Consider the following 101,255-nt stretch of genomic DNA (forward strand, 5'->3'; position numbering starts at 1 on the left):
CATGCTGTATATTCAGCGCCCCGGTCGGATGCGCTTCGAATATGCCGAAAATGACCTTCTGGTTCTGGCATCTGGCGGCCAAGTGGCGATTTTTGACCCGAAGTCGAACCAAGTGGCCGAGCAATATCCGCTCAAGCGCACGCCGCTGAACCTGATCTTGGCCGCGAAAGTGAACCTTGGTCAGGCGCGTATGGTGATTGGCCACACCGAGGAAGATGGCGATACAGTCGTGGTCGCCCAAGACCCGGAACACCCTGAATACGGCACGATCCGCATGGTCTTTTCTGCCAATCCGGTCGCGCTCAAGCGCTGGACCATCACCGACCAAAGCGGTCAGCGCACCGCCGTGCTTTTGGACGGGCTGCAAGAGGGGGTGAAGATCGGCCCCTCCAAATTCTCGATTGTGTTCGAAACCGAACGGCGCAAGCGCTAAAGCTTAGCGCCCGCAGCGGCTCAACTGTTCGCGATACATCTCGGCCCGCGCCTGCACTTTATCCGCAACGGCGAGAAGCCAGCCTTTCGACTGGTAGCTGCCACGCGCATAGCCGGTGCGCCCTTCGTGATAGGCAAGGTATTGAGCCCGCGCATCATATTTGGAAATGCCGAGCTTTTCGGACGACCCGTCCATATACCACCCCATGAAATCGGTCGCGTCCTGAATGCGGGTACGCTTGGCGCCGTAGCGGCGGGTGTCGCGTTGGTATTCCTCCCACGTGCCATCCAGCGCTTGACTAAAACCCCGTGCCGAGCTTTGCCGCCCGATCGGGATCACACCAAGCGCATAGCGATGCGGGGTTTTCGCATTCGCCACGAAGCGCGATTCTTGGTGGATCGTCGCCATCTGCACATGCACAGGCACGCCCCAGCGCGCCTCTGTGCGTTTCATCGCCGAATAATAGGAGGGTTTTTCGCGCGCCAAGAGGCAAGCGTTATCAAGGTTGCGCGGCGCTTGGGACGCCCCCCCGCATGACCCCAGAATCAAGATGGAGGCCAACAACAGGTATTTTTTCATGGCGAATCTGCCTGTATCTGCTCTGGTTCTTGCCGTTTCGGCATTGTTATGCCCAGTTTACGCAATTCCAGCGTCCGGCGAAAGAGAAACCACTTCACGGCAGCGTCAGCGCCCAGAAAACGACTGTTTGGCGGGATTCGACAGTCTGTTTCCCCGGTGCGACCGGGCAAATGATGGACATCACGGATTTCAGGGTTTAGTTACCGATGACGAGGGATGCCATGCAGACGACGCTTGCAAAATATCATATCGGCCAGATCGTCCGGCACAAGAAACACCCGTTCCGGGGTGTGGTCTTTGATGTGGATGCGATCTTTTCCAACACCGAAGCTTGGTATGAGGCGATCCCAGAGGAAAGCCGCCCAGACAAGGATCAACCCTTCTACCATCTGCTCGCCGAAAACGACGAAAGCTATTACGTCGCTTATGTTTCCGAGCAAAATCTGGTGGCAGATTACTCGGGTGAGCCTGTGACTCACCCGGATCTGGAAGACCTTTTTGGGGATTTCGAAGACGGGCGCTACCCGCTTCAATTCCAACTGAACTAAGCGCCCTTATTTGACCTGAACCGGTGGCAGCGGCAGGCGGAAGGCCAAAAGGTTGCGCCCGTTCGCGCGGTGGTAGCCCAGATCTTCGACAAGGTCATGGATCAGGAACCAACCAAAACCGCCCTCTGGCAGGTTTTCCGGTTCGGGACGATGCGTGTCATCGACCGAACGCGCCAGGCAGCTTGGCGGCAGTTCCACCCCATCATCGCTGATTGAACAGCTTAAACCGCGATGGTCACGCACCAAAGACAGCGAAATCGTGCCATGCCCGGTTTCGCCATAGCCATGCTCGACGATGTTGTTGAGAACCTCTGCCAAAACCAGTTCCAGCGTCCCCGCCTCATCCGGCGAAAGCTGGCGCAGGAATCGCGCCAAAGCGGTGCGCAACGCCGTCCGCACCGCGATTGGCGTGGCCGCAAAGGAATGATGAAAAATCTTCGCTTCAGGGCGGGCGGGAACTTGTTCGTTCCCGTTGGAGCCCGGTTGCGATCCGTCAGCCAACATGGCGCAACCCCTTGCGCAGCGCCGCATCCACATCTTCATGCAGCGAAAAAACCGAATCCATCCGTGTGAGACGGAACACCTTTTCAACATTGGGGCGCAGGCCCGCCAGTTCGAGTTGCCGCTCTGGTGCCAGCGCTTTCATCACGGCCACCACGGCGCCAAGGCCCGAACTGTCCAGAAACTCAACCTCAGAGAGGTCAAGCACCACTCGTTGAGCCGGCTGCATCGTCACCTCGCGCATCCGGTCTTTGAACCGGATCGCAATGGCAGCGTCGAGCCGCTCTTCCTTGACCGAAACCACGAGGGCACCGCTCCTCGCTTCAGCGTAAAGATTCATCTTGCCTCTCCGGCGTCGAAACGTTTGGCTCAGCCTAAGAGCGAAAACTTACCAATCGGTATCCACCGGAAAGAATAGCGCCGCCGCTGCCGGATATTTCGCGACGATAAAACCTTCACACGCTCAAGCCTTGACGGCACCGCCCCGCCGCGCCATGCGAGGGGCATGAGCGAACATGCCTATGCCCCGCCCGATGAGCCGCCGCGCATTTTGCACGCCGATCACGAGATTCTCGTGGTTGATAAGCAATCGGGCCTTTTGTCCGTGCCGGGCAAAGGCGCGCACAAAGCCGATTGTCTGATCGAGCGGCTTAAGGGCGCCTTTCCGCAGGTGCTTTTGGTGCATCGGCTCGATGCCGACACCTCTGGCGTGATGGTCTTTGCGCTGACGCCCCATGCGCAACGGCATTTGGGGCTGCAATTTGAACATCGGCAAACCAAGAAGCACTATCTTGCGCGGCTTTGGGGGCATTTGGAGCCGAAGACGGGCCGTGTTGATCTGCCACTTTGTGTCGATTGGCCGAACCGCCCCCGCCAGCATGTAAACCATGAGATGGGCAAGCCCGCGCAAACCGATTGGCGGGTGCTGCGCCATGACGATGATGGCACGACCCGCGTGCGGTTGACGCCGCTCACCGGGCGCAGCCATCAGTTGCGGGTGCATATGCTTTCGCTGGGGCATCCGATCTTGGGCGACCCGCTGTATGCAGAGGGCCCGGCGGGGGACTTTCCGCGCCTCATGCTGCATGCGGAAAGTCTGCGCCTACGCCACCCCGATGGTGGGCATCACATGACCTTCACAGCCCCCTGCCCGTTCTAAACCTCACATCGACGCATTGCGTTGGGCGCGCTGAGAAACGAAGGCACAGATCAAAAGCTGGGTGATGTGATACATCATCGCGGGCAGCACAATCGCCCCCACCTCTGCCGCGGGAAAGAGCGCCGAGGCGATCGGAATGCCGGTGGCGATGCTTTTCGTCGAGCCGCAATAGAACAGCGCGGCGCGATCGGGGTAATCCATCCGGAAGCCGCGGCCCGCCGCGATCATCAGCCCCATGCTGATCGCCAAAAAGATCAAGATCACAACCCAAAGCGTGAACAGTTTCGGCAGCGGCACGGTATCCCAAAGGCCGGTGCGGGTGCCCGCGCTGAAGGCGGAATAGACGATCAGCAAGATCGAGCCGCGATCAACGTAGAGCGTCACCTTTTTATGGCGCGCAATGAAGGCGCCAAGCCATGGGCGCAGCACTTGCCCAAGGATGAAGGGCAACAAAATCTGCGTGCCGATGCGCAGCACCGCATCCAGCCGCACCTCGCCGCCGCCCGTTTGCAGCATCACCGCAACCAATGCGGGCGTCAGTGCCACGCCAAGCAGGTTCGATGCAGAAGCCGCGCAAATCGCACCGGGCACGTTGCCGCCTGCAATGCTGGTAAAAGCGATGGAGCTTTGCACGGTGGAGGGCAGAACGGCGAGGAACAGCACCCCAAGCGTAACCTGTGCGCCCAAAAGCGGGCCAAAGACCTGTGCAAAACCAAGCCCCAAGATCGGAAACATCGCGTAGGTGGCAATCAGCGTCAGCCCTTGCAAGCGCCAGTTCAAAAAACCTGCGCGCACCGAGGACGGGTCCAGCTTGAGCCCGTAGAGCAAAAACAACAGCGACACCGCCCAATAGGTGACCTGCTTCAGCGTCGCGGCGGCAAAGCCTTGCGCCGGAATAATTACCCCCAAAATGACCATGCCAATCAACAAAAGCATGTAGGTGTCGATGCCCAGACGTCTAAGGAAGTGCATGGTCTCTCCTGTGGCTTTCAGGCCTTGCAGATATGACAAGACGGGCCCCCGATGGAAGGCCCGTCCGAGACAGTCTCTTGCGCGTTTCGCGTTAGGCAGGCTGGCTCTGGCGGACCTCGATGATCGGATGGGCGCGCTTGACCGCCATCGCAATCACCCCGGTCAAGGCGGCCTTGATCAGATCGCCAGGAATAAAAGCGGCCGAACCGAAAAGCGCCGTCTTGAGCGGCAGGCTCGCATGCACGGCCAGCACCGGCACGCCAATCGCATAAAGCACGATGATCCCGCCGATCATCGCATGGGTGAAGGAGCCGATCACGGTCAGCTTACGCCAGCCCAGTTCATGCAGCACCCCCACCACCCAAGCGGCGGGAATCCAGCCAAGCAAGAAGCCCACCGTCGGCCCAGCAAAGACACCAAGCCCACCACGGCCACCGGCCAAAATCGGCAGACCAATCGCGACCAGCGCCAACAGCAGCACCATCGACAGTGCGCCGCGCTTCGCCCCCAAAATTGCGCCCGCCAGCATCGGCCCCATCGACTGCGCAGTAATCGGCACGCCCACCAACGGGATGGTGATTGGCGGAAACAGCGCAAGCGCAGCCGTGAGCGCCGCGAAAAGAGCGATATAGACAATATCGCGGGTCGAAAGGCTGGTGGACATAGCGATCATTCCTTCACTGTTTTGAGCGCGGCCAGCGGGTTGAACCGGGCCCGGCGCTGGGGCTTTTCTTGAGGGCAATCGGGGTCGTCGTGCCCCGAGCGCGCCTCGATGGCATCAGCGATATCTTCGGCAGATTTGAGCACCCGCACGATCAGCGGCAGCGCGAGCGCAAGGGGCGAGTTGCCAAGACCGCGTGCCGATTGTGCCTCGCGCACGCGCTCGGCTTCTTCGGCAATCACCGGCAAGAAGCGCAGCGCCAAAGAAAAGGCGAGGCTCACTTTGCCCGGATTCACGCCCAAAGGCGCAAGCGGTGTGAGCAGGCGTTCAACGGTAGCAATCAGATCTTCGGTGCGGGTGGTCAGCGTAACCAGCCCCGCCATCAGCACCAGCGTTGCGATCCGCGCGATCACCAGCGCGGCTTCGGTCCAAGAGGCCATCAGCCCTTGGGCAAGCAACAGCACCACCAGCATCGGCAATAACGGGCGGAGCTGCTGCACCAAAGCGCCGCGGCCCAACCGCGCCACCGGGAAAGCGAGCGCGACAAGGAGCAACAGATCAACCATCACCCGCCAGTCAGAGACCCAGATCACGGCACTGCCCGCAGCGGCAAGTGCGGTGAGTTTGAGCCCCGCAGGCAAGCGATGCAGGATCGAGCGGCTCATTGCATCCGCCTGACGTATTCAGACAGCGCTTTTGAGGGCACGTCATCGGCAATGATCCGGCCTTGATCGAAAACCAAGACGCGATCAAACGCCTCGATCAGCGGCAAGTCATGGGTGACCACAATCGCGGTTTGCGCCAGCGTGTTGATGACTTGGCCAACCATGCGCGCATTGCGCAGATCCAAAAGTGTCGTTGGTTCGTCAAAAACCACATAGTCAGGCCGGGTGATCAACACACCAGCCAAGGCAAGCAGTTGCTTTTGCCCGCCGGAAAGCTTGTGGGCGGGGCGGTCGCGCAGGTGCTCGAGCCCATATCGGGCGAGAATTTCTCCCACGCGTTCAGCCCGCTCGTCGGCAGAAAGTTTCTGCCCTTTGAGCCCGAAGGCCACATCTTCCGCCACGGTGGGGAAGACGATCTGGTTGTCCGGGTTTTGGAACACAAAGCCGACTTTGCGGCGCACCGCCTTGGCAGCACTGGCCGTATCATGGCCATCCACCGTTACACGGCCGCGTTCGGGGACCAACAACCCATTGAGAAGTCGTGAAAAGGTACTTTTGCCGGAGCCATTCGCGCCAACAATCGCAATGCGTCTTTCGGTGAGCGTTACGCTGACGTTGCGCAGCACCTCGGTGTCGCCAAACCGATGCGAGACCTCGGCAATCTCGATACCGGGGGCCGCAGGCAGCGAAGGGACGCTGACGCTGCCTGCGGCACCATGCAACCGGGGAAACATATGTCCAACACTTGAACGGATCATCTTGTCGGCCTAGTTCACATAAGGTTGCATGATTTCAGATGTGTCTGTTTGTGAGCTCTTGCCGGAGATCAGTTGCCAAACAGAGCAAGCAGGGCCATGTAGCCGACCGACGGCACCATGAGGCAGCCAAAGCCCGTGTAGAACGTCGCGGTCAGGGCACCATAAGGGACCAGTTTCGGGTCGGTCGCGGCCAGACCCGCGCTGACGCCGCTTGTGGTGCCCATCAGACCACCGTACACAGCCGCCGCCGCCGGGTTATCAAGACCAGCAACTTTGGCGAGGAACGGGGTGAGGATCATCACGGCGATGGATTTCACCACACCAGCAGCCACCGAAAGCGCGATCACTTCCGAGGACGCACCGAGCGCAGCACCAGTCACCGGGCCGACGATGAAGGTCACGGTACCGCCACCGATGGTGGCCATGTCAACTGCACTGGTATAGCCGAAGGCATAGGCGGTCGCCGCACCAAGAACGGTCGCGATCACAACCGACACGACAAGGGCAACAGCCCCAGCGAGACCGGCTTTTTTCAGTTCTTCGAGCTTAACGCCGAAGGCCGTCGACACGATGGCGAAGTCGCGCAGCATGCCGCCACCCATCAGGGCAAAGCCCGAGAACAGCGTGATGTCCGAGATACCTTTTTTCTCGCCGGTGATGGTGCCGCCGATGTAGGCGAGGATCAGACCGATGAGAATGGCGATCGCCGAACCGTGAATCCGGTTGTTGGTCATTTTGCCGAGCGCATAGGCCGCCCACATGATGATACCAACCGTGACGAACGCAGTGATAAGCGGAACCTTGTTCAGCGTGGTGTAAAGGATGTCGAGCATATCTTGTTACTCCGCGAGCGAGGGTTCAGCCGATTTCGGGCTCAGAGCCGCAATCGGACGGATCAGCAAGAAGCCAGCAGCCACCGAGCCGAGACCGGCGATGAAGGCCAGCGCGCCCGCGTTGAACGCCGCGACGACGTTTTGGCTGGCGGCCATGGCCACCACGATCGGGATATACATCGCCGCCCAGAACTTGATCCCGTCTTGAGCAAGTTTCGAGAATTTCTCGCGATCTATCAGGTAACGCGAGATAACAACCAAAAGCAGCATGGCGATACCCACGCCACCCACGTCGGAATTCAGGCCGACGAGCCAACCGATCGTGCGACCGATGAAAGTCCCTACGAGCATGCAGCCACCCATCAGGGCGACACCATAAATAAGCATTTTCAGTCCTCCTTGATCTTGGAACCATGGGGCGGCGACCCTGCCGCCCCACGGCAGATCGATTATTCGATGGTCATGACAACCGCGCCCGGTTTCACCCGGTCGCCAACTTGCACGGCAATCGATTTCACCACGCCGTCGCAGGGCGCCGGGGTGTTGTTTTTCATTTTCATCGCTTCGATCACGGCGACGTTTTGGCCTTTCGTCACGGTCGCGCCTTCAGCGACTTCCAACGACACGATGACCGACGGCATCTTAACTTTCACATCCATAGCCTTCTCCTTTGCGGCATGATTCTAGGGGTTCTCGTATTCTCGCTCGGTTTTAGCGCTACCGTGCGAAGGCGACATGATCTCGCTCAATCGATTGCGCGAAATCAATTCCACGCCCGAAATTGTTTTGCCCAACACCTGATCGGCACTGGAAACAAGCTCGGACAATTTCACACCGATGGACCCAGAGAGTTCCACTTCGGCGTCGATTTTCAGCCCCGTGCGCGCACTCAAAGCGCCCAGTTCAGCGTGAAAATCCATAAGACTATCAAGGGCTTTGCCCCGAACGACGATATCGACATCGGAGCCGGGGCGCAGATAGCGCAGCCCCGTCACAACCTGCATCGCAAGCGAGCCAATCAGCCCGATTTTGCACCCGGTTTCGTCGCAAATCGCGGAAAGCGCGGGGATCACCGGATGCGCGGTGTCACCCAGCATCTCAGCCAAGCCCATCACCTCCCAAGGCGTGACACCAGCGGTGACTTGATCGACCGAAACAGCCACCGCGGCACGCACCCGCTGCTCTTCCAAGCGAATCGGGAACGAGAAGCCAAGCTGGCCGCCACCTTTGGGAACCGGGCCCGTCGGACGACAGGCAATGCCCGGAATCCGGTCTTTCAGGAAGATACCGCCCACCTGCGCCTCAAGCGCAGGGTAGCGCATCGGGGCTGGCAGCGAGTCGAGCAGCGCGGGCAAAAGCACTTTGCGCGCCGCATCGTCCACATAAACCAGCGTATGGCGGGTGCTCAGCATCTTAGCGACCTTTCACCCAAGCCGGATCGGTCTTCGCGTGGCTGCTCATATCGCGCTGCGCTTGCACCATGGCTTCAAAGAGTTTGGTCGCCTGCGGCCCTTCGATCACGATTTTCTCAGCCGCATCGGCGGTTCCGCCAACCACGCCGGGCACCAGTTCGAGCCGCGTCGTTTCGGCGCCCGTCACCAGATCGGGCGAGATTTTCACCACGCGGCTTTTGATCCGCAGGATCGTCCGGGCGGCCTTTTCAATCGTATCGGCAGCGCTGGCGGTGGTATGGGTCACCACCACTTCATATTCTGGGTAAGTCCGCGCCCGGCGATAGGTGATGATCTCACCTTCTCGGTCACAGACATGGCCAACTTTCGAGACAACAAAGCTATCGCCCATCGGCAGACCGCCGACCACGAGTTCACGCCAAGCATCGCCGCGCGGCGAAGGCACAAGCGAGATGTCATCGCGCAGCGGGCGACCATCAAGCGCGAGCCAGCCAAATTCTTGGCAGCCGTAAAGGTCATGCACAGTGTAGCCAAAGCTGGCGGCCCGCGCGATCAGCTCTTCGTCAAGGGGGGTGCCGGCGCACAGAAGCACGCAGCCCTCGGGCATCTGTGCGCGCAGCCCCAACGCATCCGCCTGTTCAAGGCTGGCGCGCAGGAAAGAGGATTCACCAAGGATCACCTGCGGTTGCTCTTTACAAGCGGCCAGCAATAGCGCGTCGCGGCTCGACCGTTTCAGGTGGCTCCAGGTCACAGCGCTGTCTTCCAGCGCCTGTTTGGAAAAGACGTTGACGAGGGGGGGGTAGGTGACGAGCATCTTAGCCCCCCCCTCCAGGTTCAGCCGTCCAAAGATTTCGCGAGCAACGGCGCTGCGGTCGGGGAGTTCCGCGTGTGTAACACCCACGATATTTTGGAAGGCTGAAGAGCCCGTGGTGAAGGTCAGATAGGCCAGGTTGAACGGCGTGTGCACCTCTTCAATGACATGGGCCGCGGTCGGGCCAGCGATACCCTTATCCGCAAGGTTGCGGCGCGGCATCTCATCGAGAGTCGGCACAGTACCGAAGATTTCCAGGGCATCTTCGATCGCTTTAAGTTCATCCGACATATCTGACTTCCTTTCAGGGCTCTGTTCGAGGCTTAGCGAGCGGGCGCGTATTGCTCCGCCACAGCCGCGAATTCACGGTTCATCAGCTCGATGATTTTCGGGCGTGCGACCCGGCCACCGCGCTCAGCACCCAGCGCACCACGACCCCACGGGCCGAGCGTGTCCTGTTTGCCTTCCGCTTTCGCTTTTTGAACTTCCGCGATCCGTTCGATGAGCGCGGGGCGCATACCGTCGACGTTGTCGATCAGAGCGCCGACGCCACCCAGCGAGTAGAAGAAGCGCGGACCCGCCGCGAAGACCGGGCTTTTCGTCGACAGATCTTCGAGAACTTCGAGCGGCTTTTTGATGATCCGCGAGACCGAGGTCAGCGGCATCACGTGGATCATCGTGCCGTAGTTCGCATCGAGCGACAGGATGCTGTCGGCTTGCAGACCGTGGCACAGGAAGGCACCCGAGATCGCGCGGCCAATCACCATAGCGATAATCGCGTGACCTTTGAGACGGGCTTCCGCCAGCGCCAGCTGGTAGGCCGCAGTCGACTTGTTCATGCCGAAGATCTCTTCGACTTTGCCCGGACCGTTACCGGGGGTGTCGACGATCAGCACCAGCGCGCGCTTTTCTTCCAGCGGCTTGTCGGCATCGGCTGCGATCGAGGCATAGACGGCTTGCGCCATCTTGTAGCCTTCTTCCATGCCGATGATGCCCGCATAGACGACCGGGAACTTCTCGTTGAACGCATTGCCATCCGACGCGATGATCGTGGTGGTTTTGCCGTCCAGCGTGGCGGTCCCCACAACGGCGCCGGGGCCGAATTCGGGATCGTCGAAGCTTTGCGCGCCAACGGTGTTTTCTTGGAAGGACTCGGGGTCCACGATCATATCGATCGCGTCACGCCCCCGGCCCATCATGCTTTCTTGCATCTCCATGATTTTCTCCTGTGTTTCGGGGGTCAGACGGAGAGCCGTTTGACGGTGCTCATGAATTCCGCAAACGGCACGTCCAGAAGACCGGCGGCGTTTTCGTTGCCCGCTTTGGCCCAGACATCGACGGCGTCTTTGGGCTGCATTTCAGCGGCCAGAGCCACCAAGCGCAGTTGGTTTTCGACCTTCTCGGGCGAGCCGATGCGGCGCATCGCTTCGAAGTCAGCCACCGGCAGCGGCGCCAGTTCGGCGACTTGCTTGCGGAAGGCTTCGACCGTGTCTTGCACGAGGAAGTTGGCGTCACCCATGATGTATTTGTGACGGCCACCGGTGGTGCGGTAGACAAGGGCGCGGTCCGATGCGTCGAACTCTTCTTTGCCCATTTCTTGCTCGATCACTTCCGGGCCCGTCAGGCCAAGACGACCGAACTCGCTCATGATGATCGCGTCGGTCGCTGCCGCCACGAAGCCCATGCCGCCGAAACCGCCGACTTTGGAGCCGATGACCGCAATCACCGGAACCTTGCCGCGGGCTTTTTGCAGCTGGTCCATCACTTCAGCGTGGGCCAGAAGACCGGCGTTCGCTTCGTGCAGACGCACACCGCCCGTTTCGAACGAAATCACCACAACGGGTTTTTCTTCGTCGGTCAGGTCGGGGTATTTGGCGACCAGGTCGTCGTGGAAATCGATCGCGGTTTTGATGGTGTTGACCATCTTCGCGCCGCCGATTTCGCCAACGGACCCACCGATGAATTTGCCCTCTTGCGAGATGACAAACACGGGGGTCTTACCGATCCGCCCGATGCCCGTGACGATCCCGTCGTCAAAGGCGACGGCATCCCCCAGAAGCTCAAGATGCGGGCTCGTCACCCGATCGAACGGACCGGCAAGCTCGGTGAAGCTGCCCTCGTCGACCAGGCCGATGGCCCGGTCACGCGCGCTGGCTTCAAGGAAGCTGCGGGGTTGAAGATTTTGCCAGTTGGTCATGGTTTACCCTCCGCCTCAGGCCGCGTTCGCTGCCGTGTAGGCCTGATGCAGGCGCAGCAGCACGACGGCCGGAGTGGCGTTGTTGTCGTTGATCTCGATCCGGGTGTCGGACAGCGAGGTTTCGTCGATGAACTTGCGCAGGACGCGCTCCCACAGGGCGTCGAAACCGGTCACCGGGGTGACGAGTTTCACCGACACCTTGCCCGAGAGGTCTTCGGGTTGGATCAGCACTTCCAGATCGCTCGAACCAGTGACGCCGATATGGGTCGGCGCTTTCACCGGGCCAGCGGCCGTTGCGGGTTCGAGGGTGAGCTCGAGAGTATGCAAAGCCATTTGTTCAAGCCTTCCTTACCAGTTGCGGAAACGCGCGGGCGGGTTGTAGAGGCCGCCGGACCAGGTCACGAGATCGCGCATGTTTTTCGCCGCGAGCAGGTCGCGGGTCGCACGCGAAGGATCGATGCCCAGATCGGACGGGGTCTTGACGATGCCGGCCTCGCGCAGGGCTTTCGTCTCTTCGGGTTTGGCGGTCAGACCGATTTCGGTGAAACCAGCCACAGCACGGATCGCCGCCATGCGGGTTTCCATGTCTTTGCAGCGGTTGAGGTATGCAATGCCCTCTTCCGTCACGATGTGGGTGAGGTCGTCGCCATAGATCATGACCGGCGGGATATCGAGGTTGGCACTCTTGGCGAGTTTCCACGCGTCGAGTTCATCCACGAACACCGGTTTGCGGCCTTCACCGAAGGTTTCGACACCTTGCACCACCAGACGCTTGCCGCGCGGCACCGAGCCGGTGAGCGAGTCAAGCGAGGGCAGTTCCTCACCGCATTTGAGCCAGGCACCCGACGGGTGACGACGGCCTTTGGGGTCGCAACCCATGTTCGGCGCACCGCCGAAGCCCGCCACACGACCAGCGGTCGCGGTCGAGGAGTTGCCGTATTTGTCGATCTGCAACGTGCCGCCGATGAACATGTCGGCCGCATAGTGACCGGCCGTTTGCGCGAAAGCGCGGTTCGACCGCAGCGTCCCATCGGGGCCGATGAAGAACACGTCGGGGCGCGATGCCACGTAGTCTTCCATGCCCAATTCACCACCGAAGCAGTGGATCGCTTCAACCCAGCCTTCTTCGATCGCGGGGATCATCGTCGGGTGCGGGTTGATGATCATATGGGTGCAGATTTTGCCTTTCAGGCCAAGTTCTGCGCCATAGGTCGGCAAGATGAGCTCGATCGCCGAGGTCAGGAAGCCGATGCCGTGGTTCATCGAGGTGACGCCGTATTCACCGTAGATGCCTTTGAGGCACATCATCGCCAGAAGGATCTGGTTGTCGGTGATGTTGGCCGGGTCACGGGTGAACAGCGGTTCGATGAAGAAGGGTTTGGGCGATTCGATGACCGCATCCACCCAGTCGCCCGGGATGTCGACGCGCGGCAGTTCGTCAACGATTTCGTTGACTTGCGCGATTACGATGCCGTCTTTGAACTTCGTGGCTTCCACGATCACCGGGGTGTCTTCAGTGTTGAAGCCGGTGTAGAGGTTGCCTTTACGGTCCGCTTTATAGGCGCAAACGAGCGAGACGCGCGGCGTCAGGTCGAGGAAGTAGCGGCCAAAGAGTTCCAGATAGGTGTGGATCGCACCGAGTTGGATTTTGCCGTTGTCGATGAATTCGGCAACGCGCGCGGCTTGCGGGCCGCCGAAAGCGAAGTCGAGTTTTTTCGCGATACCATTGTCGAACAGATCGAGGTGCGATTTCAGCGGCACCGCCGATTGCACCATGTGCAGATCGTGGATCTTCGATTTGTCGACTTGGTTGAGGCAATCGGCCAAGAAGTCAGCTTGCTTCTGGTTGTTGCCTTCGATGTTGATGACGTCACCTGCCCGGATCACTGCTTCAAGCAGCGCCACGGTATCTTTGGCGAGAACCTCTTTGCCCTTGGCGAAGAGCGGCGCTGCCGCTTCTTTCCGCGCGGCGGTATCGGCCGCTCGCGTGCGCCAATCTTTGCGCGTGTCGTGTTGGGTCATTTGCTTTCGTTTTCCTCCTTTGCAGGTGCATTCCTCGGAAGGTCGCCGTGAGTGATGATTTCCGGGGGGGAACCGATTTCGCCGCAGATGGCGTTGTGAAGTTGGCCGTCCGCGTCGCGCAGCGTGAGGCTGCCGTCGGTTTCAAGCCGGATGGCGATGCCCCGCAGGGGCAGGCCGTTGGTATTCAAGGTGATCTGGCTGCCGAGCGTGCACGAGCGTGCGCTCCAAGCTTGCCGGATCGGTTCAAAGCCTGCGCGCTCCCAATGCGTGAGCCACACTTCGAGTTGCTCCAGCACTTCATTGAGCATCTCGAGCCGGTCGATCTTGCGCCCGGTTTCAAGCGCAATCGAAGTGGCAAAGCCTTGCAGGGCAGACGGAAAATCGCTGACGCGGTGATGAAGGTTAAGGCCGACACCCGCGATGATATGGGCGGGATCACCGTCGTCGTTCAGCACCAGCTCACACAGGATGCCGCCCAGTTTGCGCCCGCCGACCATCAGGTCATTGGGCCATTTGATCGAAGTTTCGAGACCGGCCAATTGCGAGATCGCTTCAGCAATCGCAACGGCGATCACGAGCGTGGTCTGGGCCAGGTCTTCGACAGGACGCGCGGGACGCAGCAAAACCGAGAATGTTAGGCTACTTTCGGGGAGGGACGCCCATTCACGGTCGTATTTGCCACGCCCCGCGGTCTGTGCGTCGGCGACAATCACCGTGCCGGTGCGCGTTAGCGCGGGGGAGGAGCCGGCAGCGAGATCGGAGAGGTACCGATTGGTTGAGTCGACGACGGGAAGATGATGGATCACACACCCGACCCCGGCTTGCGGCCGCTGAGGCCGCGCAGTGCACGGAAGCTCGGAGGCTTGGGCTTGAGGGGTCGGATGCGCGTTCATTGTTTTGCTCCGGTTCGAAGGCTTAGTTCACAAGACCGATGGTCGAGGCGAACACACCCACAGCGATGGCCGAGACGATGACACCGCAGATCGAGGCACCCATAGCGAGCGGCATGATCATGGCGTGGGGGCTGGCAGCGAAGGCTTCACGTTGAGCGATCTTCGCGGTCGAGGGCATGCAGGACACACCAGCGATACCGATCACGGGGTTGTAGTTGCCGTTCGAGAGCTTCCACACGAGGTAGCCGCCGCCGATACCGCCCACCGCCGAGATAGCTAGCGCGGTGATGCCGAGGACCACGAGGATGGCCACTTGCGGATCGAGCAGGGTGCCAGCGTCGCACAGCACACCAAGAACCAGACCAAGGAGCAGCGTCGCCGAATAGGTCACGGTGTTTTCGAGCAGTTTTTGATAGGGCTCGATTTCCGCTTCTTTGATCGCAACGCCGAGGAAGAACGACAGGATCAGCGGGGTAGCAACCGGGAGCAGCAAGCAAAGCAGGCCAGCAGCAGCAACGGTGAAGACGAATTTCGCTTGCGGCGTCACGTCCGGGAAATCGTATTCGACTTCGATACCGCGGTGCTCTTCTTTGATCAGCCAGCGCACAAGGTAGGGGTAACCGGCATAGGTCAGCGACAGGTAGAGATACGCGATGATCGAGATCGGAACGAACAGTTCTTTGGCCATGATCAGCGAGCCGAACAGAACCATCGGGCCATCTGCACCACCAATGGTGCCCACAGCGGCGGCTTGGTTCGGGGTGAGGCCCATGTAGTAGCCGATCACCAGCGTCACGAAGGTGCCAAGCTCAGCGCAAACGGCAACCGTGATCGAGGCCCAGGGACGCGCCAAGATGAACGAGATATCCGCCATCGTGCCGATACCCATGAACAGCATGCAGGCCACAAGCGAGTTCACGAAGGTGAAGTTGTAGATCGGCTGCAGGAAGTCGATCTGCATGATGTTCATCAGCGCGTCGGTGTCAGACACCAGCGGAGAAATGATCAAGGTGCCGATTTGGCCGCCTTCGAGGATCATGACACCGGCGTTGACGGCCATCATGCCCAGCCCCATCGGGACCATGATCAGCGGTTCAAGCGTGCGCTTGAAACCAAGGTAGGCGAGCAGGAAGCCAAGCCCGATAAAAGCAAGCCGCGCAAAAGCGATCAGCGGCTCCTGTACAAAGAGCGTCCCGATCCCCGGGAACACGTTGAAGAGGGTTTCTAGCATTGGGAGATCCTCAGGCGTTGGAGTCGGACAAGAGCTTGGAAATGCCCACGATGACGCCGATCACGGCGAAAGAGATGACCGCGGTGATCAGGTAGCTGGTCGCGGCATAGACGATGATGTTCATCTTGATCCTCAGAGTTGGGGAGCCGCGGCGGGGGAGGCGCCGTGCTCAGAAGTTGCAGGGGGAAGCTGGCCACCAAGCAGCGCATCGACGCCAATGGTCACGGCCAGCAAATCGGCGGAACCGCCGGGCGAAAGATGGCGGGCAATACAGGCGGCGTCGAAGGCATGGATGGCCTCCATCCCCGCCTCGGTCAGCGCCCCGCCAAGGGCACGGATCCGCCGCGCTTCGGCCTGAACGAAAGCCAGAGCCTCCGGGCCACCGCGCCACAAAAGCGTGGTGTCTTCGGTCTCTGTCATCAGCGCGAGCAATGTATCGAGCAGCACAGACGCCAGCGGCGCACCGCTGTCGCGAGCCGCCCGCAGCGCCGGAAGACCCGTGCTGCGGACGGTCGGGAAACCGGCTTCGGCCTCGCCGCGAATGCCCAGCACGCCGTATTCTTTGTAGAGTTTTTCTCCGGCGGTGCGGGGAGCCCGGTTTCCAAGGCTACGCAGTTCCCGATCGCAGATCCCACGCACCATATCGGTGGCGGTTGCGAACAGGTCTTGCTCGGTACAGGTCGGCTGAAGACGCATCACACTGCCAGCGGCAGCGCTCAAAATCCCAGCCGAGAACAGCAGGCCACGTTGCGTGTTGACCCCCTGCGTCGCGGCAAGCAACCGCGACTCGTAACGGGCACCGATTTCGCGCACAGGCGCAAGCAGTGTCCAGGCAGGGCCGTTATGGCCCAAACCGAGCTCGGCACATTGGTAAAGGCAAGGCGCAATTACCGCCGAGGAGACCATAAAGGTCTGAATGTTCATGTCTTCATGCGACCCGTTGGAACGGGGCGTCACAAGACCGGGCTTGGGGTGTGTGGAGATTTCCAGAAGTGCGCCAGTCAGAAAGGCCGAACCAATCGACCAGGCGTTTGACTGCGGCCACAGCGACATGTCGCTGTACCAGTCAAGTGTCCGCCGGAGGGCGTATTTCATGGGTTTCATCCCGCATAACCGACGGGGAGCGGCGCGCCCACAGGCGTCACAGCTTGCTATCCGTGGCCAGATGAAGGGATTACATCCGGTCCGGAGAACCGTCGGGAATGCACCACACGAAAGTCACTTGTGCACGCGGTGCTTTGGGCTTGTCAGCTCTACCGCACAGCTGGCGGCAAGGCTCATCACAGTCGTCACGGCCCGGCCTTCAGAGGGCTCGGGCGGCCTCGGTCAACTTTGCGTGAAAGCGTGTCGCCCCGGGGTTGACGTGATCGATACGCCTAGTTTTTCAGCTTGTCCAGTCTTCGTTTTGACCGCCCGATAAATGCGACATCATGTGCATATTGACAGAATAATACCCAAATTATTCATGCGGATAGGAAATCATACAGGTAAGATTCACTGCAAGAAAAAGCCCAGCCTCAAATTGGGGCCGGGCACTCGACAGGATGTCGCATATGGGTGTTTTTAAGGGGAAAACAAGGCCCCGAAGCGGGGCCATGCAAATTTTGCCACTCAGATATGCATTACGCCGAATCCGATGCGTTCATGGTTGGTAATCGGGTGAAAAGCCGATTCGCCATGCGCCGCAACGGCAACCCAATGCCCATCCGAGACCAGCGCCACCTTCAGTTTCAGGTTCGACTCGGCCACGACCGAAGAACTCACCCCATGCAAGCACTCTAGCCCGGCATGGATCACGCCGTGAATCTCGTCTGGCCGATGCCGCACCACCTGCGCGTTAAGTGCACAAGCGACGATCGATTTGACAAAGCCACGCTCAATTTCGGTGCGCTTACCGGTCACGAAAGTGATCCCTACACGCCAATTCGGATGCGCAGCGATTTGCTCCTTGATCCGTTCTTCTTCCTCGCGGCTGCTGATGGCGGCCATGATGGCGGCCTTACCGATCCTGTCAGCGGTGATTTCCATAACGCGATTCCATTCCGACCCGATTTGCGCTTCCATATCGTCGCAGGGCGGCGCGCTCAACGCATTTGATGCCTCAAACGCATATCAAGCGTGCCCCGCCGCTGCAGAAAGGGTGCGCGGGTCAATCCCCATAGTGCCAAGTGCGCGCGACCATTTGGTGGCATAGGCCGCATCCAAGGCAAGCTCTGGATTTGGTTCGGCAATCAGCCAGCCGTTGTTCAAGATTTCCTGCTCAAGCTGGCCCGGCCCCCAACCGGCATAGCCCAGCATCAGCATGGCCCGCGCTGGCCCCCGCCCCGCGCCCCATTCCTCCAAAATGTCACGCGTTGCCGTCATTGCCAGCCCTTCGCCAACGGGCATCGTTGCGGCAAACCAATCCGCCGAATGCAGCACAAAACCGCGCCCGGTTTCGACAGGCCCCCCAAACAAGATCGCGTCTTCACGACGGCCACCTGCGGTCAGCGGAATGCCGATTTGCTCAAAAAGCCCACCCACATCGGGTTCTGGCACGGGTTTATTGACGATCAACCCCATCGCGCCTTCGGGCGAATGGGCGCACATCACCACCACCGAATGCTCGAATCGCGGGTCTTCCATACCCGGCATGGCAATCAGCAGTTTTCCGGTGAGATCCATCGCGGCCCCCTTTCGCGCAACAAGCGCCCCCCTTCAAGGTGGCGCGACGCGGCCCTGCAATCAACCCCCGCGCAGCGAAATCCGCCCCGCATCCAAGGGTTGGCGCTTTTGTGACTTGGAACGCCCCCCTTGCTACGGCTATCGGAAAGTATGCGGATGATCTTTGCCACCCTGCCCTGTCTTCTTGCCCTGGCGGTGCCCGTGGGCGCACAGCCCCCCCTGCCCGAGGGGCTTTTGGGGGCAGAAATTCGCTCTGGCTGGGAGGCCGAAAACGGCACCCGCATCGCCGCGCTGCATTTGCAATTGGCACCGGGCTGGAAAACCTATTGGCGGGTCCCTGGCGAAGCCGGTGTGCCGCCCGTGCTGCATTTTGCCCGCTCCCGCAATCTCGCGCATATGCAGGTGATTTGGCCGACCCCGAGCGTTTTTGAACAAAATGGAATGCGCACCGTGGGCTACCACGACGAACTGATTTTGCCGCTGGAACTAACACCGCGCGAAGCAGGCGTTCCGATTGATCTGGAAGCCCGGCTCGATTTTGGCATCTGCCACGAGATTTGTGTGCCAGTGCAGCTTGACCTGACCGCTTGGCTCGCTGGCCCCGGCGCCCCCGATCCGGCCATTGCCGCCGCGGTTGAAGCGCAACCGGTGCCCCGGCCCGGTCTTGCGCGGTGCGCGGTGGAACCGATCCGCGACGGGATGCGGGTCGAAGCGCGGATTGATACCCCGCCTGCGCCGGGCGAGGTTGCACTTTTTGAACTGCGCGCGCGCCCGATGTGGGTCTCTGATCCGATGATCGCACGCGAGGGAGGCACACTTCTTGCCAGCGCAGAGTTCGTGCCCGAAACCGGCGCGCCCTTCGATCTTGATCAAGACGATCTGCGCATCACGGTAGTGAGTGCGGCAGGCGCCATCGAGATTGATGGCTGCCCACCGAATTAAACCTATTGCGCGGGGGGCAGTGCGCGCGCGCGGGCAAGCCGCGGCGCGACAAAAGCGGTGGCCACCGTCACAAGGAAAGCGAGCGCGATAAACACCCCCAACGCGCCACCCACCCCTTGGCCAGCCCAAAGTGCGCGCCCCAAGGTGGCAGCAAAGCCAACCACCAGCGCAGCCGTCGCGGCGCCCAAGGCGATCTGCAACCCACGCCCAGCGCCATGCCCACCGCGCAATCCACGCTTAAACGCCCGGATCGCGCGGCCAAAATCTTGCCCCACGGCCAAGGCTGCAGGCACCACGACGAGAACAATCACCATCCCAAAGCCAAGCCCATAGACCAGCGTGATGATCGTGGGCTTGAGGAACAGCGCCGAGGAGGAACGCTCGTAAAGCAGCGGGCCAAGCCCCAGCACGGTGGTGAGTGTCGTCAGAAACACCGGACGCAAGCGGTCTGCCACCGCATCCACAATCGCCGGACGCATACCCCGTTTGGCGGCATATTCATCGACGGTTGAAATCAGCACGATGGCATCGTTGATGATGATCCCCGTCATCCCAATCAGCCCCACGACCGAGAACATGGAAAGCGGCACGCCCCAATGCCAATGGCCCCAAAAGGCGCCAATCAGCCCAAAGGGAATGACCGACATCACCACCGCCGGGCGACTCCAAGACGAGAAAATCCAAGCGAGACACAGGTAAATCCCGGTCAGCACCAGAACGAGGCCAAGGATCGCATCTCCCATAAATTCGCGCTCGCGTTCGGCCGCGCCGCCAAGGCTCCATGTCACGCCCCTTTCCTCGGAAATACGGGGCAAGATCACCTCGGTCATCTGCCGCTCAATCTCATTGGCGCGCTCGGCATTATCTTCGGAGATATTGCCCGTCACCTCGATAGACCGGATGCCATCTTCGCGCCGGATCGTCGAGAACCCCACCTGCGTGCGCGCCGAGACAATATCGGACAGCGGCACCCAATTGCCCGCAGGCGTACGCATCTGCATCCGATCCAAGAAATCGGCGGTCAGTTCGCTTTCCGGCATTTCCACCTGAATCGAAGCTTCGCGCGTGCCATCGGGGAAGGTCGCGGCCTCAATCCCATTGAGCCGGGCACGCAATTCACGGCTGAGCATGTCGATATCGAAGCCGAGCGCCGCCCCCTGTGGGGTCAGGTTCAAAATCAGTTCTTGCTTGTCATAAGCAAGGTTATCCTCAAGCGCCGAGACCTCCGGGAAGGTCGCCAAAGCGGTTTTCAGATCTTCTGCAGCTTCTTTCAAAACGCGGCTTTCGGCGCCCGCGAATTTGACCGAAATGCCATCAGAGGACGGACCCGCGAAGAAGGACCGGAAGCTGAGTTCCTCAATCAACGGGTGACGCGCAGCAGCCGCCTGAAACCGCTCAAGGAAATCGGCCGAAGAATAGGACCGGTAGTCTTGGTCGATCAGCTCGATGGTGATGGCGCCCAACAGATCAGCGTCTTTGCTATCCGCCGAAGCCAAAGAGCGGCCCACCGCCCCGCCAATTTGCGCCACCACATAGGTCACTGGATTGGTGCCGAATTCCTTTTCATATTGCGCGCCGACCTCATTCGCGGCCTCTTGCAACGCTTTCATCTGCGCCATCGTATCTTCGCGCCGCGCGCCTGCCAGCATCGAATAAGCGGCAGAGACCATTGCGTTCTCGGGCGGGCTAAAGAAGCGCCATTGCACTGCGCCGCCCACCACCAAAGCAACAGAGGCCAGCATCAGCGAGAAAGCCCCCGCAAGCACCGCGTAGCGCGCCGTGAGCACGATCCGCATGAAGGGCCGCATGATGTTCAGCCGGAACCAATCAAGCCCTTCGTTCACTTTGCGCGAGGGCCAATCATACCAACGTTCCTTGGCGGTATGGGCAAGCGCATGCGCCATGTGGTTGGGCAGGATCAGGAAGCACTCGAGAAGCGAAGCCGCCAGAACCGCAATCACCGTCCAAGGGATATCAGAGATCATCCGCCCCATCGGCCCGCCCATCATCGTGAGCCCGCCAAAGGCAATGATCGAGGTCATCGAGGAGGCCATAACGGGCGACAGCATCCGCCGCGCGCCCTGCTCCGCCGCCAAAACCGGGTGCTCACCCAAATCGCGCGATCGAAAATCGGCGTGTTCGCCCACCACAATCGCATCATCAACGACGATCCCAAGCGTCAAAATGAGCGCAAAGATCGAGATCATGTTGAGCGTCATGCCCGCCATATACATGGCGAACAAAGCCGCCGCGATGGCGGTGGGAATGCCCATCGCGACCCAAAAGGCCGTGCGCGCGTTCAAAAACAGGAACAGCAGCACCACAACCAGCACAAGCCCCTGAATCCCGTTATCTTTCAAAAGATCAAGCCGCGCTTGAATCGCCTCAGAGCGCGAACGGATCAGGTCAATCGAGGTGCCTTCGGGCACGGTGGGCTGCATCTGCGCCACCACCTCTTGCACCTTGCGCTGCAAAGCGATGGCATCGCCCTCGGCAGAGCGGGAGACGTTGATCGAAATTGCCGGGTTGTCGCCCACGTAATAGGCGCGCTCGCGGTTGCCACCTTCTACACGAATGGCGGCCACATCCCCCACCCGCAACAGCGACCCGTCGCTTTCTTCGCGAATGACGATATCGGCGATAGACAGCGCATCACGCCGTTCTTCGCCTGTGCGCACCCGCTGCGCGCCGCCCGATACATCGCCAGCGGGCGAGGTCGCGGCCTCTGCCGAAATCACGGTGGCGATTTCAGAAAGCGTCACATTGTGGCGCATCATCTGCACGGTGGGCAGTTCTACCACCGTTTCGGGCGCCAAGAAGCCTTGGATCGTCGTGCGCGTTACGCCCTCGGCATAAAGGCGGGTGACCAATTCATCCGCCAAACGACCGATCTGTTCGGCGGACAGCGGACCGGTAATCACCACATCGGTCACCGTATCCCGCCAAGCGCCGCGCTTGATTTCGGGATCATCGGCCCCTTCGGGCAAAGTGCCCGCCGTCGTCACCGCTTGCTCCACCTCAGAGACCGCGCGGCTCATATCCCAACCATCTTCGAAGGTGAGCGAAATGCGCGCCGCCCCCTCGGTCGAGCGGCTTTCAGACTCGCTCACCCCTTCCACAGCGATGAGCGAAGGTTCCAACACCTGCACGATAGCCCGGTCGACCTCCTCTGCGCCGGCACCATCCCATGTGACGGAAACGGTGACCGATTCCTCGATTGAATCGGGGAAGAACTGCGCACGCATTTTCGGCAGCGTCACCGCGCCTGCGAGCAGCAAAATCACCAAAAGCAGGTTGGCCAGCGTTTTGTGGCGGGTGAAAAGCGCAATGATCCCATGCGCTTTCGGAAGCTCTTCCCCCGGGCGGGCAAATTCCCCCTCGGCCATCACAACAGCCGCGGCCGCGGCATTGAGCTGGTCGCGTTCGCTTGGCGTGGTCATGGCTTAGCCCCCCATCCGCGATTCGATCCGCTCCACCAGATCGGCGGGCACTTGGTCTTGCTGCAAAGTGGCGAGCATCCGCGCCTTGGCCTCGGCTGGCATCCGGGTATTGCCCTCGACCGCCGCAATCAGCCGCGCCCGGTGATCGGCATCAAGCGTCACCTGCGCAGGTTTTTGCGGCACGAGGCCCGCACCATCGGCCCCCGGCCGCAATGGGCGCAGTTTTAGCCCCTCGCCCAAAAGCGGCGAACGCTCGGCCACCACCTCGACCCCGCTTTGCAACGCGGCAGCGCGGATCAGCACATCATCGCCTTGGCGGTGCACCACCTCGACCTGCTCCGCGCGCAGACGTTCATCGGCATCAAGCCGCAGCACCGTGCCATCAGGCCCAACTGCAGCGGCGGGCAAGAGCGCGACATTTTCCAATTCGGGCATCGACAGCGTCACGGTGACGAAATCGCCCGCCTTCAGCCCGCGCACAGCTTCAAGCCGCGCAAAGAGCAACCGCCCCGCTTGCCCCTCTTCCACCGCCGCCCCGGCACGTTCCAGCGTGGCAGGCACGGCAATATGGTCGGTGCCGAGGTCCAGCGTCACCTTCGCTTGCAGCGGCAAAAGCTGGCCTTTTTCATCGGTCAGCCGCGCGAATTGCGCTGTAGGCACCCGAAACGAGACTTCGAGCGTCGCTGGGTCAATCAGCGTGCCCAGAATTTCATTGTTGGAAACAAGCCGCCCGGCAACCGTATCAATGCCCGAAAGCTGGCCCGCAAAATCCGCCCGGATCTCGGTTTCCGCCAATTTGCGTTCCGCCTCAGACAGCGCAATCTCGGCGCGGCGCAGCGCATTGCGGGCCTGATCAAGCCCCGCCTCTGCCGACGAAAGCGCCGAGCGTTTCGTCAACACCGCTTGCTCCGCCGATGAAACCGCCAATTCGGCGGTTTCAATATCGACGGTCGCCCCAAAGCCCCGCTCGCCAATCGACCGCGCCCGTTCAAGCGCCTTTTGCCGCAAGGCAACCTGCCGTTCCGCAGCCACCAAATCATCGCGCGCAATCACCAACGTGCGTTCCGCCAAGGCCAATTGCGTCGCGGCCTCTGCCGTTGAGGCGGCAGCGGAATCCCGTGCCGCCTGCGTTTCTGCCGGATCAAGCCGCGCCAAAAGCTCGCCCGCCACAACCTGCCCACCTTCCACGAAATTCGGAGACAGTTCCAAAAGCGTGCCCGCCGCAGGCGCGCGCAATTCCAATTCCCGCAGGGTGCGCACCTCGCCATAAGCGGTCAGTTCCGGTTGCCGCGCGCCAAATTCCAGCGCGATCACATTGGCCGCAAAGACCCGTTCCTGCTGTGCGCGCATCCGTCCCGGCGCTTCTTTGCGCGCATCAATAGCCGATTTCATCGTGAAGCCCCCCGCAGCCAAAAGCGCGATGGTCAAAGCGGCGAGGAAAAGCCCCGTCAGGGAACGGAAAAGAAAGCGCATATCAGGGTCCTACAGTCGAGGGCCAAGGCCGGTCGTGGATCATCCGAAAGTATGAAGGCGGGCGGGTTTCACAAGGGTTTGCAGCAAGGATACGTGCTTGCCACGTGATCCCGTCGCATATCACGAAGATTTCATGGAACTGTTATCAATCAAATGCGCCTTACGGGGCATTCAGTCGCGCCCGAAGCTCTAACAGGTCTTCCCAGACAAGGCGTTTGTTGGCAGGCGCCCGGAAGAGATTCGCGGGATGCAGCATCGGTAATGCGGGGCGGCCAAAGGCTTCCATCCAATTGCCCCGCAACCGGGTGATGCCACGCTTGCCCAAGGCGGCAGAACAGGCGGTATTGCCCATCAGCACGATCAGATCGGGGTCGATCAACTCGACATGCCGCGCCAAAAACGGAAGCATCTGCGCAATTTCTGCAGGCTCCGGTTCCCGGTTTGCGGGCGGGCGCCACGGCACCACATTGGTGATGTAAACGGAGGCCAGCGGGTCGGGCGACGCTCGGTCAAGCCCGATGGCGGCCAACATCTTATCCAGCAACTGCCCCGCGCGCCCCACAAAGGGCTTGCCTTGCAAATCTTCATCGCGGCCCGGCGCTTCGCCAATCAACATGACCCGTGCCTTGGGGTTGCCATCGGCAAAGACCGTATTGCGCGCCCCCTGCTTAAGCGCGCAATGCCCATAGCCCATGATCGCCTCGCGCAGATCGTCCAGCGTTTTCGCTTTGGCGGCTGCCGCGCGCGCCACGGCCACCACATCCACACTGTCTTCGACCCGCGCCACCGGCACGGGCCGAGCCGGGCGTTCGGGCGCCGCTTCTGGTGCAGGCGCGCGCTCTGGCATCGCCAAACGGTCGGGCAATTCATAGGCGTTGATCGGCTCATCGCCCACCGGCGCGGTCACCCCCAGCTCGAACATCCATTCGAGCGCGGCAAGCGCGGCATCATAGCTCAGATCGGCGGGCGGGTGAGTCTGCATGATTTCTCTATGACATGCGCCCCGGGGCGGGTCAAAGCCGCTAGACGCACGCCCCCCCTTTTGCCATAAGCAGGCCCGACAACATCGGAGGAAGTCATGGCTTTCCGCGCCCGCCATCTTCTGGGGATCGAGCACCTCTCCCCCGAGGATATTCGCACCGTCCTCGACCTTGCCGACCGCTATGTCGATTTGAACCGCCGCACGGTCAAACGCACCGATGCCTTGGCGGGGCTTACGCAGATCAACATGTTCTTTGAAAACTCCACCCGCACCCAGTCCAGTTTTGAACTGGCGGGCAAGCGGCTTGGGGCCGATGTGATGAACATGTCGATGCAGACCTCAAGCGTGAAAAAGGGCGAAACGCTGATTGACACGGCGATGACGCTCAACGCGATGCACCCCGATCTGCTGGTGGTGCGGCATGGTTCCTCGGGCGCGGTTGATCTGCTGGCGCAAAAGGTCAACTGCGCGGTGGTGAACGCGGGCGACGGCAAGCACGAACACCCGACCCAAGCGCTTTTGGATGCGCTGACGATCCGCCGCGCCAAGGGCCGCATTCAGCGGCTCACCGTGGCGATTTGCGGCGATGTCGCGCATAGCCGGGTGGCCCGCTCCAACCTGCTGCTTCTGGGCAAAATGGAAAACCGCGTGCGCCTGATTGGCCCGCCAACGCTGATGCCGTCTGGCTTCGACAATATCGGGGCAGAGGTCTACCAAGACATGCGCGAAGGGCTGCGCGACGCCGATGTGGTGATGATGCTGCGGCTTCAACGCGAGCGGATGGATGGCGGGTTCATTCCGTCTGAACGCGAATATTTCCACCGCTATGGGCTGGACGCGGAAAAGCTCGCCTATGCGAAAGATGACGCCATCGTCATGCACCCCGGCCCGATGAACCGCGGCGTGGAGATTGATGGCACGATTGCCGATGACATCAACCGTTCGGTGATTCAGGAACAGGTGGAAATGGGCGTCGCCGTGCGGATGGCGGTGATGGACCTTCTGGCGCAAAATCTGCGCGCTGAACGGGGTCGCGCCGCGCTGGAGGCGGGCACCGATGTCTAAAATGCAGCGCGACGAGGTTTTAAACTATCGCCCCGGCAAAGACAGCGAATTGCCGCTAGAGCCGGGCGAGCGTGTCGCGCAGGTCTTCTTGGCGGATCAGCGGCGGTATTATTACGACCACCTTGTTCTGGGCGGTATTGGCGCGGTGCTGGTCTCGGCGGTGCTGATATGGCTCGAAAAATACGATCAGGTGCTGGTTGCGGTGATTGCGATCATCGTCGGCATGGCACTGCGCGCGATCTACTTTCGGTCCGAAGCCTTTGCGCGGCGCTGGCAACTTACCGACCGGCGGTTGATTGGCCCGCAAGGGCGGCAGGTGATGCTTTTGGAAATTGAGACGGTGCGCTCGCTCATGGGCGATGTGCAGATCGTCACCAAAACCGGGGCCAAGCATCTGATCCGCCATTTGGCAAACGCCGCCCCCGTGGTCGCCGCGATCCAAGCGGCCAAGACCCGCCGCGCGAAGGTGGTGAAATGAGACCGCCGCGCCCGCTCCCACGCTCTGAACGCGACAAAGAGCCCGTGGTTTTACACGAGCCCCCGCCGCCGCTTCCGCAAGTGGAGCCTGAAACGCCCTCGGATGCCGTGCCAAAAGGCTGGGAAGGCATCATGCAACCGGGGGAGCGCATCTTGTGGCGCGGCAAGCCGGTGCGCCGGATCAAATGGGTCAAGCTAATCTTCACCTCGCTTTTCGGCACCTTCTTTGCGGGCTTTGCGCTTTTTTGGATGATCATGGCCGCGCAAGATGGCGGCTTTGCTTGGATGTTCGGGCTGATCCATTTCTCGGTGGGCGCGGGTTTCGTCACGGTGGCCATTCTGGATGAGCGGATGCGGTTGCGCGACACGTGGTTCACCTTGTCCGACCGCGCGGCCTATATCGCGCGGCGGCATTGGTGGAAGGGCAAGATTCTCGACACCTATCCGATCACGGCGGAGATGCCGATCCGGCTTGGCGGCGGTGACAAGGCGGGCGATGTGATTTTTGCCACGAAACGGGTGAAAACGAAAAACGGCTACTCCACCAAGAATATCGGCTTTCTTGATATCGCACAGGCCCCCGAGGTCTTTGCGCTGATGAAACACGCCCGGGAGGCGCTTCAATGACCCTGTTTTTGCAAAACGCCCGTGTGATCGACCCTGAGGCGCAAACGGAAACCGAGGCCAACCTTGTCATTGATGGTGGGATCATCGCGGCCATAGGCCAAATGCAGGCCCCTGCGGGCGCTGAGGTGATTGACTGCGGTGGCAAATGTCTTGCCCCCGGCATTGTCGATATTGGTGTGAAGATCGGCGAACCGGGCGAACGGCACCGCGAAAGCTTTCGTACCGCAGGCCAAGCAGCAGCACGGGGCGGCGTCACAACGGTAATCGCCCGGCCCGACACATCCCCCGCGATTGACACGCCCGAAGTGCTGGAATTCGTCACGCGCCGCGCCGCAGAGGCCCCGGTGCGCATCCGCCATATGGCGGCGCTCACCAAAGGCCGCGAAGGCCGCGAGATGACCGAGATCGGCTTTTTGATGGATGTCGGCGCGGTGGCCTTCACCGATTTTGACCATGTCACCACCGATACAAAGGTGCTGTCGCGCGCCTTTACCTACGCAAAAAGCCTTGGTGCGCTGGTGATTTGCCATCCGCAAGAGCCGGGGCTTGCCAAAGGTGCTGCCGCAACCTCGGGCAAATTCGCCAGCCTGCGCGGCCTGCCGGGCGTTTCGGCCATGGCCGAGCGGATGGGCTTTGACCGCGATATGGCCTTGGTCGAAATGACGGGCGTGCGCTACCACGCCGATCAAATCACCACCGCCCGCGCCCTGCCCGCGCTGGCCCGCGCCAAGGCCAATGGGCTGAAGGTAACCGCCGGGGTTTCCGTCCATCACCTGACGCTGAATGAATTCGACGTGGGCGATTACCGCACCTTCTTCAAAATGACCCCGCCCTTGCGGTCTGAAGATGACCGGCTTGCCGTGGTGCAGGCGGTAGCGGAAGGGGTGATTGATATCATCTGCTCCATGCACACGCCCGCCGATGAAGAAAGCAAGCGGCTCCCGTTTGAAGAGGCTGCTGCGGGTGCTGTCGGGCTTGAAACGCTCCTCCCCGCCGCGCTGCGGCTCTATCACGCGGGCAGCCTCAGCCTGCCGCAACTTTTCCGCGCGCTTTCGTTGAACCCGGCCAAGCTGATGGGCCTGCCGCAAGGCCGTATTTGCGAGGGTGCACCGGCCGATTTGGTGCTGTTTGATGCGGATGCACCCTTTGTGCTGGACCGCTTTGCCCTTGCCTCGAAATCCAAGAACACCCCGTTTGACGGGGCGCGCCTCAGCGGGAAGGTGCTTGCCACTTTCGTCGGTGGGGTGCAGGTTTTCGGGCAGGTGGAGCAATAAAGACTCATAAGAGACGAGCGAGGGGTGATGGCAGATCTTCATGCGGGGGCGGCGCTGCTGCTGGCAGTGGCAGGCTTGGGCTACCTGCTGGGCTCCGTGCCCTTTGGGGTGGTGATCACCAAGCTGATGGGGCTCGGAGATCTACGCCAGATCGGCTCGGGCAATATTGGTGCCACCAATGTGCTGCGCACCGGCAATAAAGCTGCCGCGGCCGCAACGCTGGTGCTGGATGGCGCCAAAGGGGCTGTGGCCGTGCTGCTGGCGCGGCTCATTTTGGGCAATGAAACAGCGGCCATTGTGGCGGGTGGCGCGGCCTTTTTGGGCCACCTATACCCGGTTTGGCTCAAGTTTCGTGGTGGCAAAGGGGTCGCCACCTTCCTTGGCACCTTGATCGCGCTGCATTGGATGCTCGGCCTTGCGGCTTGTGGCGTTTGGCTGATCACCGCCGCCGTGGGACGGATTTCGTCCCTATCGGCTTTGGTCGCTGCGGCGGCTTCGGTCCCGCTTGCTTGGGCGATGTCCGATCAGATGTTGATGCCGATTTGCGCGCTGATGGCGGTGCTGATCTTCTGGCGTCACCGCGCCAACATCGCCCGCATCTTTGCAGGCACGGAGCCAAAAATCGGCAAGAAGGGTTGATTTCTACAGCCTACCGGCGCCTGATAAGGGTGTTTTTGCTTGGAGGCTGAAATGAATTTGATCAGTGCCGTCAAAACCTGTCTTCGAAATTACGCCACTTTCAAAGGCCGCGCGCCGCGCTCGGAATTTTGGTGGTTTATCCTGTTCTTCTTCCTTGTTTCTGTGGTGCTGGCCACCATTGAAACCGCTGTTTTTGGGATTGGTGAAGTCAGCCATGTGGATGGCGGCTATGAGTGGCAGTCGAACGGCGGCCCGCTAACGGTGTTGTTTAGCTTGGCAATGGTCCTGCCGATGCTCGCCGTCACCGTTCGCCGTTTGCACGATGTCGGCAAATCGGGCTGGTTCATCTTGATTGGGCTGATCCCGCTGATTGGCGGTTTGGTGCTTTTGTTCTTCTACGTTCAGCCCTCGCAACAAGGGCCGAACCAATTTGGCGCCTCGCCCAATGGCGGCCCGCCGCCGCTGCCGTAATCAGAAAAACAAAGGGGGCCCAGCGGCCCCCTTTTTCTTAGTAGCTGTATTCGCCGTAAATCCGGCTCAGATCCCCCTGCCAATGGCCGTGGTATTTCTCCAACAGCTTGTCGGCAGGCACCATGCCGGTGTCGATGCTCTCTTCCAGCGCGTTGAGGAAATAGGTCTCATCCGGGATCAGACCACCCGCCCCTGCAATACCGCGCGCGGCCAAGCCCGATTTGGAGATCGCCACCACTTCGCGGGCAAGGTCATGCATCTTGATGCCATTCACCTCGCCTTGGAGCGCATCTTTCGCAGCCACACGGCGCAGCCCCTCGCGGGTCTCTTCATCCCAGCCTTTGACCAGATCCCAAGCCGCATCGAGCGCGCTTTGATCATACATCAGGCCCACCCAAAGTGCGGGCAACGCACAAAGCCGCCGCCACGGGCCACCATCGGCCCCACGCATCTCGATGTATTTCTTCACACGCGCTTCGGGGAAGACGGTGGTCAGATGGTCCGCCCAATCCGACAACGTGGGCTTCTCGCCGGGCAGCGCGGGCAACTCGCCCTTCAAGAAGTCGCGGAAGCTTTGGCCCAGCGCATTGATGTATTTGCCGTCGCGGTAGACGAAATACATCGGCACATCGAGCACGTAATCCACATAGCGCTCATAGCTCATGCCATCTTCAAAAAAGAACGGCAGCATCCCCGTGCGCGCGGCATCCAAGTTTTGCCAGATGTGGCTGCGCCATGATTTCATCCCATTGGGCTTGCCATCAAGGAAGGGCGAATTGGCAAACAGCGCGGTGGCCACGGGTTGCAGCGCCAAAGCCACGCGCATTTTTTGCACCATGTCAGCCTCGGACGCGAAGTCGAGGTTCACCTGAACCGTGCAGGTCCGATACATCATGGTTTTGCCCATGGTGCCGACGCTATCCATGTAGCTCGTCATCAACCGATAGCGGCCCTTGGGCATCATCGGCATTTCTTCATGGGACCATTCGGGCGCCGCCCCAAGGCCAATGAACCGCGCGCCAATCCGGTCGGCGATGCGGTGCACCTCAGTCAGGTGTTCATTCACCTCTTGGCAGGTCTGGTGCAGGTTTTCGAGCGGCGCACCCGAAAGCTCCAACTGCCCGCCCGGCTCAAGGCTGACATTGGCGCCATTGCGCACAAGCCCGATGATATGGCCGTCTTCAAGCACCGGCTCCCAGTCAAAGACCTGCGCCAGCCCTTCAAGCATCGCCCGGATCGAGCGTGGGCCGTCATAGGGCAAGGGCTTCAGCGCATCTTTGCAATAGCCGAATTTCTCGTGCTCGGTGCCGATGCGCCAGTCTTCTTTGGGTTTCTCGCCCGAAGCCAAGTATTCCGCCAGTTGCGCGAAATCCTCGATCGGGCCGCCGCCCTGCTGGGGAATAGACATGGGGAGGCACCTCTTGTTGTGTCGGTGTCACAGGTGGCCTTTGACCTGACCTAAGTCAAGGCGGATCAGACGCGCCGCCGCCACAGGCTTTGTGCGGTGGCGCTCGAAGAAAGCGCCGCAGTGAGTGCGCCCATCTCGATGCCCGGCAGCGTTGCGAAAGCATCATAGAGCTTTTCCGAGCCAGATGCAGCCACCGGCACCAAAAGCGCCTGCCCATCTGCGGCCTTGAGCCGCCAGAATTTTTGCCCACGCAACGAAAGGAGCCGAATCTCCGCTAAATCCTCAAGCGCAATATAGCCGCCCAGCACCGCACCTCCGGCCCCATAATAGCCAATACGCCCCTCATCGAGATCGACCAGACCGGGTTCAGAGACCGGGCGGGCAAAACGGGTGCGCCGCCACGCGAGCAACATCCAGACCGCGCAGACCACACCAAGGGCGAGGCCGATTGCCGCAAGGAACCAACCGCCGCGCGTTCCCACCCATGCTGACCCCGCCACGCATAGCCCTGCGATATAGGTCTCACGATGATGGGTTAGGTGATCGCGCAGCTCTGGGCGGATCACATCCAATCCCCCAAGGCCGATTGCCACAAGGTGATCGCGGCGCAAGCGGCGGTATCGGCCCGCAAAATACGCGGCCCCAAAGAGACCGGGGTGACATAATCAAGCCCGCGCAATTGCGTCCGCTCTGCCTCAGAAAATCCGCCTTCCGGCCCCACCAAAATCGCCCAAGGGCCGGGGGTCAGCCCCGCCAAAGTTTGCGCAGGGCCAACCAAAGATTCATCGCCCCATAGGATGCGACGCGCCGGATCCCAGCTTTTCAGAAGGGCCTGCAATGGCTGCAAGTCACTGACTTCGGGCACATAAGTCCCCAAGCATTGCTCCGCCGCTTCCAAAGCATGGGCCTGCAACCGGTCTTGTCGGATGCGCGATGCATTGGTGAATTCTGTCTGCACGGGCAAGATTTTCGCACAGCCCAACTCGGCGGCTTTCTCGACAATGAAATCGGTGCGCTCTTTCTTGATCGGCGCAAAGATCAGCCACAGATCAGGCGGGTTCAACTGCGGCGCGGCTTGTCCAAGGCAGCGCAAAGAACCCGCCTTTTTCGCGGCCTCAACCACCTCAGCCGTCCATTCGCCATCGCGACCATTAAAGAGCGCCACCCGCGCGCCAACGGTAAGCCGCATCACCGAAAACAGGTAATGCGCCTGATCGGCGTTCAGGGGCACGGCTTGCCCCTCCCCCAGCGGGTGCTCTACACAGAGTCGTATCTTGGCACGTTCCATGGGGCGAATTTATGACCAGCAACAGCGAAACGCCAGAGGCGCAGATCACGGGCCAAGTGGCCGATGCCTATCGTGGCAATTGGGTGGACCACACGGCCCCCGCCTTTTCTCGGCCCTATCTGCGGCTGTCGCGCGCCGACCGCCCCATTGGCACCTGGCTGCTGCTTCTGCCCTGCTGGTGGAGCATTTCGCTTGCTGCGGCGACCGATGGGCTGCGGCTCTTTGATCTGTGGCTGGCAATTGGTTGCGCGATTGGCGCATTCCTGATGCGTGGCGCAGGCTGCACCTGGAACGATATCACCGACCGCGATTTTGACGGCCAAGTGGCCCGCACCCGTTCTCGCCCGATTCCCTCGGGCCAAGTGACGGTGAAGCAAGCGCTCGGCTGGATGGTGCTGCAAACCGGCGTTGCCGCGCTGATCCTCTTTACCTTCAACTGGGCCGCCATTGGCATGGGCGTGCTCGCCCTCGCCCCGGTGGCGATTTACCCCTTCGCCAAGCGCTTCACATGGTGGCCACAGGTCTTTTTGGGCATTGCCTTCAACTGGGGCGCGCTTTTGGGTTGGGTGGCGCATACCGGCAGCCTGTCTTGGGCGGCGGTGCTGCTTTACCTATCGGGCCTTGTCTGGACGCTCTTTTACGACACGATCTATGCCCACCAAGACAAGGAAGACGATGCGCTGATTGGCGTCAAATCCACCGCGCGGCTCTTTGGCACCAATACCCCGCGCTGGCTGGGCCTGTTCCTTGTGCTCACGGTGATTTTGATGACCGGTTCGGTGCTGCTCGCACTCTTGCCGCTCGGCAACCCGCTGGTGCTGGTGGTCGGCCTTGCCGCCCCTTGGGCGATGGGCTGGCACATGCTGGGCCAGTTGCGGCAGCTGGATATCGACAATGCCGATATCTGCCTCGATCTCTTCCGCAAAAGCCGCAACACGGGCCTTTTGGCTGCGCTGTTTCTTGCCGGTTCAGCAATCGTTTGATTGATCCTGCAATCTCATACCCTTAAGACGGTTCCACCCCAAGGGGAGGAGACCAAGGATCCATGCGCGCCCGCACCACAGCCTTGACCGCCACCGCTTTCGTGTCTGCACTGGTGCTTTGCGCATTCATTGCGGGTGGCTCGGCGACGATCATCGAGCAACGCTCGCGTAAAGCGGTGCGCCTTGTGCTGGAGGCCAATGGCCATTCTTGGGCGCAGGTGCATACCGACGGGTTGCAAGTGATCTTGCTCGGCACCGCCCCCTCTGAAGCGGAACGGTTTCGCACGGTGACGCTCGTCTCGACCGTGGTAGATAGCTCGCGCATCGTCGACAACACAGATGCCGTGGTGGCCAAGGCGATCGCGCCACCCGATTTTTCGTTGCAACTGCTGCGCAATGACGAGGGCATTTCGCTGATCGGCCTCGTGCCCAAAGGGACCGACCGCGAAGCCCTGATGAAGCGGCTCACCGCTTTGGCGGGTGAGGGCAATGTCACCGACATGCTCGAAAGCGCTGAATATCCTGTGCCAAAGGGCTGGAGCCCGGCTTTTGAATTCGGCATTGCCACGCTGGAAAAGCTGCCCCGCGCCAAAGTGTCGATCGACCCGGGCGCTGTGGGCGTAGAGGCCATCACGGACAGCGCCGAGGAAAAGGCCGCGGTTGAGGCGCAATTGAACCGCAGCCGCCCCTCTGGCGTGCGGCTGGATGCGAAGATTTCTGCCCCCCGCCCGGTGATTACCCCGTTCACCCTGCGCTTCTTGATAGATGACGAGGGTGCGCGGTTTGATGCCTGCTCGGCGGATACTGTCCGCAGCCGGGCCACGATCTTGACCGCCGCGCGCAAAGCGGGCGCGATGGGGGATCTCGATTGCACCGTGGGCATGGGTGCGCCTTCGCCGCAATGGGGCGAGGCTGTGGGCATGGCTTTGGGCGCGCTTGGCGAACTTGGCGCGGGGACTGTGACGATTTCCGATGCCGATATCTCGCTCGTTGCCGCCGATACTGTCGCCCAAGCCAGCTACGACAAGATCGTGGGCGAATTGGAATCGAACCTGCCCCCGGTTTTCTCGCTCAAGGCGGAACTGACGAAAAAGGCGGAGGCCGCCGGGTCTGTGCCGGAATTTACCGCGCTTTTGGGCGAAGATGGGCGGGTCGAACTGCGCGGTCGGGTCAGTTCAGAACGCTCGCGCGAGGCGCTTGAGAGTTTCGCCCGCGCCCAATTCGGAGCCGATGCGATTTATGCCGCAACCTTGGTTGATGCCGATCTGCCGCAAGGCTGGCCGCTGCGCACCATGACCGCGCTGGAAGCGCTCGATATGCTCAACAGCGGCTCGGTCACCGTCACCCCGCAACTGATCCGCCTGAGCGGTCTGACGGGCGACAAGCAAGCCACCGACAAGGCCGCGCGCATCCTTTCGCAGCGCTTGGGGGAGGACGCGCGGATTGAGCTGTCGGTGAAATATGACCAACGGCTGGATGAAACGCTCTCGCTGCCCGATGGGCCCGAATGTGTGGCCAAGCTCAACGCGATCCTGACCGCCAGCAAAGTGACCTTTGAGCCCGCCTCCGCGAAGATCCCGGAAGATAACGCACCACAACTGGATGCGCTGGCCCGGATTATGAAGCAATGCCAAGACTTCCGCATGGAAGTGGCGGGCCATACCGACAGCCAAGGCGGCGAAGAGGGCAATCTGCGGCTGAGCCAAAACCGCGCTGAGGCGGTGTTGGATGCCTTGCGCGCGCGCCGTGTGTTGGTGGGCAATCTGACCGCCAAAGGCTATGGCGAAACCCGGCCCATCGCCGACAATGAGACCGAAGAGGGGCGCGAAGCGAACCGCCGAATCGAATTTGTGCTCTTGGATGCGGAACCTGTGAATGTCCCTGAGCCGGTCATCCTGCCTTTGTCGGAAGGCGCGCTTGATGCCGAAGAACCCGCCGAAGACCCGCCCCAAGAGATGCTTGATGAAAGCGCGATTGAGGACGCAGCGCCGATGGAAGACGCGCATGGCGAGCCGATGCCAGAGGCGGAAGAAGAGGGTCTCACCCCTGAGGCCGACGCCTCTATTGCCGATGACAGCGCCCCCGAGACCGAGCAAGCCGCCGAGGCAACCGAAGAGGCCGCACCCGCAGAAGATGCGCAGGTTGTGGAAGCGGTCGCGCCCGCCGAAAGCCCGGAAGGCGCCGCCCCCGAAGACGTTGTGACCGAGGCGGAAGAGACGACAGAGGCCGCCGAACCGGCCACCGAGACCGCTGCGGCAGAAACCGCGCCCGCAGAAGCGGCCCCTGAAGAAACCGCCGCCCCGGAAATTGAAATTCCCGTCCGTCCCGCGGCCGAGTCGCCCGGGCGCCCGAAACCGCGCCCCGCAGGCCTTGGCCCGGCTGGAAACTGAGGAGAGCCGCGCATGAACAGAACCGAATTCGTCATCGCCACGGCGATCATCCTTTTCCTCTCTTTCTGCCTTGGCTGGTTTGCCTCTTGGCTGATCCATCGCCTGACCCGCGTCACCGCGGCGGATATGGGCGAATTGGAGCAAATGGCCCAAGCGCTGCATGAGGCAGAGGATGTGCGCGACCAGGCAATTGCCTATGTCGAGGCGCGCGAATCTGAGTTGGTGAACCAGATCAACCAGACCGAGGCAGAATTGCGCGCGGCAATGGACGGGCTGCGTGATGCCCGCCATGAGGCCGAAGAACTGCGCGCCTATATCGAGCGGATACAGGGGCGCTAAGGGAACTGTCAGCCCGCCGGGCGGATGTGCGGCGCGGCATCAACAACCAGCGCGTCGAGCCCAGACCCGCCCGCCGCAATATGCGCCAGCAGCGCCGCCCGCATCGGCGCGGCCCAATTGTCCGAAATATGCGCGGCCACGCCCTCGGCCCGGTCGCCGGGTTGCACCGCGAAAAAGGCGGCGATCTGGTTGGCCATGCGGATCAGTTTTTCATCACTCATGCCGGTTCCTCAAAACGTGTAAACAGGGTCGGGCCATCGGGGCCGCGGGCAATAAGGGCAAGCCCCGCCGATTGCGCCTCCGACACCGCCAAAGCGGTTGGGGCAGAAGGCGCAATCAGCGCGCCTGCGCCGATCATCGCGGCCTTCTGAACCAAATCGACAGAGAGGCGCGAGGTCATCACGATAGCGCCCTGTGCGGGGTCCATCGCGCCAAACGCCAAAGCGCCCGCAAGCTTATCAAGCGCATTGTGCCGCCCCACATCTTCGCGCGCATAGATCAGTTGACCATCGGCCCAAAAGCCCGCCGCATGGCTGGCGCGCACCGCATCTTGCAAGGGCTGGGCCGCGCGCAAAGCAGCAAGCGCGGCCTCTGCCACTGCCGCAGGGGCTTGCAGCGATAAGCCCGACCGCCCGGCTGGCGCAACCGTCGGCAACGGACGCAGCGCTTCTTCAAGGCTTTCAATCCCGCAAAGCCCGCAGCCCACCGGCCCCGCCATCGCGCGCCTCCGCGCACGAAACCGCTCTGCCGCCGGGGCCGAAAGCCAGCCCCGCACCTCAAGCCCCCGTGGATGCTCCACAACCTCATGGCGCTGAAGGTCCGCAGCGTCTGTGATCAGCCCCTCGGTCAGCGCAAAGCCCAGAAGAAAATCGTCCAAATCGGCGGGCGTTGCCATCATCACCGCCTGCGTCACGCCCTCGAACACAAGCGCAACCGGCACCTCTTCGGCCAACACAGCCGCCCCGCCCGAGGGCAGAGCAATTTCAACCGCGCCGGGCGGCAGGCTCATTCCGCCGCCTCAATCCGCCGCGCAGCCGTGGCTTGGGCAGTGTAGTCTTCCTGCCATGCCGAGGGCCCGTTGGAGGGCGCCACCTGCACCGCCGTCACCTTATACTCGGGGCAGTTCGTCGCCCAATCCGAATTGTCGGTGGTGACCACATTGGCTTGCGTATCGGGGTGGTGGAAGGTGGTATAAACAACACCGGGGCTCACCCGATCCGTCACCGTCGCGCGCAGGGTCGTTTCCCCGGCGCGGGACGCCACCCGCACCCAATCGCCTTCGCGAATGCCACGGTTTTCGGCATCTGTCGGGTGAATCTCCAACCGATCCTCCGCATGCCACGCCACGTTTTCGGTGCGCCGGGTTTGCGCGCCCACGTTATACTGGCTGAGAATCCGCCCGGTGGTGAGCAAAAGCGGGAAGCGCGGGCCGGTGCGCTCATCCGTGGGCAAATAGGCCGTGCGAATGAACCGCCCCTTACCGCGCACAAAACCATCGACATGCATGATGGGCGAGCCTTCGGGCGCTGCCTCATTGCAGGGCCATTGCACCGAACCGCGCGCATCCAGCATCTCATAGGTGACATTGGCAAAGCCAGGCGTCGTCGCGGCAATCTCGGCCATGATCTCGCGCGGATGGGTGTAAGCCCAGCCCGCCCCCAGCGCATTGGCCAAAAGCTGCGTCACCTCCCAATCGGCATAGCCATTCTTAGGCCGCATCACACGCCGCACCCGGTTGATGCGCCGCTCGGCATTGGTGAAAGTGCCGTCTTTTTCCAAGAAACTAGAGCCGGGCAAAAAGACATGGGCGTAATTGGCGGTCTCGTTCAGGAACAGGTCATGCACGATCACCAGATCCATCGCCGCCAGCCCTGCCGCCACATGGCGGGTATCGGGGTCTGATTGCAGGATGTCTTCGCCCTGCACGTAAAGCGCCTTGAACTGCCCCGCCACGGCGGCATCGAGCATGTTCGGGATGCGCAGACCGGGCTCAGAAGAAAGCGCCACCCCCCAAGCCTTTTCAAAAAGGCTGCGCGCGGCGTCATCGGCCACGTGGCGATAACCCGGCAATTCATGCGGGAAAGAGCCCATATCGCACGAGCCCTGCACGTTGTTTTGCCCGCGCAGCGGGTTCACCCCCACGCCGGGGCGGCCAATATTGCCCGTCATCATCGCAAGGTTGGCAATCGCAATAACGGTGGTCGAACCTTGGGAATGTTCGGTCACGCCAAGGCCATAGTAGATCGCCGCATTGGGGGCCGCCGCATAGGCCCGGGCGGCTTCTCGCAACGTATCCGCCGGAACGCCAGTCAGGCTTTCGACCGCTTCGGGTGCATATTCGGGGTTGGAGACAAACTCGGCGTAATCGGCCCATTCATCACCGTCGCAGCGCTCGGCAATGAAAGCGGCATCATAAAGCTTTTCGGTGACGATCACATGCGCAAGCGCGACCAAAACGGCCACATTGGTGCCGGGGCGCAGTGGCAGGTGCCAGCTATCGCCAATATGCGGCGATTCCAAAAGGTCGATCCGGCGCGGGTCAACGACAATCAGCTTCGCGCCAGCCCGCAACCGCTTGCGCAGGCGCGAGGCAAAGACCGGGTGGCCATCGGTCGGGTTCGCGCCAATCACCAGTGCCAGATCGGTGTCTTCGACGCTGTCAAAATCTTGCGTGCCCGCCGAGGTGCCGAAGGTCTGCTTCAGCCCGTAGCCGGTGGGCGAATGGCACACCCGCGCGCAGGTATCGGTGTTGTTGGTGCCAAAAACGGCGCGCGCCAGCTTTTGAACCAGATAGGTTTCTTCGTTGGTGCAGCGCGACGAGGTGATCACGCCCAGCGCATCGGCCCCATGCGTCGCGCGCGCTGCGTTGAGCCGCGCAGCAGTAAAGCCAAGCGCCTCTTCCCAGCTCACTTCCCGCCAAGGATCGGAAACCTTTTCGCGGATCATCGGTTTCAAGATTCGGTCGCGGTGCGTGGCGTAGCCATAGGCGAAGCGGCCCTTCACGCAGCTATGGCCCCGGTTTGCCGCGCCGCCCTTCCACGGTACCATGCGCACCAATTCCTCGCCGCGCATATGGGCTTCAAAGCTACAGCCCACGCCGCAATAGGCGCAGGTGGTGACCACTTTGCGCTCTGGCGTGCCGATTTCCTCGACCGATTTTTCGACCAAGGTCGCGGTGGGGCAAGCCTGAACACAGGCACCACAAGAAACGCAATCAGACGACAAGAAGTTATCGGCTGCGGGGGAAATCCGGGCCTCAAACCCCCGGCCATCCACCGTCAGCGCGAAAGTCCCCTGAACCTCTTCACAAGCCCGCACACAGCGCATGCAGACGATGCATTTCGCCGGATCATAGCTGAAATAGGGGTTCGAGATGTCTTTCGGGATGTAGCAGGGGTTTGCCTCGCCGCCTTGGCGCACCTCAAAGTGGTTTTCGCCCTTGGTGTAGCGCACCTCGCGCAGGCCCACCGCCCCCGCCATATCTTGCAATTCGCAATCGCCGTTCGCCGCGCAGGTCAAACAATCGAGCGGGTGATCCGAGATATAAAGCTCCATCACACCACGCCGCAGCTTTTGAAGCTGCGGGGTTTGCGTATGCACCTGCATCCCCGCCGCCACCGGCGTGGTGCAAGACGAGGGCATCCCGCGCATCCCCTCAATTTCCACCATACACAGGCGGCACGAGCCCACCGGCTCCACGCTATCGGTGGCGCAAAGCTTCGGGATCGAAATCCCCGCTTGCGCCGCCGCGCGCAGGACAGAGGTGCCCGCCGGGACGGTGACTTCCACCCCATCGACCGTCAGCGTCACCGGCGCGCCGTGGCGGGCGGGCGTGCCCATGTCTTGGGTCCAATCGAGCGGGGGAATGATCAGGTCTTTCATTCGGCGGCCTCCCTCAGCACGGGGAAATCTTGCGGGAAATGGCGGATCGCGCTTTGCACCGGATAGGGGGTGAAGCCGCCCAAAGCGCAAAGCGATCCGTATTTCATCGTATCACAAAGGTCATCGAGCAGGGGCAGTGCGGCGGCATCGCCTGCCGCGATCCGGTCAAGCGTTTCCACGCCACGCACCGCACCAATGCGGCACGGCGTGCAGGTGCCGCAGCTTTCCACCGCGCAAAACTCCATCGCAAACCGCGCGAGTTTAAGCATATCGGCACGATCATCATGCACCACGAGCCCCGCATGCCCCACAAGCCCGCCTTGCCCGGCGAAAAGTTCATAGCAGAACGGCAGGTCGAAATCGGCTTGTGGGTGATAGGCGCCCAAAGGCCCGCCCACCTGCACCGCTTTGACCGGACGGCCCGAGGCGGTGCCGCCGCAGACATCCATCACCAACTCGCCCAAGGTGATGCCAAAGCCGGTTTCAAAAAGCCCGCCATATTTGACATTGCCGCCCACTTGCAGCGGGATCGTGCCACGCGACCGATCAATGCCGTAGCTTTGATAGGCCGCGCCGCCATGCGCCAAAATCCACGGCACAGCGGCGAGTGAAAGGAGGTTGTTCACCACCGTCGGCTTGCCAAAGAGACCTTCCAACGCGGGCAGCGGCGGTTTCGGGCGCACCGTGCCCCGCTTGCCCTCGATCGAGTTGAGCATCGCGGTTTCTTCGCCGCAGACATAGGCCCCCGCACCGACGCGCACCTCCAGCGAAAAGCCCGCCTCCGCCAGAATGCCAGATTGCTCGGCCAAAATGATCGCCGCCCGCATCACCGAGATGCAATCGGGATATTCGGAGCGAATGTAGACATAGCCGCGCGTTGCGCCGACCGCGTGCCCGGCAATCGCCATCCCCTCGATCAGGCAGAAGGGGTCGCCTTCAATCAACATCCGGTCGGCGAAAGAGCCGCTGTCACCTTCATCCACGTTGCAGACGATGTATTTTTGATCCGCCGCAGCGCCCAAAACCGTGCGCCATTTGATCCCGGTCGGAAAACCCGCACCACCGCGCCCGCGCAGCCCAGAGGCGATGACCTCTTCCACCACCTCGGCGGGGGTCATGGCAAGCGCTTTGCGCAGCCCGTCCCAACCGCCTGTCGCCTCATATTGGTCGAGGCACAGCGGCTCATTGCGGCCACAACGCGCAAAGGTGAGCCGCGTCTGGCGCTTGAAGAAGGGAATCTCTTCGACCAACCCCAGCGCTTTGGGATGAGCCGCCAGATCCTCAAAGAGGGCAAGCACATCGGCTGGCGTCATCGGGCCGAAGCCCACCCGCCCGGCCTCGGTTTCGACCTCAACCAGCGGCTCAAGCCACACCATGCCGCGTGTGCCGTTGCGGCGGAGATCGACCGACACGCCGCGCGCCGCCGCTTGCGCTGTGATCTCGGCCACCACGCGTTCGGCGCCGCAGGCTTTGGCTGCGGCATCGCAAGGCACCCAGATTTTCATGCCCGAACCTCCGCCGCTATCGCATCCACCGCTGCATCATCAAGCCGCCCGACGAGAGCGTCATTCACCATCGCCGCGGGCGCGCAGGCGCACAGGCCAAGGCAGTAAGCGGCTTCCAACGTGATATCGTACTTGGTTTCGCCAAGCTTGAGCCCCAGCGCCGCCTCCAGCCGCGCTTGCACGCCGTCCCCGCCCATCGCCTGACAGGCCTCGGCCCGGCACAGCTTGATCACATGCTTGCCCGCCGGGCTGCGCCGAAAATCGTGATAAAAGCCCACAACCCCCGCCACTTCTGCCCGGCTCAACCGCAGTGCTTTCGCAATCGGCTCCAGCGCGGCATCGGGGATATGTCCGTAGTCTGCCTGCACATCATGCAGGATCGGCAAAAGCGCCCCCTCGCGGCCTTCGTGGGCCGTCAGGATGGCGCGCAGGCGCGCTAAATCGGTCATGTGGTCCTCCCGGCGCCAAGACTGAGACGAAGCGTCGCATCTGGCAAGACGATTTCCGACACCCCATCGCCGGGAAACGAAATCCGACGCATAGAAACGCCGCGCCTAATTCGCCCTTGCCCGCTTGCCCCTGTGCCTGCCAGCGCCTACATCGAGCGCATGGATATGCCTCGCCTTCCCAAGCTTCCCTTCCTGTCGCGCCCGCCGAAAGTGGCGGTGATCCGGCTGCATGGTGCCATTGGCGCGGTGCGTCCCGGTGCCTCTGGCCTCTCTGATGCCGGGCTTGCGCCGCTGATCGAGCGCGCCTTTACCAAAGGCAAGCCTGCGGCAGTGGCGCTGATCATCAATTCGCCGGGTGGCTCGCCCGTGCAATCTTCGCTGATTGGGCGGCGCATTCGCCATTTTGCCGAAGAAACGGGCCTGCCTGTTCACGCCTTTGTGGAAGATGTGGCGGCTTCGGGCGGCTACTGGCTCGCCTGCGCGGCAGATGACATTTGGGCCGATGAAGCCTCGATCATTGGGTCCATCGGCGTGATCTCGGCCGGGTTTGGTTTTGCCGATCTGATCGCGCGCTATGGGATTGAGCGGCGCGTTCATACTGCAGGCACGTCAAAAAGCACACTCGACCCGTTCAAACCCGAAAAGCCCGAAGATGTTGCGCGGCTCGAAGGGCTTCTTGAAGACATTCACCAAGGTTTCAAGGCTTGGGTGACCGAGCGGCGCGGCGACAAGCTCGCGCAAGACCAAGACCTGTTCACAGGCGAGTTTTGGACCGGCAAGCGCGCATTGCAAAAAGGGCTGATCGACGGGGTCGCCCATCCGCTGCAAAAACTGCGCGAGCTTTACGGCGAAGATGTCAAGCTTGTGCCCTATGGCCAGCGCCGCTCGCTTTTGCGGCGCTTCCGCGCCAGCCTCTCGGCAGAAGCCGCGCAAGCGCTTGTAAGTGCTGCTGAGGAACGTGCCTTGTGGGCACGGTTTGGGCTTTAGGCGCATGCTGATCAAAATCATGTCGCTCTTTTTGGTTGCCATGGTGGCGCTGGCGCTGTTTGGCCGCCTCCGCCTGCCGGGGCCAAAGCGCCCGAGCCTGAACCAAAGCTGCCCCCGCTGCGGGCGCCCCAAAATTGGACCGGGCCCCTGCCCCTGCACCCGAAACGGAGACGCCTGAGTGCTGATCGACATCGTGAAGATTCTGGCGGGCCTTTTGTTGCTGCTCGGCGCGGGGGAGTTTTTGGTCAAAGGCTCTGTCGCCTTGGCTTTGCGGCTCGGCATCCCCTCGCTGATTGTCGGGCTGACGGTCGTCGCCTTTGGCACTTCCGCGCCAGAACTTCTGGTCTCGGTCAATGCCGCGCTTGGCGGCCAGCCGGGCCTTGCGCTTGGGAATGTGGTTGGCTCCAACGTCGTCAACATGCTGGTGATCTTGGGCCTGCCCGCGCTGATTGCAGTCATCCACTCCAGCCAAATCGACACGCGGCGCAGCTATGCGATGATGCTGGCCGCATCGGTTTTGGTGATTGGGCTCGCCTTCATGGGCACGATTGGGCGCTGGCAGGGGCTCGTGCTTTTGGGCGGGTTGATCTTGATCTTGTGGGACAATGTCCGCTCTGCCCGCGCGCATCGCAACGCCCGAACGCCTGAAGATGATCTGGGCGATCCACATATGGCGTGGTGGAAGATCATCGGCTTCATCTGCGTGGGCTTTATTGGCTTGGCGATTGGCGCGGACCTTTTGGTGGATGGCGCCGTGGCTGTGGCCCGCATCGCCGGGCTTAGCGAAACGGTGATCGGGCTGACGCTCGTCGCCATTGGCACCTCGCTCCCGGAACTGGTGACCTCGGTCGTCGCCGCCATGCGCAAACAGGCCGATGTGGCTTTGGGCAATGTGATCGGCTCGAACATTTTCAACCTGATGGCCATTTTGGGCACCACGGCAGTCATTGCCCCGATGCCGGTGCCCGATGAAATGCTGCGCTTCGATCTATGGGTGATGCTGGCAGCCACGCTGGCGCTTGCGCCCTTTGTCTTTTGGCGGCGCGATATTGGGCGCGGCTCCGGCATCGTGCTGCTTTTGGGCTATGTGCTCTACACGGTCGTTTTGCTGTGGTTCGGTCTGTCTGGAGGCGTGGCATGAAAGCCGTTCTTGCCAATCTTCCCGACGAGCTTTCTGGCGCCGTGACCGAAGCGCTTGCGCAAATCGGGGTCGAGGGGGTGTCGGCAAAGACCACGCCTACCGCGCCGCTCTGGATTTTTTACGCCCCCGATGCAGAAACTGCCAAAGCAGAACTCGCCCGGATCGCCCCGCCCCCCGCAGCCAAAGTTGGGCAAGATCTGCGCGCGCAGGTGCTGGCGATTTGGCTGATGCCCGCGGGCAGGGCCACAACCTTAGCGGGTACACTTCAGACTGAAGCGCTCGCCCATGCGCCAGATCTGCGGCTCAATGCGCTGCATATGGGCCCCCGCCGCCTCGAACCCGCGCCATGGCAATCTGCATGGGAGCCATCACAGCCTCATCCTGCACAATTGGAGCGCGCAGAATCGCTCGCGCATGCGCTGTCTTTCCTCTCAGAAGCGACTAGCGTCATGGGGCAGATCCTTCACCTCAACTCGCCTTAAAGATGAGTTGCGCATGGGGCATTTTTTGCGACGGGGCCGGAGTTGTCCACCTGAGCGCAAAGCGTCAGGAAAAAGTTACAAAAGTCCTAATTTTTTCAGTCACTTGCCTTAGTCGAATTTTTTTATCTTTACTTTTCAATGTCCTGCAGAATCGCTCAAAAAACAGGCAGGCCGTGAAAATGGGCCGGATTCAACGGAAAATCGCGCATCCCCAAAGTTTTCCAACAAGGTTATCCACAGATTCCGTGGACAGCTTTTCTCTTGAACTCCCCCCTGTAAGATTGCAGCCGCAGGCAGAATCACACTCTCGACATGACCAACGCTGATCTCCCACCGAATGACGCTGCATCGCCGCAAGAACCGCGGCTCAAAGGGCATGCGCTGATCGCCGATTATGTGACCCGGCTGGATGGCTCGCCGGGGGTCTATCGGATGCTGAACGCCGCCCAAGAGGTGCTTTACGTCGGCAAGGCGCGCAATCTGAAAGCGCGGGTTTCTAATTATGCGCGCACCACCGGGCACTCGGCCAGGATCGCGCGGATGATCTCTGAAACCACCTATATGATGTTCCTGACCACGCGCACCGAAACGGAAGCGCTGCTGTTGGAACAGAACCTGATCAAGCAGCTCAAGCCGCGCTACAACGTGCTTTTGCGCGACGACAAAAGCTTCCCCTATATCCTGATCGCGCAAGATCACCCGTTCCCGATGATCCGCAAGCATCGTGGCGCCCGTAGCGTAAAGGGCGCCTATTTTGGCCCCTTTGCGAGCGCGGCTGCGGTGAACCGAACGCTGAGCCATTTGGAACGCGCCTTTTTGCTGCGCAATTGCTCGGATTCGATGTTTGCCTCCCGCACCCGGCCCTGCTTGCAATACCAAATCAAGCGCTGTTCCGGCCCCTGCGTCGGCAAAATCTCGGAAGAAGATTACGGGCGCACCGTCGCCGATGCGCAAAGGTTCTTAGAGGGGAAGACCTCCAGCATCCAAAAAGAGCTCGCCGCCGAAATGATGGCGGCGTCAGAAGCGCTGGAATTTGAACGTGCAGCGGCTTTGCGCGACCGGATTGGCGCGCTGACCACGGTGCAGCAAAGCCAAGGCATCAACCCGCGCGGCGTGGCCGAGGCGGATGTGATCGCGGTGCATATGGAAGGTGGCCAAGCCTGCGTGCAGGTATTCTTCATTCGCGCGCATCAAAGCTGGGGCAACCACGATTTCTACCCCCGCGCCGGGGCCGATGTGGAAGAGGCCGAGGTTTTGGAAGCCTTCTTGGCGCAGTTCTATGATGCGAAAGAACCGCCCAAAACGATCTTGCTGAGCCATGCGATTGAAGACGACGATCTGATGATTGATCTTCTCTCCACCCGCGCGGGCCGCAAGGTGGAGATGATCGTTCCGAAACGCGGCGAAAAGGCGGAACTGGTCGAAAACGCCTTGCGCAATGCGCGCGAAAGCCTTGGGCGGAAAATGTCCGAATCCGCCGCACAGGCGAAGCTTCTGGCCGGGGTCGCCAAGGCGTTTGATCTGCCAAGCCCGCCCAAGCGAATCGAGATTTATGACAACTCCCACATCCAAGGCGCCCATGCGGTGGGCGGCATGGTGGTAGCGGGGCCTGATGGGTTGATGAAATCGGCCTATCGCAAGTTCAACATCAAGAACTCCGAACTCACCCCGGGCGACGATTTCGGGATGATGAAAGAGGTGCTGACGCGCCGGTTTGAACGGCTCTTGCGCGAAGACCCGGAGCGCAAAAGCGATGCTTGGCCCGATCTTCTGCTGATTGACGGCGGCGCGGGGCAAGTCTCTGCGGTGCATGAGATTATGGTCGAATTGGGTGTGCAAGATGTGCCGATGGTGGGGGTGGCCAAAGGCATCGACCGCGATCTGGGCAAGGAAGAATTCCACCGCATCGGCAAGCGCCCAATGGCGCTGCCGCGCCAAGACCCGGTGCTTTACTACATCCAACGCCTGCGCGACGAGGCGCACCGCTGGGCAATTGGCGCGCATCGGGCAAAACGCGCCAAAGCAACGCTTGCCAACCCGCTGGATGAAATCCCCGGCATCGGCGCCACGCGCAAGCGCGCGCTTCTGGCGCATTTTGGTTCGGCCAAGGCGGTGAGCCGCGCGGGGCAGAATGACCTGATGGAAGTGCCCGGCATTTCCGCCGCGATGGCCGAGACGATCTGGAACTTCTTCAATGATCGGGGTTGACCGAAAGCGCGCGCCCAAGTAGCGCCGCGCCATGACCGCCCTACCGCCCAAACCAGCGCTCACGCACCCCGATGCGCTTTTGCACGAAGGCCTTGTGCAAAAGACTGATCTGCCAGCGCTTGCCCGCGTGGCGGAAAGCTTCCGCATCCGCATCACCCCGGCGATGCGCGCCGCGATCGCGCGCCCGGGCGATGCGGTGGCCGCGCAATTCGTCCCCACGGCGGCAGAGCTGCACACACGGCCCGAAGAACTGCTCGACCCGATCGGCGATAGCACCCACGCCCCGGTGCCGGGGCTCACGCATCGCTACCCCGACCGGGCGATTTTGCACATCACCAAAACCTGCGATGTCTATTGCCGCTTTTGCTTTCGGCGCGAAACGGTGGGCGAAACTGGCCCCCTGCCCGAGGCAGATCTGGCGAAAGCGCTGGACTACATCGCCACCACGCCTGCACTGCGTGAAATTATCCTCACAGGCGGCGACCCGTTGACGCTGTCGCCCCGGCGACTTGAAGCGGTGCTGGTGCGGCTTTCCGCCATTCCACACATCACCACGATACGCCTTCACACCCGTGTGCCCGTGGTCGCACCGGAGCGGATCACCAGTGACCTTGCCCAGCTTCTGCATGCCCAGCGCCCGGCGGTGTGGATTGTGGTGCATACCAACCACGCGCAAGAACTCACCGCGCCTGCCCGCACGGCGCTTGCGCGGCTCGTCGATGCGGGCGTCCCGTTGCTGTCACAATCTGTGCTGTTGCGGGGCGTGAATGACACGCGCGAAGCGCTGCTGAACCTCTTCCGCGCCCTGCAAGATCTGCGGGTAAAGCCCTATTACCTGCATCATTGCGATTTGGCCCCCGGTACCAGCCATTTCCGCACCACGATTGCCGAAGGGCGCGCGCTGATCGCAAGCCTGCGCGGGCATCTGAGTGGGGCGGCGCTGCCCAGCTATGTGCTCGACATCCCCGGCGGCTTTGGCAAGGTGCCGATTACCGCCGATCACTTTACCCCCGGCGCAGAGCCCGGCCTGTGGCATGTGACCGATTGGCAAGGCCGCACACACGATTACGTGGACCCAACACACTGAGGCGATTCCCCCTCTTTTCCTTCTGCGCGGCGGCGGATACTGTGCGCGCATGCAATGGAACCTACCGAATATTCTTACGGTGCTTCGTCTTCTCGCCGCGCCCGGCGTGGCGGTGATGTTTTTGTATTTTCACCGTCCTTGGGCGGATTGGCTGGCGCTGACTTTGTTCATTGGCGCCGCTGTCACCGATTGGTTTGATGGCTATCTCGCCCGCGCTTGGGGGCAAGAAAGCAAATTCGGTGCGATGCTCGACCCAATCGCTGACAAGGCGATGGTGGTGATCGCTTTGGTCGTGCTGACGGGCTATTCCGGCATGAACCCGTGGCTCATTTTGCCCGCCACCGTGATCTTGTTCCGGGAGGTCTTTGTGTCGGGCCTGCGCGAATTCATGGGGGCCGATGCGGGCAAGCTGAAGGTCACCAAACTTGCGAAATGGAAGACCACGGCGCAGATGGTCGCGATTGCGACGCTGTTCCTTGGCACCGGGCTTGATTACCTTGCCAAAGGCCGTGCGCCGCGTGCGGGCGAAGGCGATCTGCCCACCGGGCTTGGCTTGGCCGATCTGGCGAACCATTTGGGCATTGCCCTGATCTGGATTGCTGCAATTCTGACGGCCATTACCGGCTGGGATTATTTCAGCAAATCGCTCCCCTTCTTGCGTGAGAACAAGGATGGTTGAGGTGTTGTATTTCGCTTGGCTGCGCGAACGCATTGGCGTGCCGCGCGAACAGGTGGAAACCACAGCCGCAACCGTTTCAGACCTGATCGCAGAACTCAAAACCCGCGAACCGCGTTATGAGGCCGCTTTTGCCGACCTTTCCGCCGTGCGGGTGGCGCTGGATCAAGAGCTTTCCGAGTTTTCCTCGCCCCTCGCTGGCGTGCGCGAAGTGGCTTTTTTCCCGCCAATGACGGGCGGCTGATGCGGATTGCCGTTCAAGAAGCCGCCTTCGACCCCAGCACCGAACTGGCAGGCTTTGGCCAAGGGCGTGCCGATGTGGGCGCGGTCGTCAGCTTTACCGGGCTTGTGCGTGACGACACCGGGCAGATGCAAGCGCTTGAGATTGAGCATTACCCCGGCATGACCGAACGCGCGATTGGCGCGATTGTCGAGGAAGCTTGCACCCGCTGGACCTTGGCCGATGCTTTGGTGATCCACCGTTATGGGCGGCTAGAGATCGGCGCGCCGATCATGATGGTTGCCACCGCCGCGCGGCATCGCCAAGCAGCCTTTGAAGCGGCGGAATTCTTGATGGATTACCTCAAATCCCGCGCGCCGTTTTGGAAGAAAGAAATCACCGCCACCGGCGCAGCTTGGGTCGAAGCGAAAGAAAGTGACGAGGCCGCGCTGACCCGTTGGTAAGCGCGGCTCCCCCGTTTAAAGGTTGTCTTCGACCCGGAACCCGTCGGGGATAGCATCCACACCCTCAAGCACCAGATCGGCCATAACCACGGCGATCTTGGGGGCCATACCAAAGCCGATTTTAAAGCCGCCATTGACGATGAAGTGCCCCTCGCGGCCCGGCCACGCGCCCAGCATCGGCGCGCGGGTCACCGAACGCGGGCGCACATTGGCCCAGCGCTCCACCACCTCGGCCCCTTCCAGCGCGGGCACCAAAGCGCGGGCACGGTTCAGCACGTCTTCGAGCTGATCATCGGTGCTTTCCGGGTCGTCGTAATAGCGCTCCGCCGTGGAGCCCACACCCACCGTGCCATCAGCATGGGGCACCACCAGCACCCCATCGGCAAAGATTTGCGGCACCGGACCGGCATCATGAGCAAGGATCGCGGATTGCCCCTTCACCCCATTGCCGACGCTTTTGCCAAAGGCAGCGGTCAGCTCCTCAAGCCCGGCAAGCCCCGTGGCATGCAGCACCGGGCCGCATTCTTCCGCCTCACCGATGATCACCTCTCCGCCCAGAGCCTCGATCGCTGCGGCAAGCGCAGCGCCCGCGCGGCGGGGCGAGGCACGGCCAGAGAGCGTGTCATGAATCACCAGCCCCGTCGGCGTTACTGGCACAAAATCCCCAAAGTCTCCCACCGGGGCGACGCGCCAAATGAAATCGCCTCCCCAATGTTCGGCAGCACCAGCGGCACGGGCTTGCGCCAGTTCTACGCCCGCTTCATTCGCGATGGGTTGCAGCCGCCCCACACGGCCAAAGCCGGCATCCTGCCCGCCCACGGCTTTGACATCGTCCCAAAACGCCTGCGCCATCACGAGGCTTTCAAATTGGAACTGTTTTTTCGCATTCCACTGCTCGGGCACATGCGGCGAAAGCATCCCCACCGTGCCCCCAGACGAGCCTGCCCCGATCCGCGCGCGCTCGATCAACCGCACCTTCACGCCGCGCTTGGCGATTTCATAGGCGCAGGCCAAACCGAACACCCCGCCACCGCGCACCGTTACCCAGTCTGTGCTTGCCATCGCGCGCCCCTTTCGTCAGTGTTACCGCGAACTTACTTGGCACTACCCCCTATGACATCTTCAGACCAGAGCACAGCCGCGCTGATTTGGCGCGACGGATCGACGCCCGTTTCCACGCGCTTCGATGACCCCTATTTCAGCCTTGCAGGCGGCTTGGCCGAAACGCGCCATGTGTTTTTGGCGGGCAATGACCTGCCCGCGCGGTTTTGCCCGAGCTTTCACGTGGCAGAACTGGGCTTTGGCACCGGGCTGAACCTGATCGCCACCGCCCTTGCGACCGATCTGCCCATTCGCTTCACCACTTTTGAGGCTTTTCCGATGTCTGGGGATGAAATGGCGCGCGCGCTTCAAGCCTTCCCGGAAGCTGCTCCGCTCGCTGCGCCTTTGGTCGATGCGATGACACGCGGCGAGACCCGCTTCACCTTGGGCAGTGTTTCGGTCGAACTCATCTTGGGCGATGTGCGCGAAACCCTCCCCCAATGGGCCGAACAGGCCGATGCCTGGTTTCTGGATGGGTTTTCGCCCGCCAAAAACCCCGAAATGTGGGGCGAGGATTTGATGGCCGCGGTGGGGCGCCACACAGCCCCCGGCGGCAGCTTTGCCACCTACACGGCCGCGGGCTTTGTGCGCCGGGGCCTCTCGGCAGCGGGCTTTACGGTTGAGCGCGTGCCGGGCCATGCGGGCAAACGCCATATGAGCCGAGGCCAGAAGCCATGAGCGTGGAGCAAAACATCGGCAAGGGCATTTGGCTGATGGTGGTCACCACCTTCATCTTTGCCATGCAAGACGGGATCTCGCGCCACCTCGCGGGGACGTACAACGTCTATATGGTGATCACGATCCGCTATTGGTTCTTTGCGCTCTTCACGCTCAGCGTCGCGGCGCGCTCCGAAGGGGGCTTGGTGCGCGCGCTTTATAGCCGCCAGCCCTTGATGCAAATTTTCCGCTCGCTGGTGCTGGTGGCAGAGATTGTCATCATGATCCAAGCCTTCGTGATCTTGGGGCTGGTCGAAAGCCATGCGGTCTTTGCCTCATATCCGCTTTTGGTCGCCGCGCTTTCCGGCCCGGTTTTGGGCGAAAAGGTTGGCTGGCGCCGCTGGGTGGCCATTGGCATTGGTTTCACCGGGATCGTGATCATTTTGGAACCCGGCTTTGGGGTCTTTAAGCCCGAGGCGGTGATCCCCCTCGTCTGTGCGCTTTTGTTTGCGCTTTATTCGCTGCTCACCCGCTTTGCCGCACGCAAAGATGCCGCCGCTGTCTCGTTTTACTGGACCGGGCTTGTGGGTGCGGTGGTGATGACCCCGTTCGGGATTTGGTTTTGGGAACCGATGATCTTTGCCGATTGGCTTTGGATGGCGGCGCTGTGCATTACCGCAGTCACTGCGCATTTCCTGCTGATCCGCGCCTATGAGGTGGCAGAGGCTTCGGCGATCCAGCCCTTCGCCTATTTGCAACTGGTCTGGGCCTCGGCGCTGGGGATTTTGGTCTTTAATGACACGTTGCGCCCCAATGTGGCGCTTGGGGCGGGCGTGGTGGTTTGCGCCGGGCTCTTCACGCTTTGGCGCACACGGGCCCACGCCAAGGCAAAATTGGAAGCGCGCGCGGGTTAGCGCCCGCGCAACTCATCCGTGAACCGCAGCACCCCGGCATCGGGGCGGCCCAACCGCGCGCGGTAGATGGGCAGGCTTTCCGCCACCCGCATCACATAGGTCCGCGTTTCGTCAAAGGGGATCATCTCGACCCAATCGACCACATCGACCGAAGGGTTGCGCGGATCGCCGCGTTCTTCGATCCAGCGGCGCGGGCGGCCCGGCCCGGCATTATAGCCAGAGGCCACCAACACCGGCGAGGTGCCAAATTCTTCTTCTAGAACAGCCAGATAGGCCGCACCAAGTTGCACATTATAGCTTGGGTCCGAGGTCAGGCGAGACAGCTCATAGGGCACGCCCTCGCGCTCTGCCATCATCTTCGCGGTGCCCGGCATCAACTGCATCATCCCGCGCGCGCCGACATAGCTGACCACCACCGGGTCAAATTCGCTTTCGCGCCGCGCGATCGACAGCGCCAATTCCTCGCGTACCTCCAGCTTCTCGGGATGCAGTTCCGGCACCGGATGATAGGCGCGCACCAGAACTTGCCCCGCATAGGCCGCGCGCTTGCCAAGGCTCAGCATCAAATGCGGGTTGCCCCATTCCTCAGCCAGCTTGGCCAAGGGCGCGATCTGCGCATTGGGCAGGCTTTCTTCGAGATGCAGAATGAACCGCTCGGCCAGCGCGGTATCGCCTGCCTGATGCAGCAAGAGCGCAGCTTGAAATACTGGTGACGCGGTGAAACTTTCGCCGCGCCAATCCGGCAAAGGGGGTGCCGCCGCAAAGCGGGCATCAAGCGGCACGCCCGCGCGCTCGGCACACAAAAGCCCGTAATAGGCGGTTTGATGGCGTGCGCCCTCGGCATAGGCGCGCTGCGCATCGCCCGTGCGCCCCAAAGCCTCGAGCGCGCGACCGCGCCAGTAATCGGCCCGCGATTGCGAGATCGGGCTCGAAACCCCGGCCTCGACCGTTTCAAAATGCGTAAGCGCAGTCGGCGCGTCGCCCAATTTCAGCGCGGCATAGCCCGCAAGCCATTCCAACTCGGCCCAATCGCCGCCGCCTTGCGGCAAACGATGTCGCGCAGCGAGTTTGTAAGCCAACCGTGCATCGCCTGCCCGCAGGAAAAACCGCGTAAGCCGCGACCGCAGATCGGCCCAAAGCGTCGGGTCACCCAGTTTGTCAGCATCGGTGGAAAACTCCAGCATCAGATCAGCGGCGGGCACCTCCAGATCATTGCGCCAGCGCCACCACGCCCGGTCGAGCGCGAGGCCATAAGACCCGCTCATCCGCTCGGGCACCGCCGCAACCAGATCATCCACACCCGCCTCGCGCGCTTGCAGCGCGATCCGGGCCGCCGCCACGGCGCGCGTGCCGGGGCTTACAAGATCCAGCATCGCGCGGGCCTGATCGAGCTTGCCAGCCTCCAAAAGCATCTGCATCCGCCCGCCATGATGCGGGGCGACGAGCTCCGGGTAACGCGCCAGAAAATCGGCCTGCTCTTGCGGGTTGAGATCAAGGCTGCGCCATGCCGCCTCCGCGACACTGGCCGCTTTTGCAGAATTGCCCTGCGCCAGATGCGCCGCCACCAGCGCCAGCGCGCCAGTTCCCGTTTGCGGTGCCATCGTCGCGAAATAGGAAATCACCTGTGCAGGCGGCACACCCTCCAGCGTCGCCTCACCCTTTTCGTGCAACAGCGGCATCCCCGGCCATGCAGCGCGGCGGGTGGTGAAATCGGCGTAATCGGCAAAGCGCCCCGCGCCCGCGCGCAGCCGCTGCCATTCAATGATATCAAAAGCGAGCGGCCCAGATGCCCGCGCCTCTGCCGCCGCGCGGGGCCAATCTTGCGCCTGCGCCGCGTCCAGCGCACGGGCGAGTGCTTCGGGCACATCAGCCACCGCAACCGGCGGAGAAAGAGAGAGAAAAGCAGCCACGAGGGCCGCAACGGCACGTTGAAAGGTCATGGCTCTGCTCGCGTGTTTTTTATTACCTGCCTGCTCGTTGTAACGGATGCAATTCACAAGTTGGCAAGCTCGAAAGCCTCGCCTATGGTCCGCGCAATTTTCCAACCGGCGAATCCGCCAAAACACTCAGGAGCGTGTCATGTTCAAAGGGTCTTTCCCCGCACTCGTCACGCCGTTCACGAACGGCGCAGTCGATTGGGACATGCTCAAGAAGCTGGTGGAATGGCATATTGAACAAGGCAGCAACGGCCTTGTGCCGGTGGGCACCACGGGCGAAAGCCCGACGCTGAGCCATGACGAACATAACGAAGTCGTGCGCGTGGTGGTGGAAACCGCTGCAGGCCGGGTGCCAGTGATTGCGGGCGCAGGCTCGAACGCCACGGCGGAAGGGATCGAACTGATCCGCCATGCCGCAGCGAATGGTGCCGATGCGGCGCTCGTCGTGACGCCTTACTACAACAAACCCACGCAGCGCGGCATGGTCGCCCATTTCACCGCGATGCATGATGCTTGCGAACTGCCGATCATCATCTACAACATTCCCGGCCGCTCGGTCGTAGATATGTCGCCCGAAACGATGGGCGAATTGGCCAAACTGCCGCGCATTGTGGGCGTGAAAGATGCCACCGGCGATTTGAGCCGGGTCGCGAAACAGCGCATGACCTGTGGCGCTGATTTCATCCAGCTTTCGGGCGAAGACGCGACCGCTGTGGGCTTTAACGCTATGGGTGGCGTGGGCTGCATTTCGGTCACCGCAAACGTTGCGCCGAAACTTTGTGCCGAGATGCAAGCGGCCACGCTGGCTGGCGATTACGCCAAGGCGATTGCCTATCAAGACCAGCTTCTGCCGCTCCATATCGCGATCTTCCTTGAGCCGGGCGTGGCGGGCGCGAAATACGCGATGTCGAAACTGGGGCTGTGCAGCGCTGAGGTGCGCTTACCGCTGACCGAACTGACCGATGGCACCAAAGCCGCGATTGACGCCGCGATGGCGCATGCCGGACTGATCTGAGCCAGACAAGCCGTCCCGAAAGGGCTGAACGGGGGGCTTGGCCCCCCGTTTGCATTTCTGTCGCCTTCACAGCGCGGTTTTGGCAGCGCATGATCTGCGCCATGAGCGACACCGTTGCACAGCGCAATCCGGGGCTTGGCCATTCGACGAACCGCGTCGGGCGGTCGCCGGACCTATTGGCGAGCGCGCGTTTCAACAGCGCCCCCGAACCGCTGCAAATCCACGGCGTGCGGGAAATGAACCCCGCGCTTTTCACCATGTTCGACCAGGCCGAAAGCGGCGCCGAGGCGGGTGAAGCGCTGCTCAGCTATATGCAGGCGATGTTTTCCATCGACCCCGAGCAGCAAGAGGCGCCGGGCGGCAAGCGGCCTTTTCGGTCCTCATTCTTGCGACTTTTGCAAGGGTGGAGCTTTAACAGCAATGGGCCGGAAGGCGCGGTGCTGAAGGGCTGGGTGGAAAGCCGCTTTGGCATTGCGCCCAGCTTTCATAAAGAGGTGCTGACCTGCATGACCTGCCCGGCGTGGCAAGTCTATACCAGCGAAAAGATGCAAAGCCGGTTTCATGGCAATGCGATCTGGACCCAGCTTGATTTGCTGTATGAGGCCGCGCAATGGGTCGCGCGGCACTTCACCTTTCCCGCCCAAAGCCATCTGACGCTGTATCGCGGCAGCAATGCGCTAGAAGATCATGCGATTTTGGAGCGGCCCAGCAAGCGTGAGGCGGTGATCAGGCTCAACAACCTCGTCTCGTTTTCCTCCGAGCGCGAGGTGGCGGATTGCTTTGGCGATAAAATCCTGACGGTTGAAGTTCCGGTTGTAAAAGTGCTCTCATATCCGGGCCTGCTGCCCACGCGGCTTTTGCAGGGCGAACGCGAATTCCTTGCCATCGGCGGGGCGTACCGGGTGAGGATCGACGATGTCTGATTGCCAAGACAGGGCCTTGGCCGCCTATTTGGGCTTTGCTTTGGGCGATGCCTTGGGGGCCACGACCGAATTTATGACTGCACGCGAGATTGCCACCCAATTGGGCGTGCACCGCGACATCACCGGCGGCGGCTGGCTGCGGCTACGCCCCGGCGCGGTAACCGATGATACGCAAATGTCGCTTGCGCTTGGGCGCTCGCTCATTCGCTGCGGTGGGCTGGAGGCCCGTGATCTGTGCGAGGAATTTTCCGCTTGGCTCGCCACCAAGCCCGCCGATGTCGGCAACACGTGTCGGCGGGGCATCAAGCGGTTTCAACGCGATGGCTCAGTTGCTGGGCCCGAGATGGAAGATGATGCGGGCAATGGCGCGGCGATGCGGGTGTTGCCCGTGGCGCTCGCCACGCTCGGCGTGCCCGACAGGGCCGAGGAATGGGCATGGGTGCAGGCGCATACCACGCACAACAACCCGCTCTCAGATGCAGCTTGCTTGGCGCTGGTGCGGATGGTGCAAGGTCTGATCATAGGCGAGGGCAAAGCCGCGGTGGAACGCGCGGGCGCGGTGCTTGTGGAACAGCATCGGATCTTCCGCTTTGAGCCTTATCGCGGCCTGTGCTCGGCCTTTGTGGTCGAAACCATGCAGACCGTGCTGCATCACCTCTTGGCCGCCGACAGCTTTGAAGAAGCGGTTGTGGCCACGGTGAACCAAGGTGGCGATGCCGACACGACCGGCGCCTTGGTCGGCATGTTGGCGGGCGCGCTTTGGGGGCTTGAGTCGCTACCGATGCGCTGGCTTGCCGTTCTGGACACGCAAGTGCAGGACGAAATCACCGATCAGGTGCCAAAGCTTCTGGCGTTGTAAGGCGCTGCGCCAGATCGGCTTTGCGGGCGATCAACTTCGCGGTCAGCTTTTCGCTGCGACCATATTCTGCGACCACACGCGAAATCGCCGCATCGGGCAAGCGGGTGACGACGCGAATAGCCGCTGCGACCGCTGCCGCATCCATATCCCCAAAAAGCTTTACCGCCTGTGGGTTCTCTGGGTCGGTGCGCAGCCGATCTATCTCGCCCACCTCAGGACCAAAGTCGCGACCCTTCGGGTCGCCCGAGGCGCGAAAATCGAGCGCGCCGCCCACATCCAGCGTGGTCACAACCCCATGGATCAGGCCCTGATTGTCCCCCAAAGACCCCGCCGCATCCCAATTGGCCAGCCACGCATGCACGCCAAGCCAGTGCTGGGCGGCTTGGCGTTCCGCTTCGCTGAGTTGCGCGAGGCAGGTCTTTTCCAGCGGCATAAAAAGGGTGGCCACCTGTTCGGGCTGGGCTGCGGGCAGATAGGTCAGCACCGGCGCCCCCGCGAGCCGGTAAAGCGCGGCCGCTAAATTTTCATTGCGCGCATGGGCGGGGCTTTCGAGCTCTTTCACGTAATAGCGCCGACCCGCGCCATCATCCCAAACTCCGGCAGGGTTGGTGCCCAACTGCCCACCGATGCGAGTCATTTTTGCGGTATCCACCATGGCGGGCTCATTCACGGCCACCGTCTCGCGCACCAATGCCAATTGCCTTGGCGTTTCAATCGCACCGGGGCGGGCCACCCGCACCGCGCGGATCGCCGCTTTGGGCTCTATTCCCAATTCCACCAAAAGCCGCGCGGCAATCGTGCCCGCGCGCCCGAGCCCGCCCTTGCAATGCACCAAAATATCTTGACCCGCACGCAAAGTATCGCGCAAGGCGCGCCCTTCCGCAGCCCAGCGCACCTCGAACGCTTCATCGGGGATCGAATAGTCGGCAATCGGCAAATGCCGCCAGATCATGCCATGCGCATGCACCGCATCGCCCAAATCCGGCACCTTAAGCGCAATAAGTTCGGCGGGTTCCACCAAAGTCACCACGACCCGCGCGCCCCAAGCGGCAATGGCAACCATATCTGTGGTCAGATCACGCGCCCAAGCGCCGGAATAGGCGGCCCGGTCATGCTTGCCAGGGCAAAAGGTCAGGCCAATCCGGCCAAACCCCGGCCCGGCGCAAACCTCGGCAATCTGCAATGGATGGGTCTCACTTGTGCGCATCTCGTCCCCCTTCGCGGCAAGGGGATCATAGTGGCACCATCGGGGCAACGCAGCGTGACGCTTGGCCCCGATCTTGCGAAATTACCGCGCCACGGCGGCTTCGCGTAGCTTGGGGGTGGCCAAATAGGTTTCGACGAACTTCTCCAGCGGCATCGGACGGCCAAAGTGATAGCCTTGCCCCACATCGCAACCATGCGCACGGAGCCATTCTTCTTGCGCGGGCGTATCAATCCCCTCGGCCACGCTGCGTAGCCCCAGCGCTTGCGCCATCGCCAAAGTGGCCAAAACGATCGCATCCGCCGCGCCGTCATCCAAACCAAGCCGCGATACGAAGCTTTGGTCGATCTTGAGTTCCTTGAGGTTCAGGCTTTGCAGATAGCTCATCGAAGAATAGCCGGTGCCGAAATCATCGGCAGAGAGTTCAAATCCGGCTTCCAGCAAAAGCGCAATCGCGCCGCGCGCGTCAGATTTGAGGTCAACCACCGCGCCTTCGGTCAGTTCAAACTGCACATCCTCTGACCCAAGGCCCGCCGCTGCCATATGCGCCAAAACTTCTGCCCCAAACCCCGCCTGACGCAGGCTTTCGGGCGATAGGTTGATCGAGAGATGCAGCGACAAACCACGCCCATGCAAATCGGCCATAAAGAGCCCCGCAAGGTCGATCACCAAAAGGTCGATCTGCCGGATCAGCCCGGTCTTTTCCGCCACCGGCATGAATTCCGCCGGGCCAATGCCCGCAAGGTCCGGGTCGGTGCAACGTATCAGCACTTCTGCCCCGGCCAGCGTATTGCCGCTTTGCAAGTTCACTTTCGGCTGCAAGACCAATTCAAAGGCCCGCTCACGAATGGCGCGCTGCAAAGATTGGCCAATCAGCGCTTCGCGTGCCATCCGATCGCGCAGCTTCGCGGTAAAGGCCACGCATTGGTTACCGCCAAGCGCCTTCGCCTCGTACATGGCAAGATCAGCATTGATCCACATTTCCTCGGCGCTCATCGCATCCATCGGATAAAGCGACACACCCATCGAGCTGTTGAGGTAGATTGTCTGACCATCAAGCTCAAACGGCGTCTCAAACGCGACAGCAATACTTGCCGTCAGCCGTGCCGCCTCTTCCATCGAATCCAGCCGATCAAGGAAGGTGAATTCCGCTGCGCCAACCCGCGCCAGCACTTTAGCCCCGTCGCGCAGACCATCAAGTCGCTCCGCGATCTGGCAAATAAGCCGATCACCCAAAAGCGGACCGAACCGATCTTTCACCTGCTGGAACTGATCGACACAAAGGAACACCTGCGCCACAAGCCGCCCGTCCGTGCGCGCCTGCCGCACCATCGACTCGGCATGCGCGCCGAACAATTCGCGGTTTGGCAGCCCGGTCAGGGCATCGTGGCGCGCAGCAAAGCGCGCTTCTTCCGCCGCCTGCGCCAAGAGCCGTTCATCAATCAGACGCTGCGTGATATCCGACACCGAGCAAACCACCTGCAACCGCCCGTCAGGCGTTTCCATCGGCGCCGCATTGACCGAGATTTCCCGTTCGGTGCCATCGGACAGAGGCAAAGTGAGCCGCAAATCGCGCAGCACCGCCCGCTCTTTGCGCAACCGCACCAGCGGAACGCCTGCCCCAGAAGGCCCTGCCCCGCGCTGCATCCAGCCGATTTCATCTTGGCGTCGCCCAACCAGGCCGGCGCCTGTCGTATCCAGAATTTGCTGGGCTTCGAAATTGGCAAAGACCACCACGCCAGCCTCATCCAGCGCCAAAATGCCGGAGACAGAAGTTTCGGTCAGCCGCTGCAAGAAATCACTTTGCTCGCGCAACTCGGCCTCAAGCGCCTTGCGCCGCGATACATCAATATGCACGCCCGACAAGATTTGAGCATTGCCATCTTGATCAACCTCTACGGCGCGACCACGCGACAGAACCCAGACCCAATGGCCATCTTTGTGCCGCATCCGAAATTCAAAAGCATAATAGTGTTGGTGATTTTCAAACTGCCACACATGCGCCTTGTTCATTTCCTCCATGTCATCAGGATGAACAAGCGCACGCCAATCATTGATCATCTGCGGATTTAGCTCTTCTAGCGTATATCCCAGCATCTCAGCCCAGCGCGCATTCACTTTCAGCCGATCTGTGCGCGCATCATGCCGCCACGTCCCCAACTCTCCGCCAGCAATCACATCGCTAAGGGCTTGCGTGGTCTGTTGCAGGTCGGTGATATCGAGAGACACCCCATAAACGGACCCGGGTTGCCCTGCGTCGCGGCTTTCATGATCGGGCACGATTTTCGCCCATCGCCATTCGCCATCATCGGTCCGCACACGCCAGATGGCCGTCGGCAAATCTGTCTCACCATGCAAAATCGCCGCAGAAAGGGCATCATAGATTGGGCGATCTTCGGGGTGGATGCGGCTGCGCAGATGGACATCATCATATGTCACGCGTGTCGCGGCATTGACCCCACGCATCAAACTGCCGCGCGCAAAGACATTCAAACCGCCATCCGGCTTTTTCTCGGTCCGCCAAATAGAGCCGCCTGCCGCAATCAGCGCGCCCCGCAATCGGCTTTCCGCTAGATTTGCATCGGCCAGCGAGGTCTCAAGCCGGCCCAAGACATGGCGCAAGATCACCCAAAGCCCCAAAGCTGTCAGCGCGATGAAGGTCCAGCCTTTCACCGTTTGGAACATTTGGTACTTCGTCAGATCGGGGACGATGCGCCCCAAGATCCAATCACTCGTCAACACATAGAGCACGCCCATGACCGCATAAGCGACCGAGAGCCACAATGCCATTGAACGAGACCTCTTACACTCTGCCACTTTCACCCCCAGCGCTTCGGTCTTCGGTTTGGGAAACGAAGCGTAATCGTAATAACTCGTGTCAGGGCGCCTAACGCCAAGTTTGTGACGATTCGGCGAGGAAATAGTATGTCTGATTTTTATCGATTACGGAAAGCCCTACCACGGTACTCTCCAAGCCCTGCTCCTGAAACAGGACCTGACGCCACATGATAGCGGTTAGCGTGACACTGGCGTGTCACATTACAGTCGTATTTGGGAAATGGCGGACCCGGAGCGATTCGAACGCCCGACCCTCAGATTCGTAGTCTGATGCTCTATCCAGCTGAGCTACGGGTCCGCTGTGGGGGGCGATTTAGCCCCGCGTTGCGGGCAATGCAAGGGGGAAAGCGAAGAAAAATCAAAGTTTCTTATCCACAGCCAAGAAACTGCGTTTTCCCGCACGAAAGCGCCTCACCCCGGGAGTTCGGCCTGAGTGAGTTCCAGCGCGCGCGGCAAGGTCAGGCGGAATTCAGTGCCTGTCGCATCGGTCCGCACCAGATCCAGCCGCCCACCATGGCCGCGCACAAGTTCTGCAGAGATTGCCAGCCCGAGCCCCGTGCCGCCTTTTTTAACGCCCCCCGAGAACGGCTGAAATAGCCGCTCACGCGCCTTTTCGGGCAAGCCCGGCCCGGTGTCTTGCACCCTGATCCACCAGCCCTCGGCACTTTGACCGGCACCAAACTCAATCGTGCCGGGCTGGTTCGTGGCCTCAATCGCTTGTCGGGCGTTGCGCGCGAGGTTCGACAGCACGCGGTAAAGCTGTTCTTGATCCGCGCGGATCATCAGCCCCTTGGGCACATCGGTAACAAAATCCACCTGCGCAGCGCTGGCTGGCGCTTGCTCGCCCTCAATCACTTCGGCCACCAGCGCACCAAGGTCGACCGGCGCGAGCTTCGGCGGCGGCTCTTCGGCACGGCCAAAGGCAAGCGTCGTCTCGCAAAGGTTCACGGCGCGGCCAATAGATTTCATCAGCTTCGGCGCTGCGCGCTGCACTGCGGGGTCCTCCGAATCCTCCATACGGTCGGCAAAGAGCTGCGCCGTGGTCAGAATATTGCGCAGGTCATGACTGATCTTTGCCACCGCCTGACCAAGCTGGGCCAAACGTTCTTTTTGCCGCAAGGACGCGGTGAGTTGATGCTGCATAGAAGCCAATGCCTCTTCCGCCACGCGCAACTCTTCGATTCGCGCTTGGGGGGCGATGATCGTGCGCGCATCTTCCGGCGCATCGGCATAGGCGGCCATATGCGCCACGACGCGCTTGATCGGCACCACCATCAACCGCCGCACCAGCAAGAACAGCAAAAGTGCCGTCACCACCGAGACAATGGCCGACAAAGCCAAAAGCCGCAGCCCGTATTCGATCATTTCGAGCCGCAAGGGCGCTGTGGACAGAGTGACCTCGATCACCAGCCCGCCCTTTTGCACCGGATCACCGATCACCCGCACCACATGGTTTTCGGGATCGACCAAAACCACCAAGGCATCGCGCACCAAACGCCAAAACGGTTCTTCACGCAGGTCATAGGTTGCGGCAATCGGTTGCGGGATCGGCGAAGACAGCACCAACTGCCGCGCCGCATCGCGCCGCAACACGACGTTATAGACACCCGCATTATCGAGCAGTTCTTGCTCCAGATCGGGTTCGATCATCGTGTCGGTGGTCAAAAGCGCAAGCGAGGCGATCTGCGCACGCTCCAAACGCGTCAGCAGATAGTCTTCACGGAAGTTCGCCAACCCCGGCAACAGGATGAGCATCTCTGCCAGCACGACGAAGACCGTCGTGAGCACCAGAAACCGCCCAGAAAGAGTGTTGATCTTCATCCTGTCCCGAATTGGCGGGCCGCCCGCCTGGGGGCCCTTTCGATCCCCTACCGAAAGCAATCGGCATTTCTATGAAATACCAAAGCATTCGCGCAATACATAGGGGCGCGAATGCTTGGGCGGAAGGGCGCCGATGCAGGCTTTTCACCATGTCGCACAGGCCCTAGAAAAAACCGCAAGGAAGAATTGACTTGTGCAGGCGATGCCCCTAAAGGACGGGCTTCGAATGAAAGGGCAGCCGAATCCGGCCGGTTTCAGGATGCCCCCCCGACAGACAACCGGAGTAACCGCGATGAAACGCACCTACCAGCCGTCGAAACTCGTGCGCGCCCGCCGCCACGGCTTCCGCGCCCGCATGGCGACCAAAGGCGGCCGCAAGGTCCTCAACGCTCGCCGCGCCAAGGGCCGCAAGGTTCTGTCGGCGTAAGGCAGTACGGCCTGAAAGCATGACACCGCCGGAGGCTCCTGCGACTGACCTCACTGGTCGGAGTGCGGGAAACGCCCCGGCGGTTTCCGTTTGTCCGCCAAGTGCTGGCATACTGCGAATCGCAGTCATGCATCAACGGGCGGATTTTTTGCGTGCCGCCTCGGCCCAACGGCTCGCGGCGCCCGGCTTCTTGCTGCAAGCCCGCAAACGGAGCGACGGCGAGCCTGTTGCGGCCGATCTTGTGCGCGTGGGCTTCACCTGTTCGAAAAAGCTCGGCAATGCGGTGGCGCGCAATCGCGCCAAGCGGCGGTTGCGCGAAGTGGCGCGGCTTGGCCTGCCAAGCCTTGGCCTGCCCGGTTGGGACTACGTGCTTGTGGGGCGACCCGAGGTGACTGCCAGCCGGACATTCGCCGACCTGCAAACCGATTTCGCCAGAGCGATCGCCGATATTCATGCCGGTCGCACGATGAAACCGCGCCCGCCCCAACCCGGCCAAAAGGGCCGCCGGAGGGGAAAATGAGCCCGGTGGCCTTTGCGCTGGCGCTGCCGGTGCGGTTTTACCGGCTTGTGCTCTCGCCGCTTTTGGGCAGCAATTGCCGTTACCAACCCACCTGTTCCTCTTATGCGCTTGAGGCGCTTGAGCGACATGGCGCGCTGAAAGGCGGCTGGCTCGCGGCCAAGCGCATTCTCAGTTGCAACCCGTGGGGCGGCAGTGGCTATGACCCGGTGCCGGGGTCCGACCCCAACCATGATGCGCGCTGCGGCTGCAAGGACCATTCAGATGTTTGACGAAGACGACGCCGCGCTGCCGCCGCTTTTGGCCGGTGTGCCCTCCACCACCGAATTCAAAAAGCTGCGCAAGCGACTTTTGCGCGAAACCCGCGAAGCGCTTGAAACTTATGGCATGATCGAGCCCGGCGCGCGCTGGCTTGTGTGCCTGTCCGGTGGCAAAGACAGTTTCACCCTGCTGGCGGTTTTGACCGAGTTGAAATGGCGCGGGCTGTTGCCGGTGGAGCTTCTGGCCTGCAACCTTGACCAAGGCCAACCGGGCTTTCCGGCAACCGTGCTGCCCGAGTTTTTGACCAAGATGGGGGTCGAACACCGGATCGAGTATCAAGACACCTATTCCGTGGTGAAAGAAAAGATCCCGGAAGGCCAAACCTATTGCAGCCTGTGTTCACGGCTGCGGCGCGGCAATCTTTATCGAATCGCCCGCGAAGAGGGCTGCTCAGCCGTCGTGCTTGGCCATCACCGCGACGATATTCTTGAAACCTTCTTCATGAACCTCTTTCACGGCGGGCGGCTTGCCACGATGCCGCCGAAGCTCTTGAATGAAGAGGGCGACTTGTTCGTCTATCGCCCGCTGGCCTTCGTGGCCGAGGCCGATTGCGAGAAATTCGCGCGCGGCATGAATTACCCGATCATCCCCTGCAATCTGTGCGGCAGCCAAGACGGGCTGCAACGTGTGCAGGTGAAGCAAATCCTTGATGGCTGGGAAGCGCGCAGCCCCGGACGGCGTCAGGTGATGTTCCGCGCATTGATGAACACGCGCCCCTCGCATTTGTGCGACCCGCGCGTGTTCGATTTCGCGGGATTGATGCGCGATATGACAAAGGTAGCGCGCGGCGCAGATTCTGTTTCGGATTTGAGCGAAAACATCCCCAACTTGAAAGAGCCGTTTTAACCACTCGCTGACCAAACCGGCCTAGCTTGGGCGCGAAAGAAGGGGGGCTCCCTTCCCAGCATTCACCGAGGGCCGAAATGAAAAAATTCGGGAGGCAGGTTTCTGCCAAGCCGTCGAAATCCGCGAAGAAACAACGTCTCAAACACGCCGGACCGATTCTGCTGCGTCGCGAGATGGTCGCCTTTTTGCCTGCCGCGGCTTTGGCGGGGCTGTGGTTTAACCTTGAAGGCATGACGCTCGTGGGCATTACCGCCCTTATCGTCGCGTGGATGAGCCGCCCCGAAGTGCTGCCCGAAGAGCCTGACGAAACCTCTGACCGCCCGGTGCCGCAGCGCGCCGATGCGGTGGAAATGCTCGATTCGACCCTGCAAGAAGCGCTCGACTCTGGGCGCGGCACCGCCTGCCTTGTGATTGGGCTGGATGATAGCCAAGCGCTGATGCGGCAAATGAATCGCAGCGAATTCGATGAATTCCTGCAAGCCTTTGCCGAGCGTGTGCGGGGTGTGCTGCGCAATTCGGACCGAATCGCGTTGATCGAACGGGAGCGCTATGCCGTCATCTTAACGCCGACCCAGCGCCCTGACCTTGAAAGCATGATACAGCTTTCTGCGCGCCTGCAAGCCGCTTGCGATGCGCCGTTTTCCATTTCCGCACGCTCGGTCAACACCACCTGTCATGTTGGCTTTTGCCTGATGAGCCGCGCCCCAGAACCGACGGGCACCGCGATTCTGGCTGCCGCCGAAGCCGCTGCGGATGAAGCCAAACGCAATGGCCCCGGCGCGATCCGCGCTTTCACGCCAGAGATCGGCAAATCCAGCTCGACCCAAAGCGCGCTTGCGGCCGATATCGGCCCCGCGCTGGAAGAGGGTCGGATCGTCGCCTATTTCCAGCCGCAAATCTGCACCGATACCGGGGCAATTTCCGGCATGCAGGCGCTGCCGCGCTGGCTTGACCGGGATCGCGGCGTGCTGACCGAAGCCGAGATCATTCCCGCCGCTGCGGCCGCAGGCATGCAGATGCGTCTTGCAGAAGTCATGATGTTTCAGTGTTTCAATGCGTTGCGCGACTGGGAACGCCTGCCCACCGGCCCCGGGCCGGTCAGTTTGCCGCTCGGCATGGCACATGTCAGCGACCCGAAAATGTTCGACCGTCTGAAATGGGAGTTTGAGCGGTTCGACATTGATCCGGAGCGCACGCGGCTCGTGCTGGCGCAAGAAGTGACCGGGCAGCTTGATGACGAGGTGATCCTGCGCAATATCTCGCGCTGCGCCAAAATCGGCTGCCAGATCGAACTCGCGGGCTTTGGCACTGGGCCGATCTCGGTCGCTGCGCTTCGTCGCACCGGGGCAGAGCGGATTCGCATCCATCGCTCTTTCGTGACCAATGTGGACCGCGACCCGGAACAGCAACGCCTTGTCGCCGCCATCGTTTCCTTTGCCGAGGGGCTTGGTCTGCAAACCGTGGCGGATGGTGTTTCGACCATTGGCGAACATGCGATGCTGGCACAGTTGGGCTGCAACCATGTGCAAGGTAAAGCGATTTCCCAACCGCTGCCGCTCGAAGAAAGCGCCAACTGGATCAACCGCCATGACGCGCGGCTGTCTTCTCTCCCCAAGCCGGGTAAACGCCGGGGCGCCTGATCCCTCTTTGTCTTTATGATGCACGCGCGCGACACCTTCGCTTGCAAGGCCGCGCGCGAGGAACCACAGGGCCAAATCGGGCGCGAAAGCGCTTGACCTTTGGCCGCCCCTTCTGTTGAACCGCACCGAACCCGGATCGGCAGGGGAATCCAACGCCTATGGACAATCAGAACAAGAACCTCATGCTCGCGACCGTGCTGTCGGCATTGGTCATCGTCGTGTGGACGGTCTTCTTCCCGCCGCCGGCCCCGGTGGAGCCGGAAGGTGAGACCACCGCGACCACGGCGACGAGCGAAGCAACCGCAACGCCCCCGGTGGCCGCTGCGACGGCTGTCCCGGCATTGCCCGAAGCGGCAGCGCCTGCAGCCGCAGTAGAAACCGCCCCGCGGATCAGCATCGACACACCGGAACTCACCGGCTCGATCTCGCTGATGGGCGCGCGTTTCGATGATCTTTCGCTGAAAAGCTATCATGTCGAGTTGTCGGACGACTCGCCGATGGTGCGGCTGCTGTCGCCCGTGGGCGGCACCGAGCTAAACGCGAACCCCTATTACGTGCTTTACGGCTGGTCGCCCGTGGCCGGCCTGACGCCGTCGCAAGTGCCGGGGCCGAAAACGCTTTGGACCGCGCCCGAAGGGGCCAAACTGACCCCGGAAACGCCGCTCACCCTGACCTGGGACAACGGTGCGGGCCAAATCTTCACCCGCACCATCGCGGTTGACCCGGAATTCCTCTTCACCGTGACCGATACCGTTGCCAACAATGGTGCCGCCGCCGTGAGCCTTGCGCCGTGGGGCATCATCGCCCGTCACGGCATTCCCGAAACGCCGCGTGTCTATGTGTTGCACGAGGGCCTTGTGCGGATGACCGACGGCCAACTTCAGGAGATCAAATACAAAAAGATCCCGAAGCTGGATGATGTCGCGGGGGAAGGTCAGGCCGAGATTCTGCAAGCCACCGAGAACGGTTGGACCGGCTTCACCGACAAATACTGGATGACCACCCTCATCCCCGAAGCGAGCCGCTTCACCTCGGTGGTGAAATACGTCGCCTCGAACGATCTTTACCAGACCGAGACCCGCCTGCCCGCCACCGAAGTGGCCGCTGGCGCGACCACCTCGGTCACCACGCGGCTCTTTGCTGGAGCGAAAGAATGGGAAGCGATTGCCCATTATCAAAACAACCCCGGCTGGCTTGATAGCCTGCTTGGCGATGAAATCGACCAAGGCCGTCCGCAGATCACCCGCTTCGTCGATTCGATTGACTGGGGCTGGTATTACTTCCTGACGAAACCGATGTTTCGCCTGCTGCACTGGCTCCATGCCGTGCTCGGCAACATGGGCTTTGCGATCATCGCGCTCACCGTGATCATCAAACTGCTCGTCTTCCCGCTGGCGCGGACCTCCTACATCTCGATGGCGAAGATGAAAGAGGCGCAGCCGATGATGGAAGCCATCAAAGAGCGCGTCAAAGACGACAAGCAAGCGATGCAGCGCGAGATGATGGCGCTTTACAAGCGCGAGAAGATCAACCCCGCCGCGGGCTGCTTGCCGGTTCTGCTGCAAATCCCGATCTTCTTCTCGCTCTATAAGGTGATCTACGTCACGATCGAGCTTTACCACGCACCTTGGATCGGCTGGATCAAAGACCTCTCGGCCCCGGACCCGTCGTCGATCCTGAACCTGTTTGGTCTTCTGCCGATCGCAACGCCCGAACCCGGCTCGATGTTCTTCATCTTCAGCCTTGGCATCTTGCCGATCCTTCTCGGCATCTCGATGTGGTTCCAGCAAAAGCTGAACCCGGCCCCGACGGACCCGTCTCAGGCGATGATCTTTGCTTGGATGCCGTGGATCTTCATGTTCATGCTGGGCAGCTTCGCCTCGGGCCTCGTGCTCTACTGGATCGCGAACAACACGATCACCTTCATCCAGCAGTATTCGATCATGACCGTGCACGGCAAAAGGCCGGATCTGTTTGGCAATATCGTCGCGAGCTTCCGTAAAAAAGACGCGGGAACCGCGCCGAAGAAATGATCGGTCATCTGGCCCATATCGTTCGCCATCCGATCAAATCGATTGGCTACGAAGACATCCGCAGCGCGCCCCTGACACAGGGGCGCGTTCTGCCTTTTGATCGCACCTGGGCGATCTCGCATGAGGCCGCGAAGTTCGACAGCCCACTCACCGAATGGGCGAAGAAAATGAACTTCGTGCGCGGTGTGGCCGCACCGGGGTTAATGGCGGTGCAAGCGCAGATGCATGAAGATGGCACGGTGGAACTCACCCACCCTGATCTATGGCACCTGCGTATTGACCCCGACCGCCCCGCCGACCAAGCCAAGCTGATCGAATGGCTCAAGCCGCTTTGGCCCGCGACTCGCCCTGCCCCGCGCGCGGTGGAGCGGCTTGAGGGGCAATCCTTGGCCGACATGGCGCAGCCTTATATCTCTATTCTGTCGATGGCCTCGCTCGCCGCTTTGGGTGCGGCGGCCGGGGTGGAACTCTCGCGGCATCGTTTTCGCGGCAATCTTTGGGTCGAGGGCTGGGCCCCTTGGGCGGAACGGAACCTGATCGGCAAACGACTGCGCATTGGCGAGACTGTGCTAGAAGTAGACATGCCGATCACCCGCTGCCGGGCGACCTGTGCGAACCCGGTGAGCGGCACGGAAGATTTGGAGACACTGCAATGGCTCGAAAAACTCAACGGCGATTGGCACTTTGGGCTTTATGCCGTGGTGATTGAGGGTGGCGAAATCGCCCGAGGCGACGTAGTGGAGGTTCTATGATGCAGATGCAGTTTACCCTCGCCCCCGCCCCCGATGATGCCAGCCGCGAACGCGGGCGGCTTTTGTTTGCCGCCCCGGTCGAATTTCTCAAAGGTGTGGTCGCCATGTCGGGCCTGCCGCCTGCCGACCGGATTGAGGTCTGCTTTGCCGGGCGCTCGAATGTGGGGAAATCTTCGCTCATCAACGCGCTGACCAACCGCAAGAACCTTGCGCGCGCCTCCAACACGCCGGGCCGCACGCAAGAGATCAACTTCTTCACCACGCAAGACGGCCCCTATCTGGTCGACCTGCCCGGCTATGGTTTTGCCGAAGCGCCGGTGGCGGTAGTGAAAAAGTGGCAAGCGCTTTTGAAAAACTACCTCTCGGGCCGCGCCACGCTGCGCCGCGCCTTTGTGCTGATTGATGCGCGCCATGGTGTGAAACCCGTCGATGCCGAGATTTTGGAACTGCTCGACCGCTCTGCCGTCACCTTCCAAGTGGTGCTGACCAAGGTCGATAAAATCTCCAAGACCGAGCGAGAAAAGGTGATCGAACAGGTCAAAGGCGCGTTGCAAAAGCACCCTGCCGCCTATCCCGAAATCGTCGTCACCTCGTCCGAAAAGGGTGAAGGGGTCGAAACGCTCCGCGCCATCATTGCCACGCTGACCTAAGGCGCGGGGCGCGCGCAACGCGCCCCCTCCCCTACGGCTAAACGTGCTGGCCGCCGTTCACCTCGATCTCGGTGCCGGTGACGTAGCTCGACGCATCCGAGCACAAAAACCAGATCACATCCGCCACTTCGCGCGGCTGACCCAAGCGGCGTTGCGGCAGCCCTTCGACAATCTTTTCGGTGCCCGGAGATAGGATCGAGGTTTCGATCTCACCCGGGGCAATCGCATTGACCCGCACCCCCATCGGCCCGAAATCATGCGCCATCTCGCGCGTGAGCGCCTTGAGCGCCGCTTTAGAAGTCGCATAGGCGGCCCCAGCGAAGGGGTGCACCCGTGAGCCCGCAATCGAGGTCACATTGACCACAGCCCCCTTGGCCGCGGAAAGTTCATCCTTCAGCCCGCGCGCCAGCACGATGGAGGCGAAAAAGTTCACATGGAACACCTGCCCCCACGAGCGCAAATCGGTGTCGATCGTGTTCAACCGCGATCCGCCCGGCCCCTTGGGCGAGATGCCCGCATTGTTCACCAGCGCATGGAGCCGCCCGTCAAGGCGGGACTTGATTTCGGCAATCGCCTCAATCGTCGCCGCAGGGTCGCCCAAATCGACCTGAATATGGTCTTCACGCCCGCCGCCCCAAGGGCATTGCTCCGGGAACGGGTGGCGCGAACAGGTGATAATGCGCCAGCCCTCACGCGCGAAACGCTTCACCGTGGCATGGCCGATCCCCCGGCTTGCACCCGTCAAAAGCATCACTTTGCGTCCGTCCATGCCGCCCTCCTGCGTTTCGCCTACCCTTAAACCCCGGCACGGCAATGGCAATGCCCTTGGCATAGGACGCGATTGGTTCTAACAAAGTTGCGACTTTTCCCGAGGTTTGTGATGAGAAAACAGACGATGGACCGTGACTGGATCGCTACCGCGAAAACGCTCTCTGAAGCGCTGCCCTATCTGCAACGCTACACCGACGCCGTGGTGGTGGTGAAGTTTGGCGGCAATGCGATGGGCGACGATGACGCCATGGCAGAATTTGCCCGCGACATCGTCTTGATGAAGCAAGTCGGCATGAACCCGGTGGTGGTGCATGGCGGCGGGCCGATGATCAACGAGCTTTTGGGTAAGCTCGGCATCAAATCCGATTGGGTGCGCGGCAAGCGCGTCACCGACAAGGCCACCGTCGAAGTGGTGGAGATGGTGCTTTCGGGGCTGGTCAACAAACGCATCGTGCAAGCGATCAACGACCAAGGCGGCCGTGCTATCGGCATTTCGGGCAAAGACGATGATCTGATGGTCTGCGAGGCCGATGACCCGGAGTTGGGCTTTGTGGGCCGCCCGGTCGAGATGAACGTGCAGGTGATCCGCGATCTTTACGGCGCGGGCATGATCCCCGTTATTGCCCCAGTGGCCACCGGCCCGAATGAAAACGAGACCTTCAACGTCAATGGCGATACCGCAGCGGGTGCCATTGCGGGCGCGCTGCAAGCCGACCGCCTGCTTCTTTTGACCGATGTTGCGGGCGTGAAGAACAAAGAGGGTGAGGTGATCACCCAGATGACCCCCGATGAGGTGCATGGGCTGATTGCCGATGGGACGATCTCGGGCGGCATGATCCCGAAAGTGGAAACCGCGCTGCAAGCGGTGAAAGAGGGCGTGCGCGCCGTGGTGATTCTGGATGGCCGGGTGGCGAATGCCTGCCTGCTGGAGCTGTTCACCGAACATGGTGCGGGCTCGATGATCCGCTCCACGGTCCCGCGCGTGAAGCCGCACCGCCGGTGAACCTGCCCGAGCGCCTTACGCAAGACCTTGACGCGGCGCGCCTTTTCGTCGCGGGGGCGGTGCATGAAGGGGAGGAAACGATCCTCCTTCTCGCCCCCGATGAACCCGGCTTCTGGCCTCATGTCACAGCTCAGCCCGAGTTTACCGATGGCGCATCGGACCCGCTGGACCGCTGGTCACGCCGGGTGATTGAAGCCATGGCGACGGCGCATGGCGGGCGGGCAATCCTCCCCTCTGACGGGCCACCCTATGCACCGTTTTTCCAATGGGCGCTGGGGTCGGGGCAGGCTTTTGCCTCTCCGGTGCAGATGCTCGTGCATGCGCGGATGGGGCTTTGGACCTCGTTTCGCGGGGCGCTGGCGCTGCCCGAAAGGCTCCCCCTGCCCGCTCCGGCAGCCAACCCTTGCCCCGATTGTGCGGCGCCTTGCGCCACAGCCTGCCCGGTGAATGCCTTCGGCGCGGGGGTCTATGACACCGCCGCCTGCCACAACTTCCTTAATACTTCTGGGGGAGAAATTTGCCTTTCTGGTGGATGCCTTGCGCGGCGGGCTTGCCCATTGAGTGAAAGCTATGGCAGGCTGGCGTCACAATCCGCATGGCACATGAGGCAGTTTCACACATGACCCCCGCCGGACACCGCCGTCTGATCCTCACCCGCCACGCGAAATCGAGCTGGGATGACCCAAACACCGAAGACAAGGACCGCCCGCTGAACGCCCGTGGCCGAATTGCCGCGCGTGAATTGGGTGATTTCCTCGCCTCGCGTGGGTTGGAACCTGAAGAGGTTCTTTGTTCCACCGCGCTGCGCACCCGCGAAACTTGGGAAGGCGTCGCCTCGGCCGTGATCGAAACGCGCCCGCCGGTGCATTTCGTCGAAGCGCTCTATCAAGCCAGCCCCGATGTGCTGCTGGCCGAATTGCGCAAAGCCAAAGCTCCGACGGTGATGATGATCGCGCATAACCCCGGCATTGGTGATCTGGCCGCCAGCCTGCCCTCGCGCCCTAATTACGACCCGGATTTTCGCAAATATCCGACCTGCGCGACGCTGATTGTCGATTTCCAAATCGAGGATTGGAGCGAACTCGCCCCCGGTCAGGGCTCGATGCTCGACTTCTTCACCCCCGCCACCCGCGGCAAATAAGCGAAGCCATCGCAACGAAATGCAAAAGGGCCCCCGAAACGGCGGCCCTTTCTTTTTGGTCTAGGAAGCTCAAGGTGTGGGGGCCGCGCCCCACCGCCTTAGTGACCGAGGATCTGGCTCAGGAACTGCTTGGTGCGTTCCGATTGCGGGTTGTTGAAGAAGTCATGCGGGTTGTTTTGCTCGACGATCTGCCCGTCAGCCATAAAGATCACCCGGTTCGCCACCGCCTGCGCAAAGCCCATCTCGTGGGTCACGCACAGCATGGTCATGCCCTCCTCGGCAAGCTCAATCATCGTGTCGAGCACTTCCTTGATCATCTCGGGATCGAGCGCCGAGGTCGGTTCATCGAACAGCATGATGCGCGGCTTCATGCACAGCGAACGCGCAATCGCCACCCGCTGCTGCTGCCCCCCCGAAAGCTGGCCGGGATATTTGTTGGCCTGTTCGGGAATTTTCACCTTCTCAAGGAAATACATCGCCGTTTCCTCGGCCTCGCGCTTGGGCACCTTGCGCACCCAAATGGGCGCCAGCGTGAGGTTTTCCAGAATCGTCAGATGCGGGAACAGGTTGAAGTGCTGAAACACCATCCCCACTTCCGAACGCACCTTGTCGATGTTCTTGAGATCCGAGGTCAGTTCGATCCCGTCCACGATGATTTTGCCCGCTTGGTGCTCTTCTAACCGGTTGATGCAGCGGATCATCGTCGATTTGCCCGAGCCCGAGGGCCCGGCAATCACGATCCGCTCGCCGCGCTGCACCGTAAGGTTGATGTCACGCAGCACGTGGAACTGACCGTACCACTTGTTCATATTGGAAATTTGGATCGCGACCTCGTCGCTGACCTGCATCTGTGCGCGGGCGGCTTGGGTATTCGGCTCCGACATGGGGCGCTCCTTAACGGTGGTCACGCTTCAGCTTGCGCTCGAGATACATCGAGTAACGCGACATGCTGAAGTTGAAGATGAAGAAGATCACGGCGACGAAGATGTAGGGCTCCCAATAGATGCCCTTCCAGTTGATGTCGGCGCGCACGGCGGTGGAGATGCCCTTGAGCGGGTCCATCAGGCCCACAAAGGCCACAAGCGTGGTATCTTTGAAGAGACCGATGAAGGTGGACACAATCCCCGGGATCGAGATTTTCAGCGCTTGCGGCATGATGATCAACCGCTGCGCCTGCCAGTAATCCAGCCCCAGCGCATCCGCCGCCTCATATTGGCCGCGCGGCAAGGCGGCCAAGCCCCCCCGGATCACCTCGGCGATATAGGCCGCCGAGAAGAAGGTCACCAAGATCACCACCCGCAAGATCAGGTCGAATTTGGTATCCGACGGCAGGAAGTATTGCAGCAGCAGCGAGGCCGTGAAGAGCAGCGTGATCAGCGGCACGCCCCGGATAAACTCGATAAAGCCCACCGAAAGCGATTTGACGATCAGCATGTCCGATTGGCGGCCAAGTGCGAGCAAAATGCCCAGCGGTAGCGAAATCACGATGGCAGTCGCCCCGATCACCAGCGCGAGCAAGAAGCCCCCGAATTGATCGCTGTCCACCTCAGGCAGGGCAAAGGGAAGCACCGATTGCAGCCCCGTCTCAATCGGATCAACACCGTAGATCCAGAAGACGGCCGCCACGATCAGGCCAACGCCCGCCGCGACCACAACGCCCAAACGCACTTGCAGCGCCGAAAACACGGCCGCCCAAAGCCCAAAGCCCGCCAGCGTCAGGATCGGGCCCCAGACAGAGCCGCCCCACAGCAGCCAAAAGGCCACCAGCGGATAAAGCACCGAGCCCCAAAGCAGCTTGCGCGGCAACGAGGTTGCCAGCACCGGCAGGATCGCCAAGAGCAACCCGGCAAAGGTGACGAACAGCCGCCAGTATTCCTCCATCGGATAGAAGCCAAAGAGGAACTGGTGCCAGCGCGCGCGAATGATCGCCCAGCACGCGCCCGTGGCATCCGGCCCCCAGCGTTCTTGCACGATGGCGCGGCATTCGTTTTGCGAATCTGCCACCCAGACTGAATGCAGCAGCCACGGCGCTGCGGCCTGAATAAGCCAGATCGCTGCGCCCAGCCCCAGCACCGTTAGCGCCGAGTTCAACGGGCCGGCAAACAGGTTCTCGCGCAGCCATTTCACCAGCCCCGTTTGCGACACCGGTGGCGGCGCGGGGGGCAGCATTTCGTTGCGCACGAAGGAGGTATTGCTCATCTCAGCGCTCCTTCAGCTTGATCGACTTGTTGTAGATGTTCATCACGCTCGAGATCACCAGACTGATCGTCAGGTAGATCAGCATCATCAAGAGCATGCATTCGAGTTCGCGCCCGGTTTGGTTCAGCGTGATACCACCCAGAGTGCCGCGCAAATCCATGTAGCTCACCGCGATCGCCAGCGAGGAGTTCTTGGTGAGGTTGAGGAATTGCGAAATCAGCGGCGGCACAATCACCCGCAAAGCCTGCGGCAAGATCACGAGGTTCATCGTCCGACTGGGGCGCAGACCAAGCGCATAGGCGGCCTCGGTCTGGCCTTTGGAAATCGCCATGATCCCGGCGCGAACGATCTCGGCGATGAAGGCCGAAGTATAGACGGTCAGCGCGATCAGAAGTGCGGTGAACGAGTGCAGCATCTGGAACCCGCCTTCAAAATCGAAGCGGGTGATCGTCGGATAATCTAGATGCAAGCCAAGCAAGACGGAAACCACCGCCGCCGGGCCAAACAGGACAAGCGGCGTTTGCCACCATGTGGTGGGACGCACACCGGTGGCCTCTTGCAACGCCTTGGCGCGGCGCATCAAGAGCCGCCAGCCAAAGAACGAAGCCGCCAGCACCACAATCAGCGCCAGAGCATTGAGGCTAAGGGGGATATTGCCCGGAAGCACTACGGTGCCAAGCGAATTGGAAAAGACCGGCGCCGCGACCGAGGTGCCGCGGTTCGTGACGGCGATCGTATCAAAGAACCACATCGAGGCTTCGGGCGTTTGCCCTGCCTCGCGCATCGCATCGGTGAAGCGGAAATCACGCGGGCTTGGGCGCGTTTCGGCCAAGATCGTGCCCATGAGCAAGATCCACAGCAAAAGCGGGATGTTGCGGAAGGTCTCGACATAGACTGTCATCAACCGGGCAACCAGCCAGTTGTGCGACAGTCGCAGCACGCCCACGACGGTGCCCACGAGGGTGGCCAACACACAGCCAAGCACCGAGACCAAAAGCGTGTTCAAAAGCCCTACCACAAGGGCCCGCATATGCGTGTCGTCATTGGTGTAGGGGATCAGCGTTTGCGCGATATCATAACCCGCACGCGACCACAGGAAAGAGAAGTTGAAGTCCTTCCCCTTCGCCTCGAGGTTCACATAGGCATTGTTGAGCAGCCAGAACAGCCCGGCCAAAAACAGCAGCAGCACAACCACCTGAATGGTGATCGAACGAAACCGCGTGTCATAAATGAGCATTGAGAGCCGAAAGCCCTCTTTCGGCGGATCACTCGCGAGCGTCATGGTTATCCCCTGTCCGGTCCGCCTGCGTGGCTTGTGCCAACTTTCTTTGGGCGATTGCCCTGGCGGTCCCGTGAGCTGAAAAAAGACAATGCGGCCGGGCAATAGACCCGGCCGCACCGAAAAGCGGTTCTTAGCGGAACGGCGGCGCGTACATCAGACCACCTTGGGTCCATTGCGCGTTCAGACCACGGGCCAGACCGATCGAGGTGCTGGCGCCGATGTTGGCTTCGAACACTTCGCCGTAGTTGCCCACGGCAAGGATCGCGCGTTTCGCGAAATCGTTGTCGAGGCCGATTTTGGCGCCCATGTCACCTTCAAGGCCGAGCAGGCGCTTGATTTCCGGGTTCATGGTGGTGGCGGCAACTTCTTCGAGGTTGGCTTTGGTCACGCCATATTCCTCGGCGGCGACCAGCGCGTAGAAGCTCCAACGCACCACATCACCCCAGTTGTTGTCGCCGTGGCGCACTGCCGGGCCAAGCGGCTCTTTGGAGATGATTTCCGGCAAGATCACGATCTCGTCGGCGTTCGGCATGGTGGCGCGCGAGGCGGCAAGGCCCGAAGCGTCGGTGGTGTAGCTGTCGCAAGCGCCGGCAAGGAATTTTTGCTGGCCTTCGGCATCGTCGGCGATGTTCACCGGCGTGTAGCTCATGTTGTTGGCTTTGAAGTAGTCAGCCAAGTTGAGCTCGGTGGTGGTGCCGGTCTGAATGCAGATCGTGGCGCCATCCAGTTCCTTGGCGGAAGACACGCCGAGGTTCTTGTTCACCATGAAGCCTTGGCCATCGTAGTAGTTCACGGCCACGAAATCGAGCGCCAGCTCGGTATCGCGCGAGAAGGTCCAGGTCGAGTTACGCGACAGCATGTCGACTTCGCCCGAGGCCAGAGCGGTGAAGCGGGTCTCGCCGGTCAGCGGGACATATTTCACTTTCATCGGGTCGCCAAGAACGGCAGCCGCAACAGCTTTACAGACGGCAACGTCAAAACCTTGGTAGTTGCCGTTGGCATCCGGTGCCGCAAAGCCGGTCAGACCCGGGTTCACGCCGCAGATCAGTTCGCCGCGGGCTTTGACGTCGTCGAGGGTCGACGCCCCCGCAACACCGGCCGCGAGGCCAGCGAGGACCAGCGAACCGAAGAATACGGATTTTTTCATGTTTACCTCTTCCTGAGTTGCCGCCTTAGCGGCGGTGAGAGCGCCCTTCACGGGTCTGGCATGTCTCGGGGCACGCGCGCGGCCCCGGCATGGGCGAGTTTGAGCGAATGCTGTCCGGATGGTCAAGTCGTCTCGACGGTTTTCGCAACGGCAATCGCCCGGTGATTGGGCAAATGCTCGTCTGGCGCGCAAATACGACCTGTCACACGCCCTCTGGGCGGGTTTTACACGGAATGCCGCAAGCCCCAGAATCGCTCGGCATGCAGAAGTGCCTGCTTTTTCAGCGCTGCGAGTTCGGCGGCCTCTTCATCCGCGCCCCATTGGGCGATCTGCCACTCTTCATCGACGCGCGACAGATCCCAAGCGGCTTCGCCCGCCAAAGCGCCTTCGGCCACCGCCAGCCCCAAGATCAGCGAGCCGGTGAGCCCAACCAGATCGTGTAAGGCCGCAAGCTCCCAAATATCACAAGCCTCGACTCGCTTCCCAAGCGCCACCAAGGCGCGCGCGGGCTGCAAAATCGGCACGATACCGGGGGTAACGCTCAGCCGGGCGGAGTAGCGCTGTTCCGCCCAATCCAACCAGCAATCCCAAGCCGCGCATTGCTGCGCCACCAGGGCTTCGGGCTTTTCGGCGCGGTAGCACAGCAGATCGGTTTCGCCATAGGCCGCGATCAATTCCGCCACTTCGTCCTTTTGCGCAGCCACCTTATCAAGCGCGGCATTGGCCGAACGTGTTACCGGCATGCTGCTCGGGTCGACCTTCTCGCCTTGCGCTTGCCATTCTTCGGCAATCGCTTCCGCCATCGCCCGAGTGGGCACCACCAGCGCGGCTTTGGCAGGCGTTTTCACGGCACGGCCATCCAGCTTAACGGTAAAACCGCCCTCGGCTTCTTCAACCGTCGCCTCTTTCCAGAATCGTTTTGCCGTCCAACCGCTCATGGCAAAATCTCCGCAATCGCTGTTTCCAGTTCGGCAAAGCTGGTCACGATCTGCGCGGCCCCCGCCGCCACCAGATCTTCGACCGGGTGATAGCCCCAGCTCACGCCAATCGCCTTCACACCCGCCGCTTGCGCCATTTCCACATCATAGGTGGTGTCGCCAATCATCACCGCATCGGCAGGCTCTACCCCCGCCTCGCGCAAAGCCGCCAGCACCATGCCCGGATGCGGCTTGGAGGGGTTATCATCGGCCACTTGCTGCGTGACGAACAGCCCCTCTAGCCCGTGATGCGCAATCAGCGCCTCCACCCCGCGGCGAGATTTTCCCGTGGCCATGCCCAAAAGCATGTCTTCGCGTTCCGCCAACCGCAAGCAACACTCTTTCGCGCCGGGGTAAAGCGGCGCGGGCGAAGCGGCGCGGCCTGTGAAATAGCTTTGCTTATAGCCTTCGACCAAGGCCGCCTGCGTGGTGTCATCTTGCTCAGGCGCCAATTGCGCAATCGCAATCGGCAAAGACAGCCCAACGATCGACAGCACCTTTTCGCGCGTCGGCACAGGCAGCCCCTGCCCGTTGAACGACTGCGTCATTGCCGCAAGGATATGGGCTTGGCTATCGCTCAGCGTGCCATCCACATCAAACAAAGCCAGTTTCATTATGCGTCCTCAAACGGGTCGAGCGGCGCCTCCGCTTCACTCCAGCCCAGCGTCTTCCACGTGCGCGCCATATGGCTTGGCAAAGGCGCGGTCACGGTGATGCGTTTCTTGGTGATCGGGTGATCAAAGGAAATCGTGCGGGCATGCAGATGCAGCTTGCGGCTGATCTCGCCGCCCAATTGCGCGCCCCAACCATCGCCAAGGTTTTCTTGGCCCGAACCACCGTATTTGCCATCGCCAATGATCGGATGGCCAAGCTCGGCCATATGCGCGCGCAGCTGATGCGTGCGCCCCGTGATCGGCACCAGCCCGACCCAAGCAGTGCGGCTCCCCAACGCCTCAATCACCGAAAAATCGGTGGTCGCGCGTTTGGCATCCGGGTGCTGGCCGATCTTGGCGGGATGGATGCACACCATCTTCTCGCCCTCGCCGCCGCGCCCATGGCCGGGGGCCTTCATCAGCCCGTAGCGGATCGTGCCTTTTTTCGGGCTCGGTACGCCGGCGACCGCCGCCCAATAAATTTTGCGCGTGGTTTTGAGCCGGAACGCTTCAGAAAGCGCGCGGGCAATCCGGTCGGTACGGGCGATCAGCAAGACACCAGAGGTGTCTTTATCAAGCCGGTGCACCATTTTCGGCCGGTCTTTATAGCCAAACTTCAGCGCATCGAGCAGGCCATCGACATGGCGATCCCCCTGCCCAGAGCCGCCTTGGCTCGGCAAGCCCGGCGGTTTGTTCAGCGCGATAATATGCTCATCACGCCACAAAACGGCCTCTTGGATCATCTTTTCATCGGCGGGCGCAATCGTGGTGCGCTCGCGCCGTGCTTCAGACCGGCTTTCCGGGGCCTGCGCGCCCGCCTCGGGCAGCGGCGGCACCCGCACTTCCATGCCCGGACCAACCCGATCCGAAGCCTTCACCCGGCCACCGTCCACCCGGCATTGCCCGGTCCGGCACATCTTTTCCACCGCGCCTTGGGTCAGCACCGGAAACTTTTTCTTTAGCCAGCGGTCCAGACGGCTTTCGCCCTCGTCTTCCGTGACCTTGATCAACTGCACACCACTCATGCAAAGAACCCTCGCGCAAAGGCCATCCCCGCAAAGAGCGCGGCCAGACCAAGAACAACCGTGCCGATCACATAGCCTGCGGCGGTAAGGATTTCGCCCGATTCGTAGAGTTTTGCCGCATCAAGCGAAAACGCCGAAAAGGTGGTGAAGCCGCCCAAGACCCCCGTCATCAGGAAAGGCGCCATTCGGGTGCCGCCTTTATAGGCCAGCACCACGACCATCACCCCCATCAGGAAGCTGCCAAGGACGTTGACCACCATCGTCGCGTAAGGGAACCCGTGGCCCAAAAGACGCGGCATGGTGATGTTGACAAGATAGCGAAACGAGGCGCCAAGCGCGCCGCCCGCCGCGACGGTGAGGAGGGTCTGGATCATGCGGTTTCCTTTGCGCCGTTAGCGCGCAATGTCAACCGCCGCGCTTTTCGCGCAGCTTGGCAAACCAATCGACGCGCTTTTTCAACTCGCGCTCAAAGCCGCGTTCGACGGGGCTGTAAAACACCGGACGCTTCATCCCATCGGGGAAATAATGCTGCCCCGAGAAGCCATCTTCGGCGTCATGGTCATATTGATAGCCCGCGCCAAAGCCCTGTTCCGCCATCAGTTTCGTGGGCGCATTGATGATGTGATGCGGCGGCGGCGCGGAGCCAGTTTTGCGCGCCGCATCGCGCGCGGCTTTATAGGCCACGTAGCCCGCGTTCGATTTCGGCGCGAGCGCAAGGTAGATCACCGCCTGCGCAAGGGCCAATTCCCCCTCCGGCGAGCCAAGCCGCTCATAGGTTTCCCATGCGTGAAGGCAGTGCGTTTGCGCCTGCGGATCGGCAAGGCCAATATCTTCCACTGCCATCCGGGTGAGACGACGCGCCAAAAAGCGCGGATCTTCCCCGCCCTCAAGCATCCGGCCAAACCAGTAGAGCGCAGCATCTGGGTCCGAGCCGCGCACCGATTTGTGCAAAGCGGAAATCAGGTTGTAATGCTCTTCGCCGGATTTGTCGTATTTTGCGGCCCGTCGCATCAGCCGCGTTGAAAGGCCATCGGTATCCAGCGGCTTATCCAGCTTCCACGCCATCACCTGCTCAATCAGGTTCAAAGCGGCGCGGCCATCGCCATCGGCCATTTCCAAAAGCGCCTCACGCGCCGGGGCTTTGAGCGGCAAGGGCTTTTGCATCGCCTGTTCGGCCCGCTGTGCCAAAAGCTCCAGATCGGCAAGGCTCAGCCGTTCGAGAATGATCACCTGCGCGCGCGACAAAAGCGCGGCGTTGAGTTCAAAACTCGGGTTTTCGGTGGTCGCCCCCACCAAAAGGATCGTGCCATCCTCCATATGCGGCAGGAAACTGTCTTGCTGGGCTTTGTTGAACCGATGGATCTCATCGACAAACAAAAGCGTGCCTTTGCCTTGGGCAAAGCGCAGTTTCGCGGCCTCAAACACTTTGCGCAGTTCCGGCACGCCCGAAAAGATCGCCGAGATTTGCACGAAGGCCCGGTCGGTTTCATGCGCCAAAAGCCGGGCAATGGTGGTCTTGCCCACGCCGGGCGGCCCCCAAAACACCACCGACCCCAAAGACCCCGCCGCGAGCATCGCCCCAAGCGGCCCCTCAGGCCCCAAAACATGCCGCTGCCCGATCACCTCAGAGAGGTGCTTCGGGCGGATGCGATCCGCAAGCGGGCGAGGCGCTTCGGCCCCATTCGGAGCGGGAGTATCAAAAAGGTCGGCCATGATGGCCCCACCCTATCTGGCGTGACCGATAGACGAAAGAGGCCGCGCTTAAAGCAAGCGATACTCTTTCGCGCGTTGGATCGCCTCTGCCGTGGTCCGCGCCATCAGCCGTTCGCGCGCCGACAAAAGCCGTGCCTTGAACGCCGATTGCGTGATCCCAAGCTTTGCCGCCGCAGCGGCATGACGGTCCCCCGCAGCCACGCAGCGCAAAGCCTCGATCTGCGCTTTTGTCAGTTCCTGCGGTGGCTCGGTGATGTCATGCAACCGACGCACAAGATCAGAGATTTGCGCGATTTCATCTTCGCGAAATTCCCGGTCGTGCAGCGTGAATGACGCAATCGTCCGCGAGGCGATTTTGCCGCAAGAGACGGTGACCCCGTAATTCAACCCGAAGGTTTTTGCCTCGGCCAAAATATGAAACGGGTCGGGCAAATTGAATTCGCTCCAGCGGCAGGCCCCTTCCATCGAGAAGCCCCAAGCAATCGTCGGATCGCGCAGCGCATAGCCTTGCTGGGTGTAATAGTCGATCCATTCCTTGGGGTAGGTTTGGAACTGCATGATCGGCGCCGCAAACCGGATGTGCAAACCGATGAAGTATCCGTCCGGCGCCAGACGGGACAGGTCACGCAGGTGTTTGCTGATCTCGGAGTGAATAAGCATATCTTTTTAGACAGGCCGGGTCCTAAAAGATCAACTTGAAATTATCAATTTACTTTACAAACCCCTGCAGGCCCTGAAACGCACGACCTCTAAGGGTCCTTGCCTGTAGGATTTTCGCGCAGCACGCCGGAAAGCATCGCACAAAGAAAAAACCCGCCCGAAGGCGGGTTTTCCAAACTTCCCGAGGGAAGCCTGCCTAAAGGATCAATCCTCGGCGGCTTCTTCGGCTTCGAGGCGGGCTTTGTCAGCGGCGCCTTTGGCAGCGACGTCACGGTCCACCAGTTCGATGAAAGCCATCGGCGCCATGTCGCCATAGCGGAAGCCAGCTTTCAGAACGCGGGTGTAGCCACCGTTACGCTCTTTATAGCGCGGGCCGAGAACTTCAAAGAGTTTGGCAACGTCTTTGTCTTGTTTCAGCATCGCCGCGGCCTGACGGCGGGCGTGCAGATCACCGCGTTTCGCGAGGGTGATCAGTTTTTCGATGATCGGACGCAGTTCCTTCGCTTTCGGAAGGGTGGTCTTGATCTGTTCGTGTTCGATGAGCGAGCCGCACATGTTGGCGAACAGCGCTTTGCGGTGTTCGTGGGTACGGTTCAGACGGCGGTAACCGCGAGCGTGACGCATGATCTATCTCCTAAGTCGCGTTTTGCTTTGTGTTGGCCCCCGTGCGTTGCGGAGGTCGTCGTTGGGGCGTTTGCCCAAAATTCCCCGGCAGTCCGGGCATTGGTGGGGGGCGTTGCCGCCCCCCGAAACTTAGAACTGGTCTTCGAAGCGTTTGGCCAGATCTTCGATGTTTTCCGGCGGCCAGTCTTCGACTTCCATGCCCAGATGCAGACCCATCGACGAGAGCACTTCTTTGATCTCGTTGAGCGATTTGCGGCCGAAGTTCGGGGTGCGGAGCATCTCGGCTTCGGTTTTCTGGATAAGATCGCCAATGTAGACGATGTTGTCGTTCTTGAGGCAGTTCGCCGAACGCACCGAAAGCTCGAGCTCGTCGACTTTCTTGAGCAGCAGCGGGTTGAATTCCAACCCGTCGTCGGCGTCTTGCTTCGAAGCCGATTCCGGCTCTTCGAAGTTCACGAAGATCGACAGCTGGTCTTGCAGGATGCGCGCAGCGTAAGCCACGGCGTCTTCCGGCGTCAGCGAGCCATCGGTTTCGATTTTCATCGTCAGCTTGTCGTAGTCGAGCACTTGACCTTCACGGGTCGGCTGAACTTCGTAGGCGACTTTCTTCACCGGCGAATAGATCGCATCGATCGGCATCAGGCCAATCGGCGCATCTTCGGGGCGGTTCTTGTCGGCGGCCACGTAGCCTTTGCCGGTGTTGACGGTCAGTTCCATGAACACGTCGGCGCCATCATCAAGGTGGCAGATCACGTGATCACGGTTGAGAACTTCAATACCGTTGCTTTCCGAGATGTCGCCGCCGGTGACGACGCCCGGCCCTTTGGCCGAGATCGACAGCCGTTTCGGGCCTTCGACATCCATCTTCAGCGCGATACCTTTGAGGTTCAGGATGATGTCCGTGACATCTTCGCGCACACCAGCAACGCTGGAAAACTCATGCAGCACATTGTCGATCTGCACCGAAGTGATGGCCGCCCCCTGAAGCGAGCTCATCAGAACGCGGCGCAGCGCGTTGCCGAGCGTCAGACCGAAGCCGCGTTCGAGCGGTTCGGCGATAACCGTAGCTTGACGTTGAGGGTCGTTGCCCGGCTTGATTTCAAGCTGCGTCGGCTTGATAAGCTCGGCCCAATTTTTGTGGATCATGCGCTCTGCCTCCATTCTTGTTCCGGACCCATGTCCCTAATCCGGAACGCCCGAGGAAAAAACGATACACACCGGGCCGCGCAGGATCTCTGCGCGGCCCGGCTTAATACAATCACTCAGACGCGGCGACGCTTGGGCGGACGGCAGCCGTTGTGCGCGATCGGCGTCACATCACGGATCGAGGTGATGTTGAGGCCAACAGCGGCCAGCGCGCGCAGCGCCGACTCACGGCCCGAACCCGGGCCTTGCACTTCCACGTCCACGGTTTTCAGGCCGTGTTCTTGCGCCTTGCGGGCAGCGTCTTCGGCAGCCATCTGGGCGGCATAGGGGGTCGATTTACGCGAACCCTTGAAGCCCATGGTGCCCGAGGACGACCAAGAAATGGCGTTACCCTGAACGTCGGAGATCAGGATTTTGGTGTTGTTGAACGAGGAGTTCACGTGCACCACGCCAGCGGCGATGTTTTTACGCTCTTTGCGTTTAACGCGAGTCTTATCACGAGCCATGTGCTACCCTCCCTTACTTCTTCTTACCGGCGATCGGTTTCGCCGGGCCCTTACGGGTACGAGCGTTGGTGTGGGTGCGCTGACCGCGAACCGGCAGGTTCTTGCGGTGACGCAGGCCACGGTAGCAACCAAGGTCCATCAGACGCTTGATGTTCATCGACACTTCGCGACGCAGGTCACCTTCAACGGTGAAATGCGCATCGATGTATTCGCGGATGGCGAGCACTTCGGCGTCGGAGAGGTCATTCACACGACGGGTATCGTCGATGCCAACGGCGTCCACGATTTGTTTCGCGAACATCGGGCCGATCCCGTGGATATATTGAAGAGCGATCGGGACGCGTTTCCCGGTCGGAATGTTGACGCCAGCAATACGAGCCAAAGCGTGCTTTCCTTTCGTTGCGGTTCCGTAGCACCAGAACCTTTTTTCACAACATATTCAGATTAGTCTGAACGGCGCAAACGCCCAAACCTCCGGACCCCGGAGATTCGGGCGATTCTCTTGCGAGACGCCGTGACCTAGAAGGAATTTCCCCCTACGTCAAGCGCCAAGCGGCATCAAGCTTGCTGATCCAAAATTGCAGCCATAGATGCGGCAACTTTGTCGATTTCGGCCAAACCATCGACCGAGAACAAATCCCCCGCATGATAGTAATAGCCGATCAGCGGCGAGGTCTTTTTGTAGTATTCCATCAGCCGGGTCTTGAGGCTGTCTTCATTGTCGTCGGCGCGCCGCTTCATATCGTGGCTGCCGCAGACATCACAGGTGCCTTCAACCTTCGTCGGCTTGGTTTCATCGTGATAAACCTCACCGCATTTGCCGCAGGTGAAGCGGCCAGTGATACGGCGCACCAGCGCCGCGTCATCCACCCGCATCTCAATCACGGCATCAAGCTTTTGCCCCATCCGGGCGAGCAAACGGCCAAGCGCATCCGCTTGCGGCAAGGTGCGAGGGAAGCCATCGAAGATGAACCCATTGGCCTCGGTGGACGCCAGTTTCTCTTCGATCAGGCCAATCACGATCTCGTCGGTGACAAGCTCGCCACGGTCCATCACTTCGGCGACGCGCTTGCCCATCTCGGTGCCCGAGGTCTTCGCCTCGCGCAGCATGTCACCGGTGGACAGCTGCACCATACCGCGTTCTTCCACCAGCTTGCGGGCCTGCGTACCCTTACCGGCGCCGGGCGGTCCCAGCAGGATGATATTGGCCATTCTTCCCCTCCCCTCAGCGCCGCGTCGGCGCTTTTCTTGTCTTTGCCCCGGACTTGCGCTTGCCGCGCAGTTGCGAGCGCTCAATGAGCCCTTCGTATTGATGTGCCAACAGGTGCGATTGCACTTGGTTGACCGTATCCATCGCCACCGACACCACGATCAGCACCGAAGTCCCGCCGAAGTAGAAGGGCAGCGAAAGCTGCGTTTGCAAGATCGAGGGCAGAAGGCAGACGGCGGTCAGATAGGCCGAGCCCACCACAAGAACCCGCGCCACCACGTAATCAAGATAGTCTTCGGTCTTCTTGCCGGGGCGGATGCCCGGAATGAAACCGCCTTGGTTCTTCAGGTTCTCGGCCACTTCGTCCGATTTGAAGGTCACGTTCGCGGTATAGAAATACGCGAAGAAGACGATCATCGAGGCATAGAAGGCCAAATAAAGCGGCTGACCGGGGCCGAAATAGGCCAGCACCACCGACATCACCGGCCCGGTATCTTGGCCCGAGAATGTCGCCAGCGTGGTCGGCAGCAGCAGCAGCGACGAGGCGAAGATCGCCGGGATCACGCCCGCCGGGTTCACCTTGATCGGCAGGTGCGAGGAGCCGCCATCATAGATTTTCATCCCCACCTGACGGCGCGGATATTGGATATGGATCTTGCGCAAAGCGCGTTCCATGAACACCACAAAGCCGATCACCGCGATCACCATCAGCATCACGCCAATGATCACCGGGGTCGAAATCGCGCCCGCGCGGCCTTGGGCAAAGAAGCCTGCCAGCGCAGCCGGAATTTCCGCCACGATGCCGACGAAGATGATCAGCGAGATGCCGTTGCCGATGCCGCGCGCGGTGATTTGCTCACCCAGCCACATCAGGAACATGGTGCCGCCCACCAGCGTCACCACAACCGCAGCAAGGAAGAACAGCCCCGGCTGATGCGCCAAGCCGCCGTTTTGCAAGCTGACCGCCATGCCCCAAGCTTGGAACGTCGCCAAAAACACCGTGGAATAGCGGGTGATCTGGTTGATCTTCTTGCGGCCCTGCTCGCCCTCTTTCTTCATCTGTTCGAGCGCCGGCACCAAGGATGCCATCAGCTGCACGATGATCGAGGCCGAAATATACGGCATGATCCCAAGGGCAAAGATGCCCATGCGCCCCAGCGCGCCACCGGTGAACATCGACAGCATGCCGCCGATGCCCGAGGACGCGCGTTCCATGAACTCACGCAGCGCGTCGGCATCAATGCCGGGCACCGGGATATAGGTGCCGAGCCGGTAAATGATCAGGAGCCCGATGGTGTAGAAGATGCGTGCCCGCAGCTCAGTTGCCTTACCCAAGGCACCCCAGCTTAGGTTCGCCGCCATTTGCTCTGCAGCAGAAGCCATACCCGTCTCTTTCATGCGTAAGGCGCCGCGCGACCGTTCTCCGGTCGGCGGCGCCTGGAAAACTGTTGCTTATGTAAGCGGGGATGGCCCCGCCCACAACCGATTATTCGGCCGCAGCAGCAACGGTCAGTTTGCCACCGGCTTTTTCAACGGCTTCCACAGCCGCTTTCGAAGCGCCGGTCACGTTCAGCGTGACCTTGGTGGAGATTTCGCCTTTGGCGAGGATACGGATCCCGTCGCGCTTGCGCGAGGTCAGGCCAGCAGCAACCAGCGCGTCTTCGGTGATTTCAACCGAGGCGTCGAGTTTGCCAAGGCCGATGAATTTCTCGATCAGACCGAGGTTCACAACGGCGAAGGCTTTGCGGTTCGGCTTGCTGAAGCCGCGCTTCGGCAGACGCCGATAGAGCGGCATTTGGCCGCCTTCGTAACCGTTCAGGGCCACACCCGAGCGCGACTTTTGGCCTTTGATACCACGGCCAGCGGTTTTGCCTTTGCCCGAACCCGGGCCACGCGCAACGCGTTTTTTCTTGGTCGCGGCGCCAGAATTGTCGCGCAGTTCGTTCAGTTTCATATCGCTTCTCCTTTGCCGGACAATGCCCCCGGAAGCGAAACCGGAGCACACACGGCATTTCTTGTTGATTCTGGGCCCCGAGCGAGGCCACCGTGGGCGTATAGACGCGCGAGGGCGGTTGGGTCAAGCGGCAAGCTGACCCGGGCACATGTCAGTTTCCATCCAAGGCAGGATCTGTCTGAGGAATAAAGAAACCGAGTGACCCAAGCCTGGTGTTTGGCCCCCAGTCACGGTGCATGAGCGTGTTGTTGACGATATAGAGATCCTTGACCTGATAGATATCGAAGGTGCCCTCCTCGTTCCTCATCATGATGGCCGCACGCTCGCCCGGTTCATTTTCCTCGATCAGACGAAACTGATCGTGGCTCGCCGTGGACGCGACCAACTTCATTCGCTCTAGTACAGTGGGGTAATCCGTCACGCGTTCGTCAGAGAAATAGCACAGGCCCTCATATCCACCGACTCCGACAGCAATCACTATGCCCGCGATAATCGTGGCGGGCGCCGTAACAACTGCTCCGACTGTCCCCAGCGCACCCGCAGTCCCCCCCATAATACCGACGGTTCCCGCCGCAGATGCACCTCCCGCGGTAGAAGCCAACATGGTCAGGCCAGAAGACGCATGAACAAGAGTATAAATACCCGCAGCTTTAGCGGCGACGCCCCCTGCTGCAACCGCACCACCCGTCGCCACAGTGGCCCCGGCGCCTACACCGCCAATCAGTTCGCTGGGGCGATAGTCACAAATCTCTGCGAACGCCGGGTTTGCGACAAGCAGTATCGACAGAGCAGACACAAGGGCATTCTTCATCACTCACCTCATAATGTTAAACACTCTCTTCAAATTATCTGGACGACGTAGTCCAAGCTTTCTTCCCCTTCAAATTTAGCACGCTCTTTCAAGCTCACCAACACCCGTCACGCCCCCATGAACCCCCAGCCATCCGCCAGGAACCCATGCACCGCGCCTTGCACGGTCAGCTTTTCTTCCTCGGCCCAAAGGCTCTCCACCGTCAACGCCATCTCGGGCGTGGTGATCTCGAGGCAGGCCTCGTCCTCGTCATCCTCGGCCTCATACCATTCCACCCCATAGCCCTGCGCCTCAAGCGCCTCGGTGAACGCATCCCAATCGGCGCTGCCATCTTCGGGCACGAATTGAAAGGCCACGACCGCGCGCGCGGGCAGGTCTTCCATCTTCGCAATCTCGGCAAATATCTGCTCGGTCTCGGCTTTTTGCTGCTTCATATCCATCGCGGCCTCCTGTCTGGGGCTGGCAGTATCCAACGAAAAACGCCCCGGACCAAGCCGGGGCGTTTATCAATTCAAATAAAGACCGGGCTTAGCCGCGCTCTTCGATGATCTTCACAAGGTGCGAGATCTTGTTGACCATGCCGCGGACAGCCGGGGTATCTTCCAGCTCACGGGTGCGGCGGATCTTGTTCAGGCCAAGGCCCTTGAGGGTCGCGGTCTGGATGGCCGGGCGGCGGGCAGCCGAAGCCACCTGTTGCACGACGATGGTTTTTTTCGCCATCTCTCAGTCTCCTCAGGCTTCAGCCGGCGCTTCAGCGTCGGTTTTCGGCAGGATGTCGGCGACCTTTTTGCCACGACGAGCGGCAACGGAACGCGGCGAGGCTTCCAGCTTCAGACCGTCGAGGGTCGCGCGGATCATGTTATAGGGGTTTTGCGAGCCGATCGACTTCGCAACAACGTCCTGAACGCCCAGCATTTCGAACACGGCACGCATCGGACCACCGGCGATGATCCCGGTACCAGCCGGCGCGGTGCGCATGACGACTTTGCCAGCGCCGTGACGGCCCGCCACGTCGTGGTGCAGGGTGCGGCCATCTTTGAGCGGCACGCGGATCAGCGAACGTTTCGCTTGCTCGGTGGCTTTGCGGATCGCTTCCGGAACTTCTTTGGCTTTGCCTTTGCCGAAGCCGACGCGACCACGTTGGTCACCAACCACGACGAGCGCGGCAAACCCGAAGCGCTTACCACCCTTCACGGTTTTCGACACGCGGTTGATCGCAACCAGACGATCGGCGAATTCCGGGGTTTCTTCGCGCTCTTCGCGGCGGCCCCGGCGGTTATCACGTTCTGCCATAAGGCATTCCTTTCGTGAACGGCGTGGTGTCACGCCTGTTTGGTCCAATCCAAGTGGGCCGCGCTAGGCACGGCCCCCGGATCATCGGGAGGGCGCGAGCGCCCCCCACCTCATTAGAATTTCAGACCGCCTTCGCGGGCTGCTTCGGCAAGCGCCTTGATTTTGCCGTGGAACAAGAAGCCACCACGGTCGAAGAAGCACTCTTCGACACCGGCTTTCTTGGCCCGCTCGGCGATCGCCGCACCAATTTTGGTGGCGGCTTCGACGTTGTTCTTGCCGACGACGCCGAACTCTTTTTCCAGAGTCGAAGCCGACGCAATCGTCACACCTTTGACGTCGTCGATCAGCTGAACGCTGATGTTTTTCGACGAGCGGTGCACCGACAGACGGGCGCGGCCATTGGCCATCGCCTTGATTTTGTTCCGGACGCGCAGGCGGCGCTTGAGGAACAGCTCTCGTTTGTTGTTCGCCATTTCTCAGCCCCTTACTTCTTCTTGCCTTCCTTACGGAAGATGAACTCGCCCTTGTAGCGGATGCCTTTGCCTTTGTAGGGCTCGGGACGACGCCACTCACGGATATTCGCCGCGACTTGGCCGACCAGCTGTTGGTCGATGCCTTCCACGGTGATCTCGGTCTGTTTCGGGCACGCGACGGTCACACCGGCGGGAACCTCGAAGTTAACCTCGTGCGAATAGCCCAGCGACAGCTTCAGGATGTTGCCCTGAATCGCGGCGCGGTAACCAACGCCTTGGATTTCGAGCTCTTTCTTGAAGCCAGTGGAGACGCCGACGCCGAGGTTTTCGATCATCGAGCGGGTCATACCCCACTGCTGACGGGCACGTTTGGAGGTGCCGCGCGGCGCCACGGTGACGGTGTTGCCGTCCATCGTGATCGTCACATCGTCGGTGGCGGTGAAGCTACGGGTGCCTTTCGGCCCTTTCACTTCAACGGTCTGGCCGTTCAGCGAGGCGCTCACGCCGCTGGGCAGTTCGACCGGTTTCTTACCAATACGAGACATCGGGCCCTCCTTAGAACACGGTGCAGAGCACTTCACCGCCAACGTTGGCAGTGCGTGCGGCCGCGTCCGTCATGACGCCTTTCGGCGTGGAGACGATCGAAACACCCAGGCCTTGACGGACCGAGGGGATTTCCTTGACCGAAGCATAAACGCGGCGGCCCGGCTTGGAGACGCGCGAAATCTCGCGGATCACCGGGGTGCCTTCGAAATACTTCAGGCTGATCTCGAGTTCCGGCATGCCGGCCGCCGAGGTCGTTTTCTCATAGCCACGGATGTAGCCTTCCGCCGCAAGCACGTCGAGAACCCAAGCGCGAAGCTTCGAAGCCGGGGTACGGACGGTGGACTTGCCGCGCATCTGCGCGTTGCGGATGCGGGTCAGCATATCGCCGAGGGGATCGTTCACGGACATTCCCTGACCTCCTTACCAGCTCGATTTCACCATGCCGGGGATCTGGCCGAACGAGGCCAGGTCACGCAGCATGATCCGCGAGAGTTTGAGCTTACGGTAGTAAGCATGGGGACGACCGGTGAGCTGGCAACGGTTGTGCAGACGCACGGCCGACGAGTTGCGGGGCAGTTCCGCCAGTTTCAGAGTCGCTTTGAAGCGCTCTTCCATCGGCAGGTTCTGGTCTTCGATGATCGCTTTGAGCGAGGCACGTTTGTTGGCGAATTTCTTCACCAGCTTCGCGCGCTTCACTTCGCGTTCAACCATGGATTTTTTGGCCATTAATTCTCTCCGCGATCAGGCGTTGAAAGGCATGTTGAAAGCTTTCAACAGCGCCTTCGCTTCCGCATCCACGTTGGTCGAGGTGCAGATGATGATGTCCATGCCGAGAACTTCGTCGACTTTGTCGAAATCGATCTCCGGGAACACGATGTGTTCTTTGAGACCCATAGCGAAGTTACCGCGGCCGTCGAAGCTCGGTTTCACACCGCGGAAGTCGCGCACGCGCGGCATAGCGATGTTGATCAGACGGTCGAGGAATTCATACATCTGGTCGCCACGGAGGGTGACCTTGCAGCCAAGCGGCATTTCTTCACGGACGCGGAAACCGGCGATCGATTTCTTGGCCTTGGTGATGACAGCCTTCTGACCGGCGATGAGCGACAGCTCGTCAGCGGCTTGCTTGACTTTCTTGGTGTCTTTCACGGCTTCGCCGACACCCATGTTGAGAACGATTTTCTCAAGCTTGGGGATCTGCATGTCGTTTTTATACGCGAACTGCTCTTTCATCGCAGCGCGGATCGTCGACGCGTAAAGCGCTTTCAGACGCGGGGTATAGGTGGCTTGGTCGAGCATTAGATCGCCTCCCCGGTGGTCTTGGCGTAACGCACCTTTTTGCCGTCTTCGAAACGGAAGCCGACGCGGGTCGCTTTGCCGTTGGCATCGACGAGCGCGAGGTTCGACAGGTCGATCGGCATCGCTTTCGAAACACGGCCGCCTTGCGCGGTTTGCGTTTGACGCTGGTGACGGATCGCCATGTTCAGACCGTCGACAATGGCTTTGTTGTCCTTGGGCATGACGGTGGAGATTTCACCTTGCTTGCCCTTGTCCTTGCCAGTGAGCACGACGACTTTGTCGCCTTTGCGGAGTTTCGCAGCCATCACAGCACCTCCGGCGCAAGCGAGATGATCTTCATGAAGTTCTTGGCGCGCAATTCGCGAACGACCGGCCCGAAGATACGGGTGCCGACCGGTTCGCCCTGGTTGTTCAGGATGACGGCGGCGTTGCGGTCGAAGCGGATGGCGGTGCCATCTTCGCGACGAACTTCTTTGGCGGTGCGCACGACAACGGCTTTACGCACGTCGCCTTTTTTCACACGGCCTTTCGGAATCGCCTCCTTGACCGACACAACGATGATGTCGCCCACGGATGCGTAACGGCGGTGCGAACCGCCCAAAACCTTGATGCACTGAACTCGGCGCGCGCCGGAGTTGTCAGCGACATCCAGATTGGTCTGCATCTGGATCATAGTGTTACTCCCGACCTTTGGAAACAGCTATGCAGTCAGCCGTCCCAGGGTTTCGATGAACTGAAAGTTCATCGCCGGGCCTGAAAAATCAGGCCTCGACGACAACCGTCCAGCGCTTCGTTTTCGAGATCGGTGCACATTCCTCGATGCGGACGGTGTCACCAGTCTTGAAAGTGTTGAGCGCGTCATGCGCGCGGTATTTTTTGGTGCTACGCACGGTCTTTTTCATGACCGGGTGCTTGAAGCGGCGTTCCACGAGAACGGTCACGGTTTGATCGTTCTTATCCGAGGTCACGACACCTTGCAGGATACGTTTGGGCATCGGAAGTCTCCTTACTTCGCAGCTTCAGCAGCTTTTTGGTTGAGCACCGTCTTCACACGAGCGACGTCACGACGGACGGCGCGCATGCGGGCGGTGTTCTCAAGCTGGTTGGTGGCCGCTTGGAAGCGGAGGTTGAAGGCTTCCTTTTTCAGCGCAACAAGCGCGTCACGAAGCTCGTCAGGCGTTTTCGCCTTGAGTTCTTGGGCGTTCATCCCATGGTTCCTTGTCTGGCACCGGCAGGCCCCGCTTGGGTGCAAACGCACGCTTGGGGTGACCCGTAACCCGGTGGGTTATGTCTTCCGCACCCGATTCCCGAAGGGACCGGAGGCGCGGATGCCGCTCCCTACAGGAAAGCGCCTCCCGGGGCAACCCCAAGTTTGGCGCAGCGGCAGGTCTTAGGCTTTTGCGTCAAACAGGGACACAAAACCGGGGATGCCACGGAAATCGCGCTTATGCGCGACCGGGCGAGTGAGCCACAGCAACGCCGGCACAAAGGGGCGCAACCGATCAAGCCGTGCTTCCGCGCGGCCCCAGATATTCATTCGGTCTTGTGCCTGATAGGCCCGCGCCGCAGCGCGCACCACCTCATCCACCCGTCCCCGCTCGGCGAGAATATCGAAGAAGAAAATCAGCAGATCGCGCGCATGCCCATCGGGCGTGTTGCGTTTCGAACTAAAGTTCTCAAGGTCGATGAAGGTGATCTGCCCATCTGCCCAGCAGATGTCGCACAGGTTTGGACGCCCATGGCTGAAACCCGCGCGGTGCAGCCGCGCCAAGGTTTCGGCCGCAGCGATGAGCGCGGTTTCGAACTCTGCCGCATGCGCTGCGCCAGCACGTGCCAGATGACGCAAAGTCACCCCAGCATCAGCGACGATGAAATGGGATTTCCCCTCTTCAAGAAGCTTCGGGAACGGCAGTCCCGCGCGTGCCACCTGATGGTAGCTTTCCCGCTCAGCTTCAAAGAGACGCCGCGGATCGCCCTTTTGCAGCCGCAGCCGCAACGATCCATCTTCAACGCGTTTACGCCACCCGGCGACCCCATTCACCGCAGCTTTTTCAATTCGAATCGGCACCTTACACCTACAGAGCTTACGCTCCTCCCGCAGGCGTTCTCTCGTGGCGTGACCAGAGCCGCAACCCAAAAGCGTCATCGAAGCGTTACATGTGACGCGAACGTGACACCGTTACGCAGCACCAAGACGGAGATGCAGCGGCCCTGTCAGCACATTATGCACCGCGCACAAAGGCCTATCGCGCACAACCGAACAGATCGTCAGCCAAGATGCATCAGTTTGTAGACGGTAAGCTGGTTGCGGTTGATCCCCGCATATACGCAGGCGAACCCGTTGTCCCGGTAGCGACGCATCGCTTTTTGGAACGCGTAAAAGGTTTCCATATAGGCGGTATCGCTCAGCAAATGCGCCTGTACCGGGTTGGTGATCAACAATACCGACCGACGTGCGAGGCGGGTAAACTCCCCCACAATCTTAAGCCAATCCTTGGGGTGGCAATAATGCTCGAGCGCATCGAAGCACAGAACCGTGTCAAAGCTATTGTCCTCGAATGGGTAAGGCACATGCCCCGCATCGAAGAGCCGCACATCCAAGCCCTTGCTCTCGATCAGCGGCCTGTACGGCCAGTTTAAAATGGCGCCATCCCCACGGTTCAGTTTGTGGTCATCCGCGGCTGCGGCCAAATCCAGCGCGTTCGCCTCCCGGAAACGAGTATCAAGACCGCCATCACGCCCTAAGAAATTCGCGAAGTCATTGCCAATGGCCCGATGCCCAAAATGGCGCAAAATCTCTAAGGTTGCGCCATGCGCGCTCGACATCTCCAGCACGTCTTGCCGCGCGCCCTCCTCCACCATCAGTTCAGGCATGTATTGCAGCAAAAGGTGCCATGAGCGCCGGATATTTTTGAAACGCACAACGTATTTGCGCTGCACTGATTTGCTCAGCTGCGCGATCGCTTCCTCAGAAAGCATGTAGGGGGCCGAAAACGCCTCCGGTGGCGGCGCATCAAAAGCGGCAATCACCTCATCGACCGAGGGCTGCTTCGGTATCTTCTGCTTCAGGAATTCCGCGTAAAAGTCCCCCCGAAGCTGCGATAGCTCCTCCAGATACCCGGCGTAACCTTTTCGGCTTCCGGTTGGGAATTGGGCTTCTCTTTCAATGAGCTCTTTATGGCTCCAGCGCATCTGCACCCTCATGTACTTATTGACTAGAGGTGTATCTGGCGCATTTCATTTCCGCAAAGAAAAAAACCCCGCCGAAGCGGGGGTTTTCAAACCTGTGTCGGGAAGACCTTACCAGTCTTCGCGGGCCACGATGCGGCTCATCACCGGCAGTTTGTTCGCACCAAGGCGCAGAGCCTCACGCGCGATCGGTTCCGGCACGCCGTCGATCTCGAACATGATCCGGCCCGGTTTCACCTTGGCCGCCCAGTAATCGATCGAGCCTTTACCTTTACCCATCCGGACTTCGGTCGGTTTCGACGAAACCGGCACATCCGGGAAGATACGGATCCAGACGCGGCCTTGACGCTTCATGTGACGGGTGATCGCGCGGCGAGCCGCTTCGATCTGACGGGCCGTCACACGCTCCGGCTCGGTGGCCTTGAGCGCAAAGGAACCAAAGTTCAGGTTGAACCCACCCTTGGCTTCGCCTTTGATGCGGCCCTTGTGCTGTTTGCGGAATTTCGTCCGTTTCGGTTGCAGCATCTCAAGTCACTCCTCAGCGAGCGTCGCGGTCGCGACGCGGACCGCGCGGCGCCGGGCCGTCTTGGGCTTCGGCAGCTTTGCGATCACGGGCTTGCGGATCATGTTCCATGATCTCGCCTTTGAAGATCCAGACCTTCACGCCGATGATCCCATAGGGAGTCATGGCTTCGTCCAGCGCGTAGTCGATGTCGGCGCGCAGGGTGTGCAGCGGCACACGGCCTTCACGATACCACTCAGTCCGCGCGATCTCGGCGCCGCCCAGACGGCCAGCGACATTCACACGGATGCCAAGGGCGCCCATACGCATCGCGTTTTGCACGGCGCGCTTCATGGCACGACGGAACGAAACACGGCGCTCGAGCTGCTGGCAGATCGACTCGGCCACAAGCTGGGCGTCCAGCTCGGGTTTGCGAACTTCAACGATGTTGAGGTGCAGTTCCGAGTCGGTGTAGTTCGCCAGTTTCTTGCGCAGGGTTTCAATATCGGCGCCTTTTTTGCCGATGATGACACCCGGACGCGCGGCGTGGATCGTGACGCGGCACTTTTTGTGCGGACGTTCGATGATCACGCGGGCGATGCCAGCTTGTTTGGCTTCTTTGTGGATGAACTCGCGCATGCGGAGGTCTTCCAGAAGCAGGTCGCCATAGTCTTTCGATTCAGCGAACCAGCGGCTGTCCCAGGTGCGGTTGACCTGAAGACGCATCCCGATGGGGTTGACCTTCTGACCCATTACGCGCGCTCCTCGATCTGACGCACCTTGATGGTGATTTCCGAAAACGGCTTCATGATCTTGCCAAACCGGCCACGGGCGCGCGGACGACCGCGTTTCATGACGAGGTTTTTGCCGACCCAAGCTTCCGCGACGATCAGGTTATCGACGTCGAGGCCGTGGTTGTTTTCGGCGTTGGCAATGGCCGATTGCAGGCACTTGCGCACGTCTTCGGCGATCCGTTTTTTCGAGAAGGTGAGGTCCATAAGGGCCTTGTCCACCTTCTTGCCACGGATCAGCGCGGCAACGAGGTTGAGTTTCTGCGGCGAGGTACGAAGCATCTTCGCTTTCGCGAAGGCTTCATTATCCGCCACGCGGCGCGGATTCTGTTCCTTACCCATGGCTTACTTCCTCTTCGCTTTCTTGTCGGCGGCGTGACCGTAGTAGGTCCGGGTCGGCGAGTATTCACCGAACTTTTGGCCGATCATCTCTTCGGTGACGTTCACCGGGATGTGCTTCTGCCCGTTGTAGACGCCGAAGGTGAGGCCGACAAATTGCGGCAGGATGGTGGAACGACGCGACCAAATTTTGATGACGTCGGATTTGCCCGAAGCGCGCGCTTTTTCTGCTTTTTTCAGCAGATAGGCGTCAACGAAAGGGCCTTTCCAGAGAGAACGTGCCATATCTTAGCGACCCTTCTTCTTGGCGTGACGCGACCGCAAGATGTACTTGTCGGTCTGCTTGTTCGAACGGGTGCGCTTGCCCTTGGTGTCCTTGCCCCACGGGGTAACCGGGGTACGGCCACCGGAGGTGCGGCCTTCACCACCACCGTGCGGGTGGTCGATCGGGTTCATCGCAACACCGCGAACGGTCGGACGCACGCCCATGTGGCGCTTACGACCGGCTTTGCCGAGGTTTTGGTTGCTGTGATCGGCGTTCGAAACGGCACCGATGGTCGCCAGGCATTCCTGACGGACAAGACGCAGCTCGCCCGAGGAAAGACGCAGCTGGGCATAGCCACCGTCACGGCCGACGAATTGGGCATAGGTGCCCGCGGCGCGCGCGATCTGACCACCTTTGCCGGGCTTCAGCTCGACGTTGTGGACGATCGTACCGATCGGCATACCCGAGAACGGCATCGCGTTGCCCGGTTTGATGTCTTGTTTCGCACCGGCGATGACGGTGTCACCCACCGCAAGGCGCTGCGGCGCGAGGATGTAGGCCAGTTCGCCGTCGCTGTATTTGATCAGCGCGATGAAGGCGGTGCGGTTCGGGTCATATTCGATCCGCTCGACCGTGGCCGGAACGTCGAACTTACGACGCTTGAAATCGACGATGCGGTAAAGGCGTTTCGCCCCACCACCCTTGTGCCACATCGTGACGCGTCCGGTGTTGTTCCGGCCGCCCGTCTTGGTCAAACCCTCAGTGAGGGCTTTGACGGGACGACCTTTCCAAAGCTCCGAACGGTCGATCAGAACCAGCCCGCGCTGGCCAGGCGTCGTCGGTTTATACGACTTGAGTGCCATGCTCTCTGTCTTCCGTTGCTCTGGACCATAGGTCCGTTACGTAAGGGGCGCCGTAGCTCCCCGAGTGCAAAAATCACTGGCCCCGGACGAATCCGGGGCCGAGCGACTGGCGGGGCATAGCAGGGTTGAGGGAAGGTGGCAAGTGGGAAGGGGCTTCGAGAGAATCTTGATCCGCGGCGAAGCGCAGATGATATTGTGCCACGGATTTCCTCCAGCTTCTCTGGCCTCGATAGGTTTCTAAATGGCTTCTGCTCAATACGTTGAATTGCAGCACCTTACCCGCAGATACGGCGAGGTGACTTTACGGTTTCACCATCAGGTCAAAGAACTCGGCCGAAAGATTGTCAGCGCCTATGCGCTTTTCTTGGGCTCACCGACTTCAGCGCCCGACGCCGTTCCTCCAGAAGGCGATTTCGGCGGCGATGCACCATGGAATGACACCGCGTTTTCCTCATTTGGAGCCTCGCTACTCTCGCTCGACCACGTTCGAATGGGCTTACGCACTAAGATTGATGACCTGTCTGATGACGGCGCGACCCTTGTCCGAACGATCATCGAGTTTCAGCCTTGCGATGAGACCGTTAGAGTGGTCGTCGGAAGCCGTTCAATCTCCTTTGCAGGCAAGAATGAATCCGACTGCATCCAGGAGGTGTGCAAAGCTGTTCTGGAGGATGTCAAAGATACTTTTGCACCAGACCTTGCTGACGCAGATGGGCACCAGAAAATTGGCTACCTGAGGCACGAACGTTAAATTCGCCTCCCGCGCGGCTCACAAGCGGATAGAAATCTGCCACGCCACCGCCCCCCAAAAACAAAAAAGGCCCCCGCTTGCGCGAGGGCCTTTCTTGTCATGTGTCAGGTCTTACAGACCGGTCGAAACGTCGATGGTTTGACCGTCTTCGAGCGTGACATAGGCTTTTTTCACGTCCGAGCGTTGGCCGAGCGAACCGCGGAAGCGTTTCACTTTGCCTTTGGTGATGGTGGTGTTGACCGCCTTCACCTTCACGCCGAAGAGCGCTTCAACAGCCTCTTTGATCGCCGGTTTCGTCGCCGTCTTGGCGACTTGGAACACAACCGCACCAGCTTCCGAGGCCATGGTGGCTTTCTCGGTGATGATGGGCTTCACGATCACGTCGTAATGTTCGGGTTTCGCACTCATTTCAGGCGAGCCTCCAGAGCTTCGACACCCGCTTTGGTGATCACGAGCGTGTCACGCTTGAGGATGTCATAGACGTTGGCGCCCATCGACGGCAGCACATCGATGCCATCAATGTTGCGCGCGGCAAGCGCGAAGTTCTCGTTCACCGAGGCGCCGTCGATCACCAGGACCTTTTTCCAGCCCAGCTCCTTGGCAGCTTTGGCGAGCATCGAGGTTTTCGCTTCGGCCATATCGGCCGCTTCGATCACCACGAGGTTGCCAGCTTTCGCCTTGGCAGACAGCGCATGACGCAGGCCGAGGGCGCGGAACTTCTTGGTCAGGTCATGGGCGTGGCTACGCGGGGTCGGGCCTTTGTAGACACCACCGTGACGGAAGATCGGCGCCTTTTTGGACCCGTGACGCGCGCCACCGGTGCCTTTTTGGCGATAGATCTTCTTGGTCGAGTAGCTGACTTCCGACTTGCCGAGCACCGAGTGGGTACCGGCTTGAGCCTTCGCACGCTGCCAGCGGACCACGCGATGCAGGATGTCGGCGCGCGGCTCAAGGCCGAACAGCGCTTCGTCGAGCTCGATCGCGCCGGCTTTTTCGCCGTCAAGCTTGATCACATCGAGTTTCATGCTTCACCCCCTTCGACCGAGACTTCTTCGGCCGGAGCGGCAGCCGCCGCGGATTTCAGCGCGGCCGGCATCGGCAGATCCGCCGGGGCCGGTTTTTTCACGGCGTCTTTGATCGTGACCCAGCCGCCTTTGGCGCCCGGAACCGACCCTTTGACCATGATCAGACCACGCTCGGCGTCGGTGCGGACCACTTGCAGGTTTTGCGTGGTGACGCGAACGGCACCAAGATGACCCGCCATTTTCTTGCCTTTGAAGACCTTACCCGGGTCTTGGCACTGACCGGTCGAACCGTGCGAACGGTGCGAGATCGACACACCGTGCGAGGCGCGCAGACCACCGAAGTTGTGACGCTTCATGGCACCGGCAAAGCCTTTACCGATCGAGGTGCCGGCGATGTCGACATGCTGACCGGCAAGGTAATGCTCGGCCGAGATCTCGGCGCCAACTTCGATCAGGTTTTCGGGCGAAACGCGGAATTCGGCGAGCTTGCGCTTGGGCGCCACATTCGCTTTCGCGAAGTGACCACGCATCGCACCCGAAACGCGCTTGGCTTTCGCCTCGCCCGCACCGAGTTGCACAGCCGTGTAGCCATCGGTTTCGACGGTGCGCTGCGCGACAACTTGCAGGTTGTCGAGTTGCAGCACGGTCACCGGAACCTGTTTGCCGTCTTCGAGGAACAGCCGGGTCATGCCCAGCTTCTTGGCGATAACACCAGAACGCATGTGCTAACTCCTCAGACTTTGATCTCGACGTCCACGCCAGCCGCGAGGTCGAGCTTCATCAGCGCGTCCACGGTTTGCGGGGTCGGATCGACGATGTCGAGAAGACGCTTGTGCGTGCGGATTTCCCACTGGTCGCGCGACTTTTTGTCGATGTGCGGACCACGGAGAACCGTGAATTTCTCGATTTTGTTGGGCAGCGGGATCGGCCCGCGGACCTGTGCACCCGTACGCTTCGCGGTGTTGACGATTTCCTGGGTGCTGGCGTCCAGCACGCGGTAATCGAACGCCTTGAGCCGGATGCGAATGTTTTGACCAGACATGGTTTTCCCTTTTCGCAGGGCTTTTCAGGTTGAGAGGCTGACAACACCGCATGTGGTGCCAGCATCGAACCGCAATCTTTACAGATTAGGCGCGCCGGATATGCGGCTGGCCTGAGTCTGTCAAGAACAAAAGGCGCGCCTTACGGCGCACCTTTCAATTTCGTGGTTTTTACATCCGGCGAGCAGACCCGCCGGATCTAAAACATCGATTACTCGATGATTTTCGAGACGACGCCGGCGCCGACGGTACGGCCGCCTTCGCGGATAGCGAAGCGCAGTTTTTCTTCCATCGCGATCGGCGCAATCAGTTCGACTTCGAACTTCAGGTTGTCGCCCGGCATCACCATTTCAGTGCCTTCCGG

The 101,255-nt window shown here is 60.9% G+C and carries 117 protein-coding genes, 1 tRNA gene and 1 pseudogene (1 of these 119 only partly in view); 38 read left to right on the forward strand and 81 right to left on the reverse strand.

The genetic code is table 11. The annotated features are described in order from the left end of the window. A protein-coding gene (locus CRO18_RS15760) for an outer membrane lipoprotein carrier protein LolA (protein ID WP_076483885.1) crosses the window boundary here: on the forward strand, positions 1-433 show its 3' portion. The gene continues 167 nt to the left of window position 1, outside the view; 433 of the gene's 600 nt are visible here — the last part of the coding sequence; its start codon lies off the left edge, out of view; the stop codon is at positions 431-433. A 3-nt stretch (positions 434-436) separates the two neighbouring features. Here CRO18_RS15760 and CRO18_RS15765 read toward each other — a convergent pair whose 3' ends face one another. Beyond that, the gene (locus CRO18_RS15765) at positions 437-1,012 is read right to left on the reverse strand and encodes a lytic transglycosylase (RefSeq protein WP_097082853.1); all 576 of its coding nucleotides are present in this window, start codon (positions 1,010-1,012) and stop codon (positions 437-439) included. Positions 1,013-1,233: 221 nt separating this feature from the next. Here CRO18_RS15765 and hspQ point away from each other — a divergent pair, with 221 nt between their 5' ends. Then, positions 1,234-1,560, forward strand: coding sequence for a heat shock protein HspQ (gene hspQ / locus CRO18_RS15770; protein WP_076483887.1), 327 nt, complete (start codon positions 1,234-1,236; stop codon positions 1,558-1,560). Between the two features lie 6 nt (positions 1,561-1,566). Here hspQ and CRO18_RS15775 read toward each other — a convergent pair whose 3' ends face one another. Together CRO18_RS15775 and CRO18_RS15780 are read right to left on the reverse strand one after the other, a co-directional pair. Beyond that, positions 1,567-2,064 (reverse strand): ATP-binding protein, encoded by a 498-nt coding sequence (locus CRO18_RS15775; RefSeq protein ID WP_170952708.1) that lies wholly within the window; start codon positions 2,062-2,064, stop codon positions 1,567-1,569. Then, positions 2,054-2,401 carry an STAS domain-containing protein gene (locus tag CRO18_RS15780; RefSeq protein WP_076483888.1) on the reverse strand — a complete coding sequence of 116 codons (348 nt, stop codon included), beginning with the start codon at positions 2,399-2,401 and terminating at the stop codon, positions 2,054-2,056. The genes CRO18_RS15775 and CRO18_RS15780 overlap by 11 nt, the downstream gene beginning before the upstream one ends. A 165-nt stretch (positions 2,402-2,566) precedes the next feature. Between CRO18_RS15780 and CRO18_RS15785 the strand changes: the two genes are divergently transcribed. Continuing rightward, a complete protein-coding gene (locus CRO18_RS15785; protein WP_097082855.1) occupies positions 2,567-3,220 on the forward strand; it encodes a pseudouridine synthase in 654 nt (217 codons plus the stop codon). A gap of 3 nt (positions 3,221-3,223) precedes the next feature. Here CRO18_RS15785 and CRO18_RS15790 read toward each other — a convergent pair whose 3' ends face one another. From CRO18_RS15790 to CRO18_RS15875, 18 genes are all read right to left on the reverse strand, one after another. Then, positions 3,224-4,192, reverse strand: coding sequence for a bile acid:sodium symporter family protein (locus CRO18_RS15790; RefSeq protein ID WP_076483890.1), 969 nt, complete (start codon positions 4,190-4,192; stop codon positions 3,224-3,226). 91 nt (positions 4,193-4,283) lie between these two features. Beyond that, entirely contained in the window at positions 4,284-4,856 is a 573-nt protein-coding gene (locus tag CRO18_RS15795) for a biotin transporter BioY (protein WP_097082856.1), read from the reverse strand. Between the two features lie 5 nt (positions 4,857-4,861). Next, on the reverse strand, positions 4,862-5,518 hold the full coding sequence (locus tag CRO18_RS15800; protein WP_097082857.1) for an energy-coupling factor transporter transmembrane protein EcfT: 657 nt from the start codon (positions 5,516-5,518) through the stop codon (positions 4,862-4,864). After that, a complete protein-coding gene (locus CRO18_RS15805) occupies positions 5,515-6,276 on the reverse strand; it encodes an energy-coupling factor ABC transporter ATP-binding protein (protein ID WP_249276086.1) in 762 nt (253 codons plus the stop codon). Before CRO18_RS15805 ends, CRO18_RS15800 begins: the two co-directional genes overlap by 4 nt. 68 nt (positions 6,277-6,344) lie before the next feature. Next, positions 6,345-7,109 (reverse strand): malonate transporter subunit MadM, encoded by a 765-nt coding sequence (gene madM, locus CRO18_RS15810; protein ID WP_097082859.1) that lies wholly within the window; start codon positions 7,107-7,109, stop codon positions 6,345-6,347. Between the two features lie 6 nt (positions 7,110-7,115). Further along, positions 7,116-7,496: a malonate transporter subunit MadL gene (madL, locus tag CRO18_RS15815; RefSeq protein ID WP_097082860.1), complete on the reverse strand. Its 381-nt coding sequence runs from the start codon at positions 7,494-7,496 to the stop codon at positions 7,116-7,118. A 62-nt stretch (positions 7,497-7,558) separates the two neighbouring features. Beyond that, positions 7,559-7,768: a biotin/lipoyl-containing protein gene (locus CRO18_RS15820; protein ID WP_076483894.1), complete on the reverse strand. Its 210-nt coding sequence runs from the start codon at positions 7,766-7,768 to the stop codon at positions 7,559-7,561. Positions 7,769-7,792: 24 nt separating this feature from the next. After that, entirely contained in the window at positions 7,793-8,521 is a 729-nt protein-coding gene (gene mdcG, locus CRO18_RS15825) for a malonate decarboxylase holo-[acyl-carrier-protein] synthase (RefSeq protein ID WP_076483895.1), read from the reverse strand. Position 8,522: 1 nt separating this feature from the next. After that, complete coding sequence (locus CRO18_RS15830) at positions 8,523-9,623, reverse strand: acyl carrier protein (protein ID WP_097082861.1); 1,101 nt, start codon at positions 9,621-9,623, stop codon at positions 8,523-8,525. Between the two features lie 32 nt (positions 9,624-9,655). After that, complete coding sequence (mdcE, locus tag CRO18_RS15835) at positions 9,656-10,549, reverse strand: biotin-independent malonate decarboxylase subunit gamma (RefSeq protein WP_076483897.1); 894 nt, start codon at positions 10,547-10,549, stop codon at positions 9,656-9,658. A 23-nt stretch (positions 10,550-10,572) separates the two neighbouring features. Beyond that, positions 10,573-11,529, reverse strand: coding sequence for a biotin-independent malonate decarboxylase subunit beta (locus tag CRO18_RS15840; protein ID WP_076483898.1), 957 nt, complete (start codon positions 11,527-11,529; stop codon positions 10,573-10,575). A gap of 15 nt (positions 11,530-11,544) precedes the next feature. Next, positions 11,545-11,862 (reverse strand): malonate decarboxylase acyl carrier protein, encoded by a 318-nt coding sequence (mdcC, locus tag CRO18_RS15845; protein WP_076483899.1) that lies wholly within the window; start codon positions 11,860-11,862, stop codon positions 11,545-11,547. A 15-nt stretch (positions 11,863-11,877) separates the two neighbouring features. After that, the gene (gene mdcA / locus CRO18_RS15850) at positions 11,878-13,551 is read right to left on the reverse strand and encodes a malonate decarboxylase subunit alpha (protein WP_076483900.1); all 1,674 of its coding nucleotides are present in this window, start codon (positions 13,549-13,551) and stop codon (positions 11,878-11,880) included. Continuing rightward, positions 13,548-14,357, reverse strand: coding sequence for a biotin--[acetyl-CoA-carboxylase] ligase (locus tag CRO18_RS15855; RefSeq protein ID WP_245826439.1), 810 nt, complete (start codon positions 14,355-14,357; stop codon positions 13,548-13,550). Before CRO18_RS15855 ends, mdcA begins: the two co-directional genes overlap by 4 nt. 109 nt (positions 14,358-14,466) lie before the next feature. Next, positions 14,467-15,675, reverse strand: a complete 1,209-nt coding sequence (gene madB, locus CRO18_RS15860) for a Na+-transporting malonate decarboxylase, carboxybiotin decarboxylase subunit (protein ID WP_076483902.1) — start codon at positions 15,673-15,675, stop codon at positions 14,467-14,469. Between the two features lie 132 nt (positions 15,676-15,807). Beyond that, positions 15,808-16,770, reverse strand: coding sequence for a triphosphoribosyl-dephospho-CoA synthase MdcB (gene mdcB, locus CRO18_RS15865; RefSeq protein ID WP_097082862.1), 963 nt, complete (start codon positions 16,768-16,770; stop codon positions 15,808-15,810). Between the two features lie 516 nt (positions 16,771-17,286). Continuing rightward, positions 17,287-17,763 (reverse strand): HutP family protein, encoded by a 477-nt coding sequence (locus tag CRO18_RS15870; RefSeq protein WP_249276087.1) that lies wholly within the window; start codon positions 17,761-17,763, stop codon positions 17,287-17,289. Between the two features lie 24 nt (positions 17,764-17,787). Further along, positions 17,788-18,339, reverse strand: coding sequence for a YqgE/AlgH family protein (locus CRO18_RS15875; protein WP_076483904.1), 552 nt, complete (start codon positions 18,337-18,339; stop codon positions 17,788-17,790). Positions 18,340-18,489: 150 nt separating this feature from the next. On the opposite strand from CRO18_RS15875, the gene CRO18_RS15880 reads away from it, so the two are divergent. Next, positions 18,490-19,281 (forward strand): protein-disulfide reductase DsbD domain-containing protein, encoded by a 792-nt coding sequence (locus tag CRO18_RS15880; protein ID WP_097082863.1) that lies wholly within the window; start codon positions 18,490-18,492, stop codon positions 19,279-19,281. Between the two features lie 2 nt (positions 19,282-19,283). Here CRO18_RS15880 and CRO18_RS15885 read toward each other — a convergent pair whose 3' ends face one another. The 3 genes from CRO18_RS15885 to CRO18_RS15895 all read right to left on the reverse strand — a co-directional run bounded on the left by CRO18_RS15885 (position 19,284) and on the right by CRO18_RS15895 (position 25,176). Beyond that, positions 19,284-22,667 (reverse strand): efflux RND transporter permease subunit, encoded by a 3,384-nt coding sequence (locus CRO18_RS15885; protein WP_097082918.1) that lies wholly within the window; start codon positions 22,665-22,667, stop codon positions 19,284-19,286. Between the two features lie 57 nt (positions 22,668-22,724). Continuing rightward, complete coding sequence (locus tag CRO18_RS15890; RefSeq protein ID WP_097082864.1) at positions 22,725-24,194, reverse strand: efflux RND transporter periplasmic adaptor subunit; 1,470 nt, start codon at positions 24,192-24,194, stop codon at positions 22,725-22,727. A 160-nt stretch (positions 24,195-24,354) separates the two neighbouring features. After that, positions 24,355-25,176: a uracil-DNA glycosylase family protein gene (locus CRO18_RS15895; RefSeq protein WP_097082865.1), complete on the reverse strand. Its 822-nt coding sequence runs from the start codon at positions 25,174-25,176 to the stop codon at positions 24,355-24,357. 96 nt (positions 25,177-25,272) lie between these two features. Between CRO18_RS15895 and CRO18_RS15900 the strand changes: the two genes are divergently transcribed. From CRO18_RS15900 to CRO18_RS15925, 6 genes are read left to right on the forward strand one after another with little or no spacing between them, the layout of a single operon-like run. Continuing rightward, the gene (locus CRO18_RS15900; protein ID WP_076483908.1) at positions 25,273-26,241 is read left to right on the forward strand and encodes an aspartate carbamoyltransferase catalytic subunit; all 969 of its coding nucleotides are present in this window, start codon (positions 25,273-25,275) and stop codon (positions 26,239-26,241) included. After that, the gene (locus tag CRO18_RS15905) at positions 26,234-26,719 is read left to right on the forward strand and encodes a hypothetical protein (protein ID WP_143128667.1); all 486 of its coding nucleotides are present in this window, start codon (positions 26,234-26,236) and stop codon (positions 26,717-26,719) included. Before CRO18_RS15900 ends, CRO18_RS15905 begins: the two co-directional genes overlap by 8 nt. Next, positions 26,716-27,345, forward strand: coding sequence for an aspartate carbamoyltransferase catalytic subunit (locus tag CRO18_RS15910; RefSeq protein WP_097082867.1), 630 nt, complete (start codon positions 26,716-26,718; stop codon positions 27,343-27,345). Before CRO18_RS15905 ends, CRO18_RS15910 begins: the two co-directional genes overlap by 4 nt. Continuing rightward, entirely contained in the window at positions 27,342-28,619 is a 1,278-nt protein-coding gene (gene pyrC / locus CRO18_RS15915; protein WP_097082868.1) for a dihydroorotase, read from the forward strand. The genes CRO18_RS15910 and pyrC overlap by 4 nt, the downstream gene beginning before the upstream one ends. Positions 28,620-28,646: 27 nt before the next feature. Next, positions 28,647-29,258: a glycerol-3-phosphate 1-O-acyltransferase PlsY gene (gene plsY / locus CRO18_RS15920; protein WP_097082869.1), complete on the forward strand. Its 612-nt coding sequence runs from the start codon at positions 28,647-28,649 to the stop codon at positions 29,256-29,258. A gap of 51 nt (positions 29,259-29,309) precedes the next feature. Continuing rightward, the gene (locus CRO18_RS15925; RefSeq protein WP_097082870.1) at positions 29,310-29,729 is read left to right on the forward strand and encodes a DUF805 domain-containing protein; all 420 of its coding nucleotides are present in this window, start codon (positions 29,310-29,312) and stop codon (positions 29,727-29,729) included. Between the two features lie 37 nt (positions 29,730-29,766). Here CRO18_RS15925 and CRO18_RS15930 read toward each other — a convergent pair whose 3' ends face one another. From CRO18_RS15930 to CRO18_RS15940, 3 genes are all read right to left on the reverse strand, one after another. Continuing rightward, complete coding sequence (locus CRO18_RS15930) at positions 29,767-31,137, reverse strand: glutamate--cysteine ligase (protein WP_097082871.1); 1,371 nt, start codon at positions 31,135-31,137, stop codon at positions 29,767-29,769. A 65-nt stretch (positions 31,138-31,202) separates the two neighbouring features. Further along, on the reverse strand, positions 31,203-31,703 hold the full coding sequence (locus CRO18_RS15935; protein ID WP_076483914.1) for a hypothetical protein: 501 nt from the start codon (positions 31,701-31,703) through the stop codon (positions 31,203-31,205). Next, positions 31,700-32,425 carry a 16S rRNA (uracil(1498)-N(3))-methyltransferase gene (locus CRO18_RS15940; protein ID WP_097082873.1) on the reverse strand — a complete coding sequence of 242 codons (726 nt, stop codon included), beginning with the start codon at positions 32,423-32,425 and terminating at the stop codon, positions 31,700-31,702. The genes CRO18_RS15935 and CRO18_RS15940 overlap by 4 nt, the downstream gene beginning before the upstream one ends. 11 nt (positions 32,426-32,436) lie before the next feature. Between CRO18_RS15940 and ubiA the strand changes: the two genes are divergently transcribed. The 3 genes from ubiA (at position 32,437) to CRO18_RS15955 (ending at position 36,137) form a co-directional block, all read left to right on the forward strand. Then, the gene (gene ubiA / locus CRO18_RS15945; protein WP_097082874.1) at positions 32,437-33,408 is read left to right on the forward strand and encodes a 4-hydroxybenzoate octaprenyltransferase; all 972 of its coding nucleotides are present in this window, start codon (positions 32,437-32,439) and stop codon (positions 33,406-33,408) included. Between the two features lie 62 nt (positions 33,409-33,470). Then, on the forward strand, positions 33,471-35,798 hold the full coding sequence (locus CRO18_RS15950; RefSeq protein WP_097082875.1) for an OmpA family protein: 2,328 nt from the start codon (positions 33,471-33,473) through the stop codon (positions 35,796-35,798). Between the two features lie 12 nt (positions 35,799-35,810). Beyond that, on the forward strand, positions 35,811-36,137 hold the full coding sequence (locus CRO18_RS15955) for a hypothetical protein (RefSeq protein WP_076483918.1): 327 nt from the start codon (positions 35,811-35,813) through the stop codon (positions 36,135-36,137). An 8-nt stretch (positions 36,138-36,145) separates the two neighbouring features. Here CRO18_RS15955 and CRO18_RS15960 read toward each other — a convergent pair whose 3' ends face one another. From CRO18_RS15960 to CRO18_RS15980, 5 genes are read right to left on the reverse strand one after another with little or no spacing between them, the layout of a single operon-like run. After that, on the reverse strand, positions 36,146-36,358 hold the full coding sequence (locus CRO18_RS15960; RefSeq protein WP_097082876.1) for a formate dehydrogenase subunit delta: 213 nt from the start codon (positions 36,356-36,358) through the stop codon (positions 36,146-36,148). After that, the gene (gene fdhD, locus CRO18_RS15965; RefSeq protein WP_097082877.1) at positions 36,355-37,146 is read right to left on the reverse strand and encodes a formate dehydrogenase accessory sulfurtransferase FdhD; all 792 of its coding nucleotides are present in this window, start codon (positions 37,144-37,146) and stop codon (positions 36,355-36,357) included. Before fdhD ends, CRO18_RS15960 begins: the two co-directional genes overlap by 4 nt. Beyond that, positions 37,143-40,019, reverse strand: coding sequence for a formate dehydrogenase subunit alpha (gene fdhF / locus CRO18_RS15970; protein WP_097082878.1), 2,877 nt, complete (start codon positions 40,017-40,019; stop codon positions 37,143-37,145). The genes fdhD and fdhF overlap by 4 nt, the downstream gene beginning before the upstream one ends. Next, positions 40,016-41,524 carry an NADH-quinone oxidoreductase subunit NuoF gene (locus tag CRO18_RS15975; protein ID WP_097082879.1) on the reverse strand — a complete coding sequence of 503 codons (1,509 nt, stop codon included), beginning with the start codon at positions 41,522-41,524 and terminating at the stop codon, positions 40,016-40,018. Before CRO18_RS15975 ends, fdhF begins: the two co-directional genes overlap by 4 nt. After that, positions 41,521-41,973: a formate dehydrogenase subunit gamma gene (locus CRO18_RS15980; RefSeq protein WP_097082880.1), complete on the reverse strand. Its 453-nt coding sequence runs from the start codon at positions 41,971-41,973 to the stop codon at positions 41,521-41,523. Before CRO18_RS15980 ends, CRO18_RS15975 begins: the two co-directional genes overlap by 4 nt. Before the next feature lie 159 nt (positions 41,974-42,132). Between CRO18_RS15980 and CRO18_RS15985 the strand changes: the two genes are divergently transcribed. The 8 genes from CRO18_RS15985 to CRO18_RS16020 all read left to right on the forward strand — a co-directional run bounded on the left by CRO18_RS15985 (position 42,133) and on the right by CRO18_RS16020 (position 49,238). Then, a complete protein-coding gene (locus tag CRO18_RS15985) occupies positions 42,133-42,960 on the forward strand; it encodes a S49 family peptidase (RefSeq protein ID WP_097082881.1) in 828 nt (275 codons plus the stop codon). A 178-nt stretch (positions 42,961-43,138) separates the two neighbouring features. Next, positions 43,139-44,101: a calcium/sodium antiporter gene (locus tag CRO18_RS15990; protein ID WP_249276088.1), complete on the forward strand. Its 963-nt coding sequence runs from the start codon at positions 43,139-43,141 to the stop codon at positions 44,099-44,101. Beyond that, positions 44,098-44,583, forward strand: a complete 486-nt coding sequence (locus CRO18_RS15995) for a hypothetical protein (protein WP_097082882.1) — start codon at positions 44,098-44,100, stop codon at positions 44,581-44,583. The genes CRO18_RS15990 and CRO18_RS15995 overlap by 4 nt, the downstream gene beginning before the upstream one ends. A gap of 312 nt (positions 44,584-44,895) precedes the next feature. Further along, on the forward strand, positions 44,896-46,791 hold the full coding sequence (uvrC, locus tag CRO18_RS16000) for an excinuclease ABC subunit UvrC (RefSeq protein WP_097082883.1): 1,896 nt from the start codon (positions 44,896-44,898) through the stop codon (positions 46,789-46,791). 31 nt (positions 46,792-46,822) lie between these two features. Beyond that, positions 46,823-47,878: a lysine-2,3-aminomutase-like protein gene (locus CRO18_RS16005; RefSeq protein WP_097082884.1), complete on the forward strand. Its 1,056-nt coding sequence runs from the start codon at positions 46,823-46,825 to the stop codon at positions 47,876-47,878. A gap of 49 nt (positions 47,879-47,927) precedes the next feature. Further along, complete coding sequence (gene pgsA / locus CRO18_RS16010; protein ID WP_076483927.1) at positions 47,928-48,557, forward strand: CDP-diacylglycerol--glycerol-3-phosphate 3-phosphatidyltransferase; 630 nt, start codon at positions 47,928-47,930, stop codon at positions 48,555-48,557. Then, positions 48,550-48,798 carry a molybdopterin converting factor subunit 1 gene (moaD, locus tag CRO18_RS16015; protein WP_097082885.1) on the forward strand — a complete coding sequence of 83 codons (249 nt, stop codon included), beginning with the start codon at positions 48,550-48,552 and terminating at the stop codon, positions 48,796-48,798. Before pgsA ends, moaD begins: the two co-directional genes overlap by 8 nt. Further along, the gene (locus tag CRO18_RS16020) at positions 48,798-49,238 is read left to right on the forward strand and encodes a molybdenum cofactor biosynthesis protein MoaE (RefSeq protein WP_097082886.1); all 441 of its coding nucleotides are present in this window, start codon (positions 48,798-48,800) and stop codon (positions 49,236-49,238) included. The genes moaD and CRO18_RS16020 overlap by 1 nt, the downstream gene beginning before the upstream one ends. A 15-nt stretch (positions 49,239-49,253) precedes the next feature. Here CRO18_RS16020 and CRO18_RS16025 read toward each other — a convergent pair whose 3' ends face one another. Further along, positions 49,254-50,300, reverse strand: coding sequence for an FAD-binding oxidoreductase (locus CRO18_RS16025; protein WP_097082887.1), 1,047 nt, complete (start codon positions 50,298-50,300; stop codon positions 49,254-49,256). Positions 50,301-50,351: 51 nt separating this feature from the next. Here CRO18_RS16025 and mnmD point away from each other — a divergent pair, with 51 nt between their 5' ends. Both mnmD and CRO18_RS16035 read left to right on the forward strand, forming a co-directional pair. Continuing rightward, positions 50,352-51,017 (forward strand): tRNA (5-methylaminomethyl-2-thiouridine)(34)-methyltransferase MnmD, encoded by a 666-nt coding sequence (gene mnmD, locus CRO18_RS16030; protein WP_097082888.1) that lies wholly within the window; start codon positions 50,352-50,354, stop codon positions 51,015-51,017. Then, positions 51,014-51,910, forward strand: a complete 897-nt coding sequence (locus CRO18_RS16035) for a DMT family transporter (RefSeq protein ID WP_097082889.1) — start codon at positions 51,014-51,016, stop codon at positions 51,908-51,910. The genes mnmD and CRO18_RS16035 overlap by 4 nt, the downstream gene beginning before the upstream one ends. On the opposite strand, the gene CRO18_RS16040 is transcribed toward CRO18_RS16035, so the two are convergent. Next, on the reverse strand, positions 51,907-53,850 hold the full coding sequence (locus CRO18_RS16040) for a lytic transglycosylase domain-containing protein (RefSeq protein WP_097082890.1): 1,944 nt from the start codon (positions 53,848-53,850) through the stop codon (positions 51,907-51,909). The two genes, CRO18_RS16035 and CRO18_RS16040, sit on opposite strands and share 4 nt — an antisense overlap. 139 nt (positions 53,851-53,989) lie before the next feature. On the opposite strand from CRO18_RS16040, the gene dapA reads away from it, so the two are divergent. From dapA to draG, 3 genes are all read left to right on the forward strand, one after another. Then, positions 53,990-54,862, forward strand: coding sequence for a 4-hydroxy-tetrahydrodipicolinate synthase (gene dapA, locus CRO18_RS16045; protein ID WP_097082891.1), 873 nt, complete (start codon positions 53,990-53,992; stop codon positions 54,860-54,862). Between the two features lie 101 nt (positions 54,863-54,963). Next, entirely contained in the window at positions 54,964-55,785 is an 822-nt protein-coding gene (locus CRO18_RS16050; protein ID WP_097082892.1) for an NAD(+)--dinitrogen-reductase ADP-D-ribosyltransferase, read from the forward strand. Next, a complete protein-coding gene (gene draG / locus CRO18_RS16055) occupies positions 55,778-56,644 on the forward strand; it encodes an ADP-ribosyl-[dinitrogen reductase] hydrolase (protein ID WP_097082893.1) in 867 nt (288 codons plus the stop codon). The genes CRO18_RS16050 and draG overlap by 8 nt, the downstream gene beginning before the upstream one ends. On the opposite strand, the gene CRO18_RS19105 is transcribed toward draG, so the two are convergent. The 4 genes from CRO18_RS19105 to CRO18_RS16075 all read right to left on the reverse strand — a co-directional run bounded on the left by CRO18_RS19105 (position 56,610) and on the right by CRO18_RS16075 (position 62,507). After that, on the reverse strand, positions 56,610-57,851 hold the full coding sequence (locus CRO18_RS19105) for a cyclin-dependent kinase inhibitor 3 family protein (RefSeq protein WP_097082894.1): 1,242 nt from the start codon (positions 57,849-57,851) through the stop codon (positions 56,610-56,612). The two genes, draG and CRO18_RS19105, sit on opposite strands and share 35 nt — an antisense overlap. Before the next feature lie 81 nt (positions 57,852-57,932). After that, positions 57,933-60,638 (reverse strand): GGDEF domain-containing phosphodiesterase, encoded by a 2,706-nt coding sequence (locus CRO18_RS16065; protein ID WP_097082895.1) that lies wholly within the window; start codon positions 60,636-60,638, stop codon positions 57,933-57,935. 269 nt (positions 60,639-60,907) lie between these two features. Continuing rightward, a tRNA-Arg gene (locus tag CRO18_RS16070) sits at positions 60,908-60,984 on the reverse strand. Positions 60,985-61,097: 113 nt separating this feature from the next. Beyond that, a complete protein-coding gene (locus CRO18_RS16075) occupies positions 61,098-62,507 on the reverse strand; it encodes a HAMP domain-containing sensor histidine kinase (RefSeq protein WP_097082896.1) in 1,410 nt (469 codons plus the stop codon). Positions 62,508-62,799: 292 nt separating this feature from the next. Between CRO18_RS16075 and rpmH the strand changes: the two genes are divergently transcribed. The 8 genes from rpmH to yihA all read left to right on the forward strand — a co-directional run bounded on the left by rpmH (position 62,800) and on the right by yihA (position 69,693). After that, positions 62,800-62,934, forward strand: coding sequence for a 50S ribosomal protein L34 (gene rpmH / locus CRO18_RS16080; RefSeq protein ID WP_076483939.1), 135 nt, complete (start codon positions 62,800-62,802; stop codon positions 62,932-62,934). Between the two features lie 127 nt (positions 62,935-63,061). Then, the gene (gene rnpA, locus CRO18_RS16085) at positions 63,062-63,454 is read left to right on the forward strand and encodes a ribonuclease P protein component (protein ID WP_394341458.1); all 393 of its coding nucleotides are present in this window, start codon (positions 63,062-63,064) and stop codon (positions 63,452-63,454) included. Next, a complete protein-coding gene (gene yidD / locus CRO18_RS16090) occupies positions 63,451-63,723 on the forward strand; it encodes a membrane protein insertion efficiency factor YidD (RefSeq protein WP_097082898.1) in 273 nt (90 codons plus the stop codon). The genes rnpA and yidD overlap by 4 nt, the downstream gene beginning before the upstream one ends. Continuing rightward, entirely contained in the window at positions 63,716-64,618 is a 903-nt protein-coding gene (gene ttcA / locus CRO18_RS16095; protein ID WP_097082899.1) for a tRNA 2-thiocytidine(32) synthetase TtcA, read from the forward strand. Before yidD ends, ttcA begins: the two co-directional genes overlap by 8 nt. Before the next feature lie 77 nt (positions 64,619-64,695). After that, positions 64,696-66,258: a GGDEF domain-containing phosphodiesterase gene (locus CRO18_RS16100; RefSeq protein ID WP_097082900.1), complete on the forward strand. Its 1,563-nt coding sequence runs from the start codon at positions 64,696-64,698 to the stop codon at positions 66,256-66,258. A gap of 158 nt (positions 66,259-66,416) precedes the next feature. Next, positions 66,417-68,291 (forward strand): membrane protein insertase YidC, encoded by a 1,875-nt coding sequence (gene yidC, locus CRO18_RS16105; protein ID WP_076483944.1) that lies wholly within the window; start codon positions 66,417-66,419, stop codon positions 68,289-68,291. Continuing rightward, positions 68,288-69,043 carry an MOSC domain-containing protein gene (locus CRO18_RS16110; protein ID WP_076483945.1) on the forward strand — a complete coding sequence of 252 codons (756 nt, stop codon included), beginning with the start codon at positions 68,288-68,290 and terminating at the stop codon, positions 69,041-69,043. Before yidC ends, CRO18_RS16110 begins: the two co-directional genes overlap by 4 nt. Next, a complete protein-coding gene (gene yihA, locus CRO18_RS16115) occupies positions 69,043-69,693 on the forward strand; it encodes a ribosome biogenesis GTP-binding protein YihA/YsxC (protein WP_076484026.1) in 651 nt (216 codons plus the stop codon). Before CRO18_RS16110 ends, yihA begins: the two co-directional genes overlap by 1 nt. A gap of 37 nt (positions 69,694-69,730) precedes the next feature. Here yihA and CRO18_RS16120 read toward each other — a convergent pair whose 3' ends face one another. Then, a complete protein-coding gene (locus CRO18_RS16120) occupies positions 69,731-70,462 on the reverse strand; it encodes an SDR family NAD(P)-dependent oxidoreductase (RefSeq protein ID WP_076483946.1) in 732 nt (243 codons plus the stop codon). A 126-nt stretch (positions 70,463-70,588) separates the two neighbouring features. Here CRO18_RS16120 and argB point away from each other — a divergent pair, with 126 nt between their 5' ends. Genes argB through CRO18_RS16135 form a run of 3 tightly spaced genes read left to right on the forward strand, consistent with a single transcriptional unit; the run spans position 70,589 to position 72,608 of the window. Then, a complete protein-coding gene (gene argB, locus CRO18_RS16125; protein ID WP_076483947.1) occupies positions 70,589-71,467 on the forward strand; it encodes an acetylglutamate kinase in 879 nt (292 codons plus the stop codon). Beyond that, positions 71,464-72,090, forward strand: coding sequence for a ferredoxin (locus CRO18_RS16130; RefSeq protein ID WP_097082901.1), 627 nt, complete (start codon positions 71,464-71,466; stop codon positions 72,088-72,090). Before argB ends, CRO18_RS16130 begins: the two co-directional genes overlap by 4 nt. Further along, on the forward strand, positions 72,087-72,608 hold the full coding sequence (locus CRO18_RS16135; protein ID WP_076483948.1) for a histidine phosphatase family protein: 522 nt from the start codon (positions 72,087-72,089) through the stop codon (positions 72,606-72,608). The genes CRO18_RS16130 and CRO18_RS16135 overlap by 4 nt, the downstream gene beginning before the upstream one ends. 98 nt (positions 72,609-72,706) lie before the next feature. Here the strand turns inward: CRO18_RS16135 and CRO18_RS16140 are convergent, their stop codons facing one another. The 37 genes from CRO18_RS16140 to rplB form a co-directional block, all read right to left on the reverse strand. Further along, entirely contained in the window at positions 72,707-73,492 is a 786-nt protein-coding gene (locus tag CRO18_RS16140) for an amino acid ABC transporter ATP-binding protein (protein ID WP_076483949.1), read from the reverse strand. A gap of 10 nt (positions 73,493-73,502) precedes the next feature. After that, entirely contained in the window at positions 73,503-74,807 is a 1,305-nt protein-coding gene (locus CRO18_RS16145) for an amino acid ABC transporter permease (protein WP_097082902.1), read from the reverse strand. Between the two features lies 1 nt (position 74,808). After that, the gene (locus CRO18_RS16150; RefSeq protein ID WP_097082903.1) at positions 74,809-76,089 is read right to left on the reverse strand and encodes an amino acid ABC transporter permease; all 1,281 of its coding nucleotides are present in this window, start codon (positions 76,087-76,089) and stop codon (positions 74,809-74,811) included. Positions 76,090-76,219: 130 nt separating this feature from the next. Then, entirely contained in the window at positions 76,220-77,236 is a 1,017-nt protein-coding gene (locus CRO18_RS16155; RefSeq protein WP_076483952.1) for an amino acid ABC transporter substrate-binding protein, read from the reverse strand. Between the two features lie 224 nt (positions 77,237-77,460). After that, complete coding sequence (locus CRO18_RS16160; RefSeq protein ID WP_076483953.1) at positions 77,461-78,174, reverse strand: ATP12 family chaperone protein; 714 nt, start codon at positions 78,172-78,174, stop codon at positions 77,461-77,463. Next, on the reverse strand, positions 78,171-78,827 hold the full coding sequence (locus CRO18_RS16165; protein ID WP_076483954.1) for an HAD-IA family hydrolase: 657 nt from the start codon (positions 78,825-78,827) through the stop codon (positions 78,171-78,173). The genes CRO18_RS16160 and CRO18_RS16165 overlap by 4 nt, the downstream gene beginning before the upstream one ends. Then, complete coding sequence (locus tag CRO18_RS16170; protein ID WP_097082904.1) at positions 78,827-79,891, reverse strand: RluA family pseudouridine synthase; 1,065 nt, start codon at positions 79,889-79,891, stop codon at positions 78,827-78,829. The genes CRO18_RS16165 and CRO18_RS16170 overlap by 1 nt, the downstream gene beginning before the upstream one ends. Next, positions 79,888-80,265 carry a fluoride efflux transporter CrcB gene (gene crcB, locus CRO18_RS16175; RefSeq protein WP_076483956.1) on the reverse strand — a complete coding sequence of 126 codons (378 nt, stop codon included), beginning with the start codon at positions 80,263-80,265 and terminating at the stop codon, positions 79,888-79,890. The genes CRO18_RS16170 and crcB overlap by 4 nt, the downstream gene beginning before the upstream one ends. A gap of 31 nt (positions 80,266-80,296) precedes the next feature. After that, positions 80,297-81,604 carry a replication-associated recombination protein A gene (locus CRO18_RS16180; RefSeq protein ID WP_097082905.1) on the reverse strand — a complete coding sequence of 436 codons (1,308 nt, stop codon included), beginning with the start codon at positions 81,602-81,604 and terminating at the stop codon, positions 80,297-80,299. Positions 81,605-81,652: 48 nt separating this feature from the next. Next, positions 81,653-82,264: an autoinducer binding domain-containing protein gene (locus tag CRO18_RS16185; protein ID WP_097082906.1), complete on the reverse strand. Its 612-nt coding sequence runs from the start codon at positions 82,262-82,264 to the stop codon at positions 81,653-81,655. A 204-nt stretch (positions 82,265-82,468) separates the two neighbouring features. After that, entirely contained in the window at positions 82,469-82,888 is a 420-nt protein-coding gene (gene rplQ / locus CRO18_RS16190; protein ID WP_076483959.1) for a 50S ribosomal protein L17, read from the reverse strand. A gap of 129 nt (positions 82,889-83,017) precedes the next feature. After that, the gene (locus CRO18_RS16195) at positions 83,018-84,034 is read right to left on the reverse strand and encodes a DNA-directed RNA polymerase subunit alpha (protein ID WP_076484028.1); all 1,017 of its coding nucleotides are present in this window, start codon (positions 84,032-84,034) and stop codon (positions 83,018-83,020) included. Positions 84,035-84,150: 116 nt separating this feature from the next. Further along, the gene (gene rpsK / locus CRO18_RS16200) at positions 84,151-84,540 is read right to left on the reverse strand and encodes a 30S ribosomal protein S11 (protein WP_013066070.1); all 390 of its coding nucleotides are present in this window, start codon (positions 84,538-84,540) and stop codon (positions 84,151-84,153) included. Positions 84,541-84,553: 13 nt separating this feature from the next. Then, a complete protein-coding gene (rpsM, locus tag CRO18_RS16205; protein WP_076483960.1) occupies positions 84,554-84,922 on the reverse strand; it encodes a 30S ribosomal protein S13 in 369 nt (122 codons plus the stop codon). 176 nt (positions 84,923-85,098) lie between these two features. Further along, the gene (locus CRO18_RS16210; protein ID WP_076483961.1) at positions 85,099-85,752 is read right to left on the reverse strand and encodes an adenylate kinase; all 654 of its coding nucleotides are present in this window, start codon (positions 85,750-85,752) and stop codon (positions 85,099-85,101) included. Positions 85,753-85,765: 13 nt separating this feature from the next. Continuing rightward, complete coding sequence (gene secY, locus CRO18_RS16215) at positions 85,766-87,133, reverse strand: preprotein translocase subunit SecY (RefSeq protein WP_076483962.1); 1,368 nt, start codon at positions 87,131-87,133, stop codon at positions 85,766-85,768. Between the two features lie 103 nt (positions 87,134-87,236). After that, entirely contained in the window at positions 87,237-87,704 is a 468-nt protein-coding gene (rplO, locus tag CRO18_RS16220; protein WP_097082907.1) for a 50S ribosomal protein L15, read from the reverse strand. Between the two features lie 151 nt (positions 87,705-87,855). Further along, positions 87,856-88,515 (reverse strand): hypothetical protein, encoded by a 660-nt coding sequence (locus CRO18_RS16225; protein WP_097082908.1) that lies wholly within the window; start codon positions 88,513-88,515, stop codon positions 87,856-87,858. Positions 88,516-88,622: 107 nt separating this feature from the next. Beyond that, positions 88,623-88,955 carry a ribonuclease E inhibitor RraB gene (locus CRO18_RS16230; RefSeq protein ID WP_097082909.1) on the reverse strand — a complete coding sequence of 111 codons (333 nt, stop codon included), beginning with the start codon at positions 88,953-88,955 and terminating at the stop codon, positions 88,623-88,625. A gap of 88 nt (positions 88,956-89,043) precedes the next feature. After that, on the reverse strand, positions 89,044-89,235 hold the full coding sequence (rpmD, locus tag CRO18_RS16235) for a 50S ribosomal protein L30 (RefSeq protein ID WP_013066063.1): 192 nt from the start codon (positions 89,233-89,235) through the stop codon (positions 89,044-89,046). A 12-nt stretch (positions 89,236-89,247) separates the two neighbouring features. Beyond that, complete coding sequence (rpsE, locus tag CRO18_RS16240) at positions 89,248-89,808, reverse strand: 30S ribosomal protein S5 (protein ID WP_076483967.1); 561 nt, start codon at positions 89,806-89,808, stop codon at positions 89,248-89,250. Positions 89,809-89,921: 113 nt separating this feature from the next. Then, on the reverse strand, positions 89,922-90,281 hold the full coding sequence (gene rplR / locus CRO18_RS16245; RefSeq protein WP_076483968.1) for a 50S ribosomal protein L18: 360 nt from the start codon (positions 90,279-90,281) through the stop codon (positions 89,922-89,924). An 11-nt stretch (positions 90,282-90,292) separates the two neighbouring features. Further along, on the reverse strand, positions 90,293-90,826 hold the full coding sequence (gene rplF / locus CRO18_RS16250) for a 50S ribosomal protein L6 (protein ID WP_076483969.1): 534 nt from the start codon (positions 90,824-90,826) through the stop codon (positions 90,293-90,295). A 10-nt stretch (positions 90,827-90,836) separates the two neighbouring features. Beyond that, positions 90,837-91,235, reverse strand: coding sequence for a 30S ribosomal protein S8 (rpsH, locus tag CRO18_RS16255; protein ID WP_097082910.1), 399 nt, complete (start codon positions 91,233-91,235; stop codon positions 90,837-90,839). A 12-nt stretch (positions 91,236-91,247) separates the two neighbouring features. Beyond that, complete coding sequence (rpsN, locus tag CRO18_RS16260; protein ID WP_076483970.1) at positions 91,248-91,553, reverse strand: 30S ribosomal protein S14; 306 nt, start codon at positions 91,551-91,553, stop codon at positions 91,248-91,250. Between the two features lie 15 nt (positions 91,554-91,568). Next, positions 91,569-92,126 (reverse strand): 50S ribosomal protein L5, encoded by a 558-nt coding sequence (gene rplE, locus CRO18_RS16265; protein WP_076483971.1) that lies wholly within the window; start codon positions 92,124-92,126, stop codon positions 91,569-91,571. Next, the gene (gene rplX, locus CRO18_RS16270; RefSeq protein ID WP_076483972.1) at positions 92,126-92,431 is read right to left on the reverse strand and encodes a 50S ribosomal protein L24; all 306 of its coding nucleotides are present in this window, start codon (positions 92,429-92,431) and stop codon (positions 92,126-92,128) included. The genes rplE and rplX overlap by 1 nt, the downstream gene beginning before the upstream one ends. Continuing rightward, complete coding sequence (rplN, locus tag CRO18_RS16275; RefSeq protein WP_013066055.1) at positions 92,431-92,799, reverse strand: 50S ribosomal protein L14; 369 nt, start codon at positions 92,797-92,799, stop codon at positions 92,431-92,433. Before rplN ends, rplX begins: the two co-directional genes overlap by 1 nt. 88 nt (positions 92,800-92,887) lie before the next feature. Then, positions 92,888-93,121: a 30S ribosomal protein S17 gene (gene rpsQ / locus CRO18_RS16280; protein WP_076483973.1), complete on the reverse strand. Its 234-nt coding sequence runs from the start codon at positions 93,119-93,121 to the stop codon at positions 92,888-92,890. A gap of 11 nt (positions 93,122-93,132) precedes the next feature. Continuing rightward, positions 93,133-93,333 (reverse strand): 50S ribosomal protein L29, encoded by a 201-nt coding sequence (gene rpmC, locus CRO18_RS16285; RefSeq protein ID WP_076483974.1) that lies wholly within the window; start codon positions 93,331-93,333, stop codon positions 93,133-93,135. 183 nt (positions 93,334-93,516) lie between these two features. After that, the gene (locus CRO18_RS16290) at positions 93,517-94,194 is read right to left on the reverse strand and encodes a hypothetical protein (RefSeq protein ID WP_097082911.1); all 678 of its coding nucleotides are present in this window, start codon (positions 94,192-94,194) and stop codon (positions 93,517-93,519) included. Positions 94,195-94,394: 200 nt separating this feature from the next. Then, on the reverse strand, positions 94,395-95,318 hold the full coding sequence (locus CRO18_RS16295) for a class I SAM-dependent methyltransferase (RefSeq protein ID WP_249276090.1): 924 nt from the start codon (positions 95,316-95,318) through the stop codon (positions 94,395-94,397). Positions 95,319-95,426: 108 nt separating this feature from the next. Then, positions 95,427-95,840, reverse strand: a complete 414-nt coding sequence (gene rplP, locus CRO18_RS16300; RefSeq protein ID WP_076483977.1) for a 50S ribosomal protein L16 — start codon at positions 95,838-95,840, stop codon at positions 95,427-95,429. A gap of 13 nt (positions 95,841-95,853) precedes the next feature. Beyond that, positions 95,854-96,570, reverse strand: a complete 717-nt coding sequence (gene rpsC, locus CRO18_RS16305; RefSeq protein WP_097082913.1) for a 30S ribosomal protein S3 — start codon at positions 96,568-96,570, stop codon at positions 95,854-95,856. After that, positions 96,570-96,950, reverse strand: coding sequence for a 50S ribosomal protein L22 (gene rplV, locus CRO18_RS16310; RefSeq protein ID WP_076483979.1), 381 nt, complete (start codon positions 96,948-96,950; stop codon positions 96,570-96,572). Before rplV ends, rpsC begins: the two co-directional genes overlap by 1 nt. A gap of 3 nt (positions 96,951-96,953) precedes the next feature. Then, positions 96,954-97,232, reverse strand: a complete 279-nt coding sequence (gene rpsS, locus CRO18_RS16315; protein ID WP_055211973.1) for a 30S ribosomal protein S19 — start codon at positions 97,230-97,232, stop codon at positions 96,954-96,956. Positions 97,233-97,235: 3 nt separating this feature from the next. Then, positions 97,236-98,075, reverse strand: coding sequence for a 50S ribosomal protein L2 (gene rplB / locus CRO18_RS16320; protein ID WP_076483980.1), 840 nt, complete (start codon positions 98,073-98,075; stop codon positions 97,236-97,238). Positions 98,076-98,316: 241 nt separating this feature from the next. Here rplB and CRO18_RS16325 point away from each other — a divergent pair, with 241 nt between their 5' ends. Next, positions 98,317-98,826, forward strand: a complete 510-nt coding sequence (locus tag CRO18_RS16325) for a hypothetical protein (protein WP_097082914.1) — start codon at positions 98,317-98,319, stop codon at positions 98,824-98,826. Between the two features lie 111 nt (positions 98,827-98,937). Here the strand turns inward: CRO18_RS16325 and CRO18_RS16330 are convergent, their stop codons facing one another. From CRO18_RS16330 to tuf, 5 genes and pseudogenes are all read right to left on the reverse strand, one after another. Beyond that, positions 98,938-99,234, reverse strand: a complete 297-nt coding sequence (locus CRO18_RS16330) for a 50S ribosomal protein L23 (RefSeq protein WP_076483982.1) — start codon at positions 99,232-99,234, stop codon at positions 98,938-98,940. After that, complete coding sequence (rplD, locus tag CRO18_RS16335) at positions 99,231-99,851, reverse strand: 50S ribosomal protein L4 (RefSeq protein WP_076483983.1); 621 nt, start codon at positions 99,849-99,851, stop codon at positions 99,231-99,233. Before rplD ends, CRO18_RS16330 begins: the two co-directional genes overlap by 4 nt. Continuing rightward, on the reverse strand, positions 99,848-100,573 hold the full coding sequence (gene rplC / locus CRO18_RS16340; protein ID WP_076483984.1) for a 50S ribosomal protein L3: 726 nt from the start codon (positions 100,571-100,573) through the stop codon (positions 99,848-99,850). The genes rplD and rplC overlap by 4 nt, the downstream gene beginning before the upstream one ends. Before the next feature lie 11 nt (positions 100,574-100,584). Further along, positions 100,585-100,893 carry a 30S ribosomal protein S10 gene (rpsJ, locus tag CRO18_RS16345; RefSeq protein ID WP_013066043.1) on the reverse strand — a complete coding sequence of 103 codons (309 nt, stop codon included), beginning with the start codon at positions 100,891-100,893 and terminating at the stop codon, positions 100,585-100,587. A gap of 209 nt (positions 100,894-101,102) precedes the next feature. After that, positions 101,103-101,255, reverse strand: a pseudogene (tuf, locus tag CRO18_RS16350) (elongation factor Tu); the annotation flags it as partial.

It is taken from the genome of Rhodobacter sp. JA431 (genome assembly GCF_900217725.1).
Lineage (GTDB): Bacteria > Pseudomonadota > Alphaproteobacteria > Rhodobacterales > Rhodobacteraceae > Rhodobacter > Rhodobacter aestuarii.

Excerpts from the sequence above, each read along its gene's own strand:
- rplF (WP_076483969.1), bottom strand. The coding sequence starts at position 90,826 with ATGTCTCGTATTGGTAAGAAACCGGTCGAACTGCCCAGCGGCGTGAGC.
- CRO18_RS16040 (WP_097082890.1), bottom strand. The coding sequence starts at position 53,850 with ATGACCTTTCAACGTGCCGTTGCGGCCCTCGTGGCTGCTTTTCTCTCT.
- CRO18_RS16165 (WP_076483954.1), bottom strand. The coding sequence starts at position 78,827 with ATGAAACTGGCTTTGTTTGATGTGGATGGCACGCTGAGCGATAGCCAA.
- CRO18_RS15910 (WP_097082867.1), top strand. The coding sequence starts at position 26,716 with ATGAGACCGCCGCGCCCGCTCCCACGCTCTGAACGCGACAAAGAGCCC.
- moaD (WP_097082885.1), top strand. The coding sequence starts at position 48,550 with ATGGTTGAGGTGTTGTATTTCGCTTGGCTGCGCGAACGCATTGGCGTG.
- rplB (WP_076483980.1), bottom strand. The coding sequence starts at position 98,075 with ATGGCACTCAAGTCGTATAAACCGACGACGCCTGGCCAGCGCGGGCTG.
- mdcB (WP_097082862.1), bottom strand. The coding sequence starts at position 16,770 with ATGAAATACGCCCTCCGGCGGACACTTGACTGGTACAGCGACATGTCG.
- CRO18_RS16005 (WP_097082884.1), top strand. The coding sequence starts at position 46,823 with ATGACCGCCCTACCGCCCAAACCAGCGCTCACGCACCCCGATGCGCTT.
- CRO18_RS16225 (WP_097082908.1), bottom strand. The coding sequence starts at position 88,515 with ATGAAGAATGCCCTTGTGTCTGCTCTGTCGATACTGCTTGTCGCAAAC.
- rpsC (WP_097082913.1), bottom strand. The coding sequence starts at position 96,570 with ATGGGTCAGAAGGTCAACCCCATCGGGATGCGTCTTCAGGTCAACCGC.
- secY (WP_076483962.1), bottom strand. The coding sequence starts at position 87,133 with ATGGCTTCTGCTGCAGAGCAAATGGCGGCGAACCTAAGCTGGGGTGCC.
- CRO18_RS16050 (WP_097082892.1), top strand. The coding sequence starts at position 54,964 with ATGAGCGACACCGTTGCACAGCGCAATCCGGGGCTTGGCCATTCGACG.
- rplN (WP_013066055.1), bottom strand. The coding sequence starts at position 92,799 with ATGATCCAGATGCAGACCAATCTGGATGTCGCTGACAACTCCGGCGCG.
- CRO18_RS15795 (WP_097082856.1), bottom strand. The coding sequence starts at position 4,856 with ATGTCCACCAGCCTTTCGACCCGCGATATTGTCTATATCGCTCTTTTC.
- pgsA (WP_076483927.1), top strand. The coding sequence starts at position 47,928 with ATGCAATGGAACCTACCGAATATTCTTACGGTGCTTCGTCTTCTCGCC.
- rpmD (WP_013066063.1), bottom strand. The coding sequence starts at position 89,235 with ATGGCGAAAAAAACCATCGTCGTGCAACAGGTGGCTTCGGCTGCCCGC.
- CRO18_RS16295 (WP_249276090.1), bottom strand. The coding sequence starts at position 95,318 with ATGCGCTGGAGCCATAAAGAGCTCATTGAAAGAGAAGCCCAATTCCCA.
- CRO18_RS16180 (WP_097082905.1), bottom strand. The coding sequence starts at position 81,604 with ATGGCCGACCTTTTTGATACTCCCGCTCCGAATGGGGCCGAAGCGCCT.
- rpsE (WP_076483967.1), bottom strand. The coding sequence starts at position 89,808 with ATGGCAGAACGTGATAACCGCCGGGGCCGCCGCGAAGAGCGCGAAGAA.
- madL (WP_097082860.1), bottom strand. The coding sequence starts at position 7,496 with ATGCTTATTTATGGTGTCGCCCTGATGGGTGGCTGCATGCTCGTAGGG.
- CRO18_RS15995 (WP_097082882.1), top strand. The coding sequence starts at position 44,098 with ATGAAAGCCGTTCTTGCCAATCTTCCCGACGAGCTTTCTGGCGCCGTG.
- mdcE (WP_076483897.1), bottom strand. The coding sequence starts at position 10,549 with ATGGAGATGCAAGAAAGCATGATGGGCCGGGGGCGTGACGCGATCGAT.
- mdcC (WP_076483899.1), bottom strand. The coding sequence starts at position 11,862 with ATGGCTTTGCATACTCTCGAGCTCACCCTCGAACCCGCAACGGCCGCT.
- CRO18_RS16020 (WP_097082886.1), top strand. The coding sequence starts at position 48,798 with ATGCGGATTGCCGTTCAAGAAGCCGCCTTCGACCCCAGCACCGAACTG.
- CRO18_RS16110 (WP_076483945.1), top strand. The coding sequence starts at position 68,288 with ATGATCGGTCATCTGGCCCATATCGTTCGCCATCCGATCAAATCGATT.
- rpsQ (WP_076483973.1), bottom strand. The coding sequence starts at position 93,121 with ATGCCCAAACGTATCCTGCAAGGTGTCGTGACCTCGGATAAGAACGAT.
- rplD (WP_076483983.1), bottom strand. The coding sequence starts at position 99,851 with ATGAAACTCGATGTGATCAAGCTTGACGGCGAAAAAGCCGGCGCGATC.
- CRO18_RS16160 (WP_076483953.1), bottom strand. The coding sequence starts at position 78,174 with ATGAGCGGTTGGACGGCAAAACGATTCTGGAAAGAGGCGACGGTTGAA.
- CRO18_RS15840 (WP_076483898.1), bottom strand. The coding sequence starts at position 11,529 with ATGACCAACTGGCAAAATCTTCAACCCCGCAGCTTCCTTGAAGCCAGC.
- rplC (WP_076483984.1), bottom strand. The coding sequence starts at position 100,573 with ATGCGTTCTGGTGTTATCGCCAAGAAGCTGGGCATGACCCGGCTGTTC.
- CRO18_RS16210 (WP_076483961.1), bottom strand. The coding sequence starts at position 85,752 with ATGGCCAATATCATCCTGCTGGGACCGCCCGGCGCCGGTAAGGGTACG.
- CRO18_RS15960 (WP_097082876.1), bottom strand. The coding sequence starts at position 36,358 with ATGAGTGATGAAAAACTGATCCGCATGGCCAACCAGATCGCCGCCTTT.
- yidC (WP_076483944.1), top strand. The coding sequence starts at position 66,417 with ATGGACAATCAGAACAAGAACCTCATGCTCGCGACCGTGCTGTCGGCA.
- plsY (WP_097082869.1), top strand. The coding sequence starts at position 28,647 with ATGGCAGATCTTCATGCGGGGGCGGCGCTGCTGCTGGCAGTGGCAGGC.
- fdhF (WP_097082878.1), bottom strand. The coding sequence starts at position 40,019 with ATGAAAGACCTGATCATTCCCCCGCTCGATTGGACCCAAGACATGGGC.
- ubiA (WP_097082874.1), top strand. The coding sequence starts at position 32,437 with ATGACCAGCAACAGCGAAACGCCAGAGGCGCAGATCACGGGCCAAGTG.
- CRO18_RS16325 (WP_097082914.1), top strand. The coding sequence starts at position 98,317 with ATGGCTTCTGCTCAATACGTTGAATTGCAGCACCTTACCCGCAGATAC.
- CRO18_RS16145 (WP_097082902.1), bottom strand. The coding sequence starts at position 74,807 with ATGAGCAATACCTCCTTCGTGCGCAACGAAATGCTGCCCCCCGCGCCG.
- rplE (WP_076483971.1), bottom strand. The coding sequence starts at position 92,126 with ATGCTCGACCAAGCCACCTATACCCCGCGTCTGAAAGCGCTTTACGCG.
- CRO18_RS16035 (WP_097082889.1), top strand. The coding sequence starts at position 51,014 with ATGAGCGTGGAGCAAAACATCGGCAAGGGCATTTGGCTGATGGTGGTC.
- mnmD (WP_097082888.1), top strand. The coding sequence starts at position 50,352 with ATGACATCTTCAGACCAGAGCACAGCCGCGCTGATTTGGCGCGACGGA.
- CRO18_RS16150 (WP_097082903.1), bottom strand. The coding sequence starts at position 76,089 with ATGACGCTCGCGAGTGATCCGCCGAAAGAGGGCTTTCGGCTCTCAATG.
- rpmC (WP_076483974.1), bottom strand. The coding sequence starts at position 93,333 with ATGAACGCCCAAGAACTCAAGGCGAAAACGCCTGACGAGCTTCGTGAC.
- CRO18_RS19105 (WP_097082894.1), bottom strand. The coding sequence starts at position 57,851 with ATGCGCACAAGTGAGACCCATCCATTGCAGATTGCCGAGGTTTGCGCC.
- CRO18_RS16120 (WP_076483946.1), bottom strand. The coding sequence starts at position 70,462 with ATGGACGGACGCAAAGTGATGCTTTTGACGGGTGCAAGCCGGGGGATC.
- CRO18_RS15880 (WP_097082863.1), top strand. The coding sequence starts at position 18,490 with ATGCGGATGATCTTTGCCACCCTGCCCTGTCTTCTTGCCCTGGCGGTG.
- CRO18_RS15905 (WP_143128667.1), top strand. The coding sequence starts at position 26,234 with ATGTCTAAAATGCAGCGCGACGAGGTTTTAAACTATCGCCCCGGCAAA.
- CRO18_RS15955 (WP_076483918.1), top strand. The coding sequence starts at position 35,811 with ATGAACAGAACCGAATTCGTCATCGCCACGGCGATCATCCTTTTCCTC.
- CRO18_RS15980 (WP_097082880.1), bottom strand. The coding sequence starts at position 41,973 with ATGACCGATTTAGCGCGCCTGCGCGCCATCCTGACGGCCCACGAAGGC.
- yidD (WP_097082898.1), top strand. The coding sequence starts at position 63,451 with ATGAGCCCGGTGGCCTTTGCGCTGGCGCTGCCGGTGCGGTTTTACCGG.
- CRO18_RS16230 (WP_097082909.1), bottom strand. The coding sequence starts at position 88,955 with ATGGATATGAAGCAGCAAAAAGCCGAGACCGAGCAGATATTTGCCGAG.
- CRO18_RS15800 (WP_097082857.1), bottom strand. The coding sequence starts at position 5,518 with ATGAGCCGCTCGATCCTGCATCGCTTGCCTGCGGGGCTCAAACTCACC.
- CRO18_RS15975 (WP_097082879.1), bottom strand. The coding sequence starts at position 41,524 with ATGAAAATCTGGGTGCCTTGCGATGCCGCAGCCAAAGCCTGCGGCGCC.
- CRO18_RS16155 (WP_076483952.1), bottom strand. The coding sequence starts at position 77,236 with ATGAAAAAATCCGTATTCTTCGGTTCGCTGGTCCTCGCTGGCCTCGCG.
- CRO18_RS15950 (WP_097082875.1), top strand. The coding sequence starts at position 33,471 with ATGCGCGCCCGCACCACAGCCTTGACCGCCACCGCTTTCGTGTCTGCA.
- rplP (WP_076483977.1), bottom strand. The coding sequence starts at position 95,840 with ATGCTGCAACCGAAACGGACGAAATTCCGCAAACAGCACAAGGGCCGC.
- draG (WP_097082893.1), top strand. The coding sequence starts at position 55,778 with ATGTCTGATTGCCAAGACAGGGCCTTGGCCGCCTATTTGGGCTTTGCT.
- uvrC (WP_097082883.1), top strand. The coding sequence starts at position 44,896 with ATGACCAACGCTGATCTCCCACCGAATGACGCTGCATCGCCGCAAGAA.
- CRO18_RS15900 (WP_076483908.1), top strand. The coding sequence starts at position 25,273 with ATGGCTTTCCGCGCCCGCCATCTTCTGGGGATCGAGCACCTCTCCCCC.
- CRO18_RS15890 (WP_097082864.1), bottom strand. The coding sequence starts at position 24,194 with ATGCGCTTTCTTTTCCGTTCCCTGACGGGGCTTTTCCTCGCCGCTTTG.
- pyrC (WP_097082868.1), top strand. The coding sequence starts at position 27,342 with ATGACCCTGTTTTTGCAAAACGCCCGTGTGATCGACCCTGAGGCGCAA.
- mdcG (WP_076483895.1), bottom strand. The coding sequence starts at position 8,521 with ATGCTGAGCACCCGCCATACGCTGGTTTATGTGGACGATGCGGCGCGC.
- CRO18_RS16185 (WP_097082906.1), bottom strand. The coding sequence starts at position 82,264 with ATGCTTATTCACTCCGAGATCAGCAAACACCTGCGTGACCTGTCCCGT.
- rplO (WP_097082907.1), bottom strand. The coding sequence starts at position 87,704 with ATGAAACTGAACGAACTGCGCGACAATTCTGGCGCCGCGACCAAGAAA.
- CRO18_RS16075 (WP_097082896.1), bottom strand. The coding sequence starts at position 62,507 with ATGAAGATCAACACTCTTTCTGGGCGGTTTCTGGTGCTCACGACGGTC.
- rnpA (WP_394341458.1), top strand. The coding sequence starts at position 63,062 with ATGCATCAACGGGCGGATTTTTTGCGTGCCGCCTCGGCCCAACGGCTC.
- mdcA (WP_076483900.1), bottom strand. The coding sequence starts at position 13,551 with ATGACCCAACACGACACGCGCAAAGATTGGCGCACGCGAGCGGCCGAT.
- CRO18_RS15765 (WP_097082853.1), bottom strand. The coding sequence starts at position 1,012 with ATGAAAAAATACCTGTTGTTGGCCTCCATCTTGATTCTGGGGTCATGC.
- CRO18_RS15790 (WP_076483890.1), bottom strand. The coding sequence starts at position 4,192 with ATGCACTTCCTTAGACGTCTGGGCATCGACACCTACATGCTTTTGTTG.
- CRO18_RS16140 (WP_076483949.1), bottom strand. The coding sequence starts at position 73,492 with ATGTCGGAGCCGAATACCCAAGCCGCCCGCGCACAGATGCAGGTCAGC.
- dapA (WP_097082891.1), top strand. The coding sequence starts at position 53,990 with ATGTTCAAAGGGTCTTTCCCCGCACTCGTCACGCCGTTCACGAACGGC.
- hspQ (WP_076483887.1), top strand. The coding sequence starts at position 1,234 with ATGCAGACGACGCTTGCAAAATATCATATCGGCCAGATCGTCCGGCAC.
- CRO18_RS15785 (WP_097082855.1), top strand. The coding sequence starts at position 2,567 with ATGAGCGAACATGCCTATGCCCCGCCCGATGAGCCGCCGCGCATTTTG.
- CRO18_RS15805 (WP_249276086.1), bottom strand. The coding sequence starts at position 6,276 with ATGATCCGTTCAAGTGTTGGACATATGTTTCCCCGGTTGCATGGTGCC.
- CRO18_RS16135 (WP_076483948.1), top strand. The coding sequence starts at position 72,087 with ATGACCCCCGCCGGACACCGCCGTCTGATCCTCACCCGCCACGCGAAA.
- yihA (WP_076484026.1), top strand. The coding sequence starts at position 69,043 with ATGCAGATGCAGTTTACCCTCGCCCCCGCCCCCGATGATGCCAGCCGC.
- CRO18_RS16065 (WP_097082895.1), bottom strand. The coding sequence starts at position 60,638 with ATGGCATTGTGGCTCTCGGTCGCTTATGCGGTCATGGGCGTGCTCTAT.
- CRO18_RS15985 (WP_097082881.1), top strand. The coding sequence starts at position 42,133 with ATGGATATGCCTCGCCTTCCCAAGCTTCCCTTCCTGTCGCGCCCGCCG.
- argB (WP_076483947.1), top strand. The coding sequence starts at position 70,589 with ATGGACCGTGACTGGATCGCTACCGCGAAAACGCTCTCTGAAGCGCTG.
- CRO18_RS15875 (WP_076483904.1), bottom strand. The coding sequence starts at position 18,339 with ATGGATCTCACCGGAAAACTGCTGATTGCCATGCCGGGTATGGAAGAC.
- rpsK (WP_013066070.1), bottom strand. The coding sequence starts at position 84,540 with ATGGCTCGTGATAAGACTCGCGTTAAACGCAAAGAGCGTAAAAACATC.
- CRO18_RS15780 (WP_076483888.1), bottom strand. The coding sequence starts at position 2,401 with ATGAATCTTTACGCTGAAGCGAGGAGCGGTGCCCTCGTGGTTTCGGTC.
- CRO18_RS15940 (WP_097082873.1), bottom strand. The coding sequence starts at position 32,425 with ATGGAACGTGCCAAGATACGACTCTGTGTAGAGCACCCGCTGGGGGAG.
- CRO18_RS15930 (WP_097082871.1), bottom strand. The coding sequence starts at position 31,137 with ATGTCTATTCCCCAGCAGGGCGGCGGCCCGATCGAGGATTTCGCGCAA.
- CRO18_RS16025 (WP_097082887.1), bottom strand. The coding sequence starts at position 50,300 with ATGGCAAGCACAGACTGGGTAACGGTGCGCGGTGGCGGGGTGTTCGGT.
- CRO18_RS15830 (WP_097082861.1), bottom strand. The coding sequence starts at position 9,623 with ATGTCGGATGAACTTAAAGCGATCGAAGATGCCCTGGAAATCTTCGGT.
- rpmH (WP_076483939.1), top strand. The coding sequence starts at position 62,800 with ATGAAACGCACCTACCAGCCGTCGAAACTCGTGCGCGCCCGCCGCCAC.
- CRO18_RS16330 (WP_076483982.1), bottom strand. The coding sequence starts at position 99,234 with ATGAGTGCGAAACCCGAACATTACGACGTGATCGTGAAGCCCATCATC.
- CRO18_RS15895 (WP_097082865.1), bottom strand. The coding sequence starts at position 25,176 with ATGCAGACTCACCCGCCCGCCGATCTGAGCTATGATGCCGCGCTTGCC.
- rplR (WP_076483968.1), bottom strand. The coding sequence starts at position 90,281 with ATGGCGAACAACAAACGAGAGCTGTTCCTCAAGCGCCGCCTGCGCGTC.
- CRO18_RS16100 (WP_097082900.1), top strand. The coding sequence starts at position 64,696 with ATGAAAAAATTCGGGAGGCAGGTTTCTGCCAAGCCGTCGAAATCCGCG.
- CRO18_RS15925 (WP_097082870.1), top strand. The coding sequence starts at position 29,310 with ATGAATTTGATCAGTGCCGTCAAAACCTGTCTTCGAAATTACGCCACT.
- ttcA (WP_097082899.1), top strand. The coding sequence starts at position 63,716 with ATGTTTGACGAAGACGACGCCGCGCTGCCGCCGCTTTTGGCCGGTGTG.
- fdhD (WP_097082877.1), bottom strand. The coding sequence starts at position 37,146 with ATGAGCCTGCCGCCCGGCGCGGTTGAAATTGCTCTGCCCTCGGGCGGG.
- rplV (WP_076483979.1), bottom strand. The coding sequence starts at position 96,950 with ATGGGTAAGGAACAGAATCCGCGCCGCGTGGCGGATAATGAAGCCTTC.
- CRO18_RS16195 (WP_076484028.1), bottom strand. The coding sequence starts at position 84,034 with ATGATCCACAAAAATTGGGCCGAGCTTATCAAGCCGACGCAGCTTGAA.
- madM (WP_097082859.1), bottom strand. The coding sequence starts at position 7,109 with ATGCTCGACATCCTTTACACCACGCTGAACAAGGTTCCGCTTATCACT.
- crcB (WP_076483956.1), bottom strand. The coding sequence starts at position 80,265 with ATGATCCAGACCCTCCTCACCGTCGCGGCGGGCGGCGCGCTTGGCGCC.
- CRO18_RS15775 (WP_170952708.1), bottom strand. The coding sequence starts at position 2,064 with ATGTTGGCTGACGGATCGCAACCGGGCTCCAACGGGAACGAACAAGTT.
- CRO18_RS16170 (WP_097082904.1), bottom strand. The coding sequence starts at position 79,891 with ATGAGTGGTGTGCAGTTGATCAAGGTCACGGAAGACGAGGGCGAAAGC.
- rpsJ (WP_013066043.1), bottom strand. The coding sequence starts at position 100,893 with ATGTCTGGTCAAAACATTCGCATCCGGCTCAAGGCGTTCGATTACCGC.
- madB (WP_076483902.1), bottom strand. The coding sequence starts at position 15,675 with ATGCTAGAAACCCTCTTCAACGTGTTCCCGGGGATCGGGACGCTCTTT.
- rpsN (WP_076483970.1), bottom strand. The coding sequence starts at position 91,553 with ATGGCCAAAAAATCCATGGTTGAACGCGAAGTGAAGCGCGCGAAGCTG.
- rpsH (WP_097082910.1), bottom strand. The coding sequence starts at position 91,235 with ATGTCCGTGAACGATCCCCTCGGCGATATGCTGACCCGCATCCGCAAC.
- CRO18_RS15885 (WP_097082918.1), bottom strand. The coding sequence starts at position 22,667 with ATGGCCGAGGGGGAATTTGCCCGCCCGGGGGAAGAGCTTCCGAAAGCG.
- CRO18_RS15820 (WP_076483894.1), bottom strand. The coding sequence starts at position 7,768 with ATGGATGTGAAAGTTAAGATGCCGTCGGTCATCGTGTCGTTGGAAGTC.
- rplQ (WP_076483959.1), bottom strand. The coding sequence starts at position 82,888 with ATGCGTCACGCTCGCGGTTACCGCCGTCTGAACCGTACCCACGAACAC.
- rpsS (WP_055211973.1), bottom strand. The coding sequence starts at position 97,232 with ATGGCACGTTCTCTCTGGAAAGGCCCTTTCGTTGACGCCTATCTGCTG.
- rplX (WP_076483972.1), bottom strand. The coding sequence starts at position 92,431 with ATGGCTGCGAAACTCCGCAAAGGCGACAAAGTCGTCGTGCTCACTGGC.